At 68.4% G+C, this 109,108-nt stretch carries 108 protein-coding genes and 1 tRNA gene (2 of these 109 running past the window's edge); 46 read left to right on the top strand and 63 right to left on the bottom strand.

Features of this window, described 5'->3' with window-relative positions; genetic code table 11:
• The 8 genes from ACFPOE_RS20805 to ACFPOE_RS20770 all read right to left on the bottom strand — a co-directional run.
• Window positions 1-201 carry the 5' portion of a chromate transporter gene (locus ACFPOE_RS20805; RefSeq protein WP_376852241.1) on the bottom strand. 369 nt of this gene lie to the left of the window's left edge, so 201 of the gene's 570 nt are visible here — the first part of the coding sequence; it begins with the start codon at window positions 199-201; its stop codon lies beyond the left edge, outside the window.
• Complete coding sequence (locus ACFPOE_RS20800) at window positions 198-794, bottom strand: chromate transporter (RefSeq protein WP_376852240.1); 597 nt, start codon at window positions 792-794, stop codon at window positions 198-200. The genes ACFPOE_RS20805 and ACFPOE_RS20800 overlap by 4 nt, the downstream gene beginning before the upstream one ends.
• Before the next feature lie 7 nt (window positions 795-801).
• The gene (locus ACFPOE_RS20795; RefSeq protein ID WP_376852460.1) at window positions 802-1,704 is read right to left on the bottom strand and encodes a DMT family transporter; all 903 of its coding nucleotides are present in this window, start codon (window positions 1,702-1,704) and stop codon (window positions 802-804) included.
• Between the two features lie 14 nt (window positions 1,705-1,718).
• On the bottom strand, window positions 1,719-2,654 hold the full coding sequence (locus tag ACFPOE_RS20790; protein WP_376852239.1) for a bifunctional helix-turn-helix transcriptional regulator/GNAT family N-acetyltransferase: 936 nt from the start codon (window positions 2,652-2,654) through the stop codon (window positions 1,719-1,721).
• Window positions 2,655-2,723: 69 nt separating this feature from the next.
• On the bottom strand, window positions 2,724-3,473 hold the full coding sequence (locus ACFPOE_RS20785) for an esterase/lipase family protein (RefSeq protein ID WP_376852238.1): 750 nt from the start codon (window positions 3,471-3,473) through the stop codon (window positions 2,724-2,726).
• A gap of 133 nt (window positions 3,474-3,606) precedes the next feature.
• Window positions 3,607-5,028 (bottom strand): aldehyde dehydrogenase family protein, encoded by a 1,422-nt coding sequence (locus tag ACFPOE_RS20780; RefSeq protein WP_376852237.1) that lies wholly within the window; start codon window positions 5,026-5,028, stop codon window positions 3,607-3,609.
• Between the two features lie 4 nt (window positions 5,029-5,032).
• A complete protein-coding gene (locus tag ACFPOE_RS20775; protein ID WP_376852236.1) occupies window positions 5,033-7,180 on the bottom strand; it encodes a 3-hydroxyacyl-CoA dehydrogenase NAD-binding domain-containing protein in 2,148 nt (715 codons plus the stop codon).
• Window positions 7,181-7,219: 39 nt separating this feature from the next.
• Complete coding sequence (locus tag ACFPOE_RS20770; RefSeq protein WP_376852235.1) at window positions 7,220-8,425, bottom strand: acetyl-CoA C-acetyltransferase; 1,206 nt, start codon at window positions 8,423-8,425, stop codon at window positions 7,220-7,222.
• Between the two features lie 86 nt (window positions 8,426-8,511).
• Between ACFPOE_RS20770 and ACFPOE_RS20765 the strand changes: the two genes are divergently transcribed.
• On the top strand, window positions 8,512-9,675 hold the full coding sequence (locus ACFPOE_RS20765; protein ID WP_376852234.1) for an acyl-CoA dehydrogenase family protein: 1,164 nt from the start codon (window positions 8,512-8,514) through the stop codon (window positions 9,673-9,675).
• A gap of 6 nt (window positions 9,676-9,681) precedes the next feature.
• On the opposite strand, the gene ACFPOE_RS20760 is transcribed toward ACFPOE_RS20765, so the two are convergent.
• The gene (locus ACFPOE_RS20760; RefSeq protein ID WP_376852233.1) at window positions 9,682-9,972 is read right to left on the bottom strand and encodes a hypothetical protein; all 291 of its coding nucleotides are present in this window, start codon (window positions 9,970-9,972) and stop codon (window positions 9,682-9,684) included.
• Between the two features lie 35 nt (window positions 9,973-10,007).
• A complete protein-coding gene (locus ACFPOE_RS20755; RefSeq protein ID WP_376852232.1) occupies window positions 10,008-10,397 on the bottom strand; it encodes a peptidase associated/transthyretin-like domain-containing protein in 390 nt (129 codons plus the stop codon).
• A gap of 267 nt (window positions 10,398-10,664) precedes the next feature.
• Between ACFPOE_RS20755 and ACFPOE_RS20750 the strand changes: the two genes are divergently transcribed.
• Both ACFPOE_RS20750 and ACFPOE_RS20745 read left to right on the top strand, forming a co-directional pair.
• Window positions 10,665-12,791, top strand: coding sequence for an AAA family ATPase (locus ACFPOE_RS20750; protein ID WP_376852231.1), 2,127 nt, complete (start codon window positions 10,665-10,667; stop codon window positions 12,789-12,791).
• A 131-nt stretch (window positions 12,792-12,922) separates the two neighbouring features.
• Complete coding sequence (locus tag ACFPOE_RS20745) at window positions 12,923-13,099, top strand: DUF3606 domain-containing protein (RefSeq protein WP_376852230.1); 177 nt, start codon at window positions 12,923-12,925, stop codon at window positions 13,097-13,099.
• A gap of 12 nt (window positions 13,100-13,111) precedes the next feature.
• On the opposite strand, the gene ACFPOE_RS20740 is transcribed toward ACFPOE_RS20745, so the two are convergent.
• The 3 genes from ACFPOE_RS20740 to ACFPOE_RS20730 form a co-directional block, all read right to left on the bottom strand.
• A complete protein-coding gene (locus tag ACFPOE_RS20740) occupies window positions 13,112-13,339 on the bottom strand; it encodes a hypothetical protein (protein WP_376852229.1) in 228 nt (75 codons plus the stop codon).
• A gap of 117 nt (window positions 13,340-13,456) precedes the next feature.
• A complete protein-coding gene (locus ACFPOE_RS20735) occupies window positions 13,457-13,726 on the bottom strand; it encodes a hypothetical protein (RefSeq protein WP_376852228.1) in 270 nt (89 codons plus the stop codon).
• A gap of 114 nt (window positions 13,727-13,840) precedes the next feature.
• Window positions 13,841-13,999, bottom strand: coding sequence for a DUF3309 family protein (locus tag ACFPOE_RS20730; protein WP_376852227.1), 159 nt, complete (start codon window positions 13,997-13,999; stop codon window positions 13,841-13,843).
• Between the two features lie 189 nt (window positions 14,000-14,188).
• Between ACFPOE_RS20730 and ACFPOE_RS20725 the strand changes: the two genes are divergently transcribed.
• A complete protein-coding gene (locus ACFPOE_RS20725; RefSeq protein WP_376852226.1) occupies window positions 14,189-14,893 on the top strand; it encodes a twin-arginine translocation signal domain-containing protein in 705 nt (234 codons plus the stop codon).
• A 7-nt stretch (window positions 14,894-14,900) separates the two neighbouring features.
• On the opposite strand, the gene ACFPOE_RS20720 is transcribed toward ACFPOE_RS20725, so the two are convergent.
• Both ACFPOE_RS20720 and ACFPOE_RS20715 read right to left on the bottom strand, forming a co-directional pair.
• Complete coding sequence (locus tag ACFPOE_RS20720; protein ID WP_376852225.1) at window positions 14,901-16,070, bottom strand: pyridoxal phosphate-dependent aminotransferase; 1,170 nt, start codon at window positions 16,068-16,070, stop codon at window positions 14,901-14,903.
• The gene (locus ACFPOE_RS20715) at window positions 16,060-17,004 is read right to left on the bottom strand and encodes a CysB family HTH-type transcriptional regulator (RefSeq protein ID WP_376852224.1); all 945 of its coding nucleotides are present in this window, start codon (window positions 17,002-17,004) and stop codon (window positions 16,060-16,062) included. The genes ACFPOE_RS20720 and ACFPOE_RS20715 overlap by 11 nt, the downstream gene beginning before the upstream one ends.
• A gap of 107 nt (window positions 17,005-17,111) precedes the next feature.
• Between ACFPOE_RS20715 and ACFPOE_RS20710 the strand changes: the two genes are divergently transcribed.
• Window positions 17,112-18,266 carry an acyltransferase family protein gene (locus ACFPOE_RS20710; protein WP_376852223.1) on the top strand — a complete coding sequence of 385 codons (1,155 nt, stop codon included), beginning with the start codon at window positions 17,112-17,114 and terminating at the stop codon, window positions 18,264-18,266.
• A 20-nt stretch (window positions 18,267-18,286) separates the two neighbouring features.
• Here ACFPOE_RS20710 and ACFPOE_RS20705 read toward each other — a convergent pair whose 3' ends face one another.
• From ACFPOE_RS20705 to lptF, 3 genes are read right to left on the bottom strand one after another with little or no spacing between them, the layout of a single operon-like run.
• Window positions 18,287-18,646 (bottom strand): sirohydrochlorin chelatase, encoded by a 360-nt coding sequence (locus ACFPOE_RS20705; protein ID WP_376852222.1) that lies wholly within the window; start codon window positions 18,644-18,646, stop codon window positions 18,287-18,289.
• A gap of 2 nt (window positions 18,647-18,648) precedes the next feature.
• Window positions 18,649-19,755 (bottom strand): LPS export ABC transporter permease LptG, encoded by a 1,107-nt coding sequence (gene lptG / locus ACFPOE_RS20700; protein ID WP_376852221.1) that lies wholly within the window; start codon window positions 19,753-19,755, stop codon window positions 18,649-18,651.
• On the bottom strand, window positions 19,752-20,861 hold the full coding sequence (gene lptF, locus ACFPOE_RS20695) for an LPS export ABC transporter permease LptF (protein ID WP_376852220.1): 1,110 nt from the start codon (window positions 20,859-20,861) through the stop codon (window positions 19,752-19,754). Before lptF ends, lptG begins: the two co-directional genes overlap by 4 nt.
• A gap of 37 nt (window positions 20,862-20,898) precedes the next feature.
• Between lptF and ACFPOE_RS20690 the strand changes: the two genes are divergently transcribed.
• The 7 genes from ACFPOE_RS20690 to ACFPOE_RS20660 all read left to right on the top strand — a co-directional run bounded on the left by ACFPOE_RS20690 (window position 20,899) and on the right by ACFPOE_RS20660 (window position 35,260).
• Window positions 20,899-22,395, top strand: coding sequence for a leucyl aminopeptidase (locus tag ACFPOE_RS20690; RefSeq protein WP_376852219.1), 1,497 nt, complete (start codon window positions 20,899-20,901; stop codon window positions 22,393-22,395).
• Window positions 22,392-22,823 (top strand): DNA polymerase III subunit chi, encoded by a 432-nt coding sequence (locus ACFPOE_RS20685; protein ID WP_376852218.1) that lies wholly within the window; start codon window positions 22,392-22,394, stop codon window positions 22,821-22,823. Before ACFPOE_RS20690 ends, ACFPOE_RS20685 begins: the two co-directional genes overlap by 4 nt.
• Entirely contained in the window at window positions 22,823-23,134 is a 312-nt protein-coding gene (locus tag ACFPOE_RS20680) for a hypothetical protein (protein WP_376852217.1), read from the top strand. Before ACFPOE_RS20685 ends, ACFPOE_RS20680 begins: the two co-directional genes overlap by 1 nt.
• 147 nt (window positions 23,135-23,281) lie before the next feature.
• Entirely contained in the window at window positions 23,282-24,415 is a 1,134-nt protein-coding gene (locus ACFPOE_RS20675) for a branched-chain amino acid ABC transporter substrate-binding protein (RefSeq protein ID WP_376852216.1), read from the top strand.
• Between the two features lie 254 nt (window positions 24,416-24,669).
• On the top strand, window positions 24,670-31,263 hold the full coding sequence (locus ACFPOE_RS20670; protein ID WP_376852215.1) for a HAMP domain-containing protein: 6,594 nt from the start codon (window positions 24,670-24,672) through the stop codon (window positions 31,261-31,263).
• On the top strand, window positions 31,248-33,332 hold the full coding sequence (locus tag ACFPOE_RS20665; RefSeq protein WP_376852214.1) for a hybrid sensor histidine kinase/response regulator: 2,085 nt from the start codon (window positions 31,248-31,250) through the stop codon (window positions 33,330-33,332). The genes ACFPOE_RS20670 and ACFPOE_RS20665 overlap by 16 nt, the downstream gene beginning before the upstream one ends.
• A gap of 74 nt (window positions 33,333-33,406) precedes the next feature.
• The gene (locus ACFPOE_RS20660; protein WP_376852213.1) at window positions 33,407-35,260 is read left to right on the top strand and encodes a putative bifunctional diguanylate cyclase/phosphodiesterase; all 1,854 of its coding nucleotides are present in this window, start codon (window positions 33,407-33,409) and stop codon (window positions 35,258-35,260) included.
• Here the strand turns inward: ACFPOE_RS20660 and ACFPOE_RS20655 are convergent.
• The 20 genes from ACFPOE_RS20655 to ACFPOE_RS20560 all read right to left on the bottom strand — a co-directional run bounded on the left by ACFPOE_RS20655 (window position 35,210) and on the right by ACFPOE_RS20560 (window position 54,143).
• Window positions 35,210-35,704, bottom strand: a complete 495-nt coding sequence (locus tag ACFPOE_RS20655) for a GlcG/HbpS family heme-binding protein (RefSeq protein WP_376852212.1) — start codon at window positions 35,702-35,704, stop codon at window positions 35,210-35,212. The genes ACFPOE_RS20660 and ACFPOE_RS20655 overlap by 51 nt on opposite strands.
• Window positions 35,701-37,443 carry a thiosulfohydrolase SoxB gene (soxB, locus tag ACFPOE_RS20650; RefSeq protein WP_376852211.1) on the bottom strand — a complete coding sequence of 581 codons (1,743 nt, stop codon included), beginning with the start codon at window positions 37,441-37,443 and terminating at the stop codon, window positions 35,701-35,703. Before soxB ends, ACFPOE_RS20655 begins: the two co-directional genes overlap by 4 nt.
• An 80-nt stretch (window positions 37,444-37,523) precedes the next feature.
• A complete protein-coding gene (soxX, locus tag ACFPOE_RS20645) occupies window positions 37,524-38,168 on the bottom strand; it encodes a sulfur oxidation c-type cytochrome SoxX (RefSeq protein WP_376852210.1) in 645 nt (214 codons plus the stop codon).
• Window positions 38,169-38,184: 16 nt separating this feature from the next.
• Window positions 38,185-38,982 (bottom strand): sulfur oxidation c-type cytochrome SoxA, encoded by a 798-nt coding sequence (gene soxA / locus ACFPOE_RS20640; RefSeq protein ID WP_376852209.1) that lies wholly within the window; start codon window positions 38,980-38,982, stop codon window positions 38,185-38,187.
• A 40-nt stretch (window positions 38,983-39,022) separates the two neighbouring features.
• Entirely contained in the window at window positions 39,023-39,334 is a 312-nt protein-coding gene (gene soxZ / locus ACFPOE_RS20635) for a thiosulfate oxidation carrier complex protein SoxZ (RefSeq protein WP_376852208.1), read from the bottom strand.
• A 51-nt stretch (window positions 39,335-39,385) separates the two neighbouring features.
• A complete protein-coding gene (soxY, locus tag ACFPOE_RS20630; RefSeq protein WP_376852207.1) occupies window positions 39,386-39,844 on the bottom strand; it encodes a thiosulfate oxidation carrier protein SoxY in 459 nt (152 codons plus the stop codon).
• Between the two features lie 76 nt (window positions 39,845-39,920).
• Window positions 39,921-41,000 carry a c-type cytochrome gene (locus ACFPOE_RS20625; RefSeq protein ID WP_376852206.1) on the bottom strand — a complete coding sequence of 360 codons (1,080 nt, stop codon included), beginning with the start codon at window positions 40,998-41,000 and terminating at the stop codon, window positions 39,921-39,923.
• A complete protein-coding gene (soxC, locus tag ACFPOE_RS20620; RefSeq protein ID WP_376852205.1) occupies window positions 40,984-42,327 on the bottom strand; it encodes a sulfite dehydrogenase in 1,344 nt (447 codons plus the stop codon). Before soxC ends, ACFPOE_RS20625 begins: the two co-directional genes overlap by 17 nt.
• Before the next feature lie 114 nt (window positions 42,328-42,441).
• Complete coding sequence (locus tag ACFPOE_RS20615) at window positions 42,442-42,747, bottom strand: c-type cytochrome (protein ID WP_376852204.1); 306 nt, start codon at window positions 42,745-42,747, stop codon at window positions 42,442-42,444.
• Between the two features lie 109 nt (window positions 42,748-42,856).
• Entirely contained in the window at window positions 42,857-43,894 is a 1,038-nt protein-coding gene (fba, locus tag ACFPOE_RS20610) for a class II fructose-bisphosphate aldolase (protein ID WP_376852203.1), read from the bottom strand.
• 46 nt (window positions 43,895-43,940) lie between these two features.
• On the bottom strand, window positions 43,941-44,945 hold the full coding sequence (gap, locus tag ACFPOE_RS20605) for a type I glyceraldehyde-3-phosphate dehydrogenase (RefSeq protein WP_376852202.1): 1,005 nt from the start codon (window positions 44,943-44,945) through the stop codon (window positions 43,941-43,943).
• Window positions 44,942-45,682, bottom strand: a complete 741-nt coding sequence (locus tag ACFPOE_RS20600) for an HAD-IA family hydrolase (RefSeq protein WP_376852201.1) — start codon at window positions 45,680-45,682, stop codon at window positions 44,942-44,944. The genes gap and ACFPOE_RS20600 overlap by 4 nt, the downstream gene beginning before the upstream one ends.
• Entirely contained in the window at window positions 45,679-47,757 is a 2,079-nt protein-coding gene (gene tkt, locus ACFPOE_RS20595; RefSeq protein WP_376852200.1) for a transketolase, read from the bottom strand. Before tkt ends, ACFPOE_RS20600 begins: the two co-directional genes overlap by 4 nt.
• Window positions 47,758-47,771: 14 nt before the next feature.
• Window positions 47,772-48,656, bottom strand: a complete 885-nt coding sequence (locus tag ACFPOE_RS20590; protein WP_376852199.1) for a phosphoribulokinase — start codon at window positions 48,654-48,656, stop codon at window positions 47,772-47,774.
• Window positions 48,657-48,693: 37 nt separating this feature from the next.
• Complete coding sequence (locus ACFPOE_RS20585; protein WP_376852198.1) at window positions 48,694-49,782, bottom strand: class 1 fructose-bisphosphatase; 1,089 nt, start codon at window positions 49,780-49,782, stop codon at window positions 48,694-48,696.
• A gap of 33 nt (window positions 49,783-49,815) precedes the next feature.
• On the bottom strand, window positions 49,816-50,517 hold the full coding sequence (rpe, locus tag ACFPOE_RS20580; protein WP_376852197.1) for a ribulose-phosphate 3-epimerase: 702 nt from the start codon (window positions 50,515-50,517) through the stop codon (window positions 49,816-49,818).
• Complete coding sequence (locus ACFPOE_RS20575) at window positions 50,514-51,251, bottom strand: HAD-IA family hydrolase (protein ID WP_376852196.1); 738 nt, start codon at window positions 51,249-51,251, stop codon at window positions 50,514-50,516. The genes rpe and ACFPOE_RS20575 overlap by 4 nt, the downstream gene beginning before the upstream one ends.
• Before the next feature lie 9 nt (window positions 51,252-51,260).
• Window positions 51,261-52,196 carry a CbbX protein gene (gene cbbX, locus ACFPOE_RS20570; protein WP_376852195.1) on the bottom strand — a complete coding sequence of 312 codons (936 nt, stop codon included), beginning with the start codon at window positions 52,194-52,196 and terminating at the stop codon, window positions 51,261-51,263.
• Between the two features lie 40 nt (window positions 52,197-52,236).
• Entirely contained in the window at window positions 52,237-52,671 is a 435-nt protein-coding gene (locus ACFPOE_RS20565; RefSeq protein WP_376852194.1) for a ribulose bisphosphate carboxylase small subunit, read from the bottom strand.
• 17 nt (window positions 52,672-52,688) lie between these two features.
• Window positions 52,689-54,143 carry a form I ribulose bisphosphate carboxylase large subunit gene (locus tag ACFPOE_RS20560; protein ID WP_376852193.1) on the bottom strand — a complete coding sequence of 485 codons (1,455 nt, stop codon included), beginning with the start codon at window positions 54,141-54,143 and terminating at the stop codon, window positions 52,689-52,691.
• Window positions 54,144-54,238: 95 nt separating this feature from the next.
• Between ACFPOE_RS20560 and ACFPOE_RS20555 the strand changes: the two genes are divergently transcribed.
• A complete protein-coding gene (locus ACFPOE_RS20555; RefSeq protein WP_376852192.1) occupies window positions 54,239-55,240 on the top strand; it encodes a LysR family transcriptional regulator in 1,002 nt (333 codons plus the stop codon).
• On the opposite strand, the gene ACFPOE_RS20550 is transcribed toward ACFPOE_RS20555, so the two are convergent.
• From ACFPOE_RS20550 to ACFPOE_RS20530, 5 genes are all read right to left on the bottom strand, one after another.
• On the bottom strand, window positions 55,227-55,718 hold the full coding sequence (locus ACFPOE_RS20550; RefSeq protein WP_376852191.1) for a thioredoxin domain-containing protein: 492 nt from the start codon (window positions 55,716-55,718) through the stop codon (window positions 55,227-55,229). The genes ACFPOE_RS20555 and ACFPOE_RS20550 overlap by 14 nt on opposite strands.
• A complete protein-coding gene (locus tag ACFPOE_RS20545; protein ID WP_376852190.1) occupies window positions 55,715-56,698 on the bottom strand; it encodes an MBL fold metallo-hydrolase in 984 nt (327 codons plus the stop codon). Before ACFPOE_RS20545 ends, ACFPOE_RS20550 begins: the two co-directional genes overlap by 4 nt.
• A gap of 17 nt (window positions 56,699-56,715) precedes the next feature.
• Window positions 56,716-57,057, bottom strand: a complete 342-nt coding sequence (locus tag ACFPOE_RS20540; protein ID WP_376852189.1) for an ArsR/SmtB family transcription factor — start codon at window positions 57,055-57,057, stop codon at window positions 56,716-56,718.
• Window positions 57,058-57,079: 22 nt separating this feature from the next.
• Window positions 57,080-57,505 carry a DsrE family protein gene (locus ACFPOE_RS20535; RefSeq protein WP_376852188.1) on the bottom strand — a complete coding sequence of 142 codons (426 nt, stop codon included), beginning with the start codon at window positions 57,503-57,505 and terminating at the stop codon, window positions 57,080-57,082.
• Between the two features lie 147 nt (window positions 57,506-57,652).
• Window positions 57,653-57,743 (bottom strand) — tRNA-Ser (locus ACFPOE_RS20530).
• Between the two features lie 27 nt (window positions 57,744-57,770).
• On the opposite strand from ACFPOE_RS20530, the gene ACFPOE_RS20525 reads away from it, so the two are divergent.
• Window positions 57,771-58,073: a hypothetical protein gene (locus ACFPOE_RS20525; RefSeq protein WP_376852187.1), complete on the top strand. Its 303-nt coding sequence runs from the start codon at window positions 57,771-57,773 to the stop codon at window positions 58,071-58,073.
• A gap of 10 nt (window positions 58,074-58,083) precedes the next feature.
• Here the strand turns inward: ACFPOE_RS20525 and ACFPOE_RS20520 are convergent, their stop codons facing one another.
• The 5 genes from ACFPOE_RS20520 to ACFPOE_RS20500 all read right to left on the bottom strand — a co-directional run bounded on the left by ACFPOE_RS20520 (window position 58,084) and on the right by ACFPOE_RS20500 (window position 61,448).
• The gene (locus ACFPOE_RS20520; protein ID WP_376852186.1) at window positions 58,084-58,296 is read right to left on the bottom strand and encodes a hypothetical protein; all 213 of its coding nucleotides are present in this window, start codon (window positions 58,294-58,296) and stop codon (window positions 58,084-58,086) included.
• Window positions 58,297-58,308: 12 nt separating this feature from the next.
• Window positions 58,309-58,650: a hypothetical protein gene (locus ACFPOE_RS20515; protein ID WP_376852185.1), complete on the bottom strand. Its 342-nt coding sequence runs from the start codon at window positions 58,648-58,650 to the stop codon at window positions 58,309-58,311.
• Window positions 58,651-58,716: 66 nt separating this feature from the next.
• Entirely contained in the window at window positions 58,717-59,697 is a 981-nt protein-coding gene (locus ACFPOE_RS20510; RefSeq protein WP_376852184.1) for an adenylate/guanylate cyclase domain-containing protein, read from the bottom strand.
• A 392-nt stretch (window positions 59,698-60,089) separates the two neighbouring features.
• Window positions 60,090-61,010, bottom strand: a complete 921-nt coding sequence (locus ACFPOE_RS20505; RefSeq protein WP_376852183.1) for an SPFH domain-containing protein — start codon at window positions 61,008-61,010, stop codon at window positions 60,090-60,092.
• Window positions 61,011-61,013: 3 nt separating this feature from the next.
• A complete protein-coding gene (locus ACFPOE_RS20500; RefSeq protein ID WP_376852182.1) occupies window positions 61,014-61,448 on the bottom strand; it encodes an NfeD family protein in 435 nt (144 codons plus the stop codon).
• A gap of 126 nt (window positions 61,449-61,574) precedes the next feature.
• Here ACFPOE_RS20500 and ACFPOE_RS20495 point away from each other — a divergent pair, with 126 nt between their 5' ends.
• From ACFPOE_RS20495 to ACFPOE_RS20480, 4 genes are all read left to right on the top strand, one after another.
• Entirely contained in the window at window positions 61,575-63,926 is a 2,352-nt protein-coding gene (locus ACFPOE_RS20495) for an Orn/Lys/Arg family decarboxylase (RefSeq protein WP_376852181.1), read from the top strand.
• Window positions 63,927-64,069: 143 nt separating this feature from the next.
• Window positions 64,070-64,474 carry a hypothetical protein gene (locus ACFPOE_RS20490; RefSeq protein ID WP_376852180.1) on the top strand — a complete coding sequence of 135 codons (405 nt, stop codon included), beginning with the start codon at window positions 64,070-64,072 and terminating at the stop codon, window positions 64,472-64,474.
• The gene (locus ACFPOE_RS20485; protein ID WP_376852179.1) at window positions 64,471-65,784 is read left to right on the top strand and encodes a sensor histidine kinase; all 1,314 of its coding nucleotides are present in this window, start codon (window positions 64,471-64,473) and stop codon (window positions 65,782-65,784) included. The genes ACFPOE_RS20490 and ACFPOE_RS20485 overlap by 4 nt, the downstream gene beginning before the upstream one ends.
• Window positions 65,781-66,623: a LytR/AlgR family response regulator transcription factor gene (locus ACFPOE_RS20480; RefSeq protein WP_376852178.1), complete on the top strand. Its 843-nt coding sequence runs from the start codon at window positions 65,781-65,783 to the stop codon at window positions 66,621-66,623. The genes ACFPOE_RS20485 and ACFPOE_RS20480 overlap by 4 nt, the downstream gene beginning before the upstream one ends.
• A gap of 42 nt (window positions 66,624-66,665) precedes the next feature.
• Here the strand turns inward: ACFPOE_RS20480 and fabI are convergent, their stop codons facing one another.
• Window positions 66,666-67,454 (bottom strand): enoyl-ACP reductase FabI, encoded by a 789-nt coding sequence (gene fabI, locus ACFPOE_RS20475; protein ID WP_376852177.1) that lies wholly within the window; start codon window positions 67,452-67,454, stop codon window positions 66,666-66,668.
• 119 nt (window positions 67,455-67,573) lie between these two features.
• Here fabI and arfB point away from each other — a divergent pair, with 119 nt between their 5' ends.
• The 17 genes from arfB (at window position 67,574) to ACFPOE_RS20390 (ending at window position 86,666) form a co-directional block, all read left to right on the top strand.
• Entirely contained in the window at window positions 67,574-67,987 is a 414-nt protein-coding gene (arfB, locus tag ACFPOE_RS20470) for an alternative ribosome rescue aminoacyl-tRNA hydrolase ArfB (protein WP_376852176.1), read from the top strand.
• Between the two features lie 260 nt (window positions 67,988-68,247).
• A complete protein-coding gene (locus tag ACFPOE_RS20465) occupies window positions 68,248-69,114 on the top strand; it encodes an FAD binding domain-containing protein (RefSeq protein ID WP_376852175.1) in 867 nt (288 codons plus the stop codon).
• A gap of 20 nt (window positions 69,115-69,134) precedes the next feature.
• Complete coding sequence (locus ACFPOE_RS20460; protein ID WP_376852174.1) at window positions 69,135-69,620, top strand: (2Fe-2S)-binding protein; 486 nt, start codon at window positions 69,135-69,137, stop codon at window positions 69,618-69,620.
• Window positions 69,621-69,631: 11 nt separating this feature from the next.
• Window positions 69,632-72,037, top strand: a complete 2,406-nt coding sequence (locus ACFPOE_RS20455; RefSeq protein WP_376852173.1) for an aerobic carbon-monoxide dehydrogenase large subunit — start codon at window positions 69,632-69,634, stop codon at window positions 72,035-72,037.
• A 9-nt stretch (window positions 72,038-72,046) separates the two neighbouring features.
• A complete protein-coding gene (locus ACFPOE_RS20450; RefSeq protein WP_376852172.1) occupies window positions 72,047-72,655 on the top strand; it encodes an SRPBCC family protein in 609 nt (202 codons plus the stop codon).
• A 2-nt stretch (window positions 72,656-72,657) separates the two neighbouring features.
• Window positions 72,658-73,551 carry an AAA family ATPase gene (locus tag ACFPOE_RS20445; RefSeq protein ID WP_376852171.1) on the top strand — a complete coding sequence of 298 codons (894 nt, stop codon included), beginning with the start codon at window positions 72,658-72,660 and terminating at the stop codon, window positions 73,549-73,551.
• The gene (locus tag ACFPOE_RS20440) at window positions 73,545-74,690 is read left to right on the top strand and encodes a vWA domain-containing protein (RefSeq protein WP_376852170.1); all 1,146 of its coding nucleotides are present in this window, start codon (window positions 73,545-73,547) and stop codon (window positions 74,688-74,690) included. The genes ACFPOE_RS20445 and ACFPOE_RS20440 overlap by 7 nt, the downstream gene beginning before the upstream one ends.
• Complete coding sequence (locus ACFPOE_RS20435; protein ID WP_376852169.1) at window positions 74,687-75,619, top strand: XdhC family protein; 933 nt, start codon at window positions 74,687-74,689, stop codon at window positions 75,617-75,619. Before ACFPOE_RS20440 ends, ACFPOE_RS20435 begins: the two co-directional genes overlap by 4 nt.
• Window positions 75,616-76,257, top strand: a complete 642-nt coding sequence (locus ACFPOE_RS20430; RefSeq protein WP_376852168.1) for a nucleotidyltransferase family protein — start codon at window positions 75,616-75,618, stop codon at window positions 76,255-76,257. Before ACFPOE_RS20435 ends, ACFPOE_RS20430 begins: the two co-directional genes overlap by 4 nt.
• Window positions 76,258-76,379: 122 nt before the next feature.
• The gene (gene rimP / locus ACFPOE_RS20425; protein ID WP_376852459.1) at window positions 76,380-76,973 is read left to right on the top strand and encodes a ribosome maturation factor RimP; all 594 of its coding nucleotides are present in this window, start codon (window positions 76,380-76,382) and stop codon (window positions 76,971-76,973) included.
• A gap of 32 nt (window positions 76,974-77,005) precedes the next feature.
• On the top strand, window positions 77,006-78,502 hold the full coding sequence (nusA, locus tag ACFPOE_RS20420; RefSeq protein ID WP_376852167.1) for a transcription termination factor NusA: 1,497 nt from the start codon (window positions 77,006-77,008) through the stop codon (window positions 78,500-78,502).
• Between the two features lie 18 nt (window positions 78,503-78,520).
• Complete coding sequence (gene infB, locus ACFPOE_RS20415; protein WP_376852166.1) at window positions 78,521-81,400, top strand: translation initiation factor IF-2; 2,880 nt, start codon at window positions 78,521-78,523, stop codon at window positions 81,398-81,400.
• A 131-nt stretch (window positions 81,401-81,531) separates the two neighbouring features.
• Window positions 81,532-81,903, top strand: coding sequence for a 30S ribosome-binding factor RbfA (rbfA, locus tag ACFPOE_RS20410; RefSeq protein WP_376852165.1), 372 nt, complete (start codon window positions 81,532-81,534; stop codon window positions 81,901-81,903).
• 2 nt (window positions 81,904-81,905) lie between these two features.
• Window positions 81,906-82,856 (top strand): tRNA pseudouridine(55) synthase TruB, encoded by a 951-nt coding sequence (gene truB, locus ACFPOE_RS20405; RefSeq protein WP_376852164.1) that lies wholly within the window; start codon window positions 81,906-81,908, stop codon window positions 82,854-82,856.
• Window positions 82,853-84,682, top strand: a complete 1,830-nt coding sequence (gene typA / locus ACFPOE_RS20400) for a translational GTPase TypA (protein WP_376852163.1) — start codon at window positions 82,853-82,855, stop codon at window positions 84,680-84,682. The genes truB and typA overlap by 4 nt, the downstream gene beginning before the upstream one ends.
• A gap of 5 nt (window positions 84,683-84,687) precedes the next feature.
• Window positions 84,688-85,560 (top strand): DMT family transporter, encoded by an 873-nt coding sequence (locus tag ACFPOE_RS20395; RefSeq protein WP_376852162.1) that lies wholly within the window; start codon window positions 84,688-84,690, stop codon window positions 85,558-85,560.
• Window positions 85,557-86,666, top strand: a complete 1,110-nt coding sequence (locus ACFPOE_RS20390) for an enoyl-CoA hydratase/isomerase family protein (RefSeq protein ID WP_376852161.1) — start codon at window positions 85,557-85,559, stop codon at window positions 86,664-86,666. The genes ACFPOE_RS20395 and ACFPOE_RS20390 overlap by 4 nt, the downstream gene beginning before the upstream one ends.
• A 13-nt stretch (window positions 86,667-86,679) precedes the next feature.
• Here ACFPOE_RS20390 and smpB read toward each other — a convergent pair whose 3' ends face one another.
• On the bottom strand, window positions 86,680-87,159 hold the full coding sequence (gene smpB, locus ACFPOE_RS20385) for an SsrA-binding protein SmpB (protein ID WP_376852160.1): 480 nt from the start codon (window positions 87,157-87,159) through the stop codon (window positions 86,680-86,682).
• A 101-nt stretch (window positions 87,160-87,260) separates the two neighbouring features.
• On the opposite strand from smpB, the gene ACFPOE_RS20380 reads away from it, so the two are divergent.
• Window positions 87,261-87,701, top strand: coding sequence for a type II toxin-antitoxin system RatA family toxin (locus ACFPOE_RS20380; RefSeq protein ID WP_376852159.1), 441 nt, complete (start codon window positions 87,261-87,263; stop codon window positions 87,699-87,701).
• Complete coding sequence (locus tag ACFPOE_RS20375) at window positions 87,694-88,044, top strand: RnfH family protein (RefSeq protein WP_376852158.1); 351 nt, start codon at window positions 87,694-87,696, stop codon at window positions 88,042-88,044. Before ACFPOE_RS20380 ends, ACFPOE_RS20375 begins: the two co-directional genes overlap by 8 nt.
• A gap of 10 nt (window positions 88,045-88,054) precedes the next feature.
• On the opposite strand, the gene ACFPOE_RS20370 is transcribed toward ACFPOE_RS20375, so the two are convergent.
• Window positions 88,055-88,564, bottom strand: coding sequence for a DUF4124 domain-containing protein (locus ACFPOE_RS20370; protein WP_376852157.1), 510 nt, complete (start codon window positions 88,562-88,564; stop codon window positions 88,055-88,057).
• 149 nt (window positions 88,565-88,713) lie between these two features.
• Between ACFPOE_RS20370 and guaB the strand changes: the two genes are divergently transcribed.
• Window positions 88,714-90,183 (top strand): IMP dehydrogenase, encoded by a 1,470-nt coding sequence (gene guaB / locus ACFPOE_RS20365; protein ID WP_376852156.1) that lies wholly within the window; start codon window positions 88,714-88,716, stop codon window positions 90,181-90,183.
• A 48-nt stretch (window positions 90,184-90,231) separates the two neighbouring features.
• Here guaB and ACFPOE_RS20360 read toward each other — a convergent pair whose 3' ends face one another.
• Entirely contained in the window at window positions 90,232-91,110 is an 879-nt protein-coding gene (locus tag ACFPOE_RS20360; RefSeq protein WP_376852155.1) for a hypothetical protein, read from the bottom strand.
• A gap of 322 nt (window positions 91,111-91,432) precedes the next feature.
• Between ACFPOE_RS20360 and guaA the strand changes: the two genes are divergently transcribed.
• The 5 genes from guaA to ACFPOE_RS20335 all read left to right on the top strand — a co-directional run bounded on the left by guaA (window position 91,433) and on the right by ACFPOE_RS20335 (window position 96,510).
• Window positions 91,433-93,046, top strand: a complete 1,614-nt coding sequence (gene guaA, locus ACFPOE_RS20355; protein WP_376852154.1) for a glutamine-hydrolyzing GMP synthase — start codon at window positions 91,433-91,435, stop codon at window positions 93,044-93,046.
• Window positions 93,047-93,346: 300 nt separating this feature from the next.
• A complete protein-coding gene (locus tag ACFPOE_RS20350) occupies window positions 93,347-93,964 on the top strand; it encodes an FMN-binding negative transcriptional regulator (RefSeq protein ID WP_376852153.1) in 618 nt (205 codons plus the stop codon).
• 1 nt (window position 93,965) lies between these two features.
• Window positions 93,966-94,199 (top strand): hypothetical protein, encoded by a 234-nt coding sequence (locus tag ACFPOE_RS20345; RefSeq protein WP_376852152.1) that lies wholly within the window; start codon window positions 93,966-93,968, stop codon window positions 94,197-94,199.
• Window positions 94,196-95,596: a tRNA adenosine(34) deaminase TadA gene (tadA, locus tag ACFPOE_RS20340; protein WP_376852151.1), complete on the top strand. Its 1,401-nt coding sequence runs from the start codon at window positions 94,196-94,198 to the stop codon at window positions 95,594-95,596. Before ACFPOE_RS20345 ends, tadA begins: the two co-directional genes overlap by 4 nt.
• Window positions 95,593-96,510, top strand: coding sequence for an LD-carboxypeptidase (locus ACFPOE_RS20335; protein ID WP_376852150.1), 918 nt, complete (start codon window positions 95,593-95,595; stop codon window positions 96,508-96,510). The genes tadA and ACFPOE_RS20335 overlap by 4 nt, the downstream gene beginning before the upstream one ends.
• A gap of 13 nt (window positions 96,511-96,523) precedes the next feature.
• On the opposite strand, the gene ACFPOE_RS20330 is transcribed toward ACFPOE_RS20335, so the two are convergent.
• Both ACFPOE_RS20330 and ACFPOE_RS20325 read right to left on the bottom strand, forming a co-directional pair.
• Entirely contained in the window at window positions 96,524-96,868 is a 345-nt protein-coding gene (locus ACFPOE_RS20330) for a glycoside hydrolase family protein (RefSeq protein WP_376852149.1), read from the bottom strand.
• Window positions 96,869-97,066: 198 nt separating this feature from the next.
• Complete coding sequence (locus tag ACFPOE_RS20325; RefSeq protein ID WP_376852148.1) at window positions 97,067-98,110, bottom strand: DUF72 domain-containing protein; 1,044 nt, start codon at window positions 98,108-98,110, stop codon at window positions 97,067-97,069.
• Between the two features lie 136 nt (window positions 98,111-98,246).
• On the opposite strand from ACFPOE_RS20325, the gene ACFPOE_RS20320 reads away from it, so the two are divergent.
• Window positions 98,247-98,615, top strand: a complete 369-nt coding sequence (locus ACFPOE_RS20320) for a hypothetical protein (RefSeq protein ID WP_376852147.1) — start codon at window positions 98,247-98,249, stop codon at window positions 98,613-98,615.
• A 9-nt stretch (window positions 98,616-98,624) separates the two neighbouring features.
• Here the strand turns inward: ACFPOE_RS20320 and ACFPOE_RS20315 are convergent, their stop codons facing one another.
• From ACFPOE_RS20315 to mltG, 6 genes are all read right to left on the bottom strand, one after another.
• Window positions 98,625-99,272: an ankyrin repeat domain-containing protein gene (locus ACFPOE_RS20315; RefSeq protein ID WP_376852146.1), complete on the bottom strand. Its 648-nt coding sequence runs from the start codon at window positions 99,270-99,272 to the stop codon at window positions 98,625-98,627.
• A gap of 11 nt (window positions 99,273-99,283) precedes the next feature.
• Window positions 99,284-100,087, bottom strand: coding sequence for a TatD family hydrolase (locus ACFPOE_RS20310; protein ID WP_376852145.1), 804 nt, complete (start codon window positions 100,085-100,087; stop codon window positions 99,284-99,286).
• A gap of 65 nt (window positions 100,088-100,152) precedes the next feature.
• Entirely contained in the window at window positions 100,153-100,515 is a 363-nt protein-coding gene (locus ACFPOE_RS20305; RefSeq protein ID WP_376852144.1) for a PilZ domain-containing protein, read from the bottom strand.
• A gap of 7 nt (window positions 100,516-100,522) precedes the next feature.
• A complete protein-coding gene (locus ACFPOE_RS20300; protein ID WP_376852143.1) occupies window positions 100,523-101,509 on the bottom strand; it encodes a DNA polymerase III subunit delta' in 987 nt (328 codons plus the stop codon).
• Complete coding sequence (tmk, locus tag ACFPOE_RS20295) at window positions 101,506-102,141, bottom strand: dTMP kinase (protein WP_376852142.1); 636 nt, start codon at window positions 102,139-102,141, stop codon at window positions 101,506-101,508. Before tmk ends, ACFPOE_RS20300 begins: the two co-directional genes overlap by 4 nt.
• Window positions 102,142-102,217: 76 nt before the next feature.
• Window positions 102,218-103,213, bottom strand: coding sequence for an endolytic transglycosylase MltG (mltG, locus tag ACFPOE_RS20290; RefSeq protein WP_376852141.1), 996 nt, complete (start codon window positions 103,211-103,213; stop codon window positions 102,218-102,220).
• A gap of 48 nt (window positions 103,214-103,261) precedes the next feature.
• Between mltG and ygfZ the strand changes: the two genes are divergently transcribed.
• The gene (gene ygfZ, locus ACFPOE_RS20285; RefSeq protein ID WP_376852140.1) at window positions 103,262-104,179 is read left to right on the top strand and encodes a CAF17-like 4Fe-4S cluster assembly/insertion protein YgfZ; all 918 of its coding nucleotides are present in this window, start codon (window positions 103,262-103,264) and stop codon (window positions 104,177-104,179) included.
• Here the strand turns inward: ygfZ and ACFPOE_RS20280 are convergent.
• Together ACFPOE_RS20280 and ACFPOE_RS20275 are read right to left on the bottom strand one after the other, a co-directional pair.
• Entirely contained in the window at window positions 104,155-106,452 is a 2,298-nt protein-coding gene (locus ACFPOE_RS20280; protein WP_376852139.1) for an O-antigen ligase family protein, read from the bottom strand. The genes ygfZ and ACFPOE_RS20280 overlap by 25 nt on opposite strands.
• A gap of 3 nt (window positions 106,453-106,455) precedes the next feature.
• Entirely contained in the window at window positions 106,456-107,316 is an 861-nt protein-coding gene (locus tag ACFPOE_RS20275; RefSeq protein WP_376852138.1) for a YbgC/FadM family acyl-CoA thioesterase, read from the bottom strand.
• 41 nt (window positions 107,317-107,357) lie between these two features.
• On the opposite strand from ACFPOE_RS20275, the gene ACFPOE_RS20270 reads away from it, so the two are divergent.
• The gene (locus ACFPOE_RS20270) at window positions 107,358-108,494 is read left to right on the top strand and encodes an iron-containing alcohol dehydrogenase (RefSeq protein ID WP_376852137.1); all 1,137 of its coding nucleotides are present in this window, start codon (window positions 107,358-107,360) and stop codon (window positions 108,492-108,494) included.
• Here the strand turns inward: ACFPOE_RS20270 and ACFPOE_RS20265 are convergent, their stop codons facing one another.
• Window positions 108,495-109,108, bottom strand: the 3' portion of a protein-coding gene (locus tag ACFPOE_RS20265; RefSeq protein ID WP_376852136.1) for a phospholipase. Its footprint extends 484 nt past the window's final position; the window shows 614 of its 1,098 coding nt (coding positions 485-1,098); its start codon lies off the right edge, out of view — the gene reads right to left on this strand; it ends in the stop codon at window positions 108,495-108,497.

The following is a 109,108-nucleotide window of genomic DNA, read 5'->3' as shown; positions in this document are numbered from 1 at the left end:
GAACAGCACGTTGGGGCCGGGCGCCGACTGGGCGATGGCGATCGAGGCGCTGAACTGCGGGTCGCTCAGCCAGTGCCGGCCGTCGACCAGGAAGCGGTGCATGTCGGGCGCGGTGGTGATGGCGCCGCCCACCGACAGCAGGGACAGGGTGGCGAAGTGCAGGAGCAGGTCCAGCCACTCGCGCAGGCTCAGCGCCGTCATGGCGCGATCTTTCGCCAGGTCAGCACGCAGCCGATCCCGCCCAGTCCCAGCAGCACCCAGATCAGCGGCCAGCGCAGCAGCGCGATCGCCACGAAGGTCGCCACCCCCAGCAGCGCGCACAGCGGCGCGCCCAGCGGGTGCCTGCCCAATGCCGCCGACAGCTTCAGCCCGGTGGCGGTGATCAGGCCGGCGGCGACCGCCCCCATGCCGCGCAGCGCGCCGGCCACCTGCGGATTGCCGGCGAAATGCGCATGGACCAGCGCCAGCACGATGACGACGAACAGCGGCGCCGCCAGCATGCCGGCCACCGCCGTCATGGCGCCGCGAAAGCCGAAGTAGCGCGCGCCGATGCCCACCGCCAGGTTGATCACGTTGGGCCCCGGCATGATCTGGGCCACCGACCATTCCTCGACGAATTCCTCGCGCGTCATCCAGCGCTTCTTTTCGACCAGTTCGCGCTGCACCACGGCCAGCACGCCGCCGAAGCCCTGCAGGGCCAGCAGGGTGAAGGAAACGAAGAGGTCGGAGAGGGACTTTGGCTGCTCGCGCTGCGCGGGCTCGGCCGCCAGCGGCGCTGCGGGGGGAGACATCATGCGCCGATTATCCTTGCCCGCGCGGCGCCGGCCGGGTCGCCAGCGCCAGCCCGAGCGCGATCAGCGCCAGCGCCGCGCCGGACCACGGCGTGAACGGCTCGTGCAGCAGCCATGCGCCGAGCAACGCCGCGGTGACGGGATTGAGCGCGAGGAACACCGTCACCCGCGTCGGCGACTCGTGCTTGAGCGCGTACAGCCAAAGGAAGTAGCCGATGTCGCTGGACAGGCCGATGAAGCCGACCACGGCCCAGGCCGTGCCGCCCAGGCCCGCGACGCGCGCCGGCCAGCCCTCGGACAGCGCCAGCAGGGCCAGCACCGCAACCGACGCCAGCATCGCGAACGCCGACACCGGCACCGTGGGATAGCGCTGCAGGTAGGGCCGGTACAGGACGCTGCACAGCGCGCCGGTGGCGGCCGCGCCGGCGATCGCCAGTTCGCCCCACCAGCCGGCGCCGGCGGCCGGCGCGGCGTCGAGCTTGGGCACCAGCGACAGGGCGACCCCGGCCATCGACAGCAGTACGCCGAGCAGCAGCGCGGGCGTCACCCGCTCGCGCCCCAGCGCCGCCGCCAGCAGCAGCGTGAGCAGCGGGAACAGGCTGAAGATCATCGCCGCCTGCGCTGCGCCCACCTGCTGCAGGCCGTAATTGAGCAGGGCGATCAGCACGCCGAACTGGCCGATGCCCAGCGCCGCCATCGTCAGCAGGTCGTTGCCGAACGAGCGGCCGGCCGGCCCCGTGCCGGCGCCCACGGCGTCCCTGCGGCGCAGCGCGCCCCAGGCGAACGGCAGCAGGCACAGGAAGCCGACCGCGTAGCGCAGCATCGCCAGCGTCAGCGGCGGCACCTCGGCCACCACGAAGCGCGAGGCCACGATCGCGGCGCCGACCTGCACGCCGGCGCCTGCCGCCGCCAGCAGCGGCAGGCGGCTCAGAGCCTGAGCTCCCAGGTCTCGCCGACCAGGTCGGTCCGGCCATAGCCCGAGAACGCTTCGCTCGAGGTCAGCACGAACCCGCGCGAGCCGTAGATGGCGCGCGCGGCCAGCAGGTGGGCCTGGGTCCACAGCACCATCTTGCGGTATTTGCGCTGGCGGGCGAAGGCGATGCATTCGTCCACCAGGCGCCGGCCCAGGCCGTGCCCGCGCGCGGCCGGCGTGACCAGCAACAGCCGCAGCTGCGCCACAGTCGGCGACTTCTGCACCACGAACACCGAGCCGACGCGCTCGCCGTCGATCTCGGCGATCCAGCCCTTCTCGCGCGCCGGCCTGAAGTTCTCGACGAAGCTGGCGGCGATCCCGGCGACCAGGCCCTCGAATTCCCAGTTGAAGCGCTCCTCGCGCGCATACAGCTCGCCGTGGGCCAACACCACCCAGCCCATGTCGCCGGGGCGCAGCTCGCGCAGCACCGCTACCGGCGCCGGCGATTCGTCCGGCTCGAGCAGGCGCTGCACCGTGTGCATGGCCTCGATCACGCGGCTGCGGTCGGCCGGCGGCAGCGGCGCCAGCAGGGCGGCGGCCTCGTCGCGCGACTTCTGCTGCAGCGGGGCGAAGGCCTGGTGGCCGGCCTCGGTCAGCGCCAGCAGGCTTTGCCGCGCATCGGCCGGTGCCGGTGTGCGGGCCAGCCAGCCCTTGCCCTCGAAGCGGCGCAGGATCCGGCTCAGGTAGCCGGCGTCGAGCGACAGCTCGCGCGCCAGTTCGCTGGCGGTCGGCTGCTGGCGGTGCGCAAGTTCGTACAGCACGCGCACGTCGGTCAGCGTCAGGTCGCTGCCGAGATAGGGGGCGAGCACGCCGATGCGCTGCGTGTAGAAGCGGTTGAAGCCGCGGACGGCCTTGACGTGGGCAGGGGTGACGGAAGACGCGGCGGCCATCCGGCGATGGTCGGCGAATTGATTGCCTCAGTCAAGTATCTCGGGGCATCGCCCGGGCCGCGGCCCGGCTCAGTTGTAGGCGCGGGCGGGGGCGGCGCCGAACGGGCGCCATTCGCCTTCCGGCTGCGCCAGCCGGTGGGTGATCGCCTCCAGCACCTTCGGGTGGGCCGGCAGCCCGCGATGGGTGGCGCCGTCGACCTCGATGTTCTCCGATTGCGCCGATTCCTTCTCCACGCACAGCCGCCACGGCACCAGGCCGTCGGTGCGGCTGTAGATCGACGTGCACGGCACCGGCGGGCTCTGGCTGAGCCGGTGGCGCAGGTTGACCGCCAGGTTGCCGTAGCCGCCCTCCAGCACCTTGATCAGGGGGCACTGCTGGTGGCCTTCGGCGCTGGTGTTGAACGGCGTGCCCAGCGTGATCACCTGGCGCACCAGCGGGTTGGTGCGCTTGGCCAGTTCGCGGGCATAGATGCCGCTCAGGCTCCAGCCCAGCAGGGAGACGCTGGACCCTTCGGTTTCGGCGACGTCGATGACCTTTTCCTCCAGCTCGCGCAGCCAGCGGTTGAGGTTGCGGTCGCGCGGGCCGGTGTCCACGCCCATGCCCCAGTCGTAGCTGGTGAAGCCGGCTTCGTCCAGCAAGCTGCGCAGCGGCGCGGTGCTGTCGGGGCCGCCGCCCAGCACCGGGAACACGATCACCGGCTGGCCCTGGCCGAGGTAAAGCGTGGCATCGCCGTCGCGCCGCACCGAGGGCGCGCAGCGTTTGAGAAGGGCGCGCAGCGGCTGGCGCAGCGCGTCGAACGCGGGAGTCGGGGATTGCATCAACGACATGAGTCCAGCCTGAGACATCTCAACCACTCCCGAGCCGGTCACCGGCCAAACGATGGGCACGATGCTACGAAGCGCCGCGCGCTCCGGTTCCCGGCACAAGCCGCGTTGTGAAGTAGGAGAGTGCCTACGCCAGCCGCTTGAGCAGGCGCAGGATGCGTTCGGCGCGTGGCCCGTAGGGCGGCCGCAGCAGGGAGGTGCCGGACCAGGGCGACTGCCCGAACACGGGCTTGTCCTTGGAGAAGGTGCGGAAGCCGTAGTCGCCGTGGTAGGCGCCGCTGCCGCTGGCGCCGACCCCGCCGAACGGCAGGTTCTCCTGCGCGATGTGCAGCAGCACGTCGTTGATGGTGACGCCGCCAGAGATGGTTTCGCGCAGCACCCGGCCGCGGCTGCGGGCGTCGCGCCCGAACCAGTACAGCGCCAGCGGCCGCGGCCGGTGGTTGACGAAGGCGATGGCTTCGTCGAGCGTGGCGTAGCCCAGCACCGGCAGCACCGGGCCGAAAATTTCCTCCTGCATCACGGCCATCGCCGGCGTGACGTCCAGCAGCAGGGTGGGGCGCATCTTGCGGTGTCCGCGCGCCGCAGGCTCGCCGGCGGGGTCGATGGCCAGCACCTGCGCTCCCCGGGACCGCGCATCCTCGACCAGCGCCTGCAGGCGGTCCAGGTGCCGCTCGTTGACGATGCTGGTGTAGTCCGGGTTGTGCTCCAGCGTCGGGTACAGCTGGCGGGTCGCTTCGGTGAAGGAATCGGCGAAGTCGCGCACCAGGGCCGAGGGCAGCAGCACGTAGTCGGGCGCGATGCAGGTCTGTCCGGCGTTGAGCAGCTTGCCGGCGGCGATGCGGCGGGCGGCGTCGGCCAGGTCGCAGCTGGCGTCCAGGATGGCCGGCGACTTGCCGCCGAGCTCCAGCGTGACCGGCGTCAGGTTGGGTGCCGCAGCCATCGCCACCTGCCGTCCGACGGCGGTGGAACCGGTGAAGAGCAGGTGGTCGAAGGGCAGGCTGGCGAACTGCCGCGCCACGTCGGCGTCGCCGTTGACGACCGCGCATTCGTCGGCGGCGAAGTGGCGCTCCACCAGCTGTGCCAGCAGCCCGGAAAAGCGCGGCGTGAGTTCGCTGGGCTTGAGCAGCACCCGGTTGCCGGCCGCCAGCGCGGCGACGGCCGGCGCCAGCGCCAGCTGCAGCGGGTAGTTCCACGGGCTGATGATGCCCACCACGCCCAGCGGCTGCGCCGTGATGCGGCTGGCGCCGGGCAGCGAATGGAACGACGTGGCCACCCGCCGCGTCTTCATCCAGCGCGCCAGGTGCCGGCGCGCGTGCGAGAGGGCGGCCAGCATCATCACCATTTCCGCCAGCGCGGTCTCGTGGCGCGAGCGGTGGCCGAAGTCGGCCGAGATCGCGGCGGCGATCGCCTCCTCGTTGTCGCTCACCAGGGCGCGCAGGCGCCGCAGCCGGTCCAGCCGCACGGCGCGGTCCGGGAAGATGTCGCGGGCGAACGCTTCGCGCTGCGCCTCGAACAGCGCATGCAGGCCGGCGGCAACCGGGGCATTCATGGCATCACCAGGACGGCCGGTGGGTGAGGATGGCGTCCTTCACCCTGGAGGTGAGGACGAAGCCGGGGCCGTACCTGGCCGCCAGCGCCTCGGCGCGCGCGAAGAAGGCCTCGATGCCGGTGCCGTAGATGAACTGCATGGCGCCGCCGGTCCAGGCCGGAAAGCCGATGCCGAAGATCGAGCCGATGTTGGCGTCGTGCACGCTGGTCAGCACGTTCTCGGACAGGCAGCGCGCGGTTTCCACCGCCTGCCGGTACAGCAGGCGGTCCTTCAGGTCCTGCATGTCCCAGCTGACGCCGGGCTTGCCGAACAGCGCCTGCAGTTCGGGCCAGAGCGTTTTCTTCGCACCCTTGTCCTGCGGGTAGTCGTAGAAGCCGGCGCCCGCCGCGCGGCCGTTGCGGTCGAATTCCTTGACCATCCGCTCCACCAGCAGTTCGCCCGGGGTGGCGATGTAGGTGCCGCCCTCGGCCCGCAGGTCGGCGCGGGTCTGGTCCAGCACGTGGACCGAGAGCGACAGGGCGGTTTCGTCGAGCACGGCCAGCGGGCCCACCGGCATGCCGGCCTGCAGGCCCGCCTGTTCCACCACCGCTGCCGGGATGCCTTCGCCGACCATCGCCGCGCCCTCCATCACGAAGGTGCCGAACACGCGCGAGGTGAAGAAGCCGCGCGAATCGTTGACCACGATCGGGATCTTGCCGATCGCCTGCACGTAGTCGAAGGCGCGCGCCACCGTGTCGTCGTCGGTCTGCTTGCCGCGGATGATCTCCACCAGCTTCATCTTGTCGACCGGGCTGAAGAAATGGATGCCGACGAACTTCTCCGGATGCGCGCTGGCCTTCGCCAGGCCGCTGATCGGCAGGGTGGAGGTGTTGCTGGCGAAGAAGCCGCCCGGCGCCAGCAGCGGCTCCGCCTCCTGCGTCACCCTGGCCTTGAGCTCGCGGTTCTCGAACACCGCCTCGATGATCAGGTCGCAGCCGGCCAGGTCGTCGACGCTGCCGCTGGCGCTGATGCGCGAGAGCAGGGCGGTCTGGTCGAAGGCGCTCATGCGGCCCTTCTCCACCCGCTGCTGCGTCAGCTTGGCGCTGTGGGCCTTGCCCGCTTCGGCCTTGTCCAGGCTCACGTCCTTGAGCACGGTGGCGACGCCGCGGCTGGCCTGGACATAGGCGATGCCGGCGCCCATCATGCCGGCGCCCAGGATGCCGACCTTCTGCGGCTTGTACTTCTCGGCCCGCGGCGGCCGGCTCTGCCCGGACTTGATCGCGTTCATGTCGAAGAAGAAGGTGTTGATCATGTTCCTGGCCACCGGGCTGACGATCAGCCGGGCCAGGTAGCGGCTCTCGATCCGCAGCGCGGTGTCGAAGTCCACCTGCGCGCCTTCCACCATGGCCGCCAGCGCCGCTTCCGGCGCCGGATACAGGCCGCGGGTCTTCTGCTTCAGCACCGCCGGCGCCACCGCCAGCATGCCGGCCACCTTGGGATTGGCCGGGGTGCCGCCGGGCATCTTGTAGTTCTTGTCGTCCCACGGATGGTGGGCCTCGGGATGGCCGTCGATGAAGGCCAGCGCCGCCGGCCGCAGCGCCTGGGCGTCGGGCACCAGCTCGTGGACCAGGCCCAGTTCCAGCGCCTCGCGCGGGCCGAACAGCTTGCTTTCCAGGATGAAGGGCTGCGCGCCCATCAGGCCCAGCAACCGCGTCATCTTGGTGATGCCCGAGGCACCCGGGATCAGGCCGAGCGTGATCTCCGGCAGGCCGAACTGGATGCGCTGGTGGTCGACGGCGATGCGGTAGTGGCCCACCAGCGCCACTTCCCAGCCGCCGCCCAGCGCCGTGCCGTTCAGGCACGAGACCACCGGCTTGCCCAGCGTCTCCAGCGTGCGGAAGCACTTCTTGGTCTGCTCGATCTCCTGGAACACGCGCGGGCCGTCGGCCGGCGTCAGCCGCATCGTCGCCTTGAGGTCGGCGCCGGCGAAGAAGGTGTTCTTGCCGGAGGCCAGCAAGATGCCGCGGATCGCCTCCTTGTCCTTGAGCACCTGCGCAGTGACCTCCACCAGCTCGCGCTGCCACTGCTCGCACATGGTGTTGACCTGCGAACCCTCCTCGTCGAAGGTAATCGTCGCGATGCCGTCCGCCAGCGTGTATTGGATTGTTTTCATATCAAGTCCGGCCCGCGCTGGCGCGGGACGTTTTCCTCCTTACATTCGTTCCACGATGGTGGCGATGCCCATGCCGCCGCCCACGCACAGCGTCGCCATGCCGTAGCGCAGCTTGCGCCGGTGCAGTTCGTCGATCAGCGTATTGAGGATCATGGCGCCGGTGGCGCCCAGCGGATGGCCCATCGCGATCGCGCCGCCGTTGACGTTGACCTTGTCGTGCGGCACGCCCATCTCCTTCATGAAGCGCATCGGCACCGCCGCGAAGGCCTCGTTGACCTCGAACAGGTCGATCTGGTCGATGGTGAGGCCGGCCTTGGCCAGCGCCTTGCGCGCCGCCGGCATCGGCCCGGTCAGCATGATGGTGGGGTCCGCGCCCGACAGGGCGGCGGCCACGATACGGGCGCGCGGCTTGAAGCCGTGCGTCTTGCCGGCCTGCTCGCTGCCGATCAGGATGGCCGCCGCGCCGTCCACGATGCCCGACGAATTGCCGGCATGGTGCACGTGGTCGATGCGCTCGACCTGCGGATAGCGGCCGATCGCCACGGCGTCGAAGCCCATCGCGCCGAGCTGCTCGAAGGCGGGCCGCAGCGCCGCCAGGCCCTCCATCGTGGTGCGCGGCTTGATGAACTCGTCCTGCGCCAGGATGGTCTGGTCCAGGAAGTCCTTGACCGGCACCACCGAGCCGGCGAAATAGCCGGCGTCGCGCGCGCGGGCGGCGCGCTGCTGCGACTCCATCGCGAAGGCGTCCACGTCCTCGCGGCGGAAGCCCTCCAGCGTGGCGATCAGGTCGGCGCCAATGCCCTGCGGCACGAAGGCGGTGGCCGAATTGGTTTCCGGATCCTGGGCCCAGGCGCCGCCGTCCGAGCCGATCGGCACCCGGCTCATGCTCTCCACGCCGCCGGCCACCACCAGGTCTTCCCAGCCGGAGCGCACCTTCTGCGCCGCCATGTTCACCGCCTCCAGCCCGGAGGCGCAGAAGCGATTGAGCTGCACGCCCGAGCAGCGGAAGTCCCAGCCGGCCTTCAGGGCCGCCACCTTGGCGATCACCGAACCCTGCTCGCCGACCGGCGAGACCACGCCCATCACCACGTCGTCGACCTGGCCGGTGTCGAAGTCGTTGCGGCGCTGCAGCTCGGTGAGCACGCCGGCCAGCAGGTTGACCGGCTTGACCTCGTGCAGGCTGCCGTCCTTCTTGCCCTTGCCGCGCGGGGTGCGGATCGCGTCGTAGACGAATGCTTCGCTCATGGAGTCTCCTGGTGGATGCGGCTAAAGTATATTCATTTCACCAAGCGCCCGCTCTGTGAAAATCGGGCCGCAGCAGGAGACTCCGCATGATCGAACGCACCCTTTACAGCCCCGACCACGAGGCGTTCCGCGACAGCTTCCGCCGCTTCATGGAGCGCGAGATCGCGCCGCACCACGAGGCCTGGGAGGAGCAGGGCTACGTGGACCGCGAGCTGTGGCGCAAGGCCGGCGCCAACGGTTTCCTGTGCATGACGATGCCCGAGCAATACGGCGGCGCCGGCGGCGACAAGCTGTACTCGGTGGCGCAGATGGAGGAGCTGGCGCGCGGCGGCTTTTCCGGCGTCGGCTTCGGCCTGCACAGCGAGATCGTCGCGCCGTACATCCTGCACTACGGCACCGAGGAACAGAAACAGCGCTACCTGCCCAAGCTGGCCAGCGGCGAGATGGTCGGCGCCATCGCGATGAGCGAGCCGGCCGCCGGCAGCGACCTGCAGGGCATCAGGAGCACCGCCATCCGGCAGGCCGACGGCAGCTACCTGCTCAATGGCAGCAAGACCTTCATCACCAACGGCTGGCACGCCGACCTGGTGATCGTGGTCGCCAAGACAAACCCTGCTGCCGGCGCAAAAGGCACCAGCCTCCTGCTCGTCGAACGCGGGATGCAGGGCTTCGCCACCGGCAAGCGGCTCAAGAAGCTCGGCCTGAAGGCGCAGGACACGTCGGAGCTGTTCTTCGACAACTGCGTGGTGCCGGGGGATAACCTGCTGGGCGGTCCGGGCTTCGAGAACCGGGGCTTCGTCTGCCTGATGGAACAGCTGCCGTGGGAGCGGCTGCAGATCGCCGTCAGCGCCGTGGCGGCGGCGCAGGCCGCCATCGACTGGACGGTGGAATACGTCAAGGAGCGCAAGGTGTTCGGCCAGCCGGTGGCGGCGTACCAGAACACGCGCTACAAGCTGGCCGAGATGCAGACCGAGGTGCAGGTCGCGCGCGTGTTCGTCGACAAATGCTGCGAGCTGGTCGGCCAGGGCAAGCTGGACACGGCGACCGCCAGCATGGCCAAGTACTGGACCTCGGACCTCCAATGCAAGGTGATGGACGAGTGCGTGCAGCTGCACGGCGGCTACGGCTACATGTGGGAGTACCCGATCACGCGGGCCTATGCCGACGCGCGGGTGCAGCGCATCTACGGCGGCACCAACGAGATCATGAAGGAAGTGATTACCCGGGCGATGGGCCTGGGCGCGAAGTAGCGGGCCTCAGGCCGGCTGCGCCACCGGGTGCGGCAGCTCCAGCCCGAAGGTCGAGCACTCCAGCGAGGGCAGGTCGTCGATCTGTCCGAGCGCGGCCAGGTTGGCGGTGGCCAGCGCCGCCGGCACAGTTGCATGGTGTTCGCCGCCGAACAGCTTGAACAGGCAGTCGGCGCCCCAGTAGTCGGAAGGCTTGTGCCGGCAGATCTTGGCGTAGCTGGTGAAGCGCTTGCCGTCCATCGAGGGCCAGGCGTAACTGGCAACGTAGAAGCCGTGCACCGGCCCGAGGATCTGCTCCATGGGGATGTCCCTGTCTTTGTTGATTGATCGGGCGTTCAGTTGCCGCTGGCCGGCCAGATGAAGGTCGCTCTGGCGGGCCTCTTGCCATGGGCCACGGTGACGGTGCTCTGCCGGCTGGCGCCGTCCGCGGTCGCCGTGACGCGGTAACTGCCGGGCCCGGGCAGGTCCACCAGCATGATCGGGGCGTCGCAGGTCGCTTCCAGCACGCTGGTGCCGCGCCGGTCCTGGATCCGCACCGCGACGTCGGCCATGTAGGCGCCGGTGCTGGTGGCGAAGGTCAGCATCAGGTCGTGGCTGCCGGCCTCGGCCTTGATGCGCTGCTGCTCATCCACGCCGACACCGCCGCAGCTGAAATTCTGGGCCGACGCAGCGGCGCCGGTGGCGAGCAGCACCAGCGCCAGGCAGACGGACGATACGGGTTTCATGGACACCTCCGGAGGACACGTCGAGTATCGACACGGGTCTGGGGCTGCACGTCGGAATGCTTCCGCAACGGTTGTAGGAATGAGCCGCCCCGCAGGCTTGGCCGCTTCGCAACGGCTTGTCACTTGCAGCCCGTGAATTTGTCACGCCGGCTGCCGTAACCAATTGAACGATAACCCTACGCTGTTGCCCTCCAGGTCGCTGTCTGTAGGATGGCTCTGACAGAGGAAGTTGTTTTGTTCGGGTGCGCCGCACCCGGGAAGTGAATCATGTCGGAACTCTCATCGAACCCCGCCGGCCAGCAGGAGGCACGCGACCCGTCGGAGTCGCCTTCGTCGCCCTGGCGTGCGCTCAAGAAGGCTGCGGCCCGCCTGCAGGACTGGTTCACCATCCAGTCCGTCGGCGTCAAGCTGATGGTCGTTGCCATCGCCATCCTGATCCCAGCGACGGCCGGCTATTCGTGGTCGGTGCTGCAGCACCAGGAGCAGGTCGCCCAGCAGGTCAAGGCGATGGTCTCGGCCAACGGCGACGGCGTGTGGACGTACAACAAGAAGCTGCCGGTCGTCTTCGGCACCGGCTCGGTCCTGAGCTTCCTGGAGGAGAACGGCGCCGACCGCATCACCGTGATCTACACCCCGCTGTCCTGGAACATCTCAGAGCGCTACATCCTGATCGAGTCCAAGGGCAAGCAGTACGCCTACTACCCATCCGACATCGAGACCAAGATCTTCACCGACAAGGCCGTGACCGCGCCCTGGGGCGGCCGGTTGAGCTTCGTGCCCAAGTCCGAACTGGACGCCGACAGCCTGGAGGTGTTCGCCCGCCTCGAGCAGCGCTTCTCCGGCGCGCGTCCGCAAAGCGAGAAGGATGCCTGGAAGGCCGGCGTCAGCGGCATGATTTCCGCTGCGATGACCCTGGGCCTGCTGGCGTTCCTGTGGTTCCAGCTGCGCGGCCAGTTCAAGGCGCTCAGGTTCGTGGAGCCGTCCCAGGTGCACGGCGACATCGGCGAGCTGGTCGGCATGGACGACATCAAGGGCGAAGTGGCGCAGATCAAGGACCAGTACCTGCGCCGCCAGGCCTACGCCGACTACGGCGTCAACAAGGCGTTCAACGTCATGTTCAGCGGCCCGGCCGGCACCGGCAAGACCAAGCTGGCCAGCTACCTGGCCAAGGAACTGCAGCTGCCGATCCTGTTCCATTCGGCCGCCAACCTGGAAACCGGTTACGTCGGCGGCGGCTCGCAGACCCTCAGCCGGATCCTGGCGATGGCCAAGCGCCGCCGGCGCTGCATCATCTTCCTGGACGAGGCGCAGGACCTGTTCATGAAGCGCGGCGGCAACCGCAAGTTCGACGACGACACCCAGAACATGCTGCTGGCCGTGCTGGACGGCGTGCGCACCAAGGCCGACGCCGAGATCATCTGGATCGTCGCCAGCAACTTCAACCAGGAGACGCAGCCGATGGACGAGGCCATGCTGCGCCGCTTCCAGATGAAGGTGGACTTCCGCCTGCCCAACCGCGAGGAGCGCGAGGCGATCATCGGCCACTACCTGGCGCAGCGCGCCGACAAGCTGGACGCCGGGATGGACCTGCGCCACCTGGTGGAGATCACGGAAGGCCGCAGCCCGGCCGACCTGGAGACCATCGTCAACCAGGCCGGCATCATCGCGGTGCAAGCCGGCGACAACATCGGCGAAGGCACCCTGATGCAGGCGGCCGAGCGGGTGCTGGTGGGCAACGTCACCGAACGCACGACCAAGGAGCGCGAGCGCGACCGCCGCGTGATCGCCGTCCACGAGTGGGGCCACTTCCTGGTGGACTTCATGCGCGAGCGCGAGCTGGCGCAGGGCAACTGGGAGGCGATCCAGGCCGAGATGAAGACCATCAAGATCTCGCTCAAGGCCAACCCGCGCAACAACGCGCTGGGCTTCGTGTTCCACAAGCAGGGCAACAACCTGCTCAAGACCAAGGCCGACATCGAGCACGACGTGCGCGTGCTGCTGGGCGGCATGGCCAACGAGGAGCTGTTCTTCGGCGAGGAGGGCACCACCAACGGCGCCCACAACGACATCACCCGCGTCACCAAGCTGCTGCATCACGCAGTGGCCGAGATGGGCATGTACCGCAAGACCCGCCTGAACTACGGTGCGCTCGACAACCACGGCGGCCGCAGCCTGGACGACGAGACGCGGATGTTGATGGAGCAGCAAAGCGAGCGCCTGTACGGCGAAACCCGCACGCTGCTGGCACGCCTGAAGCCGCTGACCGAGCACCTGGCCGGCAAGCTGATGGACGCCGGCGAGATGAGCCTGCGCGACGCGCTGTTCGAGATCCGCAGCTTCGAAGCCGCCTGCCACCAGTTCAACAACAAGGTCGGACTGGCCCACGCCGGCTGATCCGCCTGCCGGGCGCTGCGGCTCTTCCTACAGGGCGCCGCCCGATCTTCCGACTCGCGGCAGTCGCATCCGCCGGCGTGACGCACGCGCGCACGGGCCTACGCTGGATCCTCACCAAGGAGGATCACCTCATGTCCGAAGACAAGGGAAAGCGCGACAGCTGGGATTGCGTGAGCCTGGAACACGAGTGGGAGCGTCGCAACTGGACCCACTGGCTGCACTGCGACGAGCAGGAGTTGCGCCGTGCAGTGGAGTGCGTCGGTTCGGACCCGGACAACGTCCGCCGGTTCCTGCGGCAGGCGCGCTGAGGCGCCGCTGATTCAGGACTCGTCGTCCGGAGCCTCGGCGGCCGGCACCACGCGGGCCTGCTCCTGGCTGATCAGCCTGGCCATGGCGCTGCCGGAGCCTTCGCCGCTCGAACCGTGATCCGGGCCAGCCTGGCCGGCGGATTGCGCTCGCGCTGCAGCTTGGGGCCGTTCGCGCGCCGGGGCCTCCTGCGGGGCGGCATCTTCGCTTGGCTGATCGTCGTTAGGGGAGGGGGTGCCCATGCGCAGTCCGGGTTGGGGGGGTGATCGCCGGAGATTGGCTTGATGCACGTTAGGTGGTAAACGGACCGGGGTCTGTAGGACAAGGCGCAGCGCCTGTGCCCGGATTGCCCCTTGTCCTCAATAGCGACGGGCGTCGTCGGGCCGGCGATCGTATCGATCGCGCACCCCGTCGCCGTCGCGGTCATGGTCGCGCCTGCCGTCGTAACCGCGCCGGTAGCTTCGACCGCCTTCGATATAGACCGCAGGCGGTTCGACCACGTAAGGGGCGGCCTGGTAATAGCCGCGGTTGCCGTAGTAGCCCTGGCCGTAGTAGCCGGGGCCGCCGTACGGATAGGCGACGCAGCCGGACAAGCCGGCTGCCGCCAATAGCACTGCAAGCAGTTTCATGGGGCGCTCCTGGATGAAAAAACTTCTTTCATTCAACGCCGGGCGAGTAAACCCGGCATGTCGCCGCGGTATCGCCGGCGTATCGCGCGGTGACGGGATGTGCCCGGCAGTGGGCTAGATGCGTCCCATCAGCAGCAGCACCAGCAGGATCACCACGATCAGGCCTAGACCGCCGCTCGGTCCGTAGCCCCACTTGCGGCTGTGGCCCCAGGTGGGCAGGGCGCCGACCAGCAGCAACACGAGGACGATCAGAAGGATGAGGGACAAGGACATGGTTTTCTCCGTTTTGTGTGGGGCCAGTTTCTGGCTCTTCCCTGGGCGGGCAAGCCGGAGGCCGCGCCAGCTCATCGTCAGTGGGTATCCCGAGCCGCTGTCGGCCTTCGCGCCGCGGCTGCCCGGTGGCGGCCCCTTTGACAGGGCCGCGGGTCGGCGTTAGCTTAGAAGCACTTCCGGGAGGCGTCCATGGACCGTCGCGGCTTCATCGAGACTTGCACCGCCGGCGCCGCGTGCGCCTCGGCCGGCGCCCCGTGGCCGGTGTTCGCGGCGGACGCCCGGCCCAAGCCCTACTCGCGCGTGCTGCTGGTCGACGAGCTGGGCGACCCGTTGCGGGTGGCGAAGCTGCAGCCGCTGGTCAACTACGTCTTCCAGTATCCGTACGTCGCCACGCCGGTGTTCCTCCTGGACCTGGGCAAGGCGGCGCCGCCGCAGGTGATGAGCCTTCGCAACAACCAGACCTACGGCTGGCCCGGCGGTGTGGGCCGTGGCCGCAGCGTGGTCGCCTTCAGCGCCATCTGCGCCCACAAGCTGGTCTACCCGACCCGCGACGTCAGCTTCATCAGCTTCCGCAGGACCCGCGCCCGGCGCGGGGTGCAGGACCGGCTGATCCACTGCTGCGCCGAGAACAGCCAGTACGACCCGGCCAAGGGCGCGGAGGTGCTGAGCGGGCCGGCGCCGCAGCCGCTGTGCGCGGTGCTGCTCGATTACGACCCGCGGGCCGACACGCTGGCGGCGTGGGCGACGCTGGGCGGCGAGCTGTTCGACGAGTTCTTCAGCAAGTACGACGCCAAGCTGAGCCTGGATGTCGGGCCCAGGGCCCGCGACGTCGTCACCGGCCAGGCCGTGGTGCGCGAGCTGGAGAAGTACTGCCGCAACCCGGTCCAGTGCTGAAGCGGGCTCAGAGCCTGGCCAGCCGGTCCAGCGCCAGGTTGAGCGTCACGTCCTTCTTGGCGAAGCAGAAGCGCACCACCCGCTGGTCGAAGCCATTGCCGTAGAAGGCCGACAGCGGAATCGCGGCGACGCCGATCTCCCGCGTCAGCCACTGGCAGAAGTCCGCCTCGCCCAGCTGCGACACCTGCGAGATGTCAACGCACTGGAAGTAGGTGCCCTCGCTGGGCAGCACCTTGAAGCGGGTGCGCTGCAGTCCCTGGCGGAACAGATCGCGCTTGCGCTGGTAGAAGGCAGGCAGCTCGAGATAGGGCTTGGGATCGGCCATGTACGCCGCCAGGCCGTACTGCACCGGCGTGTTGACGGTGAACACGTTGAACTGGTGGACCTTGCGGAATTCGGCGGTGAGCGGGGCCGGCGCCGCCACGTAGCCGACCTTCCAGCCGGTGACGTGGTAGGTCTTGCCGAAGCTGGAAACGATGAAGGCCCGCGCCGCCAGCCCGGGAAAGCGGGCCGCGCTCTGGTGCTGCGCGCCGTCGAACACCATGTGCTCGTACACCTCGTCGCTGATCAGCAATGTCTCTGTCGGCGCCACCAGCTCCTGCAGCCGGAGCATGTCGGCCTCGCTCCAGACCGTGCCGCTGGGGTTGTGCGGCGAGTTGATGACGATCGCGCGGGTCTTCGGGCCGAGCGCCGCGCCGATCTTGTCGAAGTCCGGCCGGAAGCTGCCCGGCGTCAGCGGCACCCGCACCGCGACGCCGCCGGCCAGCTCGATGTTGGGCACGTAGCTGTCGTAGCAGGGTTCCAGCACCACCACTTCGTCCCCGGGGCGCACCACCGACAGGATCGCGGTGAGGATCGCCTGGGTGGCGCCGGCCGTGACGGTGATTTCGGCGACCGGGTCGTAGCGGCGCCCGTAGATCGCCTCCACCTTGGCCGAGATCGCCTCGCGCAGCGGCGCGACGCCGGTCATCGGCGGGTACTGGTTCAGGCCGCGCGTCATCGCGTCGGTGACGGCCTGCACCAGCTTCGGGTCGCAGGCGAAGTCCGGGAAGCCCTGGCCGAGGTTGACGGCGTCCTTCTCGGCGGCCAGCGCCGACATGATGGTGAAGATGTTGGTCCCCATCGCGGGGAACTTGGATTGCAGCGCTGGCGTGCGGGGTTGGAGGTTAGAGCTCATAGTCGTTGACGTGGCCGGTCATGGCCTTGGCGATCAGGTTGCGGTCCAGCCGGTCGGACAGCAGCTCGGCGAACTTGTAGACGAAGTTGCGCAGGTAGGCGCTGCGCTTGAAGGCGACGCGGGCCACGTTCTGCCCGAACAGGTGACCCAGCGGACGGGTCGCCAGGTCGGCGTTGCTGCCGTCCTCGCGCACCGCCATCTCCGCGACGATGCCGATGCCCAGCCCCAGCCGAACGTAGGTCTTGATCACGTCCGAGTCGATCGCTTCCAGCGCGATCCGCGGCGTCAGCTTCCTCTGGGCGAAGGCGGCGTCGATCCGGGTGCGGCCGGTAAAGGACGGGTGGTAGGTGATGATCGGCTCGGCCGCCAGGTCTTCCAGCGAGATCCGTTCCTTCTTCGCCAGCGGGTGCGCCAGCGGCAGCACCAGCACGTGCTGCCATTCGTAGCAGGGCAGGGTGACCAGGTCCTTGTAGTCCGACAGCGATTCGGTGGCGATGCCGATCTCGGCGATCTCGTCCATCACCATCCGCGCCACCTGGTCGGGCGAACCCTGGTGCAGGCTGACGTTGACCTTCGGGTAGGCCTCGCGCAGCCTGGCGACCGGCACCGGCAGCACGTAGCGGGCCTGGGTGTGGGTGGTGGCGATGGACAGCGTGCCGCTGTCCTGCGCGCTGAACTGCTCGCCGATCCGCTTGAGGTTGCCGACCTCGCGCATGATCAGCTCGATGCTGGCCAGCACGTGCTGGCCGGGCTCGGTGATGCGCTTGAGTCGCTTGCCGTGGCGCGCGAAGATCTCCACGCCCAGTTCCTCTTCCAGCTCGATGATGGCCTTGGACACGCCCGGCTGCGAGGTGTGCAGGGCCTTGGCCGCCTCCGTGAGATTCAGGTTGCGGCGGGCCGCTTCCTGGACGAATCTGAATTGGTGGAGGTTCATCTTGATTGGTACTAAGGGACAGGATAATTATGTAGTATTCGTCTATAGAAAGATCGGCGAGGGGTTGTGACCTCCTGCGTCGGGGCAGATCGAAACGGGGGGACAGCGTGCAAGCGTCTCAGACTGCGCGGGACAACATCGACCCGCTGACAGGCTTCCGGTTCCTGGCAGCGATGCTGGTCTTCGTGTCGCACTACGACATCCCCGGTCTCAGCGGGACGGCCTTGCGTGCCACCCGCTCGGGGTATGCCGGCGTGACGTTGTTCTTCGTCCTGTCCGGCTTCGTCATCGGCTACAACTATCTCGACCGCTTCGAGTCGCGCATGAGCGCCGGGCTGGTGCGCGACTACCTGGTGGCCAGGCTGGCCCGCGTGTATCCGCTGTACGTCTGTTTCATCGTGTTCGGCTACCTGGCGCAAGGAATGACGTCGCTGCCGTGGACGCATCTGTTCGCCCTGCAGCCCTGGAGCGCAGATTCGAAGGTCGCGTTCGGCGTCAATGCCGCGGCCTGGAGCATCGGCGTGGAGGCGTTCCTCTATCTGGCGTTTCCGCTGCTGGTGCCGGTCCTGGCGTGGCTGAAGGTGCTGTCCTCGCTGCGCCGCCTGCAGGTCGCCGCCGTGGTGGTGGTCGCGGCCATGTTGTACGCGGCGGTCTATTTCACGTCGGCCGGCCTGGCCGACCTGCCCCTGGAGCACCCGGCATCCCCCCATCGCTGGCTGTACCGCGTTCCGGCTTTCCGGCTGGGCGACTTCCTGCTCGGGATCCTGGGCGCCACCTTCTTCCTGCGCTACGCGCGCACCGATGCGCAGGGCCTGCGGCGCTGGTCGATGGTGACTTACCTGGCGGCGGTCCTGATCCTGCTGCTGCTGGCGGCCAGGAAGAACTTCCATTCGGCGTTCAGCTGGGACCTGGCCTATGCCGTTCCGGCGATGCTGATGATCCTGGGCCTGGCGATCAACCGGGGCTCCGCGCTCAGCCGCTTCCTGAGCTCGCCGGCGCTGGTGCTGCTGGGCGAATCATCGTATGCGTTCTATCTGGTCCACCTGCCGGCGGCGCCGATGCATCATGGAACCGTCCGGGGCGTGCCTTACGAGCTGGCCCTGTACCTGGTGTTTCTCGGTCTGGTGATCGCCCTGTCGATCGGGCTGCATATCGCCATCGAGACGCCGGCGCGCCGCTGGCTGCGGCAGCGGCTGGCCCCCGCGCGCGCACCGGCAGACACCCGGCGACCGCCTGAGGCGGCCGAAGCCAGGCTGCACTGAGCCGCCGCTGGCGGGCCCGGCTAGGTGACCGCGATCCTTGCCAGCAGGTCCAGCACCCGCGGATCTTCTCCGACCGCCTGTTGCAGCCTGAAGTCGACGCCGGGGTGGGTGCTGCGCACTTCCTCGACCAGTCCGGGCAGGTCCTCGCGCGCATGGCGGCCGGTGCCCAGGAACATCGGCACCACGGTGACCTGAAGCGCGCCCTGCGCGGCCAGGTCGGCGGCGGCATCGGCCAGTCCGGGCTGCTCCAGTTCCAGGAAGGCGCAGCGCACCGGCATTCCAGGATGCTGCGAGCGGATGCGCTGCGCCACTGCGTCCATCGGCAGCCGCCACAAGGGGTCGCGCGAGCCGTGGCCGAACAGGATGATGGCCTTGTCCATCGCTAACGCCTCAGCACCAGCCAGCCGAATGCCGCCAGCGACATCAGGCTGTAGATCAAGCCGGGCGAGGCCGCCGTCAGCCAGGGCCACCAGTCCTGCAGGTTGCCGATGTAGCCGAACACGTTGTTCAGCAGAAAGAAGCTGATGCCGATCAGCACGCCCCCGAACACGTAGCTGGTGATCCCGCCGCTGCGGAAATGCAGGTAGGCGAACGGCAGCGCCAGCACCACCATCACGGTGCAGCTGAGCGGATAGAACACCTTGCGCCAGAACTCGATCTCGTAGCGCTGCGAGGTCTGGCCGTTGGCTTCCAGGTGCTGGATGTACTGGAACAGGTCGATGGTGCTCATTCGCTCCGGCTTGAGCAGGGCCACCGACACCATCTCCGGGCTGATCCCGGTGGGCCAGCGCAGCGAAGGCACCTTGATCCGCTCCACCTTGGCCTGCGGGCCCTGGGTGCTGAACTCGCTGCGCTCCACGTCCAGCAGCGTCCACGAGCCGTCGTCGGCAAAGCGCGCCTGCCGCGCCTGGGTCTTGGAGACCATGAAGCCGCGCGCATCGGCTTCGAAGATCCGCACGCCCTGCATCTCGCCTTCGGGCGACAGCGCGCCGACGTTGACGTTGTAGGTGTGGAAGGCCTGTTTCTCCTTGAGCCAGGCGCCGGTCTGGCCGACGCTGATGCGGCCTTCGAACCGGGCCTTGAGCAGCTGGCCGGCGCGGTCGGCGGCCGGCGCCAGGTAGTCGCCGCAGGCGAAGGTGAGCACGGTGAAGATCAGGCCCAGCCCGAGCAGGGTGCGCAGGGCGCGGAACGGCCCCAGCCCGCTGGTGCGCAGGATGGTGTATTCGGAGCTCTGCGCCAGCCGCGCCATCACGAAGATGGTGCCGATCAGCACCGCGATCGGCAGCAGTTCGTACAGGTGGCTGGGGATCTGCAGCGTCACGTAGCCCAGTGCCTGGCTCATCTTGTAGACCGCACCGGCCGGGCCGCGGCCGACGTTGGGCAATTCGTCGACGAAGTCGAAAAAGAAGAACAGGGCCAGGAAGCCGATCGCGACGAACACGACCGAAGCGACCACTTCCCGGTAGATCAGGCGCCGGATCGTCTTCATGCGCGGCCCGTGGCTGGCGGCAGCCGGCGTCGGCGGCGCAGCCGCAGGCTCCAGCCGTTGTGCTGTTTCGCCAGCCAGAACAGGCCCAGCAGCAGGGCGCCGCCATGCAGGCCCAGCATGAAGCCGATGAAGCTGGCGCGGCCGCCCGCGATCCAGTTCTGCCCCAGGTTCAGCAGGTTGTAATAGACGACGAAGGCGAACAGGGCGAACACCAGGTTGCCGCTGCGGCCGGCCCGCGGATTGACGCTGGACACCGCCACCGCGATCACCACGAAGTTCAGCGCCGCCAGCGCCAGCCCCAGGCGCCAGGCCAGCTCGCCGCGATTGGGCTGGCTGGGGTCCGTCACCAGGGCCCAGGTCGACAGCGCCTTGGCCGGAACCGCGTCGGCCGGTGCCAGCTCGCTGCGGCCGACCCGGCTGCCGAATTCCTGGAACTCGCTGATCTTCAGGCCCGGCGCGGTCAGCGAGCTCTCCAGCCGCTGGCCGTTGTTCAACTGCAGGAACTGGTCCTCGCCGCGGGCCACGATGCTGCCGCTGCGCGCCGACGTCACGGTCTCGCGGCCCTTCTCGCTGGTGGAGATGAAGATGTTGCGGCCCGACTTGTTGTCCGGGGTGTCCTTGTCCAGGAAGAACACGCGGTTGCCGCTGGCCGATTCCTGGAACTGGCCTGGGGCGACCCGCTCCAGGTCGCCGCGGCGGCCGTAGCGGTCCTTCATGTCCTGGGTCTGCTGGTTGGACCAGGGCCACACCACCAGCGCCAGCAGCGCGATCACCAGCAGCACCGGCCAGGCGAAGCGCAGCAGCGGCTTGAGGAAGGCGGACAGCCCGCGGCCGGCGGCAAACCAGATCACCATCTCGCTGTCGCGGTACATGCGCGTGAGCGTGCCCACGATGGCGATGAACAGGCTGAGCGTCAGGATCGGCGGCAGGTAGCCCAGCACGGTGTAGCCCATCACCATCATCACCTCCTTGGGGTTGACGGCGCCGCGGCTGGCCTGGCTCAGGGTGCGGATCAGCGTCATGGTCATCACGATGGTGACCAGCACGACCAGCGAGGCGCCGAAACTCCTGGCGAGTTCCTTGCGAAGTGAGGAATGGAATAACATCGGCGCGACGTTCTGTCCCGGAGAAAAACAGCGAATTATGGACTTTGATCTCAAGACCCTTGGCCTGGCAGGAGCGGCCGGCGAAAAAACCGATGCGTTGGTGGTGCTGGTGATGCAGGGCGGGGCGGGCGGCAAGGACGCCGTGTCGCAGCTCCAGTCGCAGGCCGTCAAGGCCGGCGACCTGGAGGCCAAGCCGGGCAGCCTGCTGCAGGCGTGGCGCCATCCGGGCGTGGCGGCGGCCCGGGTGCTGCTGGCCGGTTGCGGCGACGGCACCGGTGCCCAGGTGCGCACCGCCGTGCAGGCGGCCGTGGCCGCGCTGCGCGGCTCCCGGGTCAAGCGGCTGGCCATCGTGCTGCCGGCGCAGGCCGGCGACGACGCGGTGCGCGCCGCCGTGGTCACCGCGGCCGACGCCAGCTATTCGTACGTCACTACCAAGTCCAAGGCCGAGGGCCGCAAGCTGGAGCACGTCACCATCGGGGTGGCCAATGCGGACGCGTCGCGCCAGGCCTTCGAGCAGGCCACCGCCACGGTCAAGGGCATCGAGCTGGCCAAGGAATGGGCCAACCGGCCGCCGAACCACGCCACGCCGACGCTGCTGGGCGAAGCCGCGCGGGCCCTGGCCAAGGAGCACGGCTTCGGCTGCGAGGTGCTCGGCCCGAAGGAAGTGGCCAAGCTCGGGATGGGATCGTTCATGGCCGTGGCGCAGGGTTCGGAGGAGCCGCTGCGCTTCATCGTCCTGAAGTACAACGGCGCCGGCAAGGGCGATGCGCCGGTCGTGCTGGTCGGCAAGGGCATCACCTTCGACACCGGCGGCATCTCGATCAAGCCGTCGGCCGAGATGGACGAGATGAAATTCGACATGGGCGGCGCGGCCAGCGTGCTGGGCGCCTTCCGTGCCGTGGCGGACCTGCAGCCCGCGATCAACCTGGTCGGCCTGATTCCCAGCTGCGAGAACATGCCCGATGGCCGTTCCGTCAAGCCCGGCGACGTGGTCACCAGCATGAGCGGCCAGACCATCGAGATCCTCAACACCGATGCCGAAGGCCGGTTGATCCTGTGCGACGCGCTCAGCTACGCGGAGCGGTTCAAGCCCAAGGCGGTGGTGGACATCGCCACCCTGACCGGTGCCTGCGTGGTGGCGCTGGGCGGGGTGCGCAGCGGCATGTTCGCCAGCGACGACGACCTGGCGCAGGCGCTGCAGTCCGCCGGCGACGCCGCGCTGGACCCGTGCTGGCGCATGCCGCTGGACGACGAATACGCCGAGGGCCTCAAGACCAACTTCGCCGACGTCGCCAACGTGGCCGGCCGCGCCGGCGGCGCGGTGGTGGCGGCCAAGTTCCTGCAGCGCTTCACCAAGGCCTATCCCTGGGGCCATCTGGACGTGGCGGGCACGGCCTGGAAGGGCGGCGCCGCCAAGGGTTCCACCGGCAGGCCGGTCGGGCTGCTGGTGGAATTCATCATGGGGCAGCAGGGCGAACCCCAGCCGAAACCGGCGCGCAAGGCGCGCCGCAGCGGCAAACAGACAGGTCGATGACCGAGGTCGCCTTCCATTTCAATGCGCCCGACAAGCTCGGGTACGCCTGCCGGCTGCTGCGCAAGGCAGTCGGCACGGGCGCGCGGGTGATGGTCACCGGCCAGGCGCAGACGCTGCGCGAGCTGGACGTGGCGCTGTGGACCTTCGCGCCGCTGGAGTTCCTGCCCCATTGCAGCGACGCCGCCCCGGCGGCGGCACTCGCGGCCTCGCCGGTGGTGCTGGCCGAGTCGGTGCGTTCCGCCCCCCACCTGCAGGTGCTGGTGAACCTGGGCGGCGTGGTGCCCGAGGGCTTCGAGCGTTTCGAGCGCTTGATCGAGGTGGTCACCGCCGACGAGCAGGACCGGCTGGATGCCCGCGGCCGCTGGAAGCATTACGCCGACCGCGGCTACTCGATCAAGAAGCACGACGTCGCGGCGAGGCCCGCCTGATGGCCACCGCCCGCAACCCGCCGCGCTTCGTGCCCACCTTGACCGAGGTGGTGAAAGCCAGGAAGGCCGCTTCCGGGCCGGCGGTGCCGGCCGCGCTGTCCGAAGAGCAACTGGTGCACCGGATCATGCAGCGCGTCGAACTGACGCTGGAGCGGCGGCTGCGCGAAGCCATCGCCACCACGGTGCTGCAGCAGACGCAGATGCTCGGTCCCTTGCTGCGCGAGGAGATCGAACTGGTGGTGCGCCAGAGCGTGGAGCAGGCGCTGGCCGAGGAACTGACGGCCACCCAGGGCACCGGGCCGCAAGCCTGAAAACCGGCGTCGCCGCGGCGACAACGCGCTGGCGCAAATCCAGCCCCCATGACATTCCCCTATGGTTCGGGTCCGGAAATTGCGATATGTTCGCCGCCGTTGAGCCAAAAAAGATTTCTCAACCTATTTTCCTACTCTGGAGGTTCTATGCATGTGAAGTTGAAACTGACGGTCGCCGCCGCCATCGCCGCGTTTGCCGGCCTGGCATCCGCACAGGATGTGCAAGTGGTCAAGATCGGCCACGTCGCACCAATGTCGGGCCCGCAGGCCCATTACGGGCGCGACAACGAGAACGGCGTGCTGATGGCCATCGAGGACCTCAACAAGCAGAACCTCGTGATCGGCGGCAAGAAGATCAAGTTCGAGATCCAGGCCGAAGACGACGCCGCCGACCCGAAGCAGGGCACGGCCGTGGCCCAGAAGCTGTGCGACGCCAAGGTCGCCGGCGTGGTCGGCCACCTGAACTCGGGCACCACCATCCCTGCCTCCAAGGTCTATAACGATTGCGGCATCCCTCACGTCACCGGCGCCGCCACCAATCCCAACCTGACCAAGCCCGGCTACAAGACCACCTTCCGCATCATCGCCAACGACAACGCGCTGGGCGCCGGCCTGGCCTTGTACGCTGCCGACGCGCTCAAGCTGAAGAAGGTCGCGATCATCGACGACCGCACCGCTTACGGCCAGGGCGTTGCCGAGGTCTTCAAGCGCACCGCCTTGTCCAAGGGCATGCAGGTGGTCGACGAGCAGTACACGACCGACAAGGCCACCGACTTCATGGCCATCCTGACGGCAATCAAGTCCAAGGCGCCCGATGCCGTGTTCTACGGCGGCATGGACGCCCAGGCCGGCCCGATGCTGCGCCAGATGGAGCAGCTCGGCCTGACCAACGTCAAGTTCTTCGGCGGCGACGGCATCTGCACCACCGAGATCGCCAAGCTGGCGGCCGGCGCCAAGACCCTGAACAACACGGTCTGTGCCGAAGGCGGCGCCTCGATCGCCAAGATGCCTGGCGGAACCGAGTGGAAGAAGCGCTACGACGCCAAGTACCCGGGCCAGTTCCAGATCTACAGCCCGTTCACCTACGACGCCACCTTCGTGCTGGTGGATGCCATGAAGCGCGCCAATTCGGTCGACCCCAAGGTCTACACCGCCAAGATCCCGGAAACCAACTTCAAGGGCGTGACGGCAACGATCGCCTTCGAGCCCAACGGGGAAATCAAGAACCCGTCGATGACCCTGTCGGTCTACAAGGACGGCAAGAAGACTGCGCTGAACTGAGCTTCGGCTCCCGCAAGAAGCCGCCGCGAGGCGGCTTTTTTTTGCGCCGGCCCGCCGTCGCCGTCGTGTCGGCGCCTCCACAGCAACCGTAGTCGCAACCCGTCTGTTGCTGTAGGCACGCGCCTACAGGCCGCGCCGGTATTGGCTTTGCGCCCGGTTTGTGGGGCCTGCACTGTTGAAGGGCCATGCCGAACCCGTTACTCTGCTGCGGATTGCGCCATTTGGAAACGATCGCACACGAATTGGGGGACTGCATGGAAGTAGTGGCAAAACTGCCGGGCGCGGAACAGCGCGACAGCGAACTGAAGACCATCCTGAAAGCCATCGGCGCCTTTCGCCGGGGCGAACGCAGCGTGACCTTGCCCACCGAGTGGGACGGCACCTTCGGCAAGATCGCCGCCGAGTTCAACGAACTGACGGCCCAGGCGGCGCGAACCTCGCACAAGCTCAAGTCCATCGAAGGCAGCTCCAGGAGCGCGCGGGCCGGCCGGCGGGTCAGCGACGACAAGCTCGCCGGCTTCTGGCAGGACAACGTCGCCGTCTTCAACTCCGTGCTGGACGAAGTGGACGACAGCGCCGAGCGCACCAGGACCTTCCTGGGCGCGCTGACGGACCTCAAGAAGGGCCTGCCGACGGCGCAGTTGCCGCAGGACTGGACCGGGGTGTTCGGCAAGGTGGCGGACGCCTTCAACGACGTGGTGGCCGAGAACGTGCGCATGTCGCACGAGCTGGCGCGCCTGTCGCGCGTGGTCGGCAAGGAGGGCAAGCTCAAGGAGCGGGCCTTCGTGCCGAACGCCAGCGGCTTCTGGCGCGATTCGGCCGAATCGATCAACTCGCTGATCGCCGACCTGGTGCACCCGACCTCCGAAGTGGCGCGGGTGATCGGCGCGGTGGCGCAGGGCGACCTGTCCAAGTCGATGGCGCTGGAGGCGGAAGGCCGGGCGCTGGAAGGCGAATTCCTGCGCACCGCCATGATCATCAACAAGATGGTGCAGCAGCTGGGCACCTTCTCCGCCGAAGTGACGCGGGTGGCGCGCGAAGTGGGGACCGAAGGCAAGCTGGGCGGCCAGGCCGACGTGCAGGGCGTGGCCGGCACCTGGAAGGACCTGACCGACTCGGTCAACTTCATGGCGTCCAACCTCACGGCCCAGGTGCGCAACATCGCGGACGTGACCAAGGCCGTGGCGGCCGGCGACCTGTCCAAGAAGATCACGGTGGACGTGAAGGGTGAAATCCTGGAACTCAAGAACACCATCAATACGATGGTGGACCAGCTGTCCTCGTTCGCTTCCGAAGTGACGCGGGTGGCGCGCGAAGTGGGCACCGAAGGCAAGCTGGGCGGCCAGGCCGACGTGCAGGGCGTGGCCGGCACCTGGAAGGACCTGACCGACAACGTGAACTTCATGGCCGGCAACCTGACGTCCCAGGTGCGCAACATCGCCGACGTGACCAAGGCCGTGGCGGCGGGCGACCTGTCCAAGAAGATCACGGTGGACGTGAAGGGCGAGATCCTGGAGCTGAAGGCGACGATCAATACCATGGTGGACCAGTTGCGCTCCTTCGCCTCCGAAGTGACGCGGGTGGCGCGGGAAGTGGGGACCGAAGGCAAGCTGGGCGGCCAGGCCGACGTGCAGGGCGTGGCCGGCACCTGGAAGGACCTGACCGATTCGGTGAACTCCATGGGCTCGAACCTGACGGCCCAGGTGCGGAACATCGCCGAAGTGACGACGGCCGTGGCGGCGGGCGACCTGTCCAAGAAGATCACGGTGGACGTGAAGGGTGAAATCCTGGAACTCAAGAACACCATCAATACGATGGTGGACCAGCTCTCCTCCTTCGCGTCGGAAGTAACGCGGGTGGCCCGTGAAGTGGGCACCGAAGGCAAGCTGGGCGGCCAGGCCGATGTGCAGGGCGTGGCCGGCACCTGGAAGGACCTGACCGACAACGTGAACTTCATGGCCGGCAATCTGACGTCTCAAGTGCGCAACATCGCCGACGTGACCAAGGCCGTGGCGGCGGGCGACCTGTCCAAGAAGATCACGGTGGACGTGAAGGGCGAAATTCTCGAGCTGAAGAACACCATCAATACGATGGTGGACCAGCTCTCCTCCTTCGCGTCGGAAGTGACGCGGGTGGCGCGGGAAGTGGGCACCGAAGGCAAGCTGGGCGGCCAGGCCGACGTGCAGGGCGTGGCCGGCACCTGGAAGGACCTGACCGACTCGGTGAACTCCATGGGCTCGAACCTGACGGCCCAGGTGCGGAACATCGCCGAAGTGACGACGGCCGTGGCGGCCGGCGACCTGTCCAAGAAGATCACGGTGGACGTGAAGGGCGAAATCCTGGAGCTGAAGAACACCATCAATACGATGGTGGACCAGTTGCGTTCCTTCGCTTCGGAAGTGACGCGGGTGGCACGCGAAGTGGGCACCGAAGGCAAGCTGGGCGGCCAGGCCGATGTGCAGGGCGTGGCCGGCACCTGGAAGGACTTGACCGACTCGGTGAACTTCATGGCCGGCAACCTGACGTCCCAGGTGCGCAACATCGCGGACGTGACGACGGCCGTGGCGGCGGGCGACCTGTCCAAGAAGATCACGGTGGACGTGAAGGGCGAAATCCTGGAGCTGAAGAACACCATCAATACCATGGTGGACCAGCTCTCCTCCTTCGCGTCGGAAGTGACGCGGGTGGCGCGTGAAGTGGGCACCGAAGGCAAGCTGGGCGGCCAGGCCGACGTGCAGGGCGTGGCCGGCACCTGGAAGGACTTGACCGACTCGGTGAACTCGATGGGTTCGAACCTGACGTCTCAGGTGCGGAACATCGCGGACGTGACCAAGGCCGTGGCGGCCGGCGACCTGTCCAAGAAGATCACGGTGGACGTGAAGGGCGAAATCCTGGAACTGAAGAACACCATCAATACGATGGTGGACCAGCTGCGCTCCTTCGCCTCGGAAGTGACGCGCGTTGCGCGAGAGGTGGGCACCGAGGGCAAGCTGGGCGGCCAGGCCGACGTGCAGGGCGTGGCCGGCACCTGGAAGGACTTGACCGACTCGGTGAACTTCATGGCCGGCAACCTGACGTCCCAGGTGCGCAACATCGCGGACGTGACGACGGCCGTGGCGGCGGGCGACCTGTCCAAGAAGATCACGGTGGACGTGAAGGGCGAAATCCTGGAACTGAAGAACACCATCAATACCATGGTGGACCAGCTGCGCTCCTTCGCGTCCGAAGTGACGCGGGTGGCGCGCGAAGTGGGCACCGAAGGCAAGCTGGGCGGCCAGGCCGACGTGCAGGGCGTGGCCGGCACCTGGAAGGACCTGACCGACAACGTGAACTTCATGGCCGGCAATCTGACGTCTCAAGTGCGCAACATCGCCGACGTGACGAAAGCCGTGGCTGCAGGCGACCTGTCCAAGAAGATCACGGTGGACGTGAAGGGCGAAATCCTGGAGCTGAAGAACACCATCAATACGATGGTGGACCAGCTGCGCTCCTTCGCCTCGGAGGTGACGCGGGTGGCGCGTGAAGTGGGGACCGAAGGCAAGCTGGGCGGCCAGGCCGACGTGCAGGGCGTGGCCGGCACCTGGAAGGACCTGACCGACAACGTGAACTTCATGGCCGGCAACCTGACCTCGCAGGTGCGAGGCATCGCCAAGGTGGTGACCGCGGTGGCCAACGGCGACCTGGACCAGAAGCTGACGGTGGAAGCCAAGGGCGAGGTGGCGGCGCTGGCCGACACCATCAACGGCATGACCGACACGCTGGCCACCTTCGCCGACCAGGTGACGACGGTGGCGCGCGAGGTGGGCGTGGAAGGCAAGCTGGGCGGCCAGGCCAAGGTGCCTGGCGCATCGGGCACCTGGAAGGGCCTGACGGAAAACGTCAACCAGCTGGCCGCCAACCTGACCACCCAGGTGCGAGCGATCGCCGAGGTGGCGACCGCCGTGACCCAGGGCGACCTGACGCGATCCATCACGGTGGAGGCGCTGGGCGAGATGGCGGCGCTCAAGGACACCGTGAACGAGATGATCCGCAACCTCAAGGACACGACGCAGGTCAACACCGAGCAGGACTGGCTCAAGACCAACCTGGCCAAGTTCTCGCGGATGCTGCAGGGCCAGAAGGACCTGGTGGCCGTCGGCCACCTGATCCTGTCCGAGCTGGCACCGGTGGTGGGCGCGCAGCAGGCCGAGTTCTACGTGCTGCGCTACACGCACGAACAGCCCAAGCTGCGCCTGATGGCCAGCTACGCCTCCGACGGCCACGGCTCCTACGGCAAGGAAATGGACCTGGGCCAGGGCCTGGTCGGCCAGTGCGCGTACGACAAGAAGAAGATCCTGCTGACCTCGTCGATCCCCGACAGCCTGCGGATCTCCTCGGGCCTGACGCAGGTGGCGCCGCTGAACGTGCTGGTGCTGCCGATCATCTTCGAAGGCCAGGTGCGGGGCGTGGTCGAACTGGCCTCGGTGGAGCGCTTCAACCCGACGCACCAGGCCTTCCTCGACCAGCTGACCGAATCGATCGGCATCGTGATCAACACGATCGAGGCCAACATGCGCACGGAAGACCTGCTGACCCAGTCGCAGTCGCTGGCGCAGGAGCTCCAGAGCCGGCAGCAGGAACTGCAGCAGACCAACGAGGAACTGCAGGAAAAGGCCAGGCTGCTGGTGCACCAGAACCACGAGGTGGAGCGCAAGAACCAGGAAGTGGAGCAGGCCCGCCAGGCGCTGGAGGAAAAGGCCAAGCAGCTGGCGCTGACCTCCAAGTACAAGTCGGAATTCCTGGCCAACATGTCGCACGAGCTGCGCACGCCGCTGAACTCGCTGCTGATCCTGTCGGACCAGCTGTGCAAGAACCCGGACGGCAACCTGACCACCAAGCAGGTGGAATTCGCCAAGACCATCCACTCCTCGGGCAACGACCTGCTGATGCTGATCAACGACATCCTGGACCTGTCCAAGATCGAGTCCGGCACCGTGGTGGTCGACATCAACGAGTTGCGGCTGTCGGACCTGCAGCTGTACGTGGAACGCACCTTCCGCCACGTCGCCGAGGCCAAAGCGGTGGACTTCATGATCCACACCGGCCTGCAGCTGCCCACCTCGATGGTGACGGACGTCAAGCGCCTGCAGCAGATCCTGAAGAACCTGCTGTCCAACGCCTTCAAGTTCACCCACCAGGGCCACGTGACGCTGACCATCGAGGAGGCTTTCACCGGCTGGAGCCCGGACAACGAGGAGTTGAACCGCAGCCAGCAGGTGATCGCGTTCGCCGTGTCGGACACCGGCATCGGCATTTCGGGCGACAAGCAGCAGATCATCTTCGAGGCCTTCCAGCAGGCCGACGGCTCCACCAGCCGCAAGTACGGCGGCACCGGCCTGGGCCTCGCGATCTCGCGCGAGCTGTCCAAGCTGCTGGGCGGCGAGATCCGGCTGTCCAGCGCGCCGGGACAGGGCAGCACCTTCACGCTGTTCCTGCCGCTGGTCTATTCCTCGGCCCGCACCGCGCGCCGGCCGGCCGGCTACGGGGATTCCACCCGCGCCGACCTGACGACGCCGGGCATGAAGCGCACGCCGCCGCCCCAGCCGCAGCCCAGGATCGAGGACGCGGTGGTGGTCGCGGAAGACAGCGCCGTGTCGCTGAACGAGGCCGACGACGACCGCGACAGCATCGTCCAGGGCGACCTGGTGCTGCTGATCGTCGAGAACGACCTGGCGTTCGCGCGCTTCCTGCTGGACGCGGCCCGCGCCAAGGGCTTCAAGGGCCTGGTCACCTCCAAGGGCGCCGGGGCGTTGACGCTGGCTAACCAGTACAAGCCGTCCGCGATCACGCTGGACATGTACCTGCCCGACGTCGATGGCTGGCGCGTGCTGGACCGCATGAAGCAGGACCTGGGCGCGCGCCACATCCCGGTCTGCGTGATCTCCACCGACGATTCCAAGGAGCGGGCCTTCAAGTCCGGTGCCATGGCCTTCGTCGAAAAGCCGATCCGCTCGAAAGAGGTGCTGGACGAGATGCTCGACAAGCTGCGCACCTACGTCGGCCGGCCCCAGCGCAGCGTGCTGATCGCGGTCAAGGACGCGGCCGCCCGCAAGGAACTGGCGGCGCAGCTGGAGGATGAGGAAATCCACGCGGTGGTGGTCAAGAGCGCCGAGAAATTCCTGCAGGCGGTGGAAGAGGACCAGTTCGACTGCGTGGTGATCGAGGACGGCTTCGGCAACCTCAGTCCGGGCGACGGCAAGCGGGCGCTGGAAGGCCAGTCCACCCTCGGGCCGCTGCCGCTGCTGGTGTACCGCAACGGCACGCCGGCCGAGGGCCGGATGCAGTGGACCTCGGACGACACGGTGACGGTGCAGGAAGCGCACAGCGTGCCCAAGCTGTTCGACCAGACCCTGATGGCGCTGCACCACAACCTGGCGCGGCTGCCCGAGGCCAAGCGTTCCATGCTCGACGAGATCCACCAGACCAGCAAGCCGCTGACCGGCAAGCGGGTGCTGATCGTCGACGACGACATGCGCAACATCTTCGCGCTGGCCACCGTGCTGGAAGAACACGGCATGGACATCGTCTGGTCCGACAACGGCCGCGACGCGATCAGCCGGGTGGCCAGCGATCCGCAGATCAAGGTGGTGCTGATGGACATCATGATGCCGGAGATGGACGGCATGGCCACCATGAAGGAGATCCGCAAGCTGCCGCAGGGCAAGAACCTGCCGATGGTGGCGGTGACGGCCAAGGCCATGAAGGGCGACCGCGAGAAGTGCATCGAGGCCGGCGCCTGGGACTACCTGTCCAAGCCCGTCAACACGCAGGATCTGCTGTCGGTCCTGCGCGCGTGGCTGCACCAGTGACCACCCGGCCGGCACCGTTGGGGGGCGCGGGCGAACAGGAGAAAGTCAACATCCTGGTGGTGGACGACCTGCCGGAAAAGCACGTCGTCTTCCGCACCATCCTCGACGAGCTGGACCAGAACATCGTCAGCGCCCGCTCGGGCCAGGAGGCGCTGCGCTTCATCCTGGAGATGGAGTTCGCGGTGATCCTGCTGGACGTCAACATGCCCGACATCGACGGGCTGGAGACCGCCGGCCTGATCCGCCAGTACCGCAAGTCGGCGCAGACGCCGATCGTCTTCATCACCGCCTACGTCGACGAGATCCAGGCTGCCCGCGGCTACGCGCTGGGCGCAGTGGACTACATTCCGTCGCCGGTGGTGCCGGACGTGCTGCGCTCCAAGGTCCGGGTGTTCGTCGAGCTGTTCCGGATGAACCGGCAGCTCAAGGAACAGGCCGCCGAGCGCGAGGCGCTGGCGCGCTCGGAGGCGGCCCGGGCCGCCGCCGAAGAGGCCATCCAGCGCGCCGACTACCTGTCCGACGCCAGCCAGACGCTGTCGCGCTCGCTGGCGCTGGAGGACACGATCAATGCGCTGTTCGAGGTGGCGGTGCCGGCGCTGGGCGACCGCGCGGTGCTGGCGCTGGCCGGCCCCGACGGCGAGATCAAGCGCACCGAGAGCCGGCCGGCGCTGCCCGGCGCCGAGCTGGGCCGGGACCTGCTGCGCGATTGCCTGGCGGTCGCCATCGGCGAGCGGCGCTTCGAACTGCGGCGCGAAGGCGGGCGCGGCGTGGCGATCTGCCCGCTGCTGGCGGGCGACCGCGTGCTCGGCGCGCTGCTGCTGATCGGCCCGCACGCCCAGTTCGATTCGGCCCGGCTGGCGCTGGTCAAGGAGGTCGTCAGCCGGGCGTCGATCGCGATGGAGAACGCCCGCCTGTACCACGCGGTGCAGGAAGCCGACCGGCGCAAGAACGAGTTCCTGGCGATGCTGGCGCACGAGCTGCGCAACCCGCTGGCGCCGATCCGCAACGCGGTGCACATCATGCAGGGCGATGACGTCGCGCCGGCCCGGATGAACTGGGCCCGCGACGTGATCGGACGGCAGGCCGACCACATGGCGCGCCTGATCGACGACCTGCTGGACGTGTCGCGCATCGTGCAGGGCAAGGTGGTGGTGCAGCCCGAGCGGCTGCAGCTGTCGACGCTGGTGGAACGGGCGGTCGAAGCGGCGTCGCCGCGGGTCGCGGCGATGGACCAGACCCTGAGCGTGGAAGTGCCGCAGCAGGAGCTGGCGCTGGACGGCGACCTGGTGCGGCTGTCGCAGGTGCTGTCCAACCTGATCAACAACGCGTCGAAGTTTTCCGGGCCGAACACCCGCATCCAGCTCAAGGCCAGCTATGTGGACGGCACCGTGCGGATCTCCGTGCGCGACGAGGGCGCGGGCATCGACCCGGCCTTCCTGCCGCACATCTTCGACCTGTTCGTGCAGGGCGACCAGACCCTGGACCGCTCGCAAGGCGGGCTGGGCATCGGCCTGACGCTGGTCAAGCACCTGGTGGAACTGCACGGCGGCCGGGTTGGCGCCAGCAGCGCCGGACCGGGGCAGGGCACCGAGGTGTCGGTCTGGCTGCCGGCGCAGCCGATGGAGAGCACTCCCGCGCCGTCGCTCGCGCCGCGCCCGAAGGCGGCGGCGGCCAAGGCGCCGGCACGCATCCTGGTGGTGGACGACCTGGTGGCCTCGGCCGACACGCTGATGACGCTGCTGGAGATGGAAGGCTTCGAGGTGCGCACCGCCAACGAAGGCGTGACCGCGCTGAAGATCGCCGATGAGTTCAAGCCCGACGTGGTGCTGCTCGACATCGGCCTGCCCGGAATGAACGGCTTCGAGGTGGCCAACCGCCTGCGCAGCCTGCCGTGCTGCCGGGAGGCGCTGCTGATCGCGCTGACCGGCTACGGCGAGGCCGAGAGCCGGTCGCGCTCGGCCCAGGCCGGCTTCGATTTCCACATGGTCAAGCCGGCCGACGTCAACCTGCTGCTGACCATGCTGGCCGACCCGCAGCGGGCGCGCAAGGACCATGCCCGCGCCCACTGAGTTGAGGCCCGGCCGCCTGGGCCCGGCACCCGCTACGGGCGGAATTGCAATAGGATGGTGCAGCTGAATTCCTGATGGAACTTATGGCTCACATCGCGCCCCCGCTGCCTCCGGACGAAGCCGACCGCCTGGTCGCGCTGGAGGAGCTGGCCATCCTGGACACCGAACCCGAAAAGGAGTTCGACCGGCTGGTGCAGCTGGCCACCACCATCTGCCAGGCCCCGATCGGCGCGATCGCCTTCATCGACAGCCAGCGCCAGTGGTTCAAGGCCCGGGTCGGCGTGGACGTGACGGCCACGCCGCGCGACCTGGCGTTCTGCGCCTACACCATCGCCGAACCCGAGCACATGCTGGAAGTGCAGGACGCGGAAACCGATCCGCGCTTCGTCACCAACCTGTTCGGGCCCGATTTTCCGCCGGTGCGCTTCTATGCCGGCTATCCGCTGCAGACGCGCGAGGGCAGCGCCGTCGGCACGCTGTTCGTGATGGACACGGTGCCGCGCACCCTGACGGCCACCCAGCGCGAGGCGCTGGCCAAGCTGGCGCACACGGTCAGCACCCAGCTGACGATGCGGCGCGAGCTGCGGGTGGCCACCCAGTCGGACCGGCTCACCGGCCTGCCCAACTGGTTCCATTTCGAATCGCAGTTCGAGCGCAGCAAGGCGGCGCACAGCGTGCTGGTGTTGGTGCGGCTCAAGACCGTCGGCCAGATCACCTCCGCCCACGGCTTCCGCACCGCCGACGCGATGATCAAGCAGACCGCGCTGCGGCTGCGCTCCTGCCTGCGAGAAGACGCTTTCGTCGGCCGCATCAAGCGCGGCCTGTTCGTGATGTACTTTCCCGGGCTCGATCCGGCCGAGTTCCGCAAGTCGGTGGCCGGCACGCTCAGCGCCTGCCTGTGCGAGCCCTACAACATCGAGTCGCTGGCGCTGGTGTGCCCGGTGCACATCGGCGTGGCCGTGCATCCGGAGGACGGCGCCAAGCTCGACGACCTGGTGACGGCGGCGGACAGCGCGCTGCAGGTGGCGATCGAGCGCGACGAGCCCTACATGTTCTTCGACAAGACGGTGGACAACCAGCTCAGCCGCCATTACCGGCTGGAGCCGCAGCTGCGGCGCGGCCTGCGGCTCAACGAGTTCGTCAACTACTACCAGCCCAAGATCGACCTGGCCACCGGCAACATCGCCGGGGTGGAGGCGCTGATCCGCTGGATCCATCCCGAGCGCGGGCTGGTGCCGCCGATGGACTTCGTGCCGGCGCTGGAGCTGACCGGCCTGATCGCCGAAGCGGGCGGGCAGGTGATCCAGCGCGCCATCGCCGACTGGTGGAAGTGGCGCGCCGCCGGCCTGGACGCGCCGCGCATCGCCGTCAACGTGGCCGCCGAGCAATTGCGCGGCAACAACTTCGTGTCCAGCCTGCAGGCGGCGCTGGCGGCGGTGGACGGCAATCCGGCGGCGCTGTCGATCGAGGTGACGGAGAGCATCCTGATCACCAACATGGAGCGGGCCATCGAGATCCTGTCGGAAGTGCGTTCGCTGGGCATCCCGGTGGCGATCGACGACTTCGGCACCGGCTACTCCTCGCTGGCCTACCTGGTGACGCTGCCGATCGACGAACTGAAGGTGGACCGCGCCTTCATCCGCAAGATCACCACCGACCCGGCCTATTACGGCATCGTCCAGACCTGCATCACGCTGGCCCATAGCCTGAAGCTCAAGGTGGTGGCGGAGGGCGTGGAAACCGAGGAACAGGCGCAGGCGCTACGCGACCTGGAATGCGACCAGGCCCAGGGTTTCCTCTACAGCAAGCCGGTCTCGGCCGACGACCTGGCGCGCATGCTGCCGCCGCTGGCGCGCGCGCCCGCGGCGGATCGGCCCTCAGAGCTCGAGGTCGTCCGCAATCTCGGCGATCCCGGCCCTGGCGCATAGGTCGTCGGCGTCGCCGCCCGGCGCACCCGAGACGCCGATGGCGCCCACCAGCGACCCGGCCGACTCGATCGGCCGGCCGCCGCCGGCGGCCACCACGCCGGGCAGCTGGCGCAGGCCCGAGGCCGCTTCGCCGGCCTGGGTGGCGCGGGCGAAGGACAGCGTGTCCTGCTTGAAGGTCAGTGCCGTGTAGGCCTTGCCGGTGGCCGCGGCCGGCGTGTGCGGGCCGGCCAGCCGATCGCGCAGCATGACCAGCGGAGCGCCGCCGCGGTCCGTGACGGCGACCGCCACCTGGTAGCCGCTGCTCGCGCAGGCGGCAAGCGCAGCGCGGGCGGCCCGCAGCGCCGCCTCCGGCGTGAGCGAGCGCAGCGGGTAGGTGGCCTGCTGGGCCTGTCCCGCGCCGCACAGTGCAGCCAGGGCAAGGGCGAGGGCGGGACGGGCGTTCATGCGGAGGGCGGCAGATAACCGGGATTGGGCAGGCCGCCGGTGAGGGTGGGCATGTTGGTGCGGCGCGCGGCCACCACGCCATTCCTGGCCTTGAGCCATTGTTCCACCAGCTCCCACACCGGGCGGTTGCCGGCACTGCGCGCTTCCTCCGCCACCGGCGCCCAGCCGGCCACCTTGTACAGGCGCGAGGCCTCGATCGGCTTGCCGCCCAGCCGCATGTCGCTGATGCGCTTGCCCATGGTCTCCAGCGGGTTGCAGCTGTACTGCAGGCCGCCCACGCGCACCATGTCGCCGCCCTGCTGGTAATAGGGGTCCGGGTTGAACAGGTTGTCGCACACGTCTTCCAGCACGGTCTTGATCATCTCGCCGCTCATGGGCGTGACGGTGGCGTACGAATACGTGGTGGCCGTCATGTCCATCAGCCATTCGCGCGTGATCGGCTGGCCCGCCAGCAGCGAGGTGCCCCAGCGGAAGCCGGGCGAGAAGGCCATCTCCGCGCCCTGCACGTCCATCAGGGCGTCCAGCAGCAGCTGGTCGCCGGTGCCGTTGAAGTTGCCGCGGCGGTACAGCGTGCCCTCGGTCACGGCCAGCTGTTCGGCCAGCTTCGCCTCGTAGGGGGCGCGCACCCGCGTGATCAGGGCGTCCATGTCGCGGTCGGCCGGCAGCATGTTGGCGAACACCGGCAGCAGGCGATAGCGGAAGTCCGCCACCCGGCCGCCCTTGACGTCGAAATCCATCACCCCGAGGAACTTGCCGTTGGAGCCGGCGTTGGTCACCAGCGTCTGGCCCCCGCGGTTGGCCACCACGCTGGCCACCGGCATGCCGTCGTGGGTGTGGCCGCCCAGGATGGCGTCGATGCCGCTGACGCGGCCGGCCATCTTGAGGTCGACGTCCATGCCGTTGTGGCTCAGGAGCACCACCACCTGCGCGCCCTTGGCGCGGGCTTCGTCGACCATCTTCTGCAGGTTGTCGTCCTGGATGCCGAAGGTCCAGTCGGCGACGAAATAGCGCGGATTGGCGATCGGCGTGTACGGGAATGCCTGGCCGATGATGGCGCAGGGCACGCCGTTGATCTCGCGGATCACGTAGGGCTTGAACACCGGGTCGCCGAAGTCGGCGGTCTTCACGTTCTGGGCCAGGAACTCCACCTTGCCGGCGAAGTCCTTCTCGATGATCTCCTTGACGCGGTCCATGCCCAGCGTGAACTCCCAGTGGCCGGTCATGATGTCCACGCCCAGCAGCTTGGCGGCGTCCACCATGTCCTGGCCCTTGGTCCACAGCGAGGTGGCCGAACCCTGCCAGGTGTCGCCGCCATCCAGCAGCAGGGCGCCCGGCCGGCTGGCCTTCATGCGCTTGACCAGGGTCGCCAGGTGGGCGAAGCCGCCGACCTTGCCGTAGCGGCGGGCGGCCGGTTCGAAGTCCAGGCAGGTCAGGGCGTGCGCCGCCGGCGTGCCGGCCGGCACCTTGGCCACCTGCAGCAGGTGCTCGCCGACCAGGTGCGGCAGCCGCCCCTTCATGTCCCCGATGCCCAGGTTGACGCTGGGCTCGCGGAAATGGATCGGCCGCAGCTGCGCATGGCAGTCGGTCATGTGCAGGAAGGACACGTTGCCGAAGCGGGGCAGGTCGTACAGGCCTTCGGCGGCGGTGGCGGCGTCGGCCTGGGCCCAGCGGCCCAGGCTCATGCCGCCGACGCTGGCGGCGCCCAGCACCTGCAGGAACTCGCGTTTGCTCAGATTCATGATAAGTGGTTGCTTATGTTTTGGAGCTGAAAAAGCCCGGCGGCGCCGGGCTTGGGAGGGGCAGGCTCAGCGCTGCCCCTTCACTGGTTGACCGGGGAGCGTGGATCGAGCAGCAGCGCCATCAGGTCGCGGATCTGGTGCTCGTCGAGCAGCTTCATGTGGCCGAAGCGCGGCATGTTCGAGCAGGCCGAATAGGCCTTGCTGTTCCACAGCTTGCCCCATGTGTACTGCACGATGGCGGCCGATTCCGGCGCGGCGACATCCTTCACGCCGCGGATCTTGCCGTAGTTGTACAGGCTCGGACCGATGGTGCCGAAGGAGATTTCCTTCTTGTCGATCTGGTGGCAGTTGTAGCACTGGCCGCCGTTGCCGCTGGTGGCGGGGCTGGCGTCGGACCAGGTCATGCCGCGGCCGCTCTGGGCCAGCTGCTCACCGGCCTTCCAGTCGCCCAGGTACTGGCCGCCGGTCGGCCACTTGATGCTGGCCATGGCTTCGGACTCGATGCGCTTGGCCACCTCCGGCGGCGGCGCCGTCGGCGACGAGCAGGCCGCCTGGCCCAGGTCCTGCTGCAGCCGGTCCGACGTCGCGATGCCCTCGTCGCGGAACGACGACTGCATCATGGCGGCGAACTCGGCGTCCAGATCCTGCGTCGACCCGGTGCCGGCGCAGCCGGCGACGACGGCTGCGGCAGCCAGCGCGCCCCAGATGTATCTGCTGTTCTTCATCATCGTGTCGCTTCCTTCAGCGCTTGAGGGCAGGGGCCACGGACTTCGCGCCCTGGGCGTTGACGCCCATGTAGACGGCGAGCGCCAGGGTCACGTCGGAGCCGAATTTCGGGTACGGGAAGCGCTGCAGCCGCAGGCAGTCGTTCAGGCGCAGCTGCATGCCCCACATCTGGCCGTTGGAAACGCGGTAGGCCGGCCAGGCGGCCATGCCGACGCCGTCGCCCGGGTTCTTGTACAGCACCGGCAGGTCCTGCAGGCGGATGCGCTTGTTCTCCTGGCCGTGGCAGCTGGCGCAGGAGAAATCCATCGGGCCGGCGCGGTAGTAGAAGGCCTTCTGGCCCAGCGCGTAGAACTTGCGTTCCTGCGCGTGCTGCTGGGGCAGGTTGAAGCTCATGCCGCGCGACTCGCCCGAGATGTAGGTCGCCAGCGCCGTGATGTTGGCCATCTCGCCCTGGCCGTAAGGCGTGTCCGCCAGCGCCTTGGCATCGAAGCCCTGCAGCGAGGACATGCACGTCACCAGCCGCGACTCCACGTCCTGCATGCGACCGGTGTCTGCGAAGTAGCGCGGCAGCTCCACCCAGGCGCCCTTGACGACGCCGGGCCCCTTGCCCAGGTCGCAGCGTTCCAGCGAAGCGTTCTTCGGCCCGCGCTTGTGCTTCCACAACTCCTCGCCCTTGGCTTCGAACAGTTCGGCGGGATTGCCGTCGGCCAGCTGGGCGCGGTACTCCTCGATCGACTCGATGGCCGACTTCTGAGCCAGCGCGCCGCCGGCTGCGAACCCGCCCAGCAACGCCAATGCGATGGTCTTCCTCATGCGCTTGTCTCCGTCTTGTTGTGGATGCCGGGGCAGGGGATCAGGAAACCACGGCCTCGTCGGACCGGGTTTCGCCCCTGGTGTCCTTCCAGGTGATGCCGATCTTGTCGCCGGCCTTGGCGCCCTTGACGGTGAACTGCAGGAACGGGTTCTTGGCGACGGCCGGTCCCCATTCGGCGGTGAGCACGGTCTTGCCGTTGAGGGTGGCCGTCACGTCGGTGATGTGCCACGCGGGGATGATCTTGCCGGCAGCGTCCTTGCGCTGGCCGGTTTCCATTTCGTGCGCCATGAGCACACGGACGGTGGCGTTGCCGCCTGCTGCTTGGGCGCGGATGCGCATCGGATCTGGCATGTCTGGACTCCTGGGATGGTCGTGGGATGGCGAAGTGAAGTGGCGCGCCGGTCAGCCGCCGCAGCCGCCGAGGGTGACCTTCACTTCCTTCTTGGTGTAGTAGGCCTTGCCGTCGGCGGTGATGGCCACCGCGTAGACGTCGGACGACTGGCCCATCTTGGCGCGGGTGGTGAAGTTCGGTTCCACCGCGTCGGTGACGTCGAACTTGGCGACCAGCGCGCTCGGGTTCTTTTCCACCAGGATCAGCATCTGCTTGACGTTCGGCAGGCTGGTGGCGATGGCGAACGGCACGACGGCGCCGTTCTCGGCGATGTCGGGCGCAGTGAGCGTCACCGACGTGCTCTCGGCCGGCGCGCCGGCGCCGTACGCCTTCATGACGTCGGGGACGCTCTTGGCGGCGAAGGCGACGGAATTCCAGGCGGCGAACGCGGAGCGCGGGAACAGGCCGGTGGCGGCGAGCAGGCCCGCGACTGCGGCGCTTTGCTTGAGGATGGCGCGACGGGGGTGCATGAACTTCTCCTGATGATTAAGCGGATGCTAATGAATTGATGTTACCGGCGAATCGGGACTATCCCTGCGGTCGCGGCTAGTTGCTGGCGCCGGCGGCCAGCCAGGCGGCAATCTGGCGTGCCTCGGCATCGCCCAGGGTCTGCGGCGGCATGGGAATCGCGCCCCAGACGCCGGACCCGCCGGAGCGTATTTTCGCAGCAATGTAGTCGGTTTTCCCGTGGTGCTTGCCGGCGATCTCCGACCAGCTGGGGCCGACCACCCGCCGGTCCACCGCATGGCAGGCGACGCAGTTGTTCTTCTGCATCAGCGCCTGCACCTGGCCGGCGTCGACCGCAGCCGATGCCACGACCGCGGCGGGCGCCTCCTTGGCGGGCGCTGCAGCCGCCTGCGGTGCCTTGGGGGGAGCGGTGTTGATGCCGCGCTGGGCGCCGACGTGCCGGTTCTGCTCGGCCAGGTTGCCATGGGCATTGCGGGCGAAGTCGGGCATGGTCGACGTCAGCGCGGCGTCCACGGCGCAGTCCTTCATGCAGGCCTTGGCCACCACATCCGGCGTCGACTTGCCCGTCAGCCCGGTGTCCGGCCACAGCGCGTGGTCCAGCGTGATGCCGTTGCGGTTCGGCAGGCGCTGCTGGACCTCGCGGATGTTCTTGTCCGACAGCGTGAAGTCGGCCGGCAGGATGTCGCCCAGGTTCAGCAGGTAGGCCGTCACCGCATACACCTCCTCGACGCTGAGCGACTTGGGCTGCGACCACGGCATGGCGCGGTTGATGTAGTCCCACAGCGTGGACAGGCTCGAGACCTTCATCAGCGTCGTGCGCGCCGGGTAGTCGGTGCGCTTGAGGCTGGCGACGTGGCCGGTCTTGATGTCGTCGGCCGTGGTGCCGCCCACCAGCGGGCTGAACACCTGGTTGGACTCGCCGAACACGCCGTGGCAGGAAGCACATTTGCCTTCCCACACCTCCTGGCCCTTGGCGACGCTGCCGGACCCCGGCGGCAGGCCCTTGAAATCGGGCCGGACGTCGATGTCCCACGCGGCCACTTCCTTGGGCGTGGCATCGCGGCCGATGCCGGGAAAGCCGCCCTTGGCCTGGCTCCACGCCAGCGTGGCAGCGCCGGCCATCATCACCGTGGCGATCGCCTTAACCCGCCTGGACATTTTTCACCTCGCCGCTTTCCTGGACCAGCCACGACTGGATGGCATTGTTGTGATAGATCGAACGCGATCCGCGCACGGCCCGCAGCTCGCGGTAACTGGGCTGCACGTAGCCGGTCTCGTCCATCGCCCGGCTCTGGATGATGGCGGGCTTGCCGTCCCAGACCCAGTCGAGCGAGAAGCGCGTGAGGCACTTGCTCATGACCGGCGATTCCAGCCGCGCCGTGCGCCAGTTGCGGCCGCCGTCGACCGAGACGTCGACCCGCTTGACCTTGCCGCGCCCCGACCAGGCCAGCCCGGTCACGCTGTAGAAGCCCTTGTCCAGCAGCGTCTGGCCGCCCGACGGCGTGGTCACCACGCTCTTGCACTCCTGGATGCTGGTGTACTGGCGGTGCTGGCCGTCCGGCATCAGGTCGACGTAATGGATGGTCTCGTCCTTGGTGCCGTAGGGCTTGTCGCCCAGCTCGATCCGGCGCAGGTACTTGACCCAGCTGACGCCCTGCACGCCGGGCACCACCAGGCGCAGCGGATAGCCGTTTTCCGGCCGCAGCATCTCGCCGTTCTGGCCGTAGGCGACCAGCACCTCGCCCGACTTCACCATGCTCATGGGGATGGTGCGCGTCATCGAGGAGCCGTCGCCGCCTTCGGCCAGCACGAACTTGCCGTTGCTCAGGTCGGCGCCGGCCAGCTCCAGAAGCGTGATCAGCGGCACCCCGGTGAACTCGCTGCACGACAGCATGCCGTGCGTGTACTGGCAGCTGGGAACCGCCACGTTGCCCCATTCCATGCCGGTGTTGGCGCCGCATTCGATGAAGTGGAAGCGCGACACGGCCGGCAGCCGCATCAGTTCATCCATGGTGAAGACCTTGGGTGTCTTGACCATGCCGTTGACCATGAAGCGATGCTTGGACGGGTCGATGTCCCACCAGCCCTGGTGGTGGCGCTCGAAATGCAGGCCGCTGGGCGTGACGATGCCGAACAGCGACTGGAGCGGGGCAAATGACACCGATGCCTGGGTGGTCTGCGTCAGGCCCGGGCTGGGGCGGCGCTGGACGTTGGACTCCCACTTGGACGGCTTGCCGTAGCCGTCGCTGGCCACCGGCTTGCCCAGGCTGGTCGAGTGTTCCGGCAGCTTGAGGATGTTCGGGTCGCCGTCCGCCGGCGCCACGTTCTGCGCCTGCACGGCCGGCAGGGCCAGCCCCGCAGCCGCCGCGGCAAAGGCGCCGCGGATGAAGTCGCGGCGGCCGCTACGGGCCTCGGCGAAGACCTTGGCGACACCGTTGCGGTCGATGAAGTTTTCAGGCGCCTTGAGCAGCCGGCCAGCATTCATGATGTGAATCAATCGGTATATTACGATGTACAAATATATCAGACGGGAGCCGGGCGTCTCCTGGGGTTTACGCTAGGTCGCGCGCACCGCCCCCGGGCCGCCGGCTGCCGCCCGTCACTTGGCTCCGGCGAGCACCCAGGCGGCCAGCGTGCCGGCATCCGCTTCGCTCAGCCCGGCCTGGGCCGGCATCGGCACCGGGCCCCACTTGCCCGCGCCGCCGGCCTTGATGTTCCTGACCAGCGTGGCCTGCGCGTCCTTCTGGCCGGCGTACCTCCTGCTGACGTCCTGGAACGCCGGTCCGACCACCTTCCGGTCGACCGCATGGCAGGCGAGGCAGGCATTCTTCTGGGCCAGTTCGGTGTTGGCAAAGGACGTGGCACTGGAGAGCAGGGCGGCGGTGGCCAGGAGCAGCAGTTTCATGGTGTGTTTCAGGTTCGGGGGAAGGAAACGGAACATATAAGCTTGTGAGAATATATCAGGCCGGCGCCGTGTTTTCGCCGGCCCGGGTTAGGGAAAATGGACGATCCGCTTAGGCATAGCGGGTGGCCATCCTTTCCACCGGCACCGGCTTGATGCGCGAGGCCTGGCCGGCGCAGCCGAAGGCCTCGAAACGCGCCTTGCAGATCCCGCGCGCCGCCAGCTTGGCGGCCAGGAAGGCCTTGCGCGGATCGAACTCGGCCGGGTGCAGGGCCATCGACTGGCGCATCGCGCCGCTCATGGCCAGCCGGATGTCGGTGTCGATGTTCACCTTGCGCACGCCGTTGCGGATGCCGCGCTGGATCTCTTCGACCGGCACGCCCCAGGTCTCCTTGATCTGGCCGCCGTGGCTGCGGATGATGGCCAGCCACTCCTGCGGCACGCTGGAGCTGCCGTGCATCACCAGGTGGGTGTTCGGCACACGGGCGTGGATGGCCGCAATGCGGTCGATCGCCAGCGTCTCGCCGGTGGGCTGGCGGGTGAACTTGTAGGCGCCGTGGCTGGTGCCGATCGCGATCGCCAGGGCATCGATCCGGGTCTGCGCCACGAAGTCCTGGGCCTGCACCGGGTCGGTCAGCAGCATGTCGTGCGTCAGCTTGCCCTTGGCGCCGACGCCGTCTTCCTCGCCCGCCTCGCCGGTCTCCAGGGAGCCCAGGCAGCCCAGTTCGCCTTCGACGGAGACGCCGACCGCATGCGCCATGTCGCTGACGCGGCGCGTGACTTCCACGTTGTACTCGTAGCTGGCCGGCGTCTGGCCATCCTCGCGCAGTGAGCCGTCCATCATGACGCTGGAAAAGCCCGATCGGATCGACTGCAGGCAGACGGCGGGCGTGGCGCCGTGGTCCTGGTGCAGCACCACCGGCAGGTCCGGGTGGGCCTCCACCGCGGCCAGGATCATGTGGCGCAGGTAGGGCTCGCCGGCGTATTTCCGTGCGCCGGCGGAGGCCTGCAGGATGACCGGGCTGTCGGTTTCCTGCGCCGCTTCCATGATGGCCTGGATCTGCTCCAGGTTGTTGACGTTGAAGGCGGGCACGCCGTAGCCGTGTTCGGCCGCGTGGTCGAGCATCTGTCTGAGGGCAATCATTGCCATGGGGTCTCTCCGTTCAGGGGGTTTCGGATCGGTCGCAGGGGGCGCTTCAGGCGGGACGGGCCGCGACCCGCACCATCTCCAGGCACTTGTTCGAGTAGCCCCATTCGTTGTCGTACCAGGACACCAGCTTGACGAAGGTGCCGTCCAGCGCGATCGAGGCGTCGGCGTCGAAGATCGAGGTGCGGGGATCGCAGCGGAAATCGGTGGCGACCACCTTGTCCTCGGTGTAGCCCAGGATGCCCTTGAGCGCGCCTTCGCTCTGCGCCTTCATCTCGGCGCAGATCTCCTTGAGCGTCGCTTCCTTGACCAGCTCGCAGGTCAGGTCCACCACCGAGACGTCGGAGGTCGGCACCCGGAAGCTCATGCCGGTGAGCTTCTTGTTCAACCCGGGGATCACCACGCCGACCGCCTTGGCCGCGCCGGTGGACGACGGGATGATGTTCTCCAGGATGCCGCGGCCACCGCGCCAGTCCTTGTTGCTCGGGCCGTCCACCGTCTTCTGCGTCGCGGTGGCCGCGTGCACGGTGGTCATCAGGCCGCGCTTGATGCCCCACTTGTCGTTGACCACCTTGGCCAGCGGCGCCAGGCAGTTGGTGGTGCACGAGGCGTTGGAGATGATGGCCTCGCCCTGGTAGCTGTTGTGGTTGACGCCGAACACGAACATCGGCGTGTCGTCCTTGCTGGGGGCCGAGATGATCACCTTCCTGGCGCCGGCGGCCAGGTGCTTGCCGGCGCCGGCCTTGTCCAGGAACAGGCCGGTCGACTCCAGCACGATGTCGGCGCCGATCTCGCCCCACTTGAGGTTGGCCGGGTCGCGCTCCTGCGTCAGGCGGATCTTCCTGCCGTTGACGATCAGCGTGCTGCCGTCCACCTTGATCTCGCCCTGGAAGCGGCCGTGCACGCTGTCGTACTGCAGCATGTAGGCCAGGTAGTCGGGCTCCAGCAGGTCGTTGATGCCGACGATCTCGATGTCGCTGAAGTTCTGCACTGCGCTGCGCAGCACGTTGCGGCCGATGCGCCCGAAGCCGTTGATGCCGATCTTGATGGTCATTGGAGGATGGAAGAAGAGGGGGAGGGAGGAAGTGCCTGGTGCGGCGGCGCCAGCGCGTCGAGCAGCGGCTGGAAGTCGGCGAGCAGCCGGTCCGGCCGCGCCGCCGCGATCGGCTGGCCCATGTTGTAGCCGTAGGTCACGGCCCAGACCGCCACCCCGGCATTGCGCGCCGTCGCCACATCGATGGACGAGTCGCCGACCAGCAGGGCGCGATCGGCCGGGATGCCGAAGGTCTGCAGGCAGTGCGCGACGCCGGCCGGGTCCGGCTTGCGGGTGGCAAGCGTGTCGCCGCACACCACCTGGTCGATCAGGCCGTGCAGGCCGTGCTGGCGCAGCAGCGACAGCGTGAAGCGCTGCTCCTTGTTGGTCAGGACGGCGCGCTTGACGCCGTGGCGGCCGAGCGCTTCCAGCGTCTCACGCACCAGCGGATAGACCCGGCTGCGGGTGCCGCTGGCCAGCGCGTAGTCGACGGAGAAGTCCCCGAGCGCCCGCCGGAACAGCTCGCTGTCGCGGATCTCGGCCAGCGGCGTCTGCGTCGCGAAGGCCAGCGCCTCGGCCAGCAGTTCGCGGGTGCCGCGGCCGATCCAGTGCTCGACCTGGCGCAGTTCCACCGGCGGCAGGCCCAGGCGCTGCAGCGTGGCGTCGACCGCGTCGCGGATTTCGGGCGCGGTTTCCACCAGCGTGCCGTCCAGGTCGAACAGCACCAGGTCGAACCGCCATGGGGCCGGCGCCGTCATGCCGGCACCGCCGGTTCAGCCGCGTCCGGGTGGTGCGCCGGCGCGCTCGCGCCCTGCACGAGGCGGCGGACCTCGTCGCCGATGCGCGCGGCCGTGATGCCGAAGTGCCGGTAGAGGTCGCTGGCGGGCGCCGATTCGCCGAAGCTGGCGATGCCGACCACCGCGCCGCTGCGCCCCACGTACTTGCGCCAGAAGTCCGGATGCGCTGCTTCCACCGCGACCGCCGGCAGGCGCGGCAGCAGCACCCGGTCCTGGTAGGCCGGCGGCTGGCGGTCGAACAGGCTGGTGCACGGCATCGAGACGACGCGGGTCGCGATCCCTTCGACCGCCAGTTCGGCCTGGGCCGCCATGGCCAGCGCCACCTCGGAACCGGTGGCGATGATGACGGCCTGCGCTCCCGCCATGTCGGACAGCACGTAGCCGCCGCGACGCACCTGCTGCGCCAAGGCGGCGTCGGCCAGCAGCCGCGGCAGGTTCTGCCGCGACAGGCACAGCGCCGACGGCCCGTCGCTGCGTTCCACGGCGCACATCCAGGCCACCGCGGTCTCCAGGCCGTCGCAGGGCCGCCAGACATCGAGCTGCGGGATCAGGCGCAGCGAGGGGATGTGCTCGATGCTCTGGTGGGTCGGGCCGTCCTCGCCCAGGCCGATCGAGTCGTGCGTCAGGACGTGGATGACGCGCAGCTTCATCAGGGCGGCCATGCGGATGGCGCTGCGGCTGTAGTCGCTGAAGGTCAGGAAGGTGCCGCCGTAGGGGATGTAGCCGCCATGCAGCGCGATGCCGTTCATGATGGCCGCCATGCCGAACTCGCGCACGCCGTAGGACAGGTGGTTGCCCCAGGTGTCGCGCCCGGCCCGCACGCAGCCTTTGAAGTTGGTGAGGTTGGAGGCCGTGAGGTCGGCCGAGCCGCCGAACAGTTCCGGCAGCAGCGGCGCCAGGCCGTCCAGCGCCTGCTGGCTGGCCTTGCGGGTGGCCACCGGCTCGGCCCGCCCCGCCACCTGCTGCAGCAGTGCGGTGCTGGCCCCGGCGTAGCCGGCCGGCAGCACGCCGGCGCTGCGCCGCTGGAACTCCGAGGCTTCTTGTGGAAACAGCTGCCGGTAGCGGTCGAAGCGGGCCTGCCACTCGCGCTCGGCCTGGGCGCCACGGGCACGGGCGTCCCAAGCCGCCGCGATGTCGGCCGGGATGTCGAAGGGCCCGGCGGTCCAGCCCAGCGCCTCGCGCGTGGCCTGGGTTTCCTTCTCGCCCAGCGCGGTGCCGTGGACCTCGTGGCTGCCGGCGCGGTTGGGCGAGCCCTTGCCGATCACGGTCTTGCAGCAGATCAGGGTGGGCCTGCCGTCGACGGTGGCGGCCTGGGCACGGGCCTGTTGCAGGGCGGCGTCGACCTGCTGCGGGTCATGGCCGTCCACCGCTGCGATGACGTTCCAGCCGTAGGCTTCGAAGCGCCCGGGCGTGTCGTCGCTGAACCAGCCCGCGACGTGGCCGTCGATCGAGATGCCGTTGTCGTCGTACAGGGCGACCAGCTTGGACAGGCGCAGGGTGCCGGCCAGGGAACAGGCTTCGTGGCTCAGGCCCTCCATCAGGCAGCCGTCGCCCAGGAACACGTAGCTGAAATGGTCGACGACGTCGAGGCGCTCGCCCTGGTGCGTGCGGTTGAACTCCTGCGCCAGCAGCTTCTCGGCCAGCGCCATGCCGACCGCGTTGGCCAGGCCCTGGCCGAGCGGGCCGGTGGTGGTCTCCACCCCCGGCGTCACCCCGACCTCCGGATGGCCGGGGGTCTTGCTGTGCAGCCTGCGGAACGCCTTCAGCTCGCCGATCGGCAACGCGTAGCCGGTGAGGTGGAGCAGCGCGTAAAGCAGCATCGAGCCGTGCCCGTTGGACAGCACGAAGCGGTCGCGGTCGGGCCAGGCGGGATTGCCGGGGTTGTGCTTCAGGTGCCGGTGCCAAAGCACCTGCGCGATGTCCGCCATCCCCATGGGCGCACCCGGATGGCCGGAGGCGGCACGGTCGATGGCGTCGACGGCCAGCATGCGCAGGGCGTCGGCCATGCGGCGCTCGAGGGCGGGCGTGCGGGTCATGCTCGTTCCGCTTTTCATGCCGCCGCCAGCGCGCGCTTGCGCCGCTCCATCATCCGCCAGATGAAGGGCGTGAAGATCAGCTGCATGGCCAGTTCCATCTTGCCGCCCGGCACGACCACGGTGTTGGCGCGCGACATGAACGAGTCGTTGATCATGTTCAGCAGGTAGGGAAAGTCGATGCCCTTGGGCTGGGCGAAGCGGATCACCACGAAGCTCTCGTCCGGCGCCGGGATCTCGCGGGCGATGAATGGGTTGGAGGTGTCCACGCAGGGCACGCGCTGGAAGTTCACATGGGTGTGGGCGAACTGCGGGCAGATGTAGTTCACGTAGTCCGGCATGCGGCGCAAGATGGTGTCGGTGACGGCCTCGGTGGAGTAGCCGCGCTTGGACTTGTCGCGCCACAGCTTCTGGATCCATTCCAGGTTGATGACCGGCACCACGCCGATCAGCAGGTCGGGATAGCGGGCGATGTTGACCTCGGGCGTGACGACGGCGCCGTGCAGGCCTTCGTAGAACAGCAGTTCGGTCGCTTCCGGCAAGGGCTCCCACGGCGTGAAGGTGCCCGGCTCCTGCTTGTAGGGCGCCGCTTCGTCGGCGTCGTGCAGGTAGCGCCGGCGGGTGCCCTGGCCGGTTTCGCTGTAGCTGCGAAACAGCTGGGCCAGTTCCGGAAACAGGTTGTTCTCGGGCCCGAAGTGGCTGAAGTTGCGGTCGCCCGCCTTCTCCGCCTCGGCCTGGCGGGACTTCATCTCCAGCCGGTTGAAGCGGTGGAAGCTGTCGCCCTCGATCACCGCGGCGTTGACGCCCTCGCGGCGGAAGATGTTCTCGAAGGTGCGGGTCACCGAGGTGGTGCCCGCGCCGGACGAGCCGGTGATGGCGATGATGGGATGTCGCTCGGACATGGGGGTCTCCTGAGGCTGAAAAATCTTGGGTGCGCGTTCAGGCCGTGAACAGGCTGCGTTCGCCGAACAGCGGGGCGGCGCTGTCGCCCGGGCCCGGCTCGGCGTGGTAGCGCTCGATGCGCTCGACCTCGCAGCGCGAGCCGAACACCAGGCCGATCCGCTGGTGCAGCGATTCGGGCTGCACGCCCAGCACCGGCCGGCGCGCCGTGCTGGCGCGGCCGCCCGCCTGTTCCATGATGAAGCCGATCGGGTTGGCCTCGTACAGCAGCCGCAGCCGGCCGGCGCGGGTCGGGTCCTTGCTGTCGCGCGGATAGAGGAACACGCCGCCGCGCATCAGGATCCGGTGCGCCTCCGCCACCATGGAGGCGATCCAGCGCATGTTGAAATCCTTGCCGCGCGGCCCTTCGCGGCCGGCCTGGCACTCCTCGACGTAGCGCCTGACCGGCGGCTCCCAGAAGCGGCGGTTGGACGCGTTGATCGCGAACTCCTGCGTCTCGGCCGGCACCCGCAGGTCCGGGTGCGTCAGCATGAATTCGCCCAGGATCGGGTCGAGCGTGAAGCCGGCCACGCCGTTGCCCACCGTCAGGACCAGCATCGTGGTCGGTCCGTACAGGGCGTAGCCGGCCGCGACCTGCTGCTGGCCGGGCTGCAGGAAATGCGCTTCCTCCAGCTCGCCGGCGACGGCGTCGTCGGGCGCCCGCAGCACCGAGAAGATGCTGCCGACCGAGACGTTGACGTCGATGTTGCTGGAACCGTCCAGCGGATCGAACAGCAGCAGGTACTTGCCGCGCGGGTACTGGGCCGGGATCGGGTGCGGGCGCTCCATCTCCTCGGACGCCATGCCGGCCAGGTGGCCGCTCCATTCGGTCATGCGGATGAAGATTTCGTTGCTCAGGACGTCGAGCTTCATCTGCTGCTCGCCCTGCACGTTGACGGCCACGCCGTCGACGCCGGGGTGGCGGCCCAGCATGCCGCCCAGCTCGCCGTAGGCCACGGCCTTGGCGATGGCCTTGCAGGCCAGCGCCACGTCCAGGATCAGGGCGTTGAAGTCGCCGGTCGCCTGCGGGAAGCGGCGGCGCTGGTCGATCAGGTATTGCGTGAGGGTGGGGCGGTTCGACAGGGGCATGGCAGTCTTTCTCGGGAAGAAGATGCGCGGCCGCTAGGCCACGGCCTCCACGGCGTGCGTGCGCAGCCGCGACAGGATTTCGCTGTAGCCGCCGCCGGCGTCGGGCGCGCCGAACACGGCGCTGCCGGCTACCAGCATGTCGGCGCCGGCGCGCGCGATGCGGCCGATGTTGTCCAGGGTGACGCCGCCGTCCACACCCAGGCGGATCGGCCGGCCGCCGTGGCGGACGTGCTCGTCGATGCGCTGGCGTGCGGCCCGCAGCTTGGGCATGGTGCCTTCGATGAAGCGCTGGCCGCCGAAGCCCGGGTTGACGCTCATGAGCAGGACCATGTCCAGCTTGTCCATGACGTGCTGCATCCAGTCCAGAGGGGTCGCCGGGTTGAACACCAGGCCGGCCTTGCAGCCGTGCTCGCGGATCAGCGCCAGGGTGCGGTCGACGTGGCGCGACGCCTCGGGATGGAAGGTGATGATGTCGGCGCCGGCCTTGGCGAACAGCGGCACCAGCGGATCGACCGGCTCGACCATCAGGTGCACGTCGATCGGGATGCGGATGTGGCGGCGCACCGCCTCGCACACCATCGGGCCCATGGTGAGGTTGGGCACGTAATGGTTGTCCATCACGTCGAAATGCAGCATGTCGGCACCGGCCGCTTCCACGGCCCGGGCCTCGTCGCCCAGCCGCGAGAAATCCGCGGCCAGCAGGGACGGCGCGATCTGCAGGCAGCTGCGGCTCATTGCATGGCCTCCGTCGACTGCGCACGCCAGGCCTGCAGGTCGGCGGCGCCCACGCCCTGCAGGCTGTCCAGGACGCGCAGGGCCCCATGGAAATCATGGTGGACCGTGAAGTGGGTCGGCGTGATGACGGTGTCGATGCCGGCGGCGCGGGCTGCCCGCAAGCCGTTGGACGAGTCCTCGAAGGCCAGGCAGGCCTGCGGCTCCAGCCGCAACGCCTGCAGCGCCCGCTGGTACACCTGCGGATGGGGCTTCTTCAGCGGTGCGGTGGAGGCGTCGCAGATCACCGAGAAGTCCAGCCGCCAGGCCGGACCCATGGCGCGCCGCAGCAGGGCCGCGACGTTGGCGGGAGAAGTGGTGGTTGCGATGGCCAGCTGCAGGCCATGGCTGGCGGCGTCGCGCAGCAGCGCCAGCACGCCCGGGCGCAACGCGATGGCGCCGGCGTTGACCATGGCCTCGTAGGCGGCGGTCTTGGCCAGGTGCAGCCGCTCCACGGTGTCGCGCACCGCGGCGCCGTCGACGTCGACCACGTGGCCGCGGGTCTGGCGCCAGTAATGCAGGATCCGTTCCTTGCCGCCGGAAACATCCAGCAGCTGCGTGTACAGCGGCTCGTCCCACTGCCAGTCCAGGCCTTCGGCGGCGAAGGCCTGGTTGAAGGCGGCCAGGTGGAAGCGCTCGGTGTCGGCGAGCGTGCCGTCGACGTCGAAGATCAGCGCCTGGAGCGGTCGGTGGTCCATGGGATTTCCTCAGGTGATGGCAAACACGCGGCTGGCCAGGATGTCCTCGGCCTCCAGCGTGGTGAGCTGTTGCGCGCTCAGTTGCGCGTCGCGCTGGGCGAACAGGCGGCTGGCCTGGCGCAGCCGCGCCCGGTCCAGCGCATTGCGCACGCTGCGCGCATTGGCGAAGTGCGGCTGGCGGATCCGCAGGCCGACGTAGCGCGAGAGCGCTTCGCGCGCGCCTTCACCCAGCCGGTAGTTCTGCGCCTCCAGCATCTTGTCGGCGATGGCCAGCAGTTCCTCCGGCTGGTAGTCGGGAAAGGCCAGGTGGTGGGCGATGCGCGAACTCAGGCCGGGATTGCTGCGGAAGAAGGTTTCCATCCGGTCCTGGTAGCCGGCCAGGATCACGACCAGGTCGTCGCGCTGGTTCTCCATCACCTGCAGCAGGATCTCGATCGCCTCCTGGCCGTAGTCGCGCTCGTTTTCGGGCCGGTACAGGTAATAGGCCTCGTCGATGAACAGCACGCCCCCCATCGCGCGCTTGAGCACTTCGCGGGTCTTGGGCGCGGTATGGCCGATGTACTGGCCGACCAGGTCGTCGCGGGTCACGGCCACCAGGTGGCCTTTGCGCACGTAGCCCAGCCGGTGCAGGATCTGCGCCATGCGCATGGCCACCGTGGTCTTGCCGGTGCCGGGGTTGCCGGTGAAGCTCATGTGCAGGCTGGGCGCCTGCGCCGTCAGCCCGAGGTTCAGCCGCAGCTTGTCGATCACCAGCAGGGCGGCGATGTCGCGGATGCGGGCCTTGACCGGCGCCAGGCCGACCAGGTCGCGATCGAGTTCCTCCAGCACGGCCTCGACCTGGGATTCGGCCAGCACTTCGCCGACGGTGCGGGCGATCCGCACGGCTGGCGCCGGCTCGGCCGACGCCGCCGGCGCGGCCGGCATGAGGTGAAGCGGCATGGTCATGGTGTTGCTCCTGGCGCCCGCACGCTGGCAGGGCGGGCGGTCAATAGCGCTCCCGCTCCGGCTTGTTGGCCGCATAGCTGCGGGTCGTGTAGCGGATCACGCGGCCGCCGACCTCCTGGCGCTCCAGGGCGAAGCCCGGCTCCTGCTCCGGCCGGCCGACCAGGAAGCTCATCGCGATCGATTCGACGCCACGGGTGGAGTCGAACGCCATCAGCCGGATGTAGTGGCTGGGGAACGCCTTGCGGCACTGATGCACTTCCGCGAGCACGCCGGCGGCGTCGCGCAGGTCGAACATCGGCATGCCGAACATCTCCCAGTAGGTGTTGCGCGGATGCGGGTCGTCGGTGTACTCGACGCTCCAGGCGTAGCCCTTGTCCAGGCCGTACTGGATCTGCAGCGTGATCTCGGCGTCGGTCAGATCGGGCAGGAAGCTGAACTGGCCCTGGGTCAGGCGGCCGGTGGGGTTGGTCATCATGGCGGTTGCTCCTTGGTTCAGGCGGCCACGGGCGTGACCGCGTAGTCGCTGCTGTCGGTGGACTGGTAGTTGAAGCTGATGTCGCCCCAGGTATCGAGCGCGGCGCGCAGCGGGCCGCAGGTCTGGGCGGCGCGGCGCAGGATGTCCGGGCCTTCCTGCAGGATGTCCCTGCCTTCGTTGCGGGCCTTGACCATCGATTCCAGCGCGACCCGGTTGGCGACGGCGCCGGCCTGGATGCCCTGCGGGTGGCCGATGGTGCCGCCGCCGAACTGCAGGATCACGTCGTCGCCGAACAGCTCCAGCAGCTGGTGCATCTGGCCGGCATGGATGCCGCCCGAAGCCACCGGCATCACCTTCTTGGTGTCGGCCCAGTCCATGTCGAAATACAGGCCGCGCGGCAGGTCGATCTTGGTGTAGCTGTCGCGGCAGACGTTGTAGTAGCCCTGCACGGTGAGCGGGTCGCCCTCGAGCTTGCCGACGGCCGTGCCGGTGTGCAGATGGTCGCAGCCGGCCAGCCGCAGCCACTTGGCGATCACGCGGAAGCTGACGCCGTGGTTCTTCTGCCGGGTGTAGGTGCCGTGGCCGGCACGGTGCATGTGCATCACCATGTCGTTGCGGCGGCACCATTCGGCCATCGACTGGATGGCGGTCCAGCCGATCACCAGGTCGACCATCACCACCACCGAGCCCAGCTCCCTGGCGAACTCGGCGCGTTCGTACATCGCCTCCATCGTTCCGGCCGTGATGTTCAGGTAAGAGCCTTTCACCTCGCCGGTGACGGCCTGCGCCTTGTTGACGGCGTCCATCACGTACAGGAAGCGGTCGCGCCAGTGCATGAAGGGCTGCGAGTTGATGTTCTCGTCGTCCTTCATGAAGTCCAGGCCGCCCTTGAGGCCCTCGTAGATCACGCGGCCGTAATTGCGGGCGGACAGCCCCAGCTTGGGCTTGGTGGTGGCGCCCAGCAGCGGCCGGCCGAACTTGTCGAGGCGCTCGCGCTCGGCCACCAGGCCGGTGGGCGGGCCCTTGAAGGTCTTGACGTAGGCCACCGGGATGCGGATGTCCTCCAGCCGCGCGGCCTTCAGCGGCTTGAACGAGAAGACGTTGCCGATCAGGCTGGCCGTCATGTTGGCGATCGAGCCTTCCTCGAACAGGATCAGGTCGTAGGCCACATAGGCGAAGTACTGGCCCGGGTTGTTCGGCACCGGCTCGACCCGGAAGGCCTTGGCCCGGTAGCTGTCGCAGGCGGTCAGGCGGTCCGTCCACACCACGGTCCAGGTCGCGGTGGAGGATTCGCCGGCGACCGCCGCGGCCGCCTCTTCGGGGTCCACACCCTCCTGCGGCGTGATGCGGAACAGGCAGATGGTGTCCGTGTCCTTGGGCACGTAATCCGGCATCCAGTAGCCCATTTGCCGGTACTTGAGAACGCCTGCGCTGTAGCGCTTCTTGGCATCGGTGATCTGCTGGTCGGCCATCGCTTGCTCTCCTGTGTGGGTGGTGTGAAAATAACTATAAGTCGCGGCTTAAGTAAGGTAAATTCAGGTTTTGTTCACCACTGGTTAAGTGATCCATGAAGAACGCGACGTTTCGCCAGTTGCGGGTGTTCAGCGAAGTGGCCCGGCACCTGAGCTTTGCCAAGGCGGCGCACGCGCTGCACCTCACTCCGCCCGCCGTCACCATGCAGGTGAAGGAACTCGAAGGGCACGTCGGCTTTGCGCTGTTCGACCGCGGCGGGCGCAGCGTCGCCCTGACCACGCCCGGCGAGTACATGCTGGTCTACGCGCGGCGCATGCTGGCGATCCTCAAGGACGCGGAGGACGCTGCCGCCCGCCTCAAGCAGGTGGAGGTCGGGACCCTGACCATCGGCATGGTCAGCACCGCGAAATACTTCCTGCCGCGGCTGCTGACGCAATTCCGGCAGGAACACGAGGGCGTGGAGATCCGGCTGGTCGAGGGCAACCGCGGCGAACTGGTGCAGATGCTGCAGGCCAACGATGTCGACATCGCCGTGATGGGGCGGCCGCCCAAGGAGCTGGCCACCCGCACCGAGCCCTTCGCGGCCCATCCCCACGTGTTCGTCGCGCCCATCGGCCATCCGCTGACGACGGAGGAGGGCGGCGCGCCGACCGCCGACTCACTGCGGCCCTACGGCTTCATCGTGCGCGAGCAGGGCTCGGGAACCCGCGTGGCGCTGGAAAAATTCCTGCAGGAAGTGCACCTGGAGCCGCGCGTCATCATGGAGATGGGCAGCAACGAGACCATCAAGCAGGCGGTCATCGCCGGCATGGGAATCAGCTTCCTGTCGCTGCACACCCTGCAGCTGGAGCTGGACAACCGCCTGCTGGCGGTGGTCAACGTGGCGGGCACGCCGGTCGTGCGGGCCTGGAACGTGGTCCACACGCTGTCGAAGGTGCTGTCGCCGGCGGCCGAGGCCTTTCGCTACTTCATCCTGGAACGCGGCGAGAGCTACCTGGCGCAGCATTTCGCCGCCCACCGGCAGCTGCTGCGCGATGCGCCCCCGAGTTCGACGCCGCGGGGCCAGCCGGACTTCGCCGGGCTCAGCCCAGCGTGAGCTGCGCGGTGTGCAGGCGCTCGTCCAGGTAGGCGCCGTAGAAGTCGGGAATGGAGGCGCCGGCCAGGCGCTGCGCAACCTCGCGGCCGCCCTTGCCGAAGAACAGCACCGTGGGCGCGACGCCCACGCCCCAGGCGCGAAGCATCTCGGCATGCGAGCGCAGCTTGCCGTCGAAATCGCGCACCGGCTGCGCGCTGCCCATGTCCAGCTGGACCACCTGCAGGCCGGCCTCGGCCCGCAGGGGCGCCAGGTAGCTGTTGCGAACCACCCGGCAGAAGGGACAGCCCAGCAGGCTGGCCATCACCACCAGCGGCTTGTGCGCCGCCAGCGCCGCAGCCAGCTCGGTGGCGAGCGACACCGACGCGGGCAGCGTCGCAGCGGCCGCACTGCCGGCACGGCCCCACGCCACCACGCCGAGCGCGGCCGGCAGCAGGGCGAAGCGGCGGCGCGAGAGCCGGTCAGGACCGGGAGGGTTCATGGCGGTTCGTGCTCCATCAGCAGGTAGGTGTTGTAGGCGTTCATCCGGTTGGCGGCATGGAACAGCGGCAGCTTCTCGAAGCGCGACCAATCGGTCTGCTGGTAGGCCTCGTCGAAGGGATCCATGTTGCGGGCGGCCCGGGCCATGGCCTCGCGCAGGTACACCAGGTAGTCGCGCGTCAGTTCGATGTCCTCGCGCGGCGAATTCGACGCCGGGCCGTGGCCGGGAACGATGACCTTGGCGTCGTAGGCCAGCACGGTGTTCAGGGCGGCGACCCAGTGCCGGCTGTCGGCCTGGCCGACGAAGGGCAGCCGGCCGCGGAACACGATGTCGCCGGCGAACAGCACTTTCTCGGCCGGCAGGTACACCACCATGTCTTCCGGGGTGTGCGCCGGCCCCACCGGCTGCAGCAGCAGCTTCACGCCGCCGACCACCAGCTCGCGCGGGCCGTCGACCCATTCGTCTGCCGCCACCAGGTGGGTCTCGGCGTCGATCCACGGCGCCAGGTCGGTGCGCGACGCTTCCAGCCGCAGGCGTGCCGTGTCGGAGTTGAGGTACTCCAGCCCGTGGCGCTGGGCGATGATCTTCGCGCCGGCCCGCTTGAACTCCTGCAAGCCGTAGATGTGGTCGGCGTGGTAGTGGGTGAGGATGACGTGGGTGACCGCCTTGCCGGTGCGCCGCCGCACCTGCGCGATCAGCTCGCGCGCCAGCGCGGGCGAGCCCAGCGCGTCGATGACCACCACCCCGGCCGGCGTGTCGATGAAGCCGGCGTTGGAGATGAAGTTGCGGTTGGCCGGGCTGCCCATCGCCGATTCGCCCTGCACGTACCAGGCCGAGGCCGAGACCTGTTGCGCCACCATCGGCGTGGGGGCGGGCGCGGGCGCAGCGGCCGGCTGGGCGTGGGCCGACAAGGCGGCGCCCAGCGCCAGCAGGGCAACGCCGGCGCGGACGATGGCTGCCAGCCGCGCGCCGGTCGTCATGGCATGCGGGCGCACGGTCAGCGCCCTCCGTCGGTTTCGATCGCGATCTGGGTGCAAACCGCGCGGCACAGGGTCACCACGCGGTCATTGGTGATCCGGTAATAGATCTGCACGCCGTCGCGGCGCTTGCCGAGCACGCCGGCCTGGTACAGCGTGTTCAGGTGCTGCGACATGTTGGGCTGGGTGGTCTCGATCTCGGACAGCAGTTCGCTGACGTTCTTTTCGCCGTTGCACAGGCTGGCGATGATCTTCAGGCGCATCGGCGCCGACATCACCCGGAACACCTCGGCGGCGAGTTCGAACACCTCGTCGGATTCGACCGGTCCGGCCCCGTTGTTGCTAAGCGCTCGTTTGGGCATGGTTGGGGGAGGCTTCGCGCGCTCAGGGTTTGATGTAGGCGTAGTGTTCGCGGGACTGCAGCTGGGCGATGCGGACCACGCCGGACGGGGTGAAGTCGGCGTCCATGATGAACTGCTCCTTCTTGAGATCGCGGGTGCGCATCGTGATCTCGCAGACTTCGAAGCGCACGCCGCGGGCCTTGAGCGCGCTCACCAGCGAGGCGTAGTCGATGTTGGGGTTCTTCTTGTCCTTGGCGCCTTCCATCAGGAAGTCGATTCCTTCGGCATGCGTGACAACGATGATCTTGGTGTCCGGGGCCACGTCCAGGTGGTTGCGCACGTTGCGCAGGCCCTTGGTCGCCTGGGCTTCGGAGTTGTCGATGTGGTAAACCACCTTGTCCTGCGCCAGCGCGGGCAGGGTGAGGAACAGGGCGGCGGCTGTCGCCAGGATGCGGGCCAGGGCTCTCATGGGGGGTCCTTCGTGTATCGATGTATCGCCAACCGCCAATATAAGCCAGTTGCCATGGCGGGCCAACCGGGGTCGACCCTAGGACCTGCCGCCCAGGCAAAAAAAAACACAAACGGCCGCAAGGCTGTTTGTGCTTTCGTCGTTCTCTGGCGGAGCAGGCGGGATTCGAACCCGCGGAGGGCTATTAACCCTCACACGCTTTCCAGGCGTGCGACTTAAACCGCTCATCCACCGCTCCGGAGCCCTCAATTGTAGCAGCGCCGGTTTGCGCTCCGCTGGCGCTGCCGGCGGTGTACCATCCGGCCTCTTCGACATCGGCATCGCCTTGACGTTCATCCGCAGTATCTGGGACGCCGCGCTGGGCCGTCCCGCCCGGCCCGATTTCCAGCCGTCCCAGGGCAACCGCCGGCGGGTGGAAATCTACGATGCGCTGATCGAACGGGCCCAGGCCCGGGCAGAAGCGACCGGCAGCGTGGACGACCGCCTCAAGGCGCTGCACCTGATTTCCCGCCTGGACGCCAGGTGCAAGCGCGAGATCCGGCGCCGGGAAGACCAGACCAGGCCCTGAGCGGCCGCGGTCACGGGCCGGCGGCCAGGTCCTCGCCGAGCCGGGCCAGCAGTTGCCGCAGCCTGGCGCGCAGGTCCAGCACTTCGGAGTAGATCGTTTCCGGCCTCGGCCCCTGCGGGCCGGCCAGCTTGAGGTGGGCGGCGAGCAGGTCGCGCTCGGCGCAGTGCAGGTCGCGGTCGACCTGTTCGAGTTCTTCGTAGCGGGCGGCCAGTCCCAGGCACATGGCGTCCTCCGGTCAGTCGTTCTTGTTCGGGTTCAGCGGGCTCGGTCGCGACTTGAGCCCCTGCGGCAGGAATTCCTCGAACATCTCGGTCAGCATCTCGATCTTTTCGCGGGCCACCACTTCCCCGTGCCGCCCGGCCAGCAGCGCCATCAGGTCCCCGCGCAGGTACCACAGGGCGTGGACGTCCACCGCGTAGCGGATCCGCCGCCCGATGTGCCGGTAGGAGCCGTCGGGCGCGTCGCCCACCAGTTCCAGCATCGACTCGCGGATGCCGTCCACGCTGTATTCAAGGACCGTCGATTCCGGCTCGGGCGGATGGATGCGCGCGAGCAATGCGTAAAAGCTGCTTCTCATATTCGGCTTGAACCAACGCATGACTGGCCTCTGTTCTTGAAGGTATGGCTGACGGAAGTCCGGGCGCTAGGGCGACGGGGTCGGGGAGATGGAAACGATTTCGGCGACGGGCAACAACACGACGTCCTTGTGCGGCTCGCCGCCGCCGGCATGGGTGCTGCGGCGGCGCACGCTGGAAAAGACATGGGGCACGAACACGTGCTGGCCGTCCGCGCCCTTGCGGCGCACGCCGTAGCGGATCCGCATGCGCTCGTCCGCGGACAGCTTTCCCAGCAGGTTCTTGGTGGCCCAGATGGAGCCGGAGCGGGAGAAGTCCGAGATCCGGGCCGCCTGGTTGATGGTGTTGGCCAGCGCGGTGAAGTCGACGTTGCTGTCGGACTTGAAGCTGCCCAGCCACTCCTGGCCCTCGTCGATGCCGATGTTCATGTACAGCTCGGTGCTCCAGCCCTTGCGCAGCTGCCAGTCCTTGCTGATCCGGCGCATCGCGTCGCGCATCTCATGGGCCGCCGCCAGGGCGTTCCACAGGTAGCTGCCGGCCGGCAGGGGAAAGAAGTAGCAGACCATCCCGTCGGCCGGGTGCTTGCCGTGGGTGCCCGAGTGGCGCCGGAAGATCGGATCGGCGACCGACCAGATGTCGTTGATCAGCTCGAAATATTCCTCCGGCGGCAGCTCCGACCAGATGCTCGTCGAGTGCTGCAGGCCGGCCACCAGGACCGCCACGTCGGCCAGGACCGGCAGCCGGCGGGCGCGGGCGTCGGCCGGCGCTGCCGGCGGCTGGGCGGTCGGCCCGGCGGGGACTCTTGACGCCGGCTCGCGGGCCGCCTCCATCCGGGGCGCGGCAGGAGCCGGCGCCGCCGCCTCGGCAGCCGGCGTCGGTGCCGTGGCGCCGCGGGCGCCGAAATGCTCGGCGATCCTGGCCATGCTCCAGCCGTCCTTCTTCAGGCGCTGGATCTCGGCGATGCGCGCGACGATCTGGTCCGGGAAGTAGCCGATGCGCGGCGCGCCCCCATCCTGCGGTTCGGGCGGCAGCACTTCGGGCTTCGGCACGATCCCCCAACCGATGTAGTTGTTGAGAGTCGCCCGGGAGATTCCCGTCTGTTCCAAGATCTCTTTGCTGTTGAGCAAGATGTCCTCTGGTTGATCTGTCTAGGTATATTGGTCTAGACAGTACTGACTGTCAAGTTAGACACATAAACCAAAGATCAAGCACAGAACTGGTGCGGCGAAAACACCACAAAGCACCTCGACAGGCAGGTTTTAATGGTATGTGGTGCCAGTCCGCAGCGTCTCGTCGATGTCCCGGCCGGGGGTAGGCTACTTCGCCACTGTCTAACTATGACTTAGATACTTGGACAGATATCAGTTAGACAGTTAGACAGAGGCAGACAGGCGCCCGCCGCACCCCTGGGCACAGGGGCGACCGACTCGAAGACCGGGGATCAGGAAGGCTTGACGCCCTGCACCATGCGCATGGCCGACGCGATCAGGGCCGAGGTTTCGGCCATGTTGCTGGGCACGATCAGCGTGGTGGTGGCGTCCGCCGCGACCTTGCTGTAGGCGTCCACCGCCCGCTCGGCCACCTTCAGCTGCACAGCCTGTTCGCCGCCGGGCTGGCGGATGGCGGCGGCGATCCGTTCGATGGCCTGGGCCGTGGCTTCGGCCACCGCGGTGATCGAGGCGGCCTGGCCCTGGGCGTTGTTGATGATGGACTGCTTCTCGCCTTCGGAGCGGGCGATGAAGGCTTCGCGCTCGCCGGTGGCGATGTTGATCTGTTCCTGGCGACGGCCTTCGGAGGCGGCGATCAGGGCGCGCTTTTCCCGCTCGGCGGTGATCTGCGACTGCATCGCGTGCAGGATCTCCTTGGGCGGCGTCAGGTCCTTGATCTCGTAACGCAGCACCTTCACGCCCCAGTTCAGCGCCGCCTCGTCGATCGCCTGGACCACCTGGGCGTTGATGATGTCGCGCTCCTCGAAGGTCTTGTCCAGCTCCAGCTTGCCGATCACGCTGCGCAGCGAGGTCTGGGCCAGCTGGGTGACGGCCACGATGTAGTTGGAGGAGCCGTAGCTGGCCCGCATCGGATCTGTCACCTGAAAGTACAAGATTCCATCGACCTGGAGCTGCGTGTTGTCGCGGGTGATGCAGATCTGGCTGGGCACGTCCAGCGGGATCTCCTTGAGGCTGTGCTTGTAGGCGACCCGGTCGACGAAGGGAATCAGGATGTTCAGCCCCGGCGTGAGCGTAGCGTGGTACTTGCCGAGCCGTTCCACCACCCAGGCGTGCTGCTGCGGCACCACCTTCAGGGAGCGGACCACGAAGATCGCGACGACGACGATCAGGATCAGGGCGACATATGAGGACATGGTTCAGGCTTCCTGGAGTGGTTCGAGGACGAGGCGGCTTCCCACCACCTCGCGGATGCGATGCGGGCCTGCCACCGGGATGCTGCCGGCCAGCGGCACCGCGGTCCACTGGGCGCCGCGGTATTTCACGCTGGCCGTGCCGTCCGGGTGCCAGCGCGTGACGTGGACGGTTTCGCCGATGTCGAGATTGACGTCGCGGTTGGCCTGGGCCGGCTCCTCGCGGGGGCGGCGCAGGCGGATGAAGTGCCAGCCGACCACGGCGCCGCCGCCGATCACCGCCGCCACCACCAGCTGCGCCGGCTGGGACAGCCCCAGGTGGGCCGCAAGCGCCGCGGCCGCCAGGCCGATCGCGAGCATCAGCAGATAGAAGGTACCTGTCAGCAGTTCGACGGCGACGGCAGCGCCGGCCAGCAGCCACCAGAGGGTCGAATCAGCCATGTCCCGCTCCTTGTTGTCGGGGTATTTTGAGTCAATTCCAGGGGCGGCCGAAGCGGGGCGCGTTATTTGCATACACTTCGCGGCTGTTTTGCCCATTTTTGGCCGCGCCCCTGGAGGCCCCTCCGCATGAAATTCCGCTTTCCCATCGTCATCATCGACGAAGACTTCCGCTCCGAAAACACTTCCGGCCTGGGCATCCGCGCGCTGGCGCACGCCATCGAGGCCGAGGGCTTCGAGATCCTGGGGGTGACCGGCTACGGCGACCTGTCGCAGTTCGCGCAGCAGCAATCGCGCGCCAGCGCCTTCATCCTGTCGATCGACGACGAGGAGTTCACCCCGGGCCCGGACCTGGACCCGGCGGTGCTGAACCTGCGCAAGTTCATCGAGGAAGTGCGGCGCAAGAACCTGGAAGTGCCGATCTATGTGTATGGCGAGACCAAGACCTCGCGCCACATTCCCAACGACATCCTGAGGGAGCTGCACGGCTTCATCCACATGTTCGAGGACACGCCGGAGTTCGTGGCCCGCCACATCATCCGGGAGGCCAAGAGCTACCTGGAAGGGGTGCAGCCGCCGTTCTTCAAGGCGCTGCTCGATTACGCCGAGGACGGCTCCTATTCCTGGCACTGCCCCGGCCACTCGGGCGGCGTGGCGTTCCTCAAGAGCCCGGTGGGCCAGATGTTCCACCAGTTCTTCGGCGAGAACATGCTGCGGGCCGACGTCTGCAACGCGGTGGAGGAGCTGGGCCAGCTGCTGGACCACACCGGCCCGGTGGCCGCCAGCGAGCGCAACGCCGCCCGGATCTTCAACGCCGACCACTGCTTCTTCGTCACCAACGGCACCAGCACCAGCAACAAGATGGTCTGGCACCACACGGTGGCGCCCGACGACGTGGTGGTGGTGGACCGCAATTGCCACAAGTCGATCCTGCACGCAATCATCATGACCGGCTCGATCCCGGTCTTCATGAAGCCGACCCGCAACCACTTCGGCATCATCGGCCCGATCCCGCAGAGCGAGTTCGAGCCGGCCGCGATCCGGGCCAAGATCAAGGCCAATCCGCTGCTCAAGCACGTCGACTCCGAGACCGTCAAGCCGCGGGTGATGACGCTGACCCAGTCCACCTACGACGGCGTCATCTACAACACCGAGACCATCAAGAAGATGCTGGACGGCTACGTGGACACGCTGCACTTCGACGAGGCCTGGCTGCCGCACGCGGCCTTCCACCCCTTCTACGGCCCGTACCACGCGATGGGAAAGAACCGGGTCCGGCCCAAGGAGGCGCTGACCTTCGCCACCCAGTCCACCCACAAGCTGCTGGCCGGCATCAGCCAGGCCAGCCACGTGCTGGTGCAGGACTCGCAGAACAGGAAGCTGGACCGCCACCTGTTCAACGAGGCCTACCTGATGCACACCTCGACCAGCCCGCAATACTCGATCATCGCCAGCTGCGACGTCGCGGCCGCCATGATGGAGCCGCCCGGCGGCACGGCGCTGGTGGAAGAAAGCATCCTGGAGGCGCTGGACTTCCGCCGCGCCATGCGCAAGGTGGAAGCCGAGTACGGCAAGCAGGACTGGTGGTTCAAGGTCTGGGGCCCGGACAAGCTGGTGGAAGAGGGCATCGGCCGGGCCGACGACTGGATCATCAAGGGCGAAGCCCGGACCGCCAAGTGGCACGGCTTCGGCAACCTGGCCGAGGGCTTCAACATGCTGGACCCGATCAAGTCCACCATCGTCACGCCCGGCCTGGACCTGAACGGCAAGTTCGCCAAGACCGGCATCCCGGCCTCGATCGTCACCAAGTTCCTGGCCGAGCACGGCATCATCGTGGAGAAGACCGGCCTTTACAGCTTCTTCATCCTGTTCACCATCGGCATCACCAAGGGCCGCTGGAACACGCTGCTGTCGGCGCTGCAGCAGTTCAAGGACGATTTCGCCAAGAACCAGCCGATGTGGCGGATCCTGCCGGAGTTCTGCCAGCAGTACCCCAAATACGAGCGGATGGGCCTGGCCGACCTGTGCCAGTACGTGCACGAGCTCTATGCGCGCTACGACATCGCCCGCCTGACCACCGAGATGTACCTGTCGGACCTGACCCCGGCCATGAAGCCCAGCGACGCCTACGCCTACATTGCCCACCGCAAGACCGAGCGGGTGGAGATCGACGAGCTGGAAGGGCGGATCACCACCTCGCTGGTGACGCCGTATCCGCCGGGCATCCCGCTGCTGATCCCGGGCGAGGTCTTCAACAAGAAGATCGTCGACTACCTGAAGTTCTCCCGCGAGTTCAACGCCCAGTGCCCCGGCTTCGAGACCGACATCCATGGGCTGGTCGAGATCCAGGGCGAGGACGGCAAGGTGCGCTACTACGCCGATTGCGTGGCCAACGAGCCGGCCAAGGTGACGCCGCCGGCCTCGCGGCCCGGCAAGCTGGTCCAGGTCGGCAGCGACGGGCCCTTCGGCCGGACCGTCTGAGCCCCGCGGGCCGGAACAGTCCGGCCCGGCTTTCCGGCAGCCTGTCGCCCCGGGTTGCAGTCCGTCGCAAAGGGGATGAAGTCCCCGCCGGACCTGCCTAGAGTCCGCTCCTACCGGCCCGTCGCCGGCATCTGGAGCGGCAAATGAAGAACAACTACGAAGCCTGGCTGAATCGGAATTCGGCTTGCGGGCCATCCTGGAAAGGCAAGCTGTTGCCGCTGGGGGCTGCCGGGCTGGCCACCGCCCTGGTCGGGCTGTCGGTGGTGATGATGGCCGGCCTGGGCCTGCCGGCGGGCCAGGCGCCGCTCGAGGCCCGCGGCGCGGCAAGCGCTCCGGTCCAGGCGCGTGCCGCCGCGGCCGCGCCGGCCGTGCGCTCCGCCCGGGCCCTGCCGACGGTGACGGTGATCGGCCGGCGCGCGCCGGGCGGCGTGGCGGCCTCGCCGGTGGCGGTGCCGGTGCCGACGGTGACTGCGGCCCTGCCTGCGCGGCCGGCTTCCGGCGACGTCGCGGCCCGGTTGTCGATCGCTGGCGATAATCTCAGCCAATGACAAGCAAGAACGGCAACCAGCCAGCTTCGCCGCCCGCCCTGCTGGGGTGGCTCGCCCGGGTCAACACCGAGGTGTCGCAATGGGCCGCGTCCATGTCGTGGTGGCGGCTGATCGTGCTGTTCTTTGTGGTGCTGATCGCCAGTTCCATCATCGGCGACCTGCTGCACCTCAAGCACGACCGCGTCCGCGTGGCCGGCCCGCACAAGGACGTGAACGTCACCATCGGCGGTCCCAACGGGATCAGGATCAGGACGGCTCCGCAGCCGCCGGTCCCGCCCGTGCCGCCGGGCACCGCCGCCGCGCCGGCCGAGCCGGCGCAGGACGGCGCTGCTGCCGGGGACAGCTCGGAGGTGCAGAAAGCGGTCGAAAAGGCCGTGGAAAAGGCCGAGCGGGCGGCCGAGAAGGCCGCCGCCAAGGCCGACAGCGCGGTCGAATCCAGCGACCTGGTGACCGAGCTCGACGACCAGGACCGGCCGGTCAGCCGCCGGGTCGTCACCGTCCGCGGGGTGCTCGGCGACCTCGGTGGCGCGGTGATGGTGATCCTGTTCGCCTATCTGGCCGCCGCCAAGATCGTGGTGCGCAAGGTGGCGCAGGCGGACGCCAAGGTGCGCACCGCCGTCGATGTCGCCGAGCGCGAGGTGATGGAGCGTCAGCTGGTGCAGGCCCGGCTGCAGGTGCTGCAGGCGCAGGTCGAGCCGCATTTCCTGTTCAACACGCTGGCGGCGGTGGACTACCTGATCGAGACCGAGCCGCCCCGGGCCTCCCGAATGCAGAAGGCGCTGATTACCTACCTGCGCGGCGCCTTGCCCCAGATGCGGCAGGAGTCGTCGACCCTGGGCCGCGAAATCAAGCTGGTCAGCTCCTACCTGGAACTGATCAAGATGCGGATCGAGGAGCGGCTGGAGGTGGAGTTCGCCATCCCGGAGACGCTGAACAACGCCGAATTCCCGCCGATGATGCTGCAGTCGCTGGTGGAAAACGCGATCAAGCACGGCATCGAGCCCAAGCCCGAGGGCGGCAAGGTGCGCATTTCCGCCGGGGTGCAGGGCACGCAGCTGTGGGTCGAAGTGGGAGACACCGGCGTCGGCCTGCCGGATGGCGAATTCCTGGAGGGGCCGACCTCCGGCACCGGGCTGGGACTGCAGAACATCCGCGAGCGGCTGGCGATGCTGTATCCGGGCAAGAGCCGGCTGATGCTGCGCTCGGATGCTGCCACCGGCACGGTGGTGCGCATCACCGTGCCCTACCAGGTCAGCCCCGAGGCGCCGCCGCCCGCGCGCAACATGCGCGAGCAGGGAAATCCGGCGTGAGCGGGGTGGACGCGTCCGGTCCGCTGCGGGCGCTCGTCGCCGACGACGAACGGCTGCTGCGCGAACAGCTCAAGAGCCGGCTGGCCGACGTCTGGCCCGACCTGGTGATCTGCGGCGAGGCCAGGGACGGCCAGGACGCCGTCAACCAGGCCGAAGCGCTGCGGCCGGACGTCGTGTTCCTGGACATCCGCATGCCGGCGCTCACCGGCCTGGAAGCGGCCCGGGAAATCGTCACGCTGCCCAACTGGGACGGGGAGATCGTGTTCGTCACCGCGTACGACGAATACGCGGTTGCCGCGTTCGAGCAGGGCGCGCTCGATTACCTGCTCAAGCCGGTGGAGGCCGAGCGGCTGGCGCAGACCGCGCAGCGCCTGAAGGGCCGGCTGGCGTCGCGCCGCAACCGGCTCGCCGATGCTGCGCCGGCGGCCGATGACGCCGCGCTGGATGCGCTGCTGGAAAAGTTCATGCGGGCCCAGCAATCGGTGCAGCGGCCAGGCGGCGCGGCGGCCGAGCCGCCGTTGCGCTGGGTGCAATGCGCGGTCGGATCGACCACCCGCCTGATCAACGTCAAGGACGTCCTGTTCTTCCGCTCCGACGAGAAGTACACCCGGGTCCAGACCCGCGACCAGGAGGCGCTGATCCGCACCCCGATCCGCGAGTTGCTGCCGCGGCTGGACGAGCAGCAGTTCTGGCAGATTCACCGCTCCACCATCGTCAACGTGGAAGCGATCGCCGCCGTGACGCGCGACGACAGCGGCCGCCAGCGGGTGCAGATCAACGGCCACCCCGAGGTGCTCGAGGTCAGCCGCAGCTTCTCGCACCTGTTCCGCGCGTTCTGAGACTTGGCGGGCAGACCTCCGCGCTGTTCCCAACCGATCAGGTCAGCCCGGTTCCGCGATGCCGCCGACCACGTGGCTGAAGCCGCCGTCGACGTAGGTGATCTCGGCGCTGACGCCGGCCGCCAGGTCGCTGAGCAGGAAGGCGGCGACGTTGCCCACGTCCTCGATCGTGATGTTGCGCCGGATCGGCGAGGCTTGCGCCACCACCGCCAGGATCTTGCCGAAGCCCTTGATGCCGCTGGCCGCCAGCGTCTTGATCGGGCCGGCGCTGATGCCGTTCACGCGCATGCCCCTGGGACCCAGCGACTCCGCCAGGTAGCGCACCGAGGCTTCCAGCGAGGCCTTGGCCAGGCCCATGGTGTTGTAGTTGGGGACCGTGCGGATGGCGCCCAGGTAGGTCAGCGTCAGCAGCGCCGACTTGTCGTTGAGATAGGGCAGGGCAGCCTTGGCCATCGCCGGGAAGCTGTAGGCGCTGATGTCGTGGGCGATGCGGAAGGCCTCGCGCGACAGGCCGTCGAGGAAGTCGCCGGCGATCGCCTCGCGCGGCGCGTAGCCGATGCTGTGGACAAAGCCGTCGAACTTCGGCCAGTGCACCGCGAGGTCGCGGAACAAGTTCTCGATCTGCGCGTCGTCCCCGACGTCGCAGTCGAAAATCAGGGTCGAGCCGAAGTCGGCCGCGAACTCGGCGATGCGCTCCTTGAAGCGCTCGCCGACGTAGCTGAAGGCCAGCTCCGCGCCCTGCTGGTGGCAGGCCTTGGCGATGCCGTAGGCGATCGACCGGTTCGACAGCACGCCGGTGATCAACAATTTCTTGCCTGTCAAAAAGCCCATGGTCTCTCGAATCGTTGAAATGTCATTCAGAATTGTCGCATGAGGGTCTGGCCGGTCTTGTTGCTTTTGGTCGCCGCGCCGGCGGCGCCGGCCGCCCCGGCTCGTTCGTGACAGCGAGTATGGCCACAGTCCGCCCCCCCACGGCCATCCCGCAGTCCGAGGTCGAGATCACGGCGATGCGGGCGCAAGGCGCCGGCGGCCAGAACGTCAACAAGGTCTCCAGCGCCATCCACCTGCGCTTCGACATCCCCCGCTCCTCGCTGGCGCCCGACCACAAGGAGCGGCTGCTGGCGCTGAACGACTCGCGCATCACCCGCGACGGCGTGCTGGTCATCAAGGCGCAAACCCAGCGCAGCCAGGAGATGAACCGGGCCGAGGCCTTCGGCCGTCTGCAGGAGCTGGTCGACAGCGTGGCCGAGCCGCCGCGCATCCGCCGCCCGACCAAGCCCACCAAGGCGTCCAAGCGGCGGCGCCTGGAAGGCAAGAACCTGCGCTCGCAGGTCAAGCTGCTGCGCAGCAAGGTCCAGGACTGAGCCGGCGCTGACCTGCTGGCCACCAGCAATCGCCTGCTTGCGAAGCACCGCCATTCGGAGTAATTTCGCGTCCGCGGTCCTTGCGGGCGGGTGCCGCGCACGCCAACAACACCGATCCGGCCAGCACGGATCCAGCGGCGCCTTCTAGCCCCCAGCGCTTCATGCGGCGCGGACGGCAATTGATCCGGGGTCTTCCCGGTCCGCCCGGCCTCCTGAAGTCACGCTCCAAGTGCGGAGCAACGCGCAAGAGGAGACCAAGGATGATTCCCCACGGATTCGAATACCACGCGCCCACCAGCGTGCCGGACGCGCTCGCGCTGCTCGCCCAGTACGGCGACGAGGCCAAGCTGCTGGCGGGGGGCCACAGCCTGTTGCCGATGATGAAGCTGCGCTTCGCCGAGCCGGCCCACCTGATCGACCTGGGGCGGATCCCCGGCCTGCGCGGCATTGCCCAGGTCGGCAACGAGATCCACATCGGCGCGATGACCACCGAGAACGACCTCGTGTGGTCGCCGCTGCTGGCCGAGAAGGTGCCGCTGCTGGTGGAGGGCGCACGCTGGATCTCCGACCCGCAGGTGCGCTACAAGGGAACGATCGGCGGCGACATCTCGCACGGCGACCCGGGCAACGACCATCCGGCCCTGATGCTGGCGCTGGATGCGTCGTTCGCGCTCAAGGGGCCCGGCGGCGAGCGGGTGGTCAAGGCCGACGGCTTCTTCCTGGGCCTGTACTCCACGCTGCTGGAGCCGGGCGAGATCCTCACGCGGATCCAGGTGCCGATCCCGGCGCCCGGCAGCGGCTGGGCCTACCAGAAGCTCAAGCGCAAGGTCGGCGACTTCGCCACCGCCGCTTCCGCCGTGATGCTGCGGATGCGGGGCGGCAAGGTGGCCAGCGCCCGGATCGCGCTCACCAACGTCGGGGCCACGCCGCTCAATGCCATTGCGGCGGCGGCATCGCTGCTGGGCAAGCCGATCGACGAGGCCAGCGTGGCCGAGGCGGCGCGGCTGGCGATGGAGATCTGCGATCCCAGCCCCGACCAGCGCGGCGATGCCGACTACAAGCGGGCGATGGCCGGCGAAATGACGCGGCGGGCGCTGCTGTCGGCCCATTCGCGCGCCGCGACCTGACCCAACACAAGGAGACGGACATGGCAAGCAAACACATGGTGTCGTTCAAGCTGAACGGCAAGGACGTGGACGTGGCAGTGGAGCCGCGCGAGCTCCTGATCCACACGCTGCGCGAAAGACTGATGCACACCGGTCCGCACATCGGCTGCGAAACCTCCCATTGCGGCGCCTGCACGGTGGACCTGGACGGCATGTCGGTCAAGTCTTGCACCGTGCTCACTGTGCAGTGCAACGGCTCGGAACTCCTCACGGTGGAAGGGCTGGAGCAGGGCGGCGTGCTGCACGCGCTGCAGCAGGCGTTCCACGAGGAGCACGGACTGCAATGCGGCTTCTGCACCCCGGGCATGCTGACCCGCGCCTACCGCCTGCTGCAGGAAAACCCCGACCCGACCGAGGAGGAGATCCGCTACTGGATCGCCGGCAACCTGTGCCGTTGCACCGGCTACCAGAACATCGTCAAGGCGGTGCAGTCGGCCGCCCGCAAGCTGTCGACCACCCCGGCCTAAGGAGCGCAATCATGGGCAACATGTCGGAACTCCAGGAACGCGAGCAGCAGCTGCAGGGCATGGGCGCTTCCCTGCCGCGCAAGGAAGACGCGCGCTTCATCCGCGGCCAGGGCAGCTACGTGGACGACGTCAAACTGCCGGGCATGCTGTTCGGCGCGCTGGTGCGCAGCCCGTACGCCCACGCACGCATCAAGTCGATCGACAAGACCAGGGCGCTGGCGTCGCCGGGCGTGGTCGCCGTGCTGACGGCCGACGACCTCAAGCCGGTCAACCTGCACTGGATGCCGACCCTGGGCGGCGACGTGCAGGCGGTGCTGGCCGACAAGAAGGTCTGCTTCCAGATGCAGGAAGTGGCCATGGTGCTGGCCACGGACCGCTATGCCGCGGCCGACGGCGCGGCGCTGGTGGAGGTCGACTACGAGGAGCTGCCGGCCATCGTCGACCCGAAGAAATCGATGCTGCCCGACGCCCCGGTGATCCGGGAAGACATCGCCGACAAGAAGGAAGTGGGCCACGGCCCGCGCACCCATCCCAACCACATCTTCACCTGGGAGGCGGGCGACAAGGCCGCCGCCGACGCCGCCTTCGCCAATGCCGCCATCACGGTGAAGGAAGAGATCCTCAATCCGCGCGTGCATCCCTGTCCGCTGGAGACTTGCGGCTGCGTCGCCTCCTTCAGCAAGCCGACCGGCCAGCTCACCGTCTACCTGACCAGCCAGGCGCCGCACCTGGTGCGCACCGTGCTGGCCATGCTGTCGGGCATCGCGGAGAGCAAGATCCGCGTGGTCTCCGGCGACATCGGCGGAGGCTTCGGCAACAAGGTTCCGGTCTATCCCGGCTATGTCGCGGCCATCGTCGCCTCCATCGTCACCGGCGTGCCGGTCAAGTGGATCGAATCGCGCATCGACAACATCTCCACCACCGGCTTCGCCCGCGACTACCACGGGGTCGGCGAGCTGGCCGCCGATGCCAACGGCCGGATCAAGGGCCTGCGCTTCACCGCGCTGGCCGACCACGGCGCCTTCAACTCCCACGTCTCGGCCACCAAGTTCCCGGCCGGCCTGTTCTCGATCTGCACCGGCTCCTACGACATTCCCAACGCCTATTGCCGGGTCGACGCGGTCTACACCAACAAGGCGCCCGGCGGCGTCGCCTATCGCTGCTCGCTGCGGGTGACGGAGGCGGTCTACCTGATCGAACGGATGATCGACGTGCTGGCGCAGAAGCTGGGCATCGACAAGGCGGAGATCCGGCGCCGCAACTTTGTGCGGGCCGAGCAGTTCCCGTACACCACCTCGCTGGGCTGGACCATGGACAGCGGCAACTACGAGCCGGCGCTGGACAAGGTGCTCAAGGCGGTGGACTACGACGGCCTGCGGCGCGAGCAGGCGGAAAAGCGCGCCAAGGGCGAGCTGATGGGCATCGGCATCTCCACCTTCACCGAAATCGTCGGCGCCGGCCCGACCAAGGTCTGCGACATCCTGGGCATCGGCCTGTTCGACAGCTGCGAGATCCGGGTCCATCCCACCGGCGGCGTGATCGCCCGCCTGGGCACCATGTCGCAGGGCCAGGGCCACGCGACCACCTACGCCCAGATCATCGCCACCGAGCTGGGCCTGCCGGCCAGTGACATCGTGGTGGAGGAGGGCGACACCGACAAGGCGCCCTATGGCGCCGGCACCTGGGGTTCGCGTTCCACGCCGGTCTCCGGCGCTGCCACCGCCCAGGCGGCCCGCAAGATCCGGGAAAAAGCCAGGAAGATCGCCGCCCACCTGCTGGAAGTCGGCGAGGGCGACCTGGACTGGGAAGTGGACCGGTTCCGGGTCAAGGGCAATCCCGAGCAGGCCAAGACCATGAAGGAGATCTGCATGGTGGCGCACACCGGCAACCTGCCGGCCGGCATGGAGCAGGGGCTGAACGCCGTCTCCTATTACGACCCGCCCAACATGACCTACCCGTTCGGCGCCTACGTCTGCGTGGTCGACATCGACAAGTACACCGGCGAGACCAAGGTGCGACGCTTCTACGCGCTGGACGACTGCGGCACCCGGATCAACCCGATGATCATCGAGGGCCAGATCCACGGCGGCCTGACCGAGGCCTTCGCGGTGGCGATGGGCCAGCAGATGCCCTTCGACGAGAACGGCAACCACCTGGGCAACAGCCTGATGGATTACTTCCTGCCGACCGCCGTCGAGACGCCGCACTGGGAAACCGACCACACCGTGACGCCATGCCCGCACCACCCCCTGGGCGCCAAGGGGGTGGCGGAATCACCCCACGTGGGCGGCATCCCCTGCATCAGCAATGCGGTGATCGATGCTTTTGCCCACCTGGGGGTGACGCACATGGACATGCCGCACAGCGCCTACCGCGTCTGGCGGCAGTGCCACGCACTGGGGATCGACCGGCACTGAGCGGGCGCCATGAAAGTCCAGCTCGAAAAGACCTTCCAGCTGCCGGCGTCGGCGGAGATTGCGTGGACGCTGCTGCAGGAGATCGAGGCCGTGGCCGGCTGCATGCCGGGCGCCAGGATCACCGAGCGGATCGACGCGACGCATTACAAGGGCATGGTGACGGTCAAGCTCGGTCCCGCCACCATGTCGTTTCGCGGCGAGGTGGAGGTGATGGCGGTGGAGGCGTCCAGCAAGACGCTGCGGCTGCTGGGCAAGGGCACCGACAACACCGGTACGTCGGCCGCCGCCATGGACCTGACGGCGCGCATCGATGCCGCCGGCCCGCAGGCCTGCAACCTGGTCGGCACCAGCGAGGTGTCGATGAGCGGCAAGGCCGCCACCTTCGGCGGCCGGATGATGGGCGCGGTGGCCGACCAGGTGCTGCAGCAGTTCGCCGCCAACTTCGCGGCGCGGGTGCGAGAGCTGCAGGAGCAGCGAGGGGACGGGCCCGGTTCCGCCGCAAGCCAGCCCCCGGCTGCCGCGCCGGCGGCGCCCACCGCCCCGCTCAACGGCCTGGCCCTGCTGCGGACCCTCATCGCCAACTGGCTGCGCAGCCTGTTCTCGGCGCGGAACACCTGACCATGAGCGCCGAACGCACCATGGAAGTGGCCGTCCTGCAGCAGGAACTGGCGGGCGCCGGCTATATCGCCGAACGCAGCCTGGCCGCGGCCCTGCTGCTCATGCTGGACCTCGGGCGGCCGCTGCTGCTGGAAGGCGACGCCGGCGTCGGCAAGACCGAGGTGGCCAAGGCACTGGCCACGGTGCGCGCCACCCGGCTGATCCGGCTGCAGTGCTACGAAGGCCTGGACGTCCATTCGGCGATGTACGAATGGAACTACCAGCGCCAGCTGCTGGCGATCAAGCTGCTGGAGCAGGACGACCGCCCCATCGCGCAGAAGGAACAGGACATCTTTTCCGAGCGCTACCTGCTCAAGCGCCCGCTGCTGGAGGCGATCAGCTGCGAGCAGCCGCCCGTGCTGCTGATCGACGAGGTGGACCGGGCCGACGAGGCGTTCGAGGCCTACCTGCTGGAACTGCTGTCGGACTTCCAGCTCTCGATTCCCGAGCTGGGTACCGTGGTCGCCATCAGCCGGCCGCTGGTGGTGATCACCTCCAACGGCACCCGCGAGCTGTCCGACGCGCTGCGCCGGCGCTGCCTGTACCAGTACATCGACTACCCGGATTACGAGAAGGAGCTGGCCATCGTGCGGATGAAGGCGCCGCTGGCGGCGACCGCGCTGGCGCAGCAGATCGTCGCCTTCGTGCAGGCCGTGCGGCGGATGGAACTGCAGAAGAAACCCGGCATCGCCGAAACCCTGGACTGGACCGCCGCGCTGCTGCGGCTGGGGATTTCGGTGATCGAGCGCGATGGCGCCGAACGGATCATGGAAACGCTGGGCGCCCTGATCAAGACCCGGGACGACCGCGCCGCCTTCCCGCGCGAAGCCGTGGCCCGGCTGGCGGCCGCATGTTGACATTCGACGGGCCCGAGCTGGAAGCGCTGGCGCAGGCGCGGCTGGCGGGCTTTGCCGGCTTCCTGCACGCCAACGGCTTTGCGCTGGGCGGCGGCGACGCGGCGCAGGTGCTGCGGACGGCGCAGCGGGTCGGCGTGCTCGATGCCCAGGTGCTGCGCTGGAGCCTGAAGGCGCTGCTGTGCGGCCGCGGCGACGAATGGCGCCGCTTCGACGAGCTGTTCGACGCCTGGTTCCTGCCGCCGAACCGCTGGCAGGCCGCGCAATCGCGGGCAGCACCGCGCGGCAGCGTGACCGGCGGCAGTGCCCAGGGGCAGGGCGGCGAGCAGCAGCAGGCGGTCGACGACGAACCCCTGCGTCCTCGCAACGCCGCCAGCCGCCTGGAGCTGCTGGCGCGCACCGATTTCCGCGCCCTGACCGAGCGCGAACACGCGCTGGATGTCGAGGCGCTGATGCGGCGCTTCGCGCGCCAGCTCAAGCACATCCGTCTGCGGCGCGAGGCCCGTGCGCGGCTGGGCCGCCGGCTCGACCTGCAGGCCACGATCCGGCGCAGCGTGGCCAGCGGCGGCACGCCGTTCCGCCTGGCCTGGAAGGAGCACCGGCGGGTGCGGCCGCGGCTGGTGCTGCTGCTCGATGTCAGCCGCTCGATGGCGCAATACAGCTTCTTCTACCTGCGGCTGGCGCGGGCGCTGTCGGGGGAGCTGGCGGACGTCCACAGCTTCATCTTCCACACCCGCGTCACCGGGGTATCGGAGGCGTTGCGCGACCCCGACCCCTGGCGGGCCCAGGAACGGCTGCACCTGATCGCGCAGGGCTGGGGCGGCGGCACCCGGATCGGCGACAGCATCGCCCAGTTCAACCGCGAGCATGCCGCGCGCATCGTGCATTCGCGCACCGCCGTCATCGTGATGAGCGACGGCTACGACACCGGCGAGCCCGGCGTGCTGTCGGATGCGCTGGCCCAGCTGCGGCGGCGCGCGCGCCGCATCGTCTGGCTCAACCCGCTGCTGGACCGGCCCGGGTATGCGCCGGTCAGCCAGGGCATGCAGGCCGCGCTGCCGCACCTGGACCTGCTGGCGCCAGGGGCCGACCTGGCCAGCATCGCGGCGGTGCTGCCCCAACTCATCGAGGCGCTGCGATGACGCCGACCGACCTGCTCGACCACGCCCAGGCGCTGAACCGGCGCGGCGAACGCTACGCCATGGTGACGGTGGTGCGGATCACCCCGCCGACCTCGGCCTATGTCGGCGCCCAGGCCATCGTCACGGCCGATGGCAGCCTGACCGGGTCGGTGGGCGGCGGCTGCGCCCGCGATGTCGTGGTCGCCGCCGCCCTCGAAGCGATCCAGAGCGGCATCGCCCGCCTGGTGCTAATCAGCAACGCCGCCTCAGGTGCCGTGCCGGCCGGCGTCGAGCGGCATCCGATGCGCTGCGCCAGCGACGGCGAGATCGAGCTGTTCATCCAGCCGCACACGCCGGCGCCGCTGCTGCTGGTGCTGGGCAACACGCCGGCGGCGGCGCAGGCCCGCGTCTTCGCCGAGCAGTGCGGCTTCCGCTTGACCGACTCTGCCGCCGGCGCCCAGGCGGAGCAGATCGCCATCGCGCTGGTCGCGACGCAGGGAGAAGACGACGAGACCGCCTTGCAGGCCGCGCTGGCGAGCCCGGCACGCCAGGTGCTGCTGATCGCCAGCCGCCGCAAGGCGCAGGGGCTGCGCGAGGCGATGCGGCGGCGCGGCGTGAGCGAGCAGCGGCTGGCGGCGATCGAGGCGCCGGCCGGCCCCGACATCGGCGCTCACAGCCCGGCCCACATCGCGCTGGCCGCGGTGGCCGGCGCGGTCGCCTGCTGGACCCGCGCCGCGGCGGTGGCGCCGGCCGCGGCGCCGCTGCCGCCCAGCTACGTCAACCCGGTGTGCGGCATCGAGGTCGATCCCGCGCAGGCACGCCACGTGGTGACTTATGGCGGCGAGCAGTTCTATTTCTGCTGCGACGGTTGCCGGCTGCAGTTCGAGCAGGATCCGGGAAAGTACTTCGCCATCCAGGCCGGCCACGCCATGGCCGCGGCAGCCGCATGAGTGCCCTGCGCTTTTCCGCCGTGGTGCTGGCCGCCGGCCTGTCCTCGCGGATGGAGGGCCCGAACAAGCTGCTGCTGCCGGTCGGCGGCGAACCGGCGGTGCGGCGCAGCGTGCGCACCGTGCTGGAGTCCGGCGTGCAGGAAGTGGTGGTCGTCACCGGCCACCAGGGGCGCGAGGTGATGGCCGCCTTGCTGGACCTGCCGGTCACGCTCCAGCCCAACATTCGCTACGAGGACGGCCAGATGCGCTCGGTCGCCGTCGGCGTGGCGGCGCTGGCGCGCCCCACCGACGCGATCATGGTCTGCCTGGGCGACATGGTGCTGCTCACGGCCGACGACCTGCGGGAACTGATGGCGGTCTATCAGGCTCACACGGACTCGTCGATCGTGACGCCGCGCTACCAGGGCGAGCGCGGCAACCCGATCGTGTTCGCCGCCGCCTATGCGCCGGAGGTGGCGGCGGGCCGCAAGCTGATCGGTTGCCGCAAGCTGGCTGAGCAGTATCCGGACGAAGCGTATTTCCACGACGTCGCGCACGACCGCTATTCGGTCGATCTGGACACGCCTGCGGACTACGCCCGGGTGCTGGCCCGGCTGGGCCTCAAAGGCGGGGAAGAAAGGGCCGCGGGCCTGGCGTGAACCGGCGTCGATGCCTTGCAAATCAAGGCTTTACGAGGTACAATCCTTGCTTCACGACCAAACGGGCGGGTACTCACCGCCCGTTTTTTTTGGTCGATCGCTTTTGGAGCAGACGGAAAATAGTGGCACTGCAGGATATCGCCTTGCAAACCGTGACCGGTTTGGGATACGAGCTGGTGGAGATCGAACGGTCCGCCGGGGGCCTGCTGCGCATCACGATCGACCTGCCGTGGGATCCGCAGCAGGAGCAGTTCGTGACCGTCGAGGACTGCGAGAAGGTGACGCGCCAGCTGCAGTTTGCGCTGGAAGTCGAAGGCGTCGAATATGCGCGGCTCGAGGTGTCCTCGCCGGGCATCGATCGGCCGTTGAAGAGCGAACAGGATTTCGAGCGTTTTGCCGGCCGCGAGGTGGACATCACGCTGAAGGCGCCGATCGGCGCGGCGGCGGCGGGGCAGGTCAGCGCCAGCCGCAAGAAGTTTCGCGGCACGCTGGAGCGGGCCGAGGCAGGTGGCTGGCAGATCGTCTGGAGCGATGCGCCGGCGCCCAAGCCAGGAGCGAAGGTGAGCAGGAAGAGGGAGCCGGTCCCGCTGCAGGCGCTGGGGTTCACGCTGGACGAGCTCAAGGAAGCGCGGCTGGCGCCGATCGTGGATTTCAAGGGCCGCAGGAGCGGCGCGGCGGGCGCGGACGTTGCGAACGAGCCGTCCGGCCCCAACTGATTTAGAGATTTGAGAGACAGGAGAGTCGTGACATGAATCGCGAATTGTTGATGCTGGTGGAAGCGATCTCGCGCGAGAAGAACGTCGAACGCGACGTGGTTTTCGGCGCGGTCGAATCTGCCATGGCGCAAGCGACCAAGAAGCTGTACGAAGGCGACGTGGACATCCGCGTGGTGGTGGACCGCGACAGCGGCGACTACGAGACCTTCCGCCGCTGGCACGTCGTCCCCGACGAGGCCGGCCTGCAGCTGCCCGACCAGGAAATCCTGCTGTTCGAAGCCAAGGAAGAGATGCCCGACATCGAGGTGGACGAGTACATCGAGGAAGCAGTTCCTTCGGTGCCGATCGGCCGCATCGGCGCCATGGCCGCCAAGCAGGTGATCCTGCAGAAGATCCGCGACGCCGAGCGCGAGATGCTGCTGAACGACTTCATGTCGCGCGGCGACAAGATCTTCGTGGGCACCGTCAAGCGCATGGACAAGGGCGACATCATCGTGGAGAGCGGACGCGTCGAAGGGCGCCTGCGCCGCGGCGAGATGATCCCCAAGGAAAACCTGCGCAACGGCGACCGGGTGCGGGCGATGATCATGGAAGTGGACCTGACGCTGCGCGGCGCGCCCATCATCCTGTCGCGCTCGGCACCGGAATTCATGATCGAGCTGTTCCGCCAGGAAGTGCCCGAGATCGAGCAGGGCCTGCTGGAGATCAAGAGCTGCGCCCGCGATCCGGGCAGCCGCGCCAAGATCGCCGTGCTGTCGCACGACAAGCGGGTCGACCCGATCGGCACCTGCGTCGGCGTCCGTGGCACCCGCGTCAACGCCGTGACCAACGAGCTGGCCGGCGAGCGCGTCGACATCGTGCTGTGGTCGGAAGACCCGGCGCAGTTCGTGATCGGCGCCCTGGCCCCGGCCAACGTGTCTTCGATCGTCGTGGACGAAGAGAAGCACGCGATGGACGTGGTCGTTGACGAGGAAAACCTGGCGATCGCGATCGGCCGCGGCGGCCAGAACGTGCGCCTGGCTTCCGACCTGACCGGCTGGAAGATCAACATCATGGACGCGAACGAATCGGCGCAGAAGCAGGCCGAGGAGACGGGCACCATCCGCGCGCTGTTCATGGAAAAGCTGGACGTGGACCAGGAGATCGCCGACATCCTGTTCGCCGAGGGCTTCACCAGCCTCGAGGAAGTGGCCTACGTGCCGATTTCCGAGATGCTGGAGATCGAGAGCTTCGATGAGGACACGGTCAACGAACTGCGCGCCCGCGCCAAGGATGCCCTGCTGACGCAGGAGATCGCCCGCGAAGAGAGCGTCGAGGAGGTGTCGCAGGACCTGCGTGATCTCGAAGGCCTCAATCCCGAGCTGATCGGCAAGCTGGCGGAAGCCGGCGTCCACACCCGCGACGACCTGGCCGACCTGGCCGTCGATGAACTCACAGAAATCACTGGCCAGTCCGCGGACGAGGCCAAAACCCTGATCATGAAAGCGCGCGAGCATTGGTTCACCACTGCCACCGCCGCTCAAGAGTGATGGAAGGTATCGCAACACATGTCCAGTACGACCGTCGCCGAGTTCGCAACCGAACTTAAAAAATCTCCCGACACGCTGCTCGAGCAGCTTCGCAGCGCAGGTGTGGCCAAAGCGGCCCCCACCGACGCGCTCAGCGAAGCCGACAAGCAGAAGCTGCTCGGCTACCTGCAGGCCAGCCACGGCACAGCCGCGCCCGAACGCAAGAAGATCACGCTGGTGAAGAAATCCACCAGCGAGATCAAGCAGGCGGATTCGTCGGGCAAGGCGCGCACGATCCAGGTGGAAGTGCGCAAGAAGCGCACTTTCGTCAAGCGTGACGAGGGTGGCGACACCGCCGTGGTCGAGGCGCCGGAGCCGGACGTGCAACAGGCGCCTGCCGCCGGCGGCCACCAGATCGACGACGCCGAACTGGGCCGGCGCGAGGAAGAAGCACGGCGCCAGGCCGAGCTGATCCGCCGCCAGGAAGAAGACCTGGCGGAAAAGCGCAAGCAGCGCGAGGACTCGGAGCGCCGCGACCGCGAAGCCGAAGAACGTGCCGCGCAGTACGCTGCCACCGAAGAACAGAAGAAGGCCACTGCCACCACGGTGAAGGCCGAAGCGACGCAGGAAGCGATCGATGCCGCCGCGGCCCGCGCCGCCGCGCAGGTGGAAGCCCGGGAGAAGGCCGCTGCCGAATCAAAGGCCCGCGCCGACGAGGAAGCCGCACGCGCCGCCGACCTCGGCGAGCGCCGCCGCAAGGCCGAGGCCGAAGCCGCCGCCATCCGCTCGATGATGTCGGCGCCCAAGAAGGTGCTGGTTGCCCACAAGCCGCCGGAAAAGGCAGTCGCCAAGGCGGAACCGGCCAAGCCCGGCGCCAAGGGCACGCTGCACAAGCCGGCCGTGGGCACCGGAACCGGCCGCCCGGCACCGGGCGCAGCCGCGCCTGCCGCCCCCGGCGGCGCCGGCAAGGAAGTCAAGTCGGCCAAGCTGTCCTCCAGCTGGGCGGGCGATCCGGCCAAGAAGAAGGCCATCCCGACCCGTGGCGATGCTTCGGGTGGCGTCGGCCGCAACAGCTGGCGCGGCGGTCCTCGCGGGCGCAGCCGTGGCGGCGATCGTGACCACCGCGGCGACGACCACGTGCAGGCCGCACCGGTCGAGGCGCGGATCATCGAAGTGCACGTGCCGGAGACCATCACGGTCGCCGAACTGGCGCACAAGATGGCCGTCAAGTCGTCCGAAGTGATCAAGGCGCTGATGAAGATGGGCCAGATGGTCACCATCAACCAGCCGCTGGACCAGGACACGGCCATGATCGTGGTCGAGGAAATGGGCCACAAGGCCGTGACCGCGGCGCTGGACGATCCGGAAGCCTTCACCGAGCAGGACGTCGCCGCCGCCGAGGGCGAGGCCCTGCCGCGGGCGCCGGTCGTCACCGTGATGGGCCACGTCGACCACGGCAAGACCTCGCTGCTGGATTACATCCGGCGCGCCAAGGTGGCGTCGGGCGAAGCCGGCGGCATCACCCAGCACATCGGCGCGTACCACGTGGAAACGCCGCGCGGGATGATCTCGTTCCTGGACACCCCGGGCCACGAGGCGTTCACCGCCATGCGGGCCCGTGGCGCGCAGGCCACCGACATCGTCATCCTGGTGGTCGCCGCCGACGACGGCGTCATGCCCCAGACCAAGGAAGCCATCAAGCACGCGAAGGCTGCTGGTGTGCCGATCGTGGTCGCGATCAACAAGATCGACAAGCCGGACGCCAACGCGGACCGCGTCAAGCAGGAACTGGTGGCCGAAGAAGTGGTGCCGGAAGAATACGGCGGCGAATCGCCGTTCGTGGCGGTCTCCGCCAAGACCGGCGAAGGCATCGACGCCCTGCTGGAACAGGTGCTGCTGCAAGCCGAAGTGCTGGAGCTGAAGGCGCCGGTGGAAGCGCTGGCCAAGGGACTGGTCGTCGAGGCGCAACTGGACAAGGGCCGCGGCCCGGTGGCGACCGTGCTGGTGCAATCCGGCACGCTCAAGACCGGCGACGTGGTGCTGGCCGGCCAGACCTATGGCCGGGTGCGCGCCATGCTGGACGAGAACGGCAAGTCGATCAAGACGGCCGGTCCGTCGATCCCGGTGGAAATCCAGGGCCTGACCGAAGTGCCGCAGGCCGGCGACGAATTCATGGTGATGACCGACGAGCGCCGCGCCCGCGAGATCGCCACCTACCGCGCCGGCAGGTTCCGCAACACCAAGCTGGCCAAGCAGCAGGCGTCCAAGCTGGAGAACATGTTCACCGACATGACGGCCGGCGAGGTCAAGATGCTGCCGATCATCATCAAGGCCGACGTGCAGGGTTCGCAGGAAGCGCTGGCCCAGTCGCTGCTCAAGCTGTCGACCGACGAAGTGAAGGTGCAGCTGGTGTACTCCGCCGTCGGCGCCATCAGCGAGTCGGACGTCAACCTGGCGATCGCCTCCAAGGCGGTGATCATCGGCTTCAACGTGCGGGCCGACTCCGGCGCGCGCAAGACGGCCGAAAGCACCGGCGTGGACATCCGCTACTACAGCATCATCTATGACGCGGTGGACGAGCTGAAGGTCGCCATGTCGGGCATGCTGACCCCGGAAAAGCGCGAGGAAATCATCGGCATGGCCGAGATCCGCACCGTGTTCGTGGCGTCCAAGATCGGCACCGTTGCCGGTTGCATGGTCACCTCCGGCATGGTCACCCGCTCGGCGCATTTCCGCCTGCTGCGCGACAACGTGGTGGTGTACACCGGCGAGCTCGAGTCGCTCAAGCGGCTCAAGGACGACGTGCGCGAAGTCAAGGAAGGCTTCGAGTGCGGTATCAAGCTGAAGAACTACAACGACATCGCGGTGGGCGACCACCTCGAGTTCTTCGAAGTCAAGGAAGTGGCCCGGACGCTGTAAGGCGGACATCCGGACGCACAAGGCGCAGAAGCAACGCAGAAGACGAAGAAGAATGCAAAACCATTTTTTAGCTGTCTTTTCTGCGCCTTCTGCGAAACCTCGGCGTCTTCCGCGTCCTTGACCCCGATTTCATGCCCAAGAAAAGCGCAACTCCGAACCGCGGCTTCAAGGTCGCCGACCAGATCCAGCGCGATCTGACGGAGCTGATCGCCCGCGAGTTGAAGGACCCGCGGGTGGGCATGGTCACGGTCCAGGCGGTCGAGGTGACGCCGGACTACGCGCACGCCAAGGTGTTCTTCAGCGTGCTGGTGGGCGATCCGGCGGAGTGCGAGATCGCCCTGAACCAGGCCGCGGGGTTCCTGCGCAACCACCTGTTCAAGCGGCTGCACATCCACACCGTGCCGACGCTGCACTTCCAGTTCGACCGCACGACCGAGCGGGCCGCCGACATGAACGCGCTGATCGCGCGGGCGGTCGCCTCGCGTTCCAAAGACGACGCCTAGCCATGAACGCGCCAAGCACCAGGGTGCAGCGGCGCCCTGTGCATGGGGTGTTGTTGCTCGATAAGCCGCTGGACCTGTCCAGCAATAACGCCTTGCAGCGGTGCAAGTGGCTGTTGCGCGCCGAAAAGGCCGGGCACACCGGCACCCTCGATCCGCTGGCCACGGGCGTGCTGCCGCTGTGCTTCGGCGCCGCAACCAAGTTCAGCCAGTTGCAGCTCGACGCCGACAAGACCTATGAAGCGGTTGCCCGGCTTGGCTTCAAGACGACCACCGGCGACGCCGAAGGCGAGGTGATCGCGACCCGGCCCGTCAGCGTGACCGATGCGCAGCTGGCCGCCGTGCAGCGGCAGTTCACCGGCCCGCTGCGCCAGGTGCCGCCGATGCACAGCGCCCTGAAGAAGGACGGCAAGGCCCTGTACGAATACGCGCGCGCCGGTGAGGAAGTGGAGCGGGAAGCGCGCGACCTCACGGTGCACGAACTGACGCTGGAACGGATGCAGGATCCGCGCGCCGAGCATGCCATCCGCATGGTGGCCAAGGTCAGCAAGGGCACCTATATCCGGACGCTGGCCGAGGACATCGGCGAGGCGCTGGGCTGCGGCGCGCATCTGATCTCGCTGCGCCGGATCGCCACCGGCCATTACCGCGTCGACCAGTGCGTGACGCTGCCGGCGCTGGAGGCGATGAGCGAGCAGGAGCGGCTGGCCTGCCTGCTGCCGGTCGACTCGCTGCTGCCGCAACACACGGCCGTCACGCTGGATGCCGACAATGCGGGGCGTTTCCTCAGCGGCCTGCGCCGGCGCGGCGTGTGGAACGACGACGAGCAGGTGGCCGTCTACGGCACCGATCCGCCGGCACTGCTCGGCACCGGCCACATCAGGGCCGGAGAACTGATCCCGGGGCGACTGCTGAGCCCCCCTGAAATACAGCAAATCCTGGAAACGACGACATGACAAACAAGCAAATCCGCAACATCGCCATCATCGCCCACGTGGACCATGGCAAGACCACCATGGTCGACCAACTGCTTCGCCAGTCCGGCACCTTCGCCGAGCACGAGAAGGTGGTCGACACCGTGATGGACAACAACGCCATCGAAAAGGAGCGTGGCATCACCATCCTGGCCAAGAACTGCGCCGTGACCTGGGAAGGCACGCACATCAACATCGTGGACACCCCCGGCCACGCCGACTTCGGCGGCGAGGTGGAACGGGCCCTGTCCATGGTCGACGGCGTGGTGCTGCTGATCGATGCCCAGGAAGGCCCGATGCCGCAGACCCGCTTCGTCACCAAGAAGGCGCTGGCCCTGGGCCTGAAGCCCATTCTCGTCGTCAACAAGGTCGACAAGCCGGGCGCGCGCCCGCAATACGTGGTCGACGCCGCCTTCGACCTGTTCGACAAGCTCGGCGCGACCAACGAACAGCTGGACTTCCCGGTGGTCTACGCCTCCGGCATCAACGGCTGGACCTCGATGGAAGAGGGCGCGGCCGGCGAGCAGTGGGGCCCTGACATGTCGGCCCTGTTCAACACCGTGCTGCAGCACGTGCCGCCGCACGAGGGCGACCCGGATGCGCCGCTGCAGCTGCAGATTTCGGCGATCGACTTTTCCACCTTCGTCGGCCGCATCGGCGTCGGCCGCATCAACGCCGGCACCATCAGGCCGATGATGGACGTGGTCGTCATGGAAGGCCCGGACGGCAAGGCCATCAAGGGCAAGGTCAACCAGGTGCTGACCTTCCAGGGCCTGGACCGGGTGCAGGTCACCCAGGCCGGCCCGGGCGAGATCGTGCTGATCAACGGCATCAACGACATCGGCATCGGCGTCACGATCACCGACCCGGTGACGCCGGCGCCGCTGCCCATGCTCAAGGTCGACGAACCGACCCTGACCATGAACTTCTGCGTCAACACCAGCCCGCTGGCCGGCCGCGAAGGCAAGTTCGTCACCAGCCGCCAGATCTGGGACCGCCTGCAGAAGGAACTGCAGTCGAACGTGGCGCTGCGCGTGAAGGAAACCGGCGAGGAAGGCATCTTCGAGGTCATGGGCCGCGGCGAACTGCACCTGACGATCCTGCTGGAAAACATGCGCCGCGAAGGCTACGAGCTGGCCGTCTCCAAGCCGCGCGTGGTGTTCAAGGACGTCAACGGCGTCAGGCATGAGCCGATCGAGCTGGTGACGGCCGACATCGAGGAGCAGCACCAGGGCGGCGTGATGCAGGCGCTGGGCGAGCGCAAGGGCGACCTGGTGAACATGGAGCCGGACGGCCGCGGCCGCGTCCGCCTGGAATACCGCATTCCGGCGCGGGGCCTGATCGGCTTCACCAACGAATTCCTGAACCTGACCCGCGGCTCCGGCCTGATCTCCAACATCTTCGACAGCTACGAGCCGCACAAGGGCGAGATCGGCAGCCGCAAGAACGGCGTGCTGATCTCGATGGACGACGGCGAGATCTTCACCTACGCGCTGGGCAAGCTGGACGACCGCGGCCGCATGTTCGTGCGCGCCAACGACCCGGTGTACGAAGGCATGATCGTCGGCATCCACAGCCGCGACAACGACCTGGTGGTCAACGCCACCCGGACCAAGCAGCTGACCAACTTCCGCGTCTCCGGCAAGGAAGACGCGATCAAGATCACGCCGCCGATCGAGCTGACGCTGGAATACGGCGTCGAGTTCATCGAGGAGGACGAACTGGTCGAGATCACGCCCAAGAGCGTGCGGCTGCGCAAGCGCCACCTGAAAGAGCACGAGCGCAAGCGCGCCGGCCGCGGCGCCTAAGGCGCATGAAGCTGACCCACGGCAGGGCAGTGTTCCTGATGGTGGCGGTGACCCTGATGTGGTCCACCGCCGGCGTCGTCACGCGCCAGCTGGAGCACGCGCGCAGCTTCGAGGTCACCTTCTGGCGCAGCTTCTTCACGGTCCTGTCGCTGCTGGTGATCCTGCCGTTCTTCCAGGGCCGCGCGGTGTTCGGCAAGATCCGCCACGCGGGGCCAGCGCTGTGGATCTCCGGCCTGTGCTGGAGCGTGATGTTCACCGCCTTCATGGTGGCGCTGACGCTCACCAGCGTGGCCAACGTGCTGGTCACCATGGCGCTGGGGCCGCTGCTGACGGCGCTGATCGCGCGGATCTTCATCGGCCACCGGATCGCGCCGCGCACCTGGATCGCGATCGTCGTGGCCGGCGTCGGCATCGCCTACATGTACGGCACCGAGCTCTCGGCCGGGCAGCTGGCCGGCACGCTGGTGGCGCTGTTCGTGCCGCTGGCCGGCGCGGTGAACTGGACGGTGACGCAGCGCTCGCACGCGCAGGGCCGCAACGTCGACCTGGTGCCGGCGGTGCTGGTGGGGGCCGCCATCTCCGCCCTGGCCACGCTGCCGCTGGCGATGCCGTTCAGGGCCTCGGTGCACGACATCGGGCTGCTGGCCTTCCTCGGGCTGGTGCAGCTGGCCATTCCCTGCGCCCTGTCCGTCATGTGCGCGCGGGTCCTCAAGGCCCCGGAAATCGCGCTGCTGGCGCTGCTGGAGATCATCTTCGGCATCCTGCTGGCGTGGCTGGGCGCGGACGAAGTGCCGACCCAGGCGGTGCTGGCCGGCGGCGCGCTGGTGATCGGCGCGCTGGTCACGAACGAACTGGTTGGATGGAGGCAGAGGGCATGAGCGACATCGTCTGCGAGGTGCGCGGCCGCACCGGCCTGATCACGCTGAACCGGCCGAAGGCGCTGAACGCGCTGTCGCTGGGCATGGTGCGGCAACTGGCGCAGGCGCTGCTGGCATGGCGGGACGACCCGGCCGTGGCCGCGGTCGCGATCCGCGGGCAGGGCAGGGACAGTAGCAGCCCCTCCGGTAGCGCGCCGTTCGGCAACTTCAGCGCCGGCGGCGACATCCGCTTCTTCCACCAGGCGGCGCTGGCCGGCGATCCGCAGCTGGAGGATTTCTTCACCGAGGAATACGAGCTCAATTTCATCGTCGACACCTTTCCCAAGCCGTACGTCTCCTTCCTGGACGGCATCGTGATCGGCGGCGGCATGGGCATCGCCGGCCACGGCCGGGCCGGCCAGCGGATGCGGGTGGTGACCGAGCGCACCAGGATGTCGATGCCCGAGACCCAGATCGGCCTGTTCCCGGACGTCGGCGGCGGCTATTTCCTCGGGCGCTGCCCGGGGCGGCTGGGCGAATACCTCGCGCTGACCTGCAACGTGATCGGCGGGGCGCAGGCCGTCGCCGCCAACCTGGCCGACGTGCTGGTGGAATCGCCCCGGTTGCCGTCCCTGTGGGATGCGCTGGCCGAAGGCGGCATCCAGGCCCTGGAGAGCCGCCTGGCCCGATTGCGCACCGACGAGGCGGCCCAGCCGCAAGAGCTGTTCGAGCGCGAGCGGATCGACCGCCTGTTCTCGCTGCCGACCGTTCCCGCCATCGCCGCGGCGCTGGCGGCCGACGGCTCGCCCTGGGCGCTTGAAACGCTCGATGCCGTGCGCAAGCGTTCCCCCCTGATGCAATGCGTCACGCTGGAGCAGCTGCGCCGCGGCCGCACGATGGCGCTGGCCGACGTGCTGCGGATGGAGCGCGACATGGTGCGCCACTGCTTCCACCTGCGGGCCGCAGGCGAGGGCGAAACGGTGGAAGGCATCCGCGCACTGGCGATCGACAAGGACAATCGCCCGAACTGGCGGCCGGCCCGCGTCGAGGAGGTCGATCCGCAGGAGGTGATGGCCTTCTTCGCCAGCCCCTGGCCGGCGCACGCCCACCCGCTGCGCGCCCTCTGAACCCGCGGCGGGGTCAGCGGCTGCGGCTCTTCATGGCCCGCTCGACCTCGCGCTTGCCCTCGCGGTCCTTGATCGTGTCGCGCTTGTCGTGTTCGGCCTTGCCCTTGGCCAGGGCGATCTCCGCCTTGACCTTGCCGTTCTTCCAGTGCAGGTTCAGCGCCACCAGGGTGTAGCCCTTCTGGTCCACCTTGCCGATCAGGCGGCGGATCTCTTCCTTGTGCAGCAGCAGCTTCTTGGTGCGCACCGAGTCCGGGCTGACATGGCTGGATGCGGTGTTGAGCGGGTTGATCTGCAGCCCGATGAGGTACATCTCGCCGTCGCGCACCACCACGTAGCCGTCGGTCAGCTGCACCTTGCCTTCGCGCAGCGACTTCACTTCCCAGCCTTGCAGCACCACGCCGGCCTCGAACTTCTCCTCGAAGAAGTAGTTGAAGGCCGCCTTCTTGTTATCGGCGATCCGGCTGGACGGGTCTGGTTTTTTCTTGGTGGCCATGCGGGACAGGTTGGGGCGGACCCCGGCGTCAAAAGAGGGGTTCATACAATCGGACCGCCGGGCGCGCGATTCTACGTTGCCGACGCCGACGGCGTAGATCCATGAAAACAGTCCAAAAGTCAGTCCTCATCTGGTACACCGCGCAGGAGATGTTCGACCTGGTGGTCGACGTCGATCATTACCCGCAGTTCCTGCCCTGGTGCGACCAGGCCCGGGTGGTGGAGCGCTTCGACAACGGCATGCTGGCCGAGATCGGCATCGCCTTCGCCGGCATCCACCAGACGTTCACCACCCGCAACACGCATGTTCCGGGCAAGGCGGTGCACGTCAAGCTGGTGAGCGGGCCCTTTTCCGACCTGGACGGCCACTGGACCTTCACGCCGGTGGGGGAGAACGGCGAGCGCGCCTGCCGGATCGACCTGGAAATGCAGTACGGCTTCCAGAACCTGGCGCTGGCGGCGCTGGTCGGGCCGGTGTTCGACAAGATTGCCGGCACCATGGTGGACGCCTTCGTCAAGCGCGCCGAGCAGGTCTATGGCTGAACCCGGCGCGCGGCTGCGGGTGACCGTCGTCCACTCGCCGGCGCCGCGCCAGGTCCGGGAATGGTCGCTGGAACTGCCCGCGGGCGCCACCGTCCTGCAGGCCTTGCAGGCCAGCGGGATCGCGGCGGAATTCCCTTCACTGGAGTGGAACGCCGACAACGTGGGGGTCTGGGGGCGCAAGGCCGGTGCGGGCGACTTGCTGCGCGATGGGGACCGCATCGAGGTCTACCGGCCGTTGCGGGTGGACCCCAAGGTGGCGCGGCGGGAGCGCTTTCGCACCCAGGGTGCGCGGTCCGCCGGGCTGTTCGCCAGGAAGCGGCCGGGCGCCAAGCCCGGCTACTGAGAAGCGGCTCTCAGCCCTTGCACTCGGCGGTGATGGCCTGCAGGCGCTTGGTTTCCGCGGCGCGCTGTTCGTCGCTGAGGAACTCGGGCTCGCCCTTGGCGTTGAGGGAGCGGATGCGCTGGCCGCCGGTCATGATCTGCAGCGACTTCTGGGCGCGGGCGCAGTTGTCGGCCTTCTCCTTGGCAAACTTCTCTTCCGCCGCCTTCTTCTTGGCGGCTTCTTCCTGTTCGGCCTCCTTCTTCTTCTGCTCGAGCGCCGAATCCTTGCCGCTGATCTTGGGCACCGGGGCCATCGTCTTGGTCACAGGCGCAGCGGCGACGTCGGCCGCAGCCGCGGCTTCTGCCGGCACCGGCGCCGGCTTGCCGCCAGGCTGCTTCAGGATGTTGCGGGCCGGGATGTCCGACGGCGGCGAGCGGTCGCTGAAGACCTTGTGGCCGTCCTTGTCGATCCATTGCCACTGGGCCAGGGCCAGCGCCGGCAGCATGGCGAGCGCGAGGGAAATGGGGCGAATCAGGTTCATCGGCGCAGTGTAGCGCGGCCATTCGCCGCGTTCCAGCCGTGTGGCCACCCGAAACGCCCGAATGAGGAATTGATCACCGGCCGTGGGCCAAAACGCGCCAAGGGTTAGTACGGAGCGCACGGGTACAATCCTTTTTTTGGAGCTATGACATGCGCCTTCTAGGTAACGCGCTCACCTTCGACGATGTGTTGCTGGTGCCGGCGTTCTCCCAGGTCCTGCCCAAGGACACCTCTCTGGCGACCCGCCTGTCCCGCAACATCACCCTGAACCTGCCGCTGGTGTCCGCCGCGATGGACACGGTGACGGAGGCGCGCCTGGCGATCGCCATCGCCCAGGAGGGCGGCATGGGCATCGTCCACAAGAACCTGACGGCGCAACAGCAGGCGGCCGAAGTGGCGCGGGTCAAGCGCTACGAATCGGGCGTGCTGCGCGATCCGGTGATCATCACGCCGACCCACACGGTGCGCCAGGTGCTGGACATGCAGGAGCAACTGGGCATCTCCGGCTTTCCGGTGGTGGATGGCGGCAAGGTGATCGGCATCGTGACCGGCCGCGACCTGCGCTTCGAGACCCGCTACGACGTGCCGGTCAGCCAGATCATGACGCCGCGCGACAAGCTGATCACGGTGCGGGACGGCACCACGCCGGCCGAAGCCAAGGCACTCTTGAACAAGTTCAAGCTGGAACGGCTGCTGGTCGTCAACGACAAGTTCGAGCTCAAGGGCCTGATCACCGTCAAGGACATCACCAAGCAGACCAGTTTCCCCAACGCGGCGCGCGACGCCTCCGGCCGCCTGCGGGTGGGCGCGGCGGTGGGCGTGGGCGAGGGCACCGAGGAACGGGTGGAGGCGCTGGTCAAGGCCGGTGTCGACGCCATCGTGGTGGACACGGCGCATGGCCACAGCAAGGGCGTGATCGAGCGGGTGCGCTGGGTCAAGCAGAACTATCCGCAGATCGAGGTGATCGGCGGCAACATCGCCACCGGCGCCGCGGCGCTGGCGCTGGTGGAGGCGGGCGCGGACGCGGTCAAGGTCGGCATCGGCCCGGGGTCGATCTGCACCACCCGGATCGTCGCCGGCGTCGGCGTGCCGCAGATCACTGCCATCGACAACGTCGCCACGGCGCTGCGGGGCAGCGGCGTGCCGCTGATCGCCGACGGCGGCATCCGCTATTCGGGCGACATCTCCAAGGCGATCGCCGCCGGCGCCAGCACGGTGATGATGGGCGGCATGTTCGCCGGCACCGAGGAGGCGCCCGGCGAGATCGTGCTGTTCCAGGGCCGCAGCTACAAGAGCTACCGCGGCATGGGCTCGATCGGCGCCATGCAGCAGGGCAGCGCGGACCGCTACTTCCAGGAAGCGACCACCGGCAACCCCAACGCCGACAAGCTGGTGCCCGAGGGCATCGAGGGCCGCGTGCCGTACAAGGGCTCGCTGGTCTCGATCGTCTACCAGATGGCCGGCGGCCTGCGGGCCAGCATGGGCTACTGCGGCTGCGAAACGATCGAGGACATGCGCAACAAGGCCGAATTCGTGCAGATCACGGCGGCGGGCATGCGCGAGAGCCATGTCCACGACGTCCAGATCACCAAGGAAGCGCCGAACTACCGGTCGGAGTGATCTGCACGCAGGGGCGGACCAGCGTCCGCCGGCCCCGGACGCCTACGCTCACTGCGGCCGATAGAAGGCGACGTTGCCCGCGCCACCGGCCCAGCTGCCGGTGTCGTTGAAGTACACGAGCTGGTAGGACTGCCCTGACTGCAGGTGCAGTTCGCACTCGATTTCGGTGGCTGCCCCGCCCGACTGGCCGCCGCACGCGTAGACGAATTCGTAGGTGCCGCCGGTGAAACCGTTCGGATAGGCCGCGCTGAAGGTGTCGAACTGCGCCTGGGTCATGACGGCGAACTTGCCGCCGTAGCCTTCCGTCTCGATATAGCCGCGCCAGCTTCCGGTGGGAGTGGTGAAGCCCTGGGATTTCCATGCGCCGGTAGCGCCGTCCGCGGTGAACGGAACATTGGTGTCGAAATTCCAGCCAGGCAGCCGGTGGTCGTAGGACACCTCATGGTAGACCGGGTTGCTGTAGCCGGTGGCCACGCTCTGTCCCGGCACCGTGCCGATCCAGTAGGTGCCGGCCGGCAGGGTGGGGAAGGTCATGGCGTCCCCGCCGCTGGGATTGAGCGGCACTCCCTGGAAGGTCTGCCCGTTCACGAACGCCTGTGCATTGGGCTGGTCCAGCACGTAGACCTTCGCATTGAACTGCGCAGCGACAAAGCCCCAGATCTGCGAATCCTGGGCCAGGGTGAATTTCTCGTTCGGATCGAGATGGTTCGGATTGGCGGCGTTCAGGATGAAGGAGGTCTCGCCGGTCTCGCCGCTGCTGAACGAGGTCGAGTAGTCGGCACCACCCGCGGGCGGCGCGGGCGTGGTGGCTGCAGGCGGCGTGGTTGCAACAGGGCCGGGTGCCGCACTGGAAGCGCTGTCGGAGCCGCCTCCTCCGCACGCTTGAACCATGGCTGCAAGGAGGAGGGTCAACGGAAGGTAGCGCATGCGGTGTCTCCGGTTTGTGTGGCCCGAAGATAGGAGCCATTGACGATGAGCGCATCACTCGTCCGAGTGATGCGTGGGCTGCTGCTGCCATGCCCTTGACGGGCATCGTTGCACCTGCTGTCTTTTGGCCGCGGCGCCGCGCCCGCTGACGCCGGTGCCGTAAAATGAGACAACTCCACGTCCAAGTCTGGCCATCCGTCGGCGGGTCCGGCCAGTGCGTGGCAGATGCAACCTGGCGGCCGGCCTTCGACGGCCGGCCCGGCGCCACCGTGTTGCATGGCTCACGAACGTCCCACCGATTGCCGACATGCCCCTGACCTCGATGCAACACGACAAAATCCTGATCCTCGACTTCGGCTCCCAGGTCACCCAGCTGATCGCCCGCCGGGTGCGCGAAGCCCACGTGTTCTGCGAGGTCCAGCCCTGCGATGTCAGCGACCAGTGGATCCGCGACTACGCCGCCGACGGCTTGCTCAAGGGCGTGATCCTGTCGGGCAGCCATGCCAGCGTCTACGAGGACACCACCGACAAGGCCCCGCCGGCCGTGTTCACGCTCGGCGTACCGGTGCTGGGCATCTGCTACGGCATGCAGACCATGGCGCAGCAACTCGGGGGCAAGGTGGAGGGCCACCATCTGCGCGAATTCGGCCCGGCCGCCGTGCGCGCCCGCGGCCACACCAAGCTGCTGGAGAACATCGCCGACTTCACCACGCCCGATGGGCACGGCATGCTCAATGTCTGGATGAGCCACGGCGACAAGGTGACCGAGCTGCCCCCGGGCTTCAAGCTGATGGCGTCCACCGACAGCTGCCCGATCGCCGGAATGGCCGACGAGGAGAGGCGCTTCTACGCAGTGCAGTTCCATCCGGAAGTGACGCACACGGCGCAGGGCAAGGCGATCCTGGAGCGCTTCGTCCTCGAGATCTGCGGCGCACGCCCGGACTGGGTGATGCGCGACCACGTGGCCGAGGCCGTCGAATCGATCCGCCGGCAGGTGGGCGACGAGGAAGTGATCCTGGGCCTGTCGGGGGGCGTCGATTCCTCCGTGGCCGCGGCGCTGATCCATCGCGCCATCGGTGACCAGCTGACCTGCGTGTTCGTCGACCACGGCCTGCTGCGCCTGAACGAAGGCGACATGGTGATGGACATGTTCGTCGGCAAGCTCCATGCGAAGGTGATCCGCGTCGACGCCAGCGCGCTGTTCCTGGGCGAGCTGCAAGGCGTGAGCGACCCGGAAGCCAAGCGCAAGATCATCGGCAACGAATTCGTGACGGTGTTCAAGCAGGAGGCCGCCAAGCTGACCAGCGCCGGGGCCAAGGGGGCCAAGTGGCTGGCGCAGGGGACGATCTATCCGGACGTGATCGAATCCGGCGGCGCCAAGAGCAAGAAGGCCGTCACCATCAAGAGCCACCACAACGTCGGCGGCCTGCCCGAGCAGCTCGGGTTGAAGCTGCTGGAGCCGCTGCGCGACCTGTTCAAGGACGAAGTGCGCGAACTGGGGGAGGCGCTGGGCCTGCCGCACGACATGGTTTACCGCCATCCGTTCCCGGGCCCCGGTCTCGGGGTGCGGATCCTGGGCGAAGTGAAGAAGGAATATGCGGACCTGCTGCGCCGGGCCGACGCGATCTTCATCGAGGAATTGCGCAATTTCCGCGACGCGGCCAGCGGCAAGAGCTGGTACGACCTGACCAGCCAGGCCTTTGCCGTGTTCCTGCCGGTCAAGAGCGTGGGCGTGATGGGCGACGGCCGCACCTACGATTACGTGGTGGCGCTGCGGGCGGTGCAGACCAGCGACTTCATGACCGCCGACTGGGCGGAGCTGCCCTATGCGCTGCTCAAGAAGGTGTCCAGCCGGATCATCAACGAAGTGCGCGGCATCAACCGCGTCACCTACGACGTCAGCAGCAAGCCGCCGGCCACCATCGAGTGGGAATAGGCTCCGGCGCCGCCGGCCCGGCGCCTGACGCCGGCGGCGGCCCCGGCCGTTCGCGACCTGCACGCGATCGGCTTCGATCCCGTGTTCACCGAGCGCGACGGCCCCGACTGGATCGCTGGATCGGCAACCGCGGCGACCGGGGCCTGGTCCGCCGCTGCTAAAGCACAGAAGGCCCTGATCACTGGGCCGCCAATTCTGAGCCGGGCGCCGTGTGCGAAAACTGACGGCGCCGGCGGCAACCGCGCCCAGGGACCGGATGGCAGTAGGCGGCCGGCGCAAGCTCGGGGACAATCGGCTCCCATGTACCAGCCGCCGCATTTCAAGTCCAGCGACCGCGCCGTGGCCGCCGGCCTGATGCGGGCGCATCCCTTTGCCAGCCTGATATCGCCCGACGACGACGGCCTGCCGTTCGTCACGCACCTGCCGCTGCACCTCGAAGAGAGCGGGGAGGGCATGACCCTGGTGGGCCACTGCGCCAGGCCCAACCCGCACTGGCGCTACCTGCAGGCCCGGCCGACGGCCGTGGTGACCTTTCTCGGGCCGCATGCCTACCTGTCGCCGCAGGTCTATCCCGACCTGGCCCGCGTTCCGAGCTGGAATTACCTGGCGGTCCATTGCACCGTGCGCGCCCGACTGGTGGAAGACGCTGATGCCAAGGACGCGCTGCTGAAGAAACTGATCGGCGACCATGAGCCGGCGTACGCCGCGCAATGGCGGGCGATGGACCCGCAGCTTGCACAGAAGCTGCTGGCGGGCATCGTCGGCTTCGAGCTGGACGTGCAGGACCTGCAATGCAAGCTGAAACTGAACCAGCACCGGCCGGAATCGCACGGGGCGCTCAAGGCGGCCTACGCGTCCGGGAATGACGATCAACGCGAGCTGGCCCTGTGGATGGACCGGCTCGGAATGGGAGGCTGACATGCGCGGAGTGTTCACGGTCCTGAGCCTGCTGGTGGTGGTTGCCATCATCGGCGTGCTGGTCAAGAAGCAGATGGGATCGCTGGCGGGGCCGGCCGCCTTGCCGGCGCTGCCGGGCGTGGCCGCGCGGGCGCCCGGCGCGCCTCCCCCGACGCCGCAGCAGACCGTGCAGCAGTTCCAGCAGGCGGTGCAGAGCCAGATGCAGCAGGCCCCGATGCCGGACGACACCAAGTGAGCCCGGGGTCGCCCCCGCCCGCGGCAAGCGACCTGGAGTTCATGCAGCAGGCGCTGCTGCTGGCGCGCGAGGCCGCGGCGGCCGGCGAAGTTCCGGTCGGCGCGGTGGTGGTCCGCAACGGCCAGGTGGTCGGACGCGGGCGCAATGCGCCGGTCGGACGCCACGATCCCACCGCCCATGCGGAGATCGCGGCGCTGCGCGACGCGGCGGCGACGCTGGGCAATTACCGGCTGGACGGCTGCGAGCTGTTCGTGACGCTGGAGCCCTGCGCCATGTGCAGCGGCGCCATGCTGCATGCGCGGCTGCAGCGGGTGGTCTACGGCGCGCCGGACCCGAAGACCGGCGCCGCCGGCTCGGTGCTCGACCTGTTCGCGCAGCGCCAGATCAACCACCAGACCCAGGTCGTCGGCGGCGTGCTGGCGCAGGAGTGCGGCGGGTTGCTGGCGCAATTCTTCCAGTCGCGCCGCGAGCATGCGCGCAGCACCCAGCAGCCGCTGCGCGACGACGCAGTGCGGACCGCACCGGAACGCTTCGACGGCCTGCCCGGCTACCCCTGGGCGGCGCGCTATGTGCAGGACCTGCCGTCCCTGAACGGCTGGCGCATGCACTACCTGGACGAAGGCCCGGCCGACGCCGCGCGCACCTGGCTGTGCCTGCACGGCAACCCGGCCTGGAGCTACCTTTACCGCAAGATGATCCCGGTGTTCCTCGAGGCCGGCGACCGCGTGGTGGCGCCGGACCTGATCGGCTTCGGCAAGAGCGACAAGCCCAAGAAGGACAGCGCCCACAGCTTCGCCTGGCACCGCCAGGTGCTGCTGGAGCTTGTCGAGCAACTGGACCTGCACGACGTGGTGCTGGTCGTGCAGGACTGGGGCGGCCTGTTGGGCCTGACCTTGCCGATGGATGCGCCGGAGCGCTACACCGGACTGCTGGCGATGAACACGGCGCTGGCCACCGGCGACGCGCCGCTCAGCCCGGGATTCCTGGCCTGGCGCGAGATGAACGCGAAGAACCCCGAATTCGACATCGCCCGGCTGTTCGCGCGCGGCAATCCGCGCATGAGCCCGCAGGAGTGCGCGGCCTATGCGGCTCCCTTTCCGGATCGCGGGCACCGCGCGGCGCTGCGCGCCTTTCCGCGGATGGTGCCGGAGTCGCCGACGGCCGACGGCGCGGCGATCTCGCAGCAGGCGCGCGGGTTCTGGTCGAAGGACTGGTCCGGCCGCACGCTGATGGCGATCGGCATGCAGGACCCGGTGCTCGGCGAGCCGGTGATGCGGTCGCTGCAACAGCTCATTCGCGGCTGTCCTGAGCCGGTGCTGCTGCAGCAGGCCGGGCACTTCGTGCCGGAGGAGGGCGAGGAGATCGCGCGGCTGGCAGTGGGATACTTGCGCCGGTGACAAAACATATCTATATCTATTCGCCGTCCAGCGCGGTCGGCGACAGGGCGGTGATCAAGCGGGGCGTGGCGCGGCTCAAGGCGCTGGGACACGAGGTCGAACTGGACGAAGCTGTGTTCGCGCGCCACATGCGCTTCGCCGGCGACGACGCCACGCGGCTAGCCGCGATCCACCGGGCCGCCGCCAGCGGTGCCGACGTGGCGCTCATCACCCGCGGCGGCTACGGACTCACCCGCATCCTGCCGGGCATCCGCTACAAGGCGGTGGCCAAGGCGATCGAACGCGGCACCCGGTTCGTCGGCCTGAGCGACTTCACCGCCTTCCAGAACGCGGTGCTGGCCAAGACCGGCGCCGTCACCTGGTCGGGCCCGGCGCTGGGCGAGGATTTCGGCGTGGAGGGCGAGCCCGACGACATCATGCAGGCCTGCTTCGAGGACCTGGTGAGCGGGCAGGGCGAGGGCGCCGGCTGGCAGTTGCCGGTGTCCGAGCGGCGCGACCGGCTGCTGCAGGTCAAGGAAGCGACGCTCTGGGGCGGGAACCTGGCGGTGCTGTCGAGCCTGGTCGGCTCGCCCTGGATCCCGGACATCAGGAACGGCATCCTGTTCCTGGAGGACGTGCACGAGCATCCGTACCGGGTGGAACGCATGCTGACGCAGTTGCTGTATGCGGGCATCCTGGGGCGGCAGAAGGCCATCCTGCTGGGCCACTTCACCAACTACAAGCCCTATCCCCACGACCGGGGATTCAAGCTGCAGACGGTGGTGGACTGGTTGCGCCTGCAGGTGAAATGCCCGGTTTTCACGCGCCTGCCGTTCGGCCATGTGGCGACCAAGGTGGCGCTGCCGGTGGGGGCGCCGGTGCACCTGGCAGTCGAGGGCCGGGACGCTTTCGTCCTGTGGGGGCACCGCCACTAGGCGGAATGCTCCTTCAGCCGACCAGGGGGCTGGGGCGTGACTGCAGGCCGCCGGGCAGCAGGCCGCGGAACTGGCCGGTGATGCCGGCGATCTTTTCCCGGGCCACCGATTCGCTGTAAAGCGCAGCCAGCGCGGCCATCAGGTCGCCCCGCAGGTACCACAGCGCCTGGACGTCGTTGGCATAGCGCAGGCGCCGCGCCACGTTGGGAAAGCTCTTCTGCCCGGAGTCGCCGAGCACGCCCAGCATGGCCTCGCGGATCTCCTCGGTGCTGCTTTCCAGGGTCGAATCGCTGGGCGGCATGGAATTGCCAAGCAGCCCGTAGATGCTGTTCCTGAGTCCTGGTTTGAGCCAACGCATGATTGTTCTTGTCCTCCTCACAGTGCATGACACCTGCCTGTGTCACCCACGGTAAAGCCAAGCGTTCTAAAGCGCAAGCTTGAGCTTGTGATGAAGTTGACAGAAAACCGCAATAAAATCATGGAGTTGGTCGCGGTAATCGAGGCACTTTCTCGGCGTGGAACATTGTCGGGCACGGTCCCGGATTGATTGCCTCAGTCAAGTTTCCGGTTCCGGCGCCCCGATTTCGTGCACCGCCCTGGCCAGTTCCAGCACCGACAACGGGGCCGATCCTTCGGCCTTGTTGTTGACCGTGATGTAGACCGGCAGGGCCGCGCCCGTCGTGGCCGCGATCACCCGGGCGAGCGTCTTGCGGGTGGCGGGGTCCGGGTCCTGCAGGCGGTCGAAGGGCTCGTACAGTCCCTTCGCGTCCTCGTAGCCATAGGCGCCGTGCCGGCCGTTCAGGCTCCAGCGGCAGACCAGCGGCGCCGGCCACAAGGCGCGCAGCATCGGCAGCTGCTCGTCGACCGGCGGCATCCGCGGGTGCAGGCCGAGGCAATAGGTCGCGCCGGCGGCCTTCAGGATGGCAGCAAAGGCCGGCGTCAGGAACTCCGGATTGCGCACTTCCACGGCCACCACGGCGCCGGGCGCCACCGGTTGCAGCGCCGGCAGGGCGGCGAGCATGGCCGCCAGCCGCTCGAGCACCTCATCCAGCCGCGCCAGCCAGGCCGGGGGCAGGGGGCTGAGCTGGAAGACCAGCGCGCCGATCTTGGGGCCGAGCCCGTCCAGGGCCGGCTGCACGAACTCCGCCGCCGCCGGCACCGGGTCCAGAAACGCCGGATTGTCCTGGAGGCCCCGGCCGGCCTTGCCGCGCACCAGGGCGTCGCACACCAGGCTGGGCGCCTTGACGACGAAGCGGAAATGGTCCGGGACTTGGCCTGCATAGGCCGCGTACTGGCTGGCCGTCAGCGGGCGGTAAAACGACCGGTCCAGGCTGACGCAACGCAGCAGCGGATGGCCGCTGTACGCCGTCAGGCCGGTGCGCGACAGGCTCGACTCGGAATGGTCGCCGCGCCACACCAGCCCGCGCCATCCCGGAAACGACCAGGAAGAGGTTCCCAGGTGCAGTCCCGCCGGCAGCGCCGCACCCAGTGCGATCAGGTCGGGCGCGCAAACCGCGGCCTCGATCCGGGACTGCGACGGGCGGGGCCGCGGTGTCAGCGCCGGGGCCGGGGCCGGGCCCTGGTCGTCGAACAGATCCATCCTGCCGCTCCATGACTTAACATAATATACATCGTATGAAGTTACAGTGAGACCCCGAAGTGCTCATTCCTCGGTACAACGGCCAGTGGCGCGCCGCCGGGGCCAGCGCCGATACCACCCGGGACCAACCCACCTTATGCATCCGATCCGACTTTCGCTCGCCATTGCCGCCGCCGCCATGCTCGCGGCCTGTGCCACCCAACCGCCAGCCGAACCCGGCAACCACATGATCTTGCGCGACCTGTCGGGCAAGCTGGTCATGCAGTTCGACTATCCGACCGACGAGCTGTGCGCCAAGACCTCGGCGGCCATGCGCGGCACGGTCTACAAGGCCAACTGCTCGCAGACCTCGATCGCCGAGCCGCTGCGCGGCCATGCGACGCTGCGCTACACGCCGCCCGGGGTGCTGGTCGAGGGCCATTATGTGGACCTGGCGGCCTGCAAGGCCCTGACCGCGACGATGTCGGCGGGCGTCGAGCTCATTCAGGCTTGCCGGGCCAAATAGGCCCAGGCCTCACCATTTGCCGCGCGGCTGCTGGCTGCGCAGCGCGCCGGCGATCAGTTCGGCCGAATCGCTGCGGCCGGCCCGGGTGGCGAAATCGATCGCCGTCAGCCCGAGCTGGTTCTTCAGCCTGGGGTCGGCGCCGGCCTCCAGCAGCAGCTTGACCGCGTCGGCGTTGCCGTATTGCGCCGCCATCATCAGCGGCGTCGTCTTGTTCGGCGACTCGGCGTCGATGTAGGCATAGTTGTCCAGCAGCATGGTCATGACGTCCAGGTGGGCGTTGGTCGCTGCGTAATGCAGCGGGGTCCAGCCGGTCTTGTTGACGTCGGCGCCGCGCTCCACCAGCTTGCGCGCCAGTTCCAGCTCGCCCTTGAGCGCGGCGATCATCAGCGGGCTCTCGTCCTTCGAATTGCGAAATTCCACGTTGGTCTTCGGCCAGCGCATCATCACGTCGGCGACCTTGGGCGACGGCTCCTGCACCGCGATGAACAGGGCATGCAGGCCCCTGGGGTCGAGCGTGTTGGCGTCGAAGCCGCGGCTCAGCAGGCTCTGGACCGTGCCCGGGTCGTCGCGCTTGACGGCCCGGAAGAAGTCCTCGTAGGATCCGGCATGAACGAGACCAAATCCAATAAAGGCAAGGAGATAGACGATCTTTCTCATGTGATTTCTCATCATTGGCCGGCCAGGAACAGGCGCTCGAAATTGCGGCTGGTGGCCTGCGCCACGGCCTCCACCGGCAGGTCTCGCAGCTGCGCGATCTGGCGCGCCACGTAGGGGACATAGGACGGGTTGTTGGTCTTGCCGCGGTACGGCACCGGCGCCAGGTAGGGGCTGTCGGTCTCGATCAGCATGCGGTCCAGCGGCACGAAGGCGGCGACGTCGCGCAGCTCCTGGGCGCTCTTGAAGGTCAGGATGCCGGAAAATGAAATGTAAAACCCCAGGTCCAGCGCCGCCCGGGCCACCTCGGCGGTTTCGGTGAAGCAGTGGAAGACGCCGCCGGCCGATCCGGCGGAGCCGTCCTCGCCCTCCTCCTTCAGGATCGCCACCGTGTCGGCCGACGACGCCCGGGTGTGGATCACCAGCGGCTTGCCGATCTGGCGGGCGGCCCGGATGTGGGTGCGAAAGCGGTTGCGCTGCCACTCCATGTCCGCCACGCTGCGGCCGCCCTTGCGTTCCTCCATCTGGTAGTAGTCCAGCCCGGTTTCGCCGATCGCCACCACCCTGGGCAGCGCCCCGAGCCGAAGCAGGTCGTCCAGCGTCGGTTCGGTCACGCCCTCGTTGTCCGGGTGGACGCCGACCGAGGCCCAGAAGTTGTCGTATTGCAGCGCCAGCGCATGCACGGCCTCGAACTCCTCCAGCGTGGTGCAGATGCACAGCGCCCGGTCGACCTGGGCGTCCGCCATCGCCTGGCGGATCTCGGGCAGGCGGGCCGCCAGCTCGGGGAAAGTGAGATGGCAATGGGAATCGACGAACATGCGTTGGACAGTCAAAAAGAGGGATCGCGCGCCACCGGCGCGCCGCCACGGGCAGGCTGCCGCGGCTAGATGGTCTGGGTCGGCCGCTCGGACGCCAGGTGCCCGCCCAGGATCTCTTCGATCTTGATCTTGAGCAGCTTGGACTTCTCGTCCGAGGGAAACCGGATGCCGACGCCCTGGGTGCGGTTGGCCGCGGCCCGGGCCGGCGTCACCCACGCCACCTTGCCAGCGACAGGATAGCGCTGGGGATCGTCCGGCAGGGACAACAGCACGTAAACGTCATCGCCGAGCTTGTAATCCCGCGCCGTCGGGATGAACACGCCGCCATCGGTGAACAGGGGGATGTACGCCGCATAGAGCGCCGCCTTTTCCTTGATCGCGAGCTGGATGACGCTGGGACGGGGGGTGGCGGGAGTGACTGTGCTCATGGTCGGGCTAGCGCGAGTTTAGGGCGTTATGGGCCTGGCTTACAAGCGCTTCCAGCATCAGGCCTGCATTGAACGGGTGTTCGACGGTGCGCGCGGTCCCTGCCAGGTCGCGCCACCACCCAGTGAGCGCGGCCACCGGCGCCGCTGGCGGCAGGTCCGTGGCGGCAAAGAAACGCGGCTCGGCGCCGGCCTGCAGCGACAGCAGGTCGTGACACAGTTTCTGCAACGCATCGACCGCCTGCGCCGGACTGAAGCCGGCCACGGCGCCGACGTCGCCGCGCGCCACCGCATTGGGCAGCAAGGCCCAGGACTTGCCGCTGCGCCCGGCCTGGGCGAACTGCGCCGCGTCCTCCGGCCGGCCGCCGGCGGCGCGCAGCAGCTGCGGCGCTTCGGCGGCGGACACGCCCTGGGCCTGGAGCCACCCCAGGCTGGTCGCCTCGTCCGGCCACGCCATGGTGTGGGCGATGCAACGGCTGCGGATGGTCGGCAGCAACTGGTGGGCGGCCTCGCTGGCCAGCACGAATTTCACGTCGCCGGGCGGCTCCTCCAGCGTCTTGAGCAGCGCGTTGGCCGTGATCTGGTTCATCCGTTCGGCCGGATACACCAGCACAGCCTTGCCGCGGCCGCGCGCGCTGGTGCGCTGCGAAAACTCCACCGCGTCGCGCATTGCGTCGACCCGGATCTCCTTGCTGGCCTTGCGCTTCTTGTCGTCGATGTCGGACTGGGCCTTCTCCGACAGCGGCCAGCCCAGCTCCTGCATCTGCACCTCGGGCATCAGCACGCACAGGTCGGCATGGGTGCGCACGTCGATCGCGTGGCAGCTGCCGCACTGGCGGCAGGCGCCCTGCGGCGTCGGCCGGTCGCACAGCCAGGCCCGCGCCAGTTCCAGCGCCAGGCTGTACTGCCCCAGGCCGGAAGGTCCCTGCAGCAGCCAGGCGTGGCCGCGCTGGGCCAGCAGGGCCTGCGACTGCGCCGCGATCCAGGGTGCGCTCATTGCAGCCAGCCCTTGCCCCGCACCGCGGCCAGCACGTCCTCCCAGACCGCGTCGCGCGGCCGGTCGGCGGCGATGCGCACGAAGCGCGCCGGCTGCTGCCTGGCGCGTGCGTCGTAGCCGGCGGCGACCTTGCGGAAGAACGCCACCGGCTGGGATTCGAACTTGTCCGGCGCCCGCACGCCGGCCAGCCGCTGCGCGGCCACCTCCGGCGCCAGCTCGAACAGCAGGGTCAGGTCCGGCTGCCGCAGCCCACCCTGCGGCAAGGCCTGCACCAGCTGCTCCAGTTGCCCGAGCACCGCCAGGTCGAAGCCGCGGCCGCCGCCCTGGTAGGCGAAGGTGGCGTCGGTGAAGCGGTCGCTCATGACGACGTGGCCAGCGGCCAGGGCCGGCTCGATCACCTGCTGCAGGTGGTCGCGCCGGGCCGCGAACATCAGCAGGGCCTCGGCCAGCGGATCCATCGCCTCGTTCAGCGCCAGCGCGCGGATCTTTTCCGCCAGTGGCGTGCCGCCCGGCTCGCGCGTCAGCACCACCGTGCGGCCCTGCGCGCGCAGCAGCTCGGCCAGCGGCGCGATGTGGGTGGACTTGCCGGCACCGTCGATGCCCTCGAAGCTGATGAACACGCCGCCCGTCATGGGACCCCCACGCCCGTCAAGGCCGGGCTGCCCCCCGAGGGGGCCCTCGCTGGCTGGAAGCGGTTCTGCGCGGCGCTCATTGGCCGCGCTGGAACTTGTTGACGGCGCGGTTGTGCTCGTCCAGCGTCTCGCTGAACTGGCTGCTGCCGTCGCCGCGGGCGACGAAATACAGCGCCTTCGAGTCGGCCGGATGCACGGCTGCTTCCAGTGCGGCCTTGCCCGGCATCGAGATCGGCGTCGGCGGCAGCCCGGGCCGGGTGTACGTATTCCATGGCGTGTCGGCCTGCAGGTCCTTCTTGTGCAGGTTGCCGCCGAAGGCACTGCCCATGCCGTAGATCACGGTCGGATCGGTCTGCAGCGGCATGCCCACCCGCAGCCGGTTGTTGAACACGGCGGCCACATGGGGCCGGTCGGCGGCCTTGCCGGTTTCCTTCTCGACGATGCTGGCCAGGATCAGCGCCTCGTCCGGCGACTTCACCGCGGTGGCCGGCGAGCGCTGCTCCCAGGCGGCGGCCAGGTGCTTGTCCATCGCCCGCAGGGCCCGCTTGAGCACCGCAACGTCGCTGGTGCCCTTGGAGTAGGTGTAGGTGTCCGGGTAGAAGCGCCCTTCCGGATGCACGCCCGGCTTGCCGACCATCGCCATGATGGCGTCGTCCGCCAGTCCCCTGGTGTCCGGCTTCATCTGGTCTTCCCTGGCCAGCGCGGCGCGGAACTGGCGGAAGGTCCAGCCTTCGACCAGCGTCACGGCACGCAGTGCTTCCTCGCCGCGGGTCAGCTTGGCCAGCAGGCGGTGCGGCGTGATGCCGTTGGCCAGCTCGTAGTTGCCGGCCTTGATCAGCTTGCCCTTGCCGGACAGGCGGAACCACCAATAGAGCAGCTCGGGTTCGACGTCGACGCCGGCCTTGGCGACCGCCAGCGCGACGGCGCGCGGACGGGTGCCCGGCTCGATCGACAGGTCCACGCTGGCGCCCGGCAGCCGCATCGGCTGGTAGACCCACCACAGCGCCCAGCCGCCGGCGCCCAGGGCAAGCAGCGCGGCCAGCAGAAACACCGTCCCCAGAAACCGTCGCATCCTGCCCTTACGTCGTCGAGTGATTGCAGCGACGATGATAATTCAGCCATGACCCATCCCCTGAACGGCGCCTGCGCCCTGCCCCACCTCGGTGTCATTCGTGTCCAGGGCGAGGACGCCGCCAAGTTCCTGCAGGGCCAGCTGACCCAGGACTTCGTGCTGCTGGGCCCCGCGCAGGCGCGGCTGGCTGCCTTCTGCACCGCCAAGGGCCGGATGCAGGCCAGCTTCATCGGCTTGCAGCGTTCGCCCGGCGAGATCCTGCTGGTCTGCAGCCGGGACATCCTGGCGCCCACGCTCAAGCGCCTGTCCATGTTCGTGATGCGGGCCAAGGCCAAGCTGACCGACGCCAGCGCCGACGTCGCCCTGTTCGGACTGGCCGGCGCTGCGCTGGAGGGGCTGCCGGCCACGCTGGGCGAGCCCTGGAGCAAGGCCGACGTCGGCCCGGCGCAGGTCGTCGGCCTGTATCCCGCGGACGGACAGCGGCGTGCGCTCTGGATCGCCCCGGCCGACCAGCCCGCACCGGGCGGCGCGGCGCTTGACCACGCCCTGTGGCTGTGGGGCGAGGTGCGCAGCGGCGTCGCCACCATCAGCGCGCCGATCGTCGAGGCCTTCGTGCCGCAGATGCTCAACTACGAATCGGTGGGCGGCGTGAACTTCAAGAAGGGCTGCTACCCGGGCCAGGAAGTGGTGGCCCGCAGCCAGTTCCGCGGCACGCTCAAGCGCCGCGCCTTCCTGGCGCACTGCGATGCCGAGCTGTCCGCCGGGCAGGAGGTGTTCCATGCATCGGACGCCGAGCAGCCTTGCGGCACCGTGGCCCAGGCCGCCGCCGCGCCGGCAGGCGGCTGGGATGCCATCGTCTCGATGCAGGTCGCGGCCGCCGCCGATGGCCGCCTGAGCGCCGGCAGCAGCGCCGGGCCGCAACTGCGGCTGCTGCCTCTGCCCTACTTGCTGCTGGCCGACGTCTGAGTCGACGCCGGCGGGGCGCTGCCCGTCAGCCCCAGCTGGTTCCACAGGGCCTGTGGAATTTCGGTCTGTAGCGCCGGGCGGGCACCGGCCGGCGTCATCTCGATCGCGCTGCGGAAGGCGTCCAGCGCCCTGGCCGGGTCGTGCAGCTGCGGCGAGTAATACAGGTTGCCCAGTTCCAGGTAGGCGGACGAGCGCGCCTGCGGCAGGCGCTCCGCCATCAGCTGCAGGGCGCGCACCGCCAGCGGATAGTCGCCGGCGCGCCGGGCCAGCGCCACCGTCGCCCGCAGCAGGTCGTAGTCCACCACGTTCTGGTCCAGCGTCTTGCGCGCCAGCGCCAGCGCTTCGTCGTTCTTGCCGCTGCGGCTCAGCAGGATCACCTCCAGCGAGCGCACGGCCGGCGCGTCCGGCTGCAGCCTGGCGGCGCGCTCGAGATAGACCAGGGCCTGCTGGGGATTGCCGGTGGAGGCGTAGCCGCGGGCGATATTGGTCATGATCGCCACGATGTAGGGGCGTGACGACAGCACCGATTCCCAGATCCAGATGGCGTCGGTCCAGTCGCCCCAGCGCGCCAGTTCGTCGGCCACCAGCGGCGTGATCTTGCGGTAGTGCCGGTTGATCGCGATGCCTTCCCGGATCAGGCCCAGCAGCTCGCTCTTGTAGCGGTTGTATTTCGGGTTGTTGTAGTCGCCGGTGCTGCTGATCGACAGCGCCAGCTTGGTGGCGCGGACGATCTTCTTTTCCGCCAGCGCCGCCTGCTGCGTGATGTAGATCGCCAGGGCGATGCAGGCCACGCTGGCCAGCGCCGCCGAGCGCGACCAGGCCGGGCGCCAGCGCAGCGGCATGGCGGCCCAGCGGCCTCGGATCCCCAGCCGGGCGTCGGACGCCGCCAGCGCCGCCAGGCAGACCGCGAACAGCGCGCCGGTGGAGGCCATGCGCCACGGAAAGCCCATGTTGCTCACCATCATCAGCGCCAGCAGGCTGCACAGCACCAGCGCCCGCAGCGGCGCCTCCGCCAGCCCCTGCTCGGTCTTGTCGCGCAGCGTGCGCCAGGCCGATGCGATCAGGTAGGCGAACAGCGACAGCATGAAGGCCCAGCCGACCAGGCCGTATTCGGCCAACAGCTGCAGGAACTCGTTGTGGACGTAGAAGTCCGTCTCCAGCTGCTCGCCGGTGGCCTGGTACAGCGGGATGTCGCTTTCCCAGGCGCCGGCGCCGACGCCGCTGAACGGCCGGGCCCGGATCATGGTGGCCGTGGCCTTCCACATCACCATGCGGATGCCGATCGAGGCGTCGTTGGGCGAGATGGCCGCCGTGCGTTTGAAGCCGCGCTCCAGCCCGGTGTTGCCGCGCGCCTCGGTCCTGATGCTGTTGTTGGCGGTGGGAATGGACCCCAGCGCCAGCACCGTGATCAGCAGCAGCCCGGCCGCCAGCACCCGGCGCAGCGCGTCCCACTGCCCGATCGCCAGCTGCTTGCGGTACAGCCACGCGATCAGCGGCAGGACCACCAGCAGCTGCAGCCACATGGCGGTCAGCGCGCTGCGGGTGCCGGTCATCAGGATCGCCACCAGCACCAGCCCGCTGGTGATCGCCAGCAGCGCGATCTGGCTGGTCTGGCGGGCGCGCAGCAGCAGCAGCGCCGAGAACGGCAGGGTGCAGACCGCGAATTCGGCGAAGAAATTGCGGTTGACGAAGGTCGACGCCGGGTTCGGCCCCTGCGGAAACAGCCTGAAGTCGACCAGGAACTGCAGCACCGCCCACAGCGCGGCGATTGCCGCGCCCCCGTGCACGCCCCAGCCCAGCCAGGGCAGCCGCTCGCGCGACAGCGTGTTCAGGCCCAGCCACACGATCACGCTGAAGATGAACCAGCGGATCGCCTCCACCGCGCCCAGGTAGGTGTGCGACCAGGCCATGCTGCCCAGCGCATAGGCCATCAGCATCAGCGGCAGCCAGACGATGGCATGCCAGCGCAGCGGCTCGCTGCGCCGGCGCTGGTGCCAGAAGAACATCAGGGCCGCGGCCAGGGCGGCGAACGAGACCACGATCGACTTGAGCGTGTCCTGCAGCATTTCCTCGTAGGGCACGCCCAGCGCCGGCGCCAGGAAGACCGCGAGCATCAGGAAGGCCACCGTCCAGTCGTCGCCGGTGATCTCGGCGGGCAGGCCCGCGGCGGCCGGCCTGGCGGATGCGGCCGGCGCGCGCACCGGCGCTGCTGCGGCAGTAAGGGCGGCGGCGGCCGGCGTGGCCTGAGCCGGATTGCGTTTCTTGCGCGCCATCGCTCAGCCCAGCGCGCGCGTCATCTCGACGTGCGCGATGCCCGCTTCCTCGAACACCTCGCCGCGCGGCTGGAAGCCGAGCCGGGCGTAGAAACTCTGCGCGCTGCGCTGCGCGTGCAGCAGCACCTCGCGGTCGCCGCGGGCCCTGGCCGCAGCCATGAGCGTTTCCAGCAACTGCTCGCCGAGGCGGCAGCCGCGCAGCACGCGGTGCACCGCCATCCGGCCGATCCTGGCGCTGCCGGCCTCCGACGGCAGCAGGCGGCCCGTGCCGACGGCCTGGCCCAGGCGGTTGTAGGCGACGGCATGCAGCGCCGTGGCGTCCGCTTCGTCCCATTCCAGGTCCTTGGGGATGCGCTGCTCCTGCACGAACACCTCGGTGCGGATCCGGGTGGCGTCCGCTCCCAGCTGCGCCCAGGCGCCGGTGCGGACCTGGACCGGCGGTTCCCCGGCCTCGAAGCCTTCCAGCATCTCGCGCAGCATCGCCGGCACCGGGCGCGAGGTCTGCGTCGCCGGATCGGCGAACACGTAGACCAGCTCGCCGGTGACCAGCAGCTCGTCGCCGCGAAAGATTGCGCCCTGGAAGCCCATGGAGGAATTGCCGATGCGCGCGCACTTCATCGCGACGTCCAGCCGGTCGTCCATCCGGGCCGACGCGTTGAATTCGACGGTCGCCTTCTTCAGGTAGATGTCGCCTTCCAGCAGCAGCATCGCGTCCTCGTACGGCATCGCCAGCGCGCGCCAGTAGTCCGCGATGGCGGTGTCGAAGTACATCAGGTAATGCGCGTTGAAGACGATTTTCTGCATGTCCACCTCGGCCCAGCGCACGCGCAGCCGGTGGGTAAAACGGAAGTCCTGTTGGGTCATGGTGCAGTAAAGTGACTGGTTTCCATCGTACCGGAGCCGCCATGGCCTTCATCTACTACGTCACCCAGGTCCAGTTCGACTACGGCGCCGTGAAGCTGCTCAAGCAGGAATGCGAGCGGGTGGGCATCACCCGGCCGCTGGTGGTCACCGACCCGGGCGTGAAGGCCGCGGGCGTGCTGCAGAAGGCGCTGGACGCCCTGGCCGGACTGCCGGTGGCGGTGTTCGACCAGACGCCGTCCAATCCCACCGAAGCCGCGGTGCGGGCGGCGGTGGAGGTCTACCAGGCCAACCGCTGCGACGGGCTGATCGCGGTCGGCGGCGGTTCGGCGATCGATTGCGCCAAGGGCGTGGCGATCGCCGCCACCCACGAAGGTCCGCTGACGCACTACGCCACCATCGAGGGCGGCTCGCCCCGCATCACCGACAGGGTGGCGCCGCTGATCGCGGTGCCGACCACCAGCGGCACCGGCAGCGAAGTGGCGCGCGGCGCGATCATCATCGTCGACGACCACCGCAAGCTCGGCTTCCATTCCTGGCACCTGGTGCCCAAGACTGCCATCTGCGATCCGGAACTGACGCTGGGCCTGCCGCCCAGGCTGACGGCCGCGACCGGCATGGACGCCATCGCGCACTGCATGGAGACCTTCATGTCCGCCGCCTTCAATCCGCCGGCCGACGGCATCGCGCTGGACGGCCTGTGGCGCGGCTGGGGCCACATCGAGCGTGCGACCCGCGACGGGCAGGACCGCGAAGCCCGCCTGAACCTGATGAGCGCCTCGATGCAGGGCGCGATGGCGTTCCAGAAGGGCCTGGGCGCGGTCCATTCGCTCAGCCACAGCCTGGGCGGGGTGGACCCGCGGCTGCACCACGGCACGCTGAACGCGATGTTCCTGCCGGCGGTGGTGACCTTCAACGGCGAGGCGGACTCGGTGCGCAAGGACAACCGGCTCCAGCGGATGGCGCAGGCCATGGGCCTGCAGTCGGCCGGCGACATCCCGGCGGCGATCAAGGACATGAGCGCGCGCCTGGGTCTGCCGTCCGGCCTGGCCGAGATGGGCGTGCAGCGCGACTGGTTCGGCAAGATCATCGACGGGGCGATGGCCGACCACTGCCACAAGACCAATCCGCGCATTGCCAGCCGGGAAGAATACGAGGAACTGCTCGCCAGCTCCATGTGATCACAGCGGCTCGATCCGCGCCAGCTGCTGCGCCGGCTCCAGCGCGCACCACTGCGCGAATTCGTCGGCCAGCTGCTCGCTGGCGGACGCCGCCGCAGTCCAGGCCTTCATCCGCGCCGCCAGGTTGGTGCCGTAGCGCGTGAAGTCGGTGCGGTCCGGCAGCTTGCCGCCGGGCAAGGCGGCGATCCACGCCGGGTCCGGCGCCAGCAAGACGGTGGTGTCCAGGAAATGCGTCGCGCCGTGCCGCCACTTCAGGCCCTTGTCCAGCCAGCCCGGCACCACGGCCTGCTGGAAGTGCGGATACAGCACCAGCCCCTGCGGCCTGGCGTTGTAGTTCAGGTGCAGGTGGTAGTCGGTGATGCCGCCGTCCCAGTAGGCGCCGCGCGGCGCCCCGGGGATGTCGTGGATCGCCTTGAGCACGAACGGGATCGAGCAGCTGGCCTGCAGCGCCGGATTGAAGTTGGCTGCGCTCAGTGCCACCTGGCGGGTGCGGTAGTCGGTGCTGGCGAAGGGCAGCGCCACGGCGCGGCCGTCGGCGCCGGTGCTGGAAAACACCACCCGCTCCAGCCAGCCGCCCATCGCCTTGCGGTGCACGCCGTTGGCGAGGAACGCGC

The organism is Caenimonas terrae, assembly GCF_042655405.1.
Lineage (GTDB): Bacteria > Pseudomonadota > Gammaproteobacteria > Burkholderiales > Burkholderiaceae_C > Ramlibacter > Ramlibacter terrae_A.
The sequence above is the reverse complement of the archived record's forward strand: the minus strand, read 5'-3'. Positions and strand labels throughout refer to the sequence as shown.

Excerpts from the sequence above, each read along its gene's own strand:
- ACFPOE_RS20800 (WP_376852240.1), bottom strand. The coding sequence starts at position 794 with ATGATGTCTCCCCCCGCAGCGCCGCTGGCGGCCGAGCCCGCGCAGCGC.
- ACFPOE_RS20790 (WP_376852239.1), bottom strand. The coding sequence starts at position 2,654 with ATGGCCGCCGCGTCTTCCGTCACCCCTGCCCACGTCAAGGCCGTCCGC.
- ACFPOE_RS20785 (WP_376852238.1), bottom strand. The coding sequence starts at position 3,473 with ATGCAATCCCCGACTCCCGCGTTCGACGCGCTGCGCCAGCCGCTGCGC.
- ACFPOE_RS20780 (WP_376852237.1), bottom strand. The coding sequence starts at position 5,028 with ATGAATGCCCCGGTTGCCGCCGGCCTGCATGCGCTGTTCGAGGCGCAG.
- ACFPOE_RS20775 (WP_376852236.1), bottom strand. The coding sequence starts at position 7,180 with ATGAAAACAATCCAATACACGCTGGCGGACGGCATCGCGACGATTACC.
- ACFPOE_RS20770 (WP_376852235.1), bottom strand. The coding sequence starts at position 8,425 with ATGAGCGAAGCATTCGTCTACGACGCGATCCGCACCCCGCGCGGCAAG.
- ACFPOE_RS20765 (WP_376852234.1), top strand. The coding sequence starts at position 8,512 with ATGATCGAACGCACCCTTTACAGCCCCGACCACGAGGCGTTCCGCGAC.
- ACFPOE_RS20760 (WP_376852233.1), bottom strand. The coding sequence starts at position 9,972 with ATGGAGCAGATCCTCGGGCCGGTGCACGGCTTCTACGTTGCCAGTTAC.
- ACFPOE_RS20755 (WP_376852232.1), bottom strand. The coding sequence starts at position 10,397 with ATGAAACCCGTATCGTCCGTCTGCCTGGCGCTGGTGCTGCTCGCCACC.
- ACFPOE_RS20750 (WP_376852231.1), top strand. The coding sequence starts at position 10,665 with ATGTCGGAACTCTCATCGAACCCCGCCGGCCAGCAGGAGGCACGCGAC.
- ACFPOE_RS20745 (WP_376852230.1), top strand. The coding sequence starts at position 12,923 with ATGTCCGAAGACAAGGGAAAGCGCGACAGCTGGGATTGCGTGAGCCTG.
- ACFPOE_RS20740 (WP_376852229.1), bottom strand. The coding sequence starts at position 13,339 with ATGGGCACCCCCTCCCCTAACGACGATCAGCCAAGCGAAGATGCCGCC.
- ACFPOE_RS20735 (WP_376852228.1), bottom strand. The coding sequence starts at position 13,726 with ATGAAACTGCTTGCAGTGCTATTGGCGGCAGCCGGCTTGTCCGGCTGC.
- ACFPOE_RS20730 (WP_376852227.1), bottom strand. The coding sequence starts at position 13,999 with ATGTCCTTGTCCCTCATCCTTCTGATCGTCCTCGTGTTGCTGCTGGTC.
- ACFPOE_RS20725 (WP_376852226.1), top strand. The coding sequence starts at position 14,189 with ATGGACCGTCGCGGCTTCATCGAGACTTGCACCGCCGGCGCCGCGTGC.
- ACFPOE_RS20720 (WP_376852225.1), bottom strand. The coding sequence starts at position 16,070 with ATGAGCTCTAACCTCCAACCCCGCACGCCAGCGCTGCAATCCAAGTTC.
- ACFPOE_RS20715 (WP_376852224.1), bottom strand. The coding sequence starts at position 17,004 with ATGAACCTCCACCAATTCAGATTCGTCCAGGAAGCGGCCCGCCGCAAC.
- ACFPOE_RS20705 (WP_376852222.1), bottom strand. The coding sequence starts at position 18,646 with ATGGACAAGGCCATCATCCTGTTCGGCCACGGCTCGCGCGACCCCTTG.
- lptG (WP_376852221.1), bottom strand. The coding sequence starts at position 19,755 with ATGAAGACGATCCGGCGCCTGATCTACCGGGAAGTGGTCGCTTCGGTC.
- lptF (WP_376852220.1), bottom strand. The coding sequence starts at position 20,861 with ATGTTATTCCATTCCTCACTTCGCAAGGAACTCGCCAGGAGTTTCGGC.
- ACFPOE_RS20690 (WP_376852219.1), top strand. The coding sequence starts at position 20,899 with ATGGACTTTGATCTCAAGACCCTTGGCCTGGCAGGAGCGGCCGGCGAA.
- ACFPOE_RS20685 (WP_376852218.1), top strand. The coding sequence starts at position 22,392 with ATGACCGAGGTCGCCTTCCATTTCAATGCGCCCGACAAGCTCGGGTAC.
- ACFPOE_RS20680 (WP_376852217.1), top strand. The coding sequence starts at position 22,823 with ATGGCCACCGCCCGCAACCCGCCGCGCTTCGTGCCCACCTTGACCGAG.
- ACFPOE_RS20675 (WP_376852216.1), top strand. The coding sequence starts at position 23,282 with ATGCATGTGAAGTTGAAACTGACGGTCGCCGCCGCCATCGCCGCGTTT.
- ACFPOE_RS20670 (WP_376852215.1), top strand. The coding sequence starts at position 24,670 with ATGGAAGTAGTGGCAAAACTGCCGGGCGCGGAACAGCGCGACAGCGAA.
- ACFPOE_RS20660 (WP_376852213.1), top strand. The coding sequence starts at position 33,407 with ATGGAACTTATGGCTCACATCGCGCCCCCGCTGCCTCCGGACGAAGCC.
- ACFPOE_RS20655 (WP_376852212.1), bottom strand. The coding sequence starts at position 35,704 with ATGAACGCCCGTCCCGCCCTCGCCCTTGCCCTGGCTGCACTGTGCGGC.
- soxB (WP_376852211.1), bottom strand. The coding sequence starts at position 37,443 with ATGAATCTGAGCAAACGCGAGTTCCTGCAGGTGCTGGGCGCCGCCAGC.
- soxX (WP_376852210.1), bottom strand. The coding sequence starts at position 38,168 with ATGAAGAACAGCAGATACATCTGGGGCGCGCTGGCTGCCGCAGCCGTC.
- soxA (WP_376852209.1), bottom strand. The coding sequence starts at position 38,982 with ATGAGGAAGACCATCGCATTGGCGTTGCTGGGCGGGTTCGCAGCCGGC.
- soxZ (WP_376852208.1), bottom strand. The coding sequence starts at position 39,334 with ATGCCAGATCCGATGCGCATCCGCGCCCAAGCAGCAGGCGGCAACGCC.
- soxY (WP_376852207.1), bottom strand. The coding sequence starts at position 39,844 with ATGCACCCCCGTCGCGCCATCCTCAAGCAAAGCGCCGCAGTCGCGGGC.
- ACFPOE_RS20625 (WP_376852206.1), bottom strand. The coding sequence starts at position 41,000 with ATGTCCAGGCGGGTTAAGGCGATCGCCACGGTGATGATGGCCGGCGCT.
- soxC (WP_376852205.1), bottom strand. The coding sequence starts at position 42,327 with ATGAATGCTGGCCGGCTGCTCAAGGCGCCTGAAAACTTCATCGACCGC.
- ACFPOE_RS20615 (WP_376852204.1), bottom strand. The coding sequence starts at position 42,747 with ATGAAACTGCTGCTCCTGGCCACCGCCGCCCTGCTCTCCAGTGCCACG.
- fba (WP_376852203.1), bottom strand. The coding sequence starts at position 43,894 with ATGGCAATGATTGCCCTCAGACAGATGCTCGACCACGCGGCCGAACAC.
- gap (WP_376852202.1), bottom strand. The coding sequence starts at position 44,945 with ATGACCATCAAGATCGGCATCAACGGCTTCGGGCGCATCGGCCGCAAC.
- ACFPOE_RS20600 (WP_376852201.1), bottom strand. The coding sequence starts at position 45,682 with ATGACGGCGCCGGCCCCATGGCGGTTCGACCTGGTGCTGTTCGACCTG.
- tkt (WP_376852200.1), bottom strand. The coding sequence starts at position 47,757 with ATGACCCGCACGCCCGCCCTCGAGCGCCGCATGGCCGACGCCCTGCGC.
- ACFPOE_RS20590 (WP_376852199.1), bottom strand. The coding sequence starts at position 48,656 with ATGTCCGAGCGACATCCCATCATCGCCATCACCGGCTCGTCCGGCGCG.
- ACFPOE_RS20585 (WP_376852198.1), bottom strand. The coding sequence starts at position 49,782 with ATGCCCCTGTCGAACCGCCCCACCCTCACGCAATACCTGATCGACCAG.
- rpe (WP_376852197.1), bottom strand. The coding sequence starts at position 50,517 with ATGAGCCGCAGCTGCCTGCAGATCGCGCCGTCCCTGCTGGCCGCGGAT.
- ACFPOE_RS20575 (WP_376852196.1), bottom strand. The coding sequence starts at position 51,251 with ATGGACCACCGACCGCTCCAGGCGCTGATCTTCGACGTCGACGGCACG.
- cbbX (WP_376852195.1), bottom strand. The coding sequence starts at position 52,196 with ATGACCATGCCGCTTCACCTCATGCCGGCCGCGCCGGCGGCGTCGGCC.
- ACFPOE_RS20565 (WP_376852194.1), bottom strand. The coding sequence starts at position 52,671 with ATGATGACCAACCCCACCGGCCGCCTGACCCAGGGCCAGTTCAGCTTC.
- ACFPOE_RS20560 (WP_376852193.1), bottom strand. The coding sequence starts at position 54,143 with ATGGCCGACCAGCAGATCACCGATGCCAAGAAGCGCTACAGCGCAGGC.
- ACFPOE_RS20555 (WP_376852192.1), top strand. The coding sequence starts at position 54,239 with ATGAAGAACGCGACGTTTCGCCAGTTGCGGGTGTTCAGCGAAGTGGCC.
- ACFPOE_RS20550 (WP_376852191.1), bottom strand. The coding sequence starts at position 55,718 with ATGAACCCTCCCGGTCCTGACCGGCTCTCGCGCCGCCGCTTCGCCCTG.
- ACFPOE_RS20545 (WP_376852190.1), bottom strand. The coding sequence starts at position 56,698 with ATGACGACCGGCGCGCGGCTGGCAGCCATCGTCCGCGCCGGCGTTGCC.
- ACFPOE_RS20540 (WP_376852189.1), bottom strand. The coding sequence starts at position 57,057 with ATGCCCAAACGAGCGCTTAGCAACAACGGGGCCGGACCGGTCGAATCC.
- ACFPOE_RS20535 (WP_376852188.1), bottom strand. The coding sequence starts at position 57,505 with ATGAGAGCCCTGGCCCGCATCCTGGCGACAGCCGCCGCCCTGTTCCTC.
- ACFPOE_RS20520 (WP_376852186.1), bottom strand. The coding sequence starts at position 58,296 with ATGTGCCTGGGACTGGCCGCCCGCTACGAAGAACTCGAACAGGTCGAC.
- ACFPOE_RS20515 (WP_376852185.1), bottom strand. The coding sequence starts at position 58,650 with ATGAGAAGCAGCTTTTACGCATTGCTCGCGCGCATCCATCCGCCCGAG.
- ACFPOE_RS20505 (WP_376852183.1), bottom strand. The coding sequence starts at position 61,010 with ATGTCCTCATATGTCGCCCTGATCCTGATCGTCGTCGTCGCGATCTTC.
- ACFPOE_RS20500 (WP_376852182.1), bottom strand. The coding sequence starts at position 61,448 with ATGGCTGATTCGACCCTCTGGTGGCTGCTGGCCGGCGCTGCCGTCGCC.
- ACFPOE_RS20495 (WP_376852181.1), top strand. The coding sequence starts at position 61,575 with ATGAAATTCCGCTTTCCCATCGTCATCATCGACGAAGACTTCCGCTCC.
- ACFPOE_RS20490 (WP_376852180.1), top strand. The coding sequence starts at position 64,070 with ATGAAGAACAACTACGAAGCCTGGCTGAATCGGAATTCGGCTTGCGGG.
- ACFPOE_RS20485 (WP_376852179.1), top strand. The coding sequence starts at position 64,471 with ATGACAAGCAAGAACGGCAACCAGCCAGCTTCGCCGCCCGCCCTGCTG.
- fabI (WP_376852177.1), bottom strand. The coding sequence starts at position 67,454 with ATGGGCTTTTTGACAGGCAAGAAATTGTTGATCACCGGCGTGCTGTCG.
- arfB (WP_376852176.1), top strand. The coding sequence starts at position 67,574 with ATGGCCACAGTCCGCCCCCCCACGGCCATCCCGCAGTCCGAGGTCGAG.
- ACFPOE_RS20465 (WP_376852175.1), top strand. The coding sequence starts at position 68,248 with ATGATTCCCCACGGATTCGAATACCACGCGCCCACCAGCGTGCCGGAC.
- ACFPOE_RS20460 (WP_376852174.1), top strand. The coding sequence starts at position 69,135 with ATGGCAAGCAAACACATGGTGTCGTTCAAGCTGAACGGCAAGGACGTG.
- ACFPOE_RS20455 (WP_376852173.1), top strand. The coding sequence starts at position 69,632 with ATGGGCAACATGTCGGAACTCCAGGAACGCGAGCAGCAGCTGCAGGGC.
- ACFPOE_RS20450 (WP_376852172.1), top strand. The coding sequence starts at position 72,047 with ATGAAAGTCCAGCTCGAAAAGACCTTCCAGCTGCCGGCGTCGGCGGAG.
- ACFPOE_RS20445 (WP_376852171.1), top strand. The coding sequence starts at position 72,658 with ATGAGCGCCGAACGCACCATGGAAGTGGCCGTCCTGCAGCAGGAACTG.
- ACFPOE_RS20440 (WP_376852170.1), top strand. The coding sequence starts at position 73,545 with ATGTTGACATTCGACGGGCCCGAGCTGGAAGCGCTGGCGCAGGCGCGG.
- ACFPOE_RS20435 (WP_376852169.1), top strand. The coding sequence starts at position 74,687 with ATGACGCCGACCGACCTGCTCGACCACGCCCAGGCGCTGAACCGGCGC.
- ACFPOE_RS20430 (WP_376852168.1), top strand. The coding sequence starts at position 75,616 with ATGAGTGCCCTGCGCTTTTCCGCCGTGGTGCTGGCCGCCGGCCTGTCC.
- nusA (WP_376852167.1), top strand. The coding sequence starts at position 77,006 with ATGAATCGCGAATTGTTGATGCTGGTGGAAGCGATCTCGCGCGAGAAG.
- infB (WP_376852166.1), top strand. The coding sequence starts at position 78,521 with ATGTCCAGTACGACCGTCGCCGAGTTCGCAACCGAACTTAAAAAATCT.
- rbfA (WP_376852165.1), top strand. The coding sequence starts at position 81,532 with ATGCCCAAGAAAAGCGCAACTCCGAACCGCGGCTTCAAGGTCGCCGAC.
- truB (WP_376852164.1), top strand. The coding sequence starts at position 81,906 with ATGAACGCGCCAAGCACCAGGGTGCAGCGGCGCCCTGTGCATGGGGTG.
- typA (WP_376852163.1), top strand. The coding sequence starts at position 82,853 with ATGACAAACAAGCAAATCCGCAACATCGCCATCATCGCCCACGTGGAC.
- ACFPOE_RS20395 (WP_376852162.1), top strand. The coding sequence starts at position 84,688 with ATGAAGCTGACCCACGGCAGGGCAGTGTTCCTGATGGTGGCGGTGACC.
- ACFPOE_RS20390 (WP_376852161.1), top strand. The coding sequence starts at position 85,557 with ATGAGCGACATCGTCTGCGAGGTGCGCGGCCGCACCGGCCTGATCACG.
- smpB (WP_376852160.1), bottom strand. The coding sequence starts at position 87,159 with ATGGCCACCAAGAAAAAACCAGACCCGTCCAGCCGGATCGCCGATAAC.
- ACFPOE_RS20380 (WP_376852159.1), top strand. The coding sequence starts at position 87,261 with ATGAAAACAGTCCAAAAGTCAGTCCTCATCTGGTACACCGCGCAGGAG.
- ACFPOE_RS20375 (WP_376852158.1), top strand. The coding sequence starts at position 87,694 with ATGGCTGAACCCGGCGCGCGGCTGCGGGTGACCGTCGTCCACTCGCCG.
- ACFPOE_RS20370 (WP_376852157.1), bottom strand. The coding sequence starts at position 88,564 with ATGAACCTGATTCGCCCCATTTCCCTCGCGCTCGCCATGCTGCCGGCG.
- guaB (WP_376852156.1), top strand. The coding sequence starts at position 88,714 with ATGCGCCTTCTAGGTAACGCGCTCACCTTCGACGATGTGTTGCTGGTG.
- ACFPOE_RS20360 (WP_376852155.1), bottom strand. The coding sequence starts at position 91,110 with ATGCGCTACCTTCCGTTGACCCTCCTCCTTGCAGCCATGGTTCAAGCG.
- guaA (WP_376852154.1), top strand. The coding sequence starts at position 91,433 with ATGCAACACGACAAAATCCTGATCCTCGACTTCGGCTCCCAGGTCACC.
- ACFPOE_RS20350 (WP_376852153.1), top strand. The coding sequence starts at position 93,347 with ATGTACCAGCCGCCGCATTTCAAGTCCAGCGACCGCGCCGTGGCCGCC.
- ACFPOE_RS20345 (WP_376852152.1), top strand. The coding sequence starts at position 93,966 with ATGCGCGGAGTGTTCACGGTCCTGAGCCTGCTGGTGGTGGTTGCCATC.
- ACFPOE_RS20330 (WP_376852149.1), bottom strand. The coding sequence starts at position 96,868 with ATGCGTTGGCTCAAACCAGGACTCAGGAACAGCATCTACGGGCTGCTT.
- ACFPOE_RS20325 (WP_376852148.1), bottom strand. The coding sequence starts at position 98,110 with ATGGATCTGTTCGACGACCAGGGCCCGGCCCCGGCCCCGGCGCTGACA.
- ACFPOE_RS20320 (WP_376852147.1), top strand. The coding sequence starts at position 98,247 with ATGCATCCGATCCGACTTTCGCTCGCCATTGCCGCCGCCGCCATGCTC.
- ACFPOE_RS20315 (WP_376852146.1), bottom strand. The coding sequence starts at position 99,272 with ATGAGAAAGATCGTCTATCTCCTTGCCTTTATTGGATTTGGTCTCGTT.
- ACFPOE_RS20310 (WP_376852145.1), bottom strand. The coding sequence starts at position 100,087 with ATGTTCGTCGATTCCCATTGCCATCTCACTTTCCCCGAGCTGGCGGCC.
- ACFPOE_RS20305 (WP_376852144.1), bottom strand. The coding sequence starts at position 100,515 with ATGAGCACAGTCACTCCCGCCACCCCCCGTCCCAGCGTCATCCAGCTC.
- ACFPOE_RS20300 (WP_376852143.1), bottom strand. The coding sequence starts at position 101,509 with ATGAGCGCACCCTGGATCGCGGCGCAGTCGCAGGCCCTGCTGGCCCAG.
- tmk (WP_376852142.1), bottom strand. The coding sequence starts at position 102,141 with ATGACGGGCGGCGTGTTCATCAGCTTCGAGGGCATCGACGGTGCCGGC.
- mltG (WP_376852141.1), bottom strand. The coding sequence starts at position 103,213 with ATGCGACGGTTTCTGGGGACGGTGTTTCTGCTGGCCGCGCTGCTTGCC.
- ygfZ (WP_376852140.1), top strand. The coding sequence starts at position 103,262 with ATGACCCATCCCCTGAACGGCGCCTGCGCCCTGCCCCACCTCGGTGTC.
- ACFPOE_RS20280 (WP_376852139.1), bottom strand. The coding sequence starts at position 106,452 with ATGGCGCGCAAGAAACGCAATCCGGCTCAGGCCACGCCGGCCGCCGCC.
- ACFPOE_RS20275 (WP_376852138.1), bottom strand. The coding sequence starts at position 107,316 with ATGACCCAACAGGACTTCCGTTTTACCCACCGGCTGCGCGTGCGCTGG.
- ACFPOE_RS20270 (WP_376852137.1), top strand. The coding sequence starts at position 107,358 with ATGGCCTTCATCTACTACGTCACCCAGGTCCAGTTCGACTACGGCGCC.